118 protein-coding genes, 5 tRNA genes, 1 other RNA gene and 2 pseudogenes (1 of these 126 cut by a window edge) are annotated in these 112,546 nt (G+C 58.6%); 59 read left to right on the forward strand and 67 right to left on the reverse strand.

Annotation, left to right across the window (positions count from 1 at the left end; genetic code table 11):
• Positions 1-53 precede the first annotated feature (53 nt).
• The 3 genes from FZZ92_RS06735 to FZZ92_RS06745 are packed head-to-tail and all read left to right on the forward strand — an operon-like array spanning position 54 to position 3,853.
• Positions 54-1,742: a cbb3-type cytochrome c oxidase subunit I gene (locus FZZ92_RS06735; RefSeq protein WP_226397915.1), complete on the forward strand. Its 1,689-nt coding sequence runs from the start codon at positions 54-56 to the stop codon at positions 1,740-1,742.
• Positions 1,743-1,746: 4 nt separating this feature from the next.
• Entirely contained in the window at positions 1,747-2,343 is a 597-nt protein-coding gene (locus tag FZZ92_RS06740) for a heme-copper oxidase subunit III (RefSeq protein WP_226397780.1), read from the forward strand.
• Positions 2,344-2,347: 4 nt separating this feature from the next.
• Entirely contained in the window at positions 2,348-3,853 is a 1,506-nt protein-coding gene (locus tag FZZ92_RS06745) for a GMC oxidoreductase (RefSeq protein WP_226422879.1), read from the forward strand.
• A gap of 29 nt (positions 3,854-3,882) precedes the next feature.
• On the opposite strand, the gene gorA is transcribed toward FZZ92_RS06745, so the two are convergent.
• The gene (gene gorA, locus FZZ92_RS06750; RefSeq protein WP_226422880.1) at positions 3,883-5,241 is read right to left on the reverse strand and encodes a glutathione-disulfide reductase; all 1,359 of its coding nucleotides are present in this window, start codon (positions 5,239-5,241) and stop codon (positions 3,883-3,885) included.
• A gap of 145 nt (positions 5,242-5,386) precedes the next feature.
• On the opposite strand from gorA, the gene FZZ92_RS06755 reads away from it, so the two are divergent.
• Both FZZ92_RS06755 and FZZ92_RS06760 read left to right on the forward strand, forming a co-directional pair.
• Positions 5,387-5,632: a hypothetical protein gene (locus FZZ92_RS06755; protein WP_226422881.1), complete on the forward strand. Its 246-nt coding sequence runs from the start codon at positions 5,387-5,389 to the stop codon at positions 5,630-5,632.
• Positions 5,607-5,789, forward strand: a pseudogene (locus FZZ92_RS06760) (glutathione S-transferase); the annotation flags it as partial. The gene FZZ92_RS06755 and the pseudogene FZZ92_RS06760, both read left to right, overlap by 26 nt.
• Positions 5,790-5,872: 83 nt before the next feature.
• Here FZZ92_RS06760 and FZZ92_RS06765 read toward each other — a convergent pair.
• Positions 5,873-7,978, reverse strand: a complete 2,106-nt coding sequence (locus tag FZZ92_RS06765) for a hypothetical protein (protein ID WP_226422882.1) — start codon at positions 7,976-7,978, stop codon at positions 5,873-5,875.
• A gap of 168 nt (positions 7,979-8,146) precedes the next feature.
• Here FZZ92_RS06765 and FZZ92_RS06770 point away from each other — a divergent pair, with 168 nt between their 5' ends.
• From FZZ92_RS06770 to FZZ92_RS06780, 3 genes and pseudogenes are all read left to right on the forward strand, one after another.
• On the forward strand, positions 8,147-9,358 hold the full coding sequence (locus FZZ92_RS06770; RefSeq protein ID WP_226422883.1) for a glutathione S-transferase family protein: 1,212 nt from the start codon (positions 8,147-8,149) through the stop codon (positions 9,356-9,358).
• A 182-nt stretch (positions 9,359-9,540) separates the two neighbouring features.
• Positions 9,541-10,602, forward strand: a pseudogene (locus tag FZZ92_RS06775) (glutathione S-transferase family protein); the annotation flags it as partial.
• Positions 10,603-10,625: 23 nt separating this feature from the next.
• On the forward strand, positions 10,626-11,294 hold the full coding sequence (locus FZZ92_RS06780) for a ParB-like protein (RefSeq protein WP_226397785.1): 669 nt from the start codon (positions 10,626-10,628) through the stop codon (positions 11,292-11,294).
• Here FZZ92_RS06780 and dnaA read toward each other — a convergent pair whose 3' ends face one another.
• A complete protein-coding gene (gene dnaA, locus FZZ92_RS06785; protein WP_226397786.1) occupies positions 11,295-12,689 on the reverse strand; it encodes a chromosomal replication initiator protein DnaA in 1,395 nt (464 codons plus the stop codon).
• 87 nt (positions 12,690-12,776) lie between these two features.
• Between dnaA and FZZ92_RS06790 the strand changes: the two genes are divergently transcribed.
• The 3 genes from FZZ92_RS06790 to FZZ92_RS06800 are packed head-to-tail and all read left to right on the forward strand — an operon-like array spanning position 12,777 to position 15,224.
• The gene (locus FZZ92_RS06790) at positions 12,777-13,904 is read left to right on the forward strand and encodes a trypsin-like peptidase domain-containing protein (protein ID WP_226397916.1); all 1,128 of its coding nucleotides are present in this window, start codon (positions 12,777-12,779) and stop codon (positions 13,902-13,904) included.
• A 1-nt stretch (position 13,905) separates the two neighbouring features.
• Complete coding sequence (locus FZZ92_RS06795; RefSeq protein WP_226422884.1) at positions 13,906-14,547, forward strand: TIGR04282 family arsenosugar biosynthesis glycosyltransferase; 642 nt, start codon at positions 13,906-13,908, stop codon at positions 14,545-14,547.
• Positions 14,535-15,224, forward strand: a complete 690-nt coding sequence (locus FZZ92_RS06800; RefSeq protein ID WP_226422885.1) for a TIGR04283 family arsenosugar biosynthesis glycosyltransferase — start codon at positions 14,535-14,537, stop codon at positions 15,222-15,224. The genes FZZ92_RS06795 and FZZ92_RS06800 overlap by 13 nt, the downstream gene beginning before the upstream one ends.
• A 29-nt stretch (positions 15,225-15,253) precedes the next feature.
• Here FZZ92_RS06800 and FZZ92_RS06805 read toward each other — a convergent pair whose 3' ends face one another.
• From FZZ92_RS06805 to hisG, 3 genes are read right to left on the reverse strand one after another with little or no spacing between them, the layout of a single operon-like run.
• Entirely contained in the window at positions 15,254-15,757 is a 504-nt protein-coding gene (locus tag FZZ92_RS06805) for a GNAT family N-acetyltransferase (RefSeq protein ID WP_226397917.1), read from the reverse strand.
• Positions 15,757-17,535: an ABC transporter ATP-binding protein gene (locus tag FZZ92_RS06810; RefSeq protein ID WP_226422886.1), complete on the reverse strand. Its 1,779-nt coding sequence runs from the start codon at positions 17,533-17,535 to the stop codon at positions 15,757-15,759. Before FZZ92_RS06810 ends, FZZ92_RS06805 begins: the two co-directional genes overlap by 1 nt.
• Entirely contained in the window at positions 17,535-18,188 is a 654-nt protein-coding gene (hisG, locus tag FZZ92_RS06815; RefSeq protein WP_226422887.1) for an ATP phosphoribosyltransferase, read from the reverse strand. The genes FZZ92_RS06810 and hisG overlap by 1 nt, the downstream gene beginning before the upstream one ends.
• Before the next feature lie 40 nt (positions 18,189-18,228).
• Here hisG and gloB point away from each other — a divergent pair, with 40 nt between their 5' ends.
• The 6 genes from gloB (at position 18,229) to FZZ92_RS06845 (ending at position 22,951) form a co-directional block, all read left to right on the forward strand.
• On the forward strand, positions 18,229-19,014 hold the full coding sequence (gloB, locus tag FZZ92_RS06820) for a hydroxyacylglutathione hydrolase (protein ID WP_226397791.1): 786 nt from the start codon (positions 18,229-18,231) through the stop codon (positions 19,012-19,014).
• Positions 19,015-19,042: 28 nt separating this feature from the next.
• A complete protein-coding gene (locus tag FZZ92_RS06825) occupies positions 19,043-19,435 on the forward strand; it encodes a RidA family protein (protein WP_226397792.1) in 393 nt (130 codons plus the stop codon).
• A gap of 45 nt (positions 19,436-19,480) precedes the next feature.
• Positions 19,481-19,708 (forward strand): DUF3136 domain-containing protein, encoded by a 228-nt coding sequence (locus tag FZZ92_RS06830; protein WP_115023604.1) that lies wholly within the window; start codon positions 19,481-19,483, stop codon positions 19,706-19,708.
• Between the two features lie 315 nt (positions 19,709-20,023).
• Positions 20,024-20,278, forward strand: a complete 255-nt coding sequence (locus FZZ92_RS06835) for a hypothetical protein (protein WP_226422888.1) — start codon at positions 20,024-20,026, stop codon at positions 20,276-20,278.
• A 374-nt stretch (positions 20,279-20,652) separates the two neighbouring features.
• On the forward strand, positions 20,653-22,041 hold the full coding sequence (locus FZZ92_RS06840) for a PhoH family protein (RefSeq protein ID WP_226422889.1): 1,389 nt from the start codon (positions 20,653-20,655) through the stop codon (positions 22,039-22,041).
• A 31-nt stretch (positions 22,042-22,072) separates the two neighbouring features.
• Positions 22,073-22,951, forward strand: a complete 879-nt coding sequence (locus FZZ92_RS06845; protein WP_226397794.1) for an LOG family protein — start codon at positions 22,073-22,075, stop codon at positions 22,949-22,951.
• A gap of 110 nt (positions 22,952-23,061) precedes the next feature.
• On the opposite strand, the gene FZZ92_RS06850 is transcribed toward FZZ92_RS06845, so the two are convergent.
• The 4 genes from FZZ92_RS06850 to FZZ92_RS06865 all read right to left on the reverse strand — a co-directional run bounded on the left by FZZ92_RS06850 (position 23,062) and on the right by FZZ92_RS06865 (position 26,224).
• On the reverse strand, positions 23,062-24,192 hold the full coding sequence (locus FZZ92_RS06850) for an acyltransferase (protein ID WP_226397795.1): 1,131 nt from the start codon (positions 24,190-24,192) through the stop codon (positions 23,062-23,064).
• Positions 24,193-24,984: 792 nt separating this feature from the next.
• Positions 24,985-25,314 carry a hypothetical protein gene (locus FZZ92_RS06855; protein ID WP_226397797.1) on the reverse strand — a complete coding sequence of 110 codons (330 nt, stop codon included), beginning with the start codon at positions 25,312-25,314 and terminating at the stop codon, positions 24,985-24,987.
• A 278-nt stretch (positions 25,315-25,592) separates the two neighbouring features.
• Positions 25,593-26,000, reverse strand: a complete 408-nt coding sequence (locus tag FZZ92_RS06860) for a hypothetical protein (protein ID WP_226422890.1) — start codon at positions 25,998-26,000, stop codon at positions 25,593-25,595.
• A 47-nt stretch (positions 26,001-26,047) separates the two neighbouring features.
• Entirely contained in the window at positions 26,048-26,224 is a 177-nt protein-coding gene (locus FZZ92_RS06865; protein WP_226397799.1) for a hypothetical protein, read from the reverse strand.
• 420 nt (positions 26,225-26,644) lie between these two features.
• Here FZZ92_RS06865 and FZZ92_RS13120 point away from each other — a divergent pair, with 420 nt between their 5' ends.
• On the forward strand, positions 26,645-26,839 hold the full coding sequence (locus FZZ92_RS13120) for a DUF1622 domain-containing protein (RefSeq protein WP_255614154.1): 195 nt from the start codon (positions 26,645-26,647) through the stop codon (positions 26,837-26,839).
• A gap of 853 nt (positions 26,840-27,692) precedes the next feature.
• Here FZZ92_RS13120 and FZZ92_RS06875 read toward each other — a convergent pair.
• From FZZ92_RS06875 to FZZ92_RS06890, 4 genes are all read right to left on the reverse strand, one after another.
• On the reverse strand, positions 27,693-28,151 hold the full coding sequence (locus tag FZZ92_RS06875) for an aromatic acid exporter family protein (protein WP_226397800.1): 459 nt from the start codon (positions 28,149-28,151) through the stop codon (positions 27,693-27,695).
• 6 nt (positions 28,152-28,157) lie between these two features.
• Entirely contained in the window at positions 28,158-28,367 is a 210-nt protein-coding gene (locus FZZ92_RS06880) for a DUF1651 domain-containing protein (RefSeq protein ID WP_226397801.1), read from the reverse strand.
• 121 nt (positions 28,368-28,488) lie between these two features.
• A complete protein-coding gene (locus FZZ92_RS06885) occupies positions 28,489-28,731 on the reverse strand; it encodes a hypothetical protein (protein ID WP_226406530.1) in 243 nt (80 codons plus the stop codon).
• A gap of 296 nt (positions 28,732-29,027) precedes the next feature.
• A tRNA-Ala gene (locus tag FZZ92_RS06890) sits at positions 29,028-29,125 on the reverse strand.
• A 109-nt stretch (positions 29,126-29,234) separates the two neighbouring features.
• On the opposite strand from FZZ92_RS06890, the gene FZZ92_RS06895 reads away from it, so the two are divergent.
• The gene (locus FZZ92_RS06895; RefSeq protein WP_226422891.1) at positions 29,235-30,440 is read left to right on the forward strand and encodes a hypothetical protein; all 1,206 of its coding nucleotides are present in this window, start codon (positions 29,235-29,237) and stop codon (positions 30,438-30,440) included.
• Between the two features lie 140 nt (positions 30,441-30,580).
• Here the strand turns inward: FZZ92_RS06895 and FZZ92_RS06900 are convergent.
• The 6 genes from FZZ92_RS06900 to ftsH form a co-directional block, all read right to left on the reverse strand.
• Positions 30,581-30,653 (reverse strand) — tRNA-Ala (locus FZZ92_RS06900).
• 59 nt (positions 30,654-30,712) lie between these two features.
• The gene (lexA, locus tag FZZ92_RS06905; RefSeq protein ID WP_226397803.1) at positions 30,713-31,336 is read right to left on the reverse strand and encodes a transcriptional repressor LexA; all 624 of its coding nucleotides are present in this window, start codon (positions 31,334-31,336) and stop codon (positions 30,713-30,715) included.
• 66 nt (positions 31,337-31,402) lie between these two features.
• On the reverse strand, positions 31,403-31,630 hold the full coding sequence (locus tag FZZ92_RS06910; protein ID WP_255614275.1) for a hypothetical protein: 228 nt from the start codon (positions 31,628-31,630) through the stop codon (positions 31,403-31,405).
• Positions 31,631-31,638: 8 nt separating this feature from the next.
• Positions 31,639-31,923, reverse strand: a complete 285-nt coding sequence (locus tag FZZ92_RS06915) for a hypothetical protein (RefSeq protein ID WP_226397805.1) — start codon at positions 31,921-31,923, stop codon at positions 31,639-31,641.
• A gap of 29 nt (positions 31,924-31,952) precedes the next feature.
• Positions 31,953-32,909 carry an ornithine carbamoyltransferase gene (gene argF, locus FZZ92_RS06920; protein ID WP_226397806.1) on the reverse strand — a complete coding sequence of 319 codons (957 nt, stop codon included), beginning with the start codon at positions 32,907-32,909 and terminating at the stop codon, positions 31,953-31,955.
• 45 nt (positions 32,910-32,954) lie between these two features.
• Positions 32,955-34,829 (reverse strand): ATP-dependent zinc metalloprotease FtsH, encoded by a 1,875-nt coding sequence (gene ftsH / locus FZZ92_RS06925; RefSeq protein ID WP_226422892.1) that lies wholly within the window; start codon positions 34,827-34,829, stop codon positions 32,955-32,957.
• An 84-nt stretch (positions 34,830-34,913) separates the two neighbouring features.
• On the opposite strand from ftsH, the gene FZZ92_RS06930 reads away from it, so the two are divergent.
• Both FZZ92_RS06930 and FZZ92_RS06935 read left to right on the forward strand, forming a co-directional pair.
• Positions 34,914-35,570: an SOS response-associated peptidase gene (locus tag FZZ92_RS06930; RefSeq protein ID WP_226422893.1), complete on the forward strand. Its 657-nt coding sequence runs from the start codon at positions 34,914-34,916 to the stop codon at positions 35,568-35,570.
• A gap of 82 nt (positions 35,571-35,652) precedes the next feature.
• On the forward strand, positions 35,653-36,348 hold the full coding sequence (locus FZZ92_RS06935) for a potassium channel family protein (RefSeq protein ID WP_370630786.1): 696 nt from the start codon (positions 35,653-35,655) through the stop codon (positions 36,346-36,348).
• A 153-nt stretch (positions 36,349-36,501) separates the two neighbouring features.
• Here FZZ92_RS06935 and FZZ92_RS06940 read toward each other — a convergent pair whose 3' ends face one another.
• From FZZ92_RS06940 to FZZ92_RS06950, 3 genes are all read right to left on the reverse strand, one after another.
• Complete coding sequence (locus FZZ92_RS06940; protein ID WP_226423009.1) at positions 36,502-37,335, reverse strand: PfkB family carbohydrate kinase; 834 nt, start codon at positions 37,333-37,335, stop codon at positions 36,502-36,504.
• A 2,471-nt stretch (positions 37,336-39,806) separates the two neighbouring features.
• Positions 39,807-40,007 carry a hypothetical protein gene (locus FZZ92_RS06945; protein WP_226422894.1) on the reverse strand — a complete coding sequence of 67 codons (201 nt, stop codon included), beginning with the start codon at positions 40,005-40,007 and terminating at the stop codon, positions 39,807-39,809.
• Between the two features lie 347 nt (positions 40,008-40,354).
• Positions 40,355-40,555, reverse strand: a complete 201-nt coding sequence (locus FZZ92_RS06950; protein WP_115023659.1) for a hypothetical protein — start codon at positions 40,553-40,555, stop codon at positions 40,355-40,357.
• Between the two features lie 228 nt (positions 40,556-40,783).
• Between FZZ92_RS06950 and FZZ92_RS06955 the strand changes: the two genes are divergently transcribed.
• Entirely contained in the window at positions 40,784-41,293 is a 510-nt protein-coding gene (locus FZZ92_RS06955) for a hypothetical protein (protein WP_226422895.1), read from the forward strand.
• Between the two features lie 67 nt (positions 41,294-41,360).
• Here the strand turns inward: FZZ92_RS06955 and FZZ92_RS06960 are convergent, their stop codons facing one another.
• Positions 41,361-41,615: a hypothetical protein gene (locus FZZ92_RS06960; protein ID WP_226406498.1), complete on the reverse strand. Its 255-nt coding sequence runs from the start codon at positions 41,613-41,615 to the stop codon at positions 41,361-41,363.
• Positions 41,616-41,957: 342 nt separating this feature from the next.
• Positions 41,958-42,254: a hypothetical protein gene (locus FZZ92_RS06965; RefSeq protein ID WP_226397820.1), complete on the reverse strand. Its 297-nt coding sequence runs from the start codon at positions 42,252-42,254 to the stop codon at positions 41,958-41,960.
• A 45-nt stretch (positions 42,255-42,299) separates the two neighbouring features.
• Here FZZ92_RS06965 and FZZ92_RS13125 point away from each other — a divergent pair, with 45 nt between their 5' ends.
• The gene (locus FZZ92_RS13125) at positions 42,300-42,431 is read left to right on the forward strand and encodes a hypothetical protein (protein ID WP_255614156.1); all 132 of its coding nucleotides are present in this window, start codon (positions 42,300-42,302) and stop codon (positions 42,429-42,431) included.
• 150 nt (positions 42,432-42,581) lie between these two features.
• Here the strand turns inward: FZZ92_RS13125 and FZZ92_RS06970 are convergent, their stop codons facing one another.
• The 4 genes from FZZ92_RS06970 to FZZ92_RS06985 all read right to left on the reverse strand — a co-directional run bounded on the left by FZZ92_RS06970 (position 42,582) and on the right by FZZ92_RS06985 (position 45,180).
• Complete coding sequence (locus tag FZZ92_RS06970; protein WP_226422896.1) at positions 42,582-43,034, reverse strand: MAPEG family protein; 453 nt, start codon at positions 43,032-43,034, stop codon at positions 42,582-42,584.
• A 50-nt stretch (positions 43,035-43,084) separates the two neighbouring features.
• Positions 43,085-43,516: a hypothetical protein gene (locus tag FZZ92_RS06975; protein ID WP_226422897.1), complete on the reverse strand. Its 432-nt coding sequence runs from the start codon at positions 43,514-43,516 to the stop codon at positions 43,085-43,087.
• Positions 43,517-43,627: 111 nt separating this feature from the next.
• A complete protein-coding gene (gene ribD / locus FZZ92_RS06980) occupies positions 43,628-44,692 on the reverse strand; it encodes a bifunctional diaminohydroxyphosphoribosylaminopyrimidine deaminase/5-amino-6-(5-phosphoribosylamino)uracil reductase RibD (protein WP_226423010.1) in 1,065 nt (354 codons plus the stop codon).
• Entirely contained in the window at positions 44,692-45,180 is a 489-nt protein-coding gene (locus tag FZZ92_RS06985) for a DUF3122 domain-containing protein (protein WP_115092858.1), read from the reverse strand. The genes ribD and FZZ92_RS06985 overlap by 1 nt, the downstream gene beginning before the upstream one ends.
• 71 nt (positions 45,181-45,251) lie before the next feature.
• Between FZZ92_RS06985 and FZZ92_RS06990 the strand changes: the two genes are divergently transcribed.
• Positions 45,252-46,232 (forward strand): helix-turn-helix transcriptional regulator, encoded by a 981-nt coding sequence (locus tag FZZ92_RS06990; protein WP_226422898.1) that lies wholly within the window; start codon positions 45,252-45,254, stop codon positions 46,230-46,232.
• On the opposite strand, the gene FZZ92_RS06995 is transcribed toward FZZ92_RS06990, so the two are convergent.
• Genes FZZ92_RS06995 through FZZ92_RS07005 form a run of 3 tightly spaced genes read right to left on the reverse strand, consistent with a single transcriptional unit; the run spans position 46,151 to position 50,021 of the window.
• On the reverse strand, positions 46,151-48,649 hold the full coding sequence (locus tag FZZ92_RS06995) for a GH116 family glycosyl hydrolase (RefSeq protein ID WP_226422899.1): 2,499 nt from the start codon (positions 48,647-48,649) through the stop codon (positions 46,151-46,153). The two genes, FZZ92_RS06990 and FZZ92_RS06995, sit on opposite strands and share 82 nt — an antisense overlap.
• A 59-nt stretch (positions 48,650-48,708) precedes the next feature.
• The gene (locus tag FZZ92_RS07000; RefSeq protein WP_115092861.1) at positions 48,709-48,951 is read right to left on the reverse strand and encodes a hypothetical protein; all 243 of its coding nucleotides are present in this window, start codon (positions 48,949-48,951) and stop codon (positions 48,709-48,711) included.
• Positions 48,948-50,021 (reverse strand): sulfotransferase, encoded by a 1,074-nt coding sequence (locus FZZ92_RS07005; protein ID WP_226422900.1) that lies wholly within the window; start codon positions 50,019-50,021, stop codon positions 48,948-48,950. The genes FZZ92_RS07000 and FZZ92_RS07005 overlap by 4 nt, the downstream gene beginning before the upstream one ends.
• Positions 50,022-50,053: 32 nt before the next feature.
• On the opposite strand from FZZ92_RS07005, the gene cbiE reads away from it, so the two are divergent.
• The gene (gene cbiE, locus FZZ92_RS07010) at positions 50,054-51,313 is read left to right on the forward strand and encodes a precorrin-6y C5,15-methyltransferase (decarboxylating) subunit CbiE (protein WP_226397827.1); all 1,260 of its coding nucleotides are present in this window, start codon (positions 50,054-50,056) and stop codon (positions 51,311-51,313) included.
• On the opposite strand, the gene FZZ92_RS07015 is transcribed toward cbiE, so the two are convergent.
• From FZZ92_RS07015 to FZZ92_RS07025, 3 genes are read right to left on the reverse strand one after another with little or no spacing between them, the layout of a single operon-like run.
• Positions 51,245-51,763, reverse strand: coding sequence for a DUF192 domain-containing protein (locus FZZ92_RS07015; RefSeq protein ID WP_226397828.1), 519 nt, complete (start codon positions 51,761-51,763; stop codon positions 51,245-51,247). The genes cbiE and FZZ92_RS07015 overlap by 69 nt on opposite strands.
• 6 nt (positions 51,764-51,769) lie before the next feature.
• Positions 51,770-52,447 (reverse strand): winged helix-turn-helix domain-containing protein, encoded by a 678-nt coding sequence (locus FZZ92_RS07020; protein ID WP_226397829.1) that lies wholly within the window; start codon positions 52,445-52,447, stop codon positions 51,770-51,772.
• The gene (locus FZZ92_RS07025; protein ID WP_226397830.1) at positions 52,444-53,352 is read right to left on the reverse strand and encodes an NAD(+) kinase; all 909 of its coding nucleotides are present in this window, start codon (positions 53,350-53,352) and stop codon (positions 52,444-52,446) included. Before FZZ92_RS07025 ends, FZZ92_RS07020 begins: the two co-directional genes overlap by 4 nt.
• Positions 53,353-53,609: 257 nt before the next feature.
• Between FZZ92_RS07025 and FZZ92_RS07030 the strand changes: the two genes are divergently transcribed.
• A complete protein-coding gene (locus FZZ92_RS07030) occupies positions 53,610-55,490 on the forward strand; it encodes a hypothetical protein (protein WP_350223196.1) in 1,881 nt (626 codons plus the stop codon).
• A gap of 47 nt (positions 55,491-55,537) precedes the next feature.
• Positions 55,538-56,458, forward strand: coding sequence for a hypothetical protein (locus FZZ92_RS07035; protein WP_115024291.1), 921 nt, complete (start codon positions 55,538-55,540; stop codon positions 56,456-56,458).
• Positions 56,459-56,484: 26 nt separating this feature from the next.
• Here the strand turns inward: FZZ92_RS07035 and FZZ92_RS07040 are convergent, their stop codons facing one another.
• Complete coding sequence (locus tag FZZ92_RS07040; protein WP_226422901.1) at positions 56,485-57,096, reverse strand: ferric reductase-like transmembrane domain-containing protein; 612 nt, start codon at positions 57,094-57,096, stop codon at positions 56,485-56,487.
• Between the two features lie 149 nt (positions 57,097-57,245).
• On the reverse strand, positions 57,246-58,253 hold the full coding sequence (pheS, locus tag FZZ92_RS07045) for a phenylalanine--tRNA ligase subunit alpha (protein WP_226397832.1): 1,008 nt from the start codon (positions 58,251-58,253) through the stop codon (positions 57,246-57,248).
• 71 nt (positions 58,254-58,324) lie between these two features.
• Here pheS and surE point away from each other — a divergent pair, with 71 nt between their 5' ends.
• On the forward strand, positions 58,325-59,134 hold the full coding sequence (gene surE / locus FZZ92_RS07050; RefSeq protein ID WP_226397833.1) for a 5'/3'-nucleotidase SurE: 810 nt from the start codon (positions 58,325-58,327) through the stop codon (positions 59,132-59,134).
• 322 nt (positions 59,135-59,456) lie between these two features.
• Here the strand turns inward: surE and FZZ92_RS07055 are convergent, their stop codons facing one another.
• Entirely contained in the window at positions 59,457-60,203 is a 747-nt protein-coding gene (locus FZZ92_RS07055) for a phycobilisome rod-core linker polypeptide (protein ID WP_226422902.1), read from the reverse strand.
• 606 nt (positions 60,204-60,809) lie between these two features.
• A complete protein-coding gene (locus FZZ92_RS07060; RefSeq protein WP_115023707.1) occupies positions 60,810-61,370 on the reverse strand; it encodes a DUF3611 family protein in 561 nt (186 codons plus the stop codon).
• 6 nt (positions 61,371-61,376) lie between these two features.
• Between FZZ92_RS07060 and FZZ92_RS07065 the strand changes: the two genes are divergently transcribed.
• The 5 genes from FZZ92_RS07065 to FZZ92_RS07085 all read left to right on the forward strand — a co-directional run bounded on the left by FZZ92_RS07065 (position 61,377) and on the right by FZZ92_RS07085 (position 65,010).
• Positions 61,377-62,366, forward strand: coding sequence for a bifunctional riboflavin kinase/FAD synthetase (locus FZZ92_RS07065; protein WP_226422903.1), 990 nt, complete (start codon positions 61,377-61,379; stop codon positions 62,364-62,366).
• Between the two features lie 134 nt (positions 62,367-62,500).
• The gene (locus FZZ92_RS07070; protein WP_226422904.1) at positions 62,501-63,559 is read left to right on the forward strand and encodes a thiamine phosphate synthase; all 1,059 of its coding nucleotides are present in this window, start codon (positions 62,501-62,503) and stop codon (positions 63,557-63,559) included.
• Positions 63,560-63,562: 3 nt separating this feature from the next.
• Positions 63,563-63,781 (forward strand): sulfur carrier protein ThiS, encoded by a 219-nt coding sequence (thiS, locus tag FZZ92_RS07075; RefSeq protein ID WP_166016773.1) that lies wholly within the window; start codon positions 63,563-63,565, stop codon positions 63,779-63,781.
• Between the two features lie 18 nt (positions 63,782-63,799).
• Entirely contained in the window at positions 63,800-64,747 is a 948-nt protein-coding gene (locus FZZ92_RS07080; RefSeq protein ID WP_226397837.1) for a DUF1517 domain-containing protein, read from the forward strand.
• 98 nt (positions 64,748-64,845) lie between these two features.
• Positions 64,846-65,010 carry a hypothetical protein gene (locus FZZ92_RS07085; protein WP_226423019.1) on the forward strand — a complete coding sequence of 55 codons (165 nt, stop codon included), beginning with the start codon at positions 64,846-64,848 and terminating at the stop codon, positions 65,008-65,010.
• Positions 65,011-65,014: 4 nt separating this feature from the next.
• Here the strand turns inward: FZZ92_RS07085 and larB are convergent, their stop codons facing one another.
• From larB to FZZ92_RS07110, 5 genes are read right to left on the reverse strand one after another with little or no spacing between them, the layout of a single operon-like run.
• On the reverse strand, positions 65,015-65,689 hold the full coding sequence (gene larB / locus FZZ92_RS07090) for a nickel pincer cofactor biosynthesis protein LarB (protein ID WP_226397838.1): 675 nt from the start codon (positions 65,687-65,689) through the stop codon (positions 65,015-65,017).
• Entirely contained in the window at positions 65,686-66,075 is a 390-nt protein-coding gene (locus FZZ92_RS07095) for a TIGR03792 family protein (protein WP_370629803.1), read from the reverse strand. Before FZZ92_RS07095 ends, larB begins: the two co-directional genes overlap by 4 nt.
• Before the next feature lie 54 nt (positions 66,076-66,129).
• On the reverse strand, positions 66,130-67,344 hold the full coding sequence (gene trmD, locus FZZ92_RS07100) for a tRNA (guanosine(37)-N1)-methyltransferase TrmD (RefSeq protein WP_226397840.1): 1,215 nt from the start codon (positions 67,342-67,344) through the stop codon (positions 66,130-66,132).
• A gap of 6 nt (positions 67,345-67,350) precedes the next feature.
• Positions 67,351-67,812 carry a phycobiliprotein lyase gene (locus FZZ92_RS07105; RefSeq protein WP_226422905.1) on the reverse strand — a complete coding sequence of 154 codons (462 nt, stop codon included), beginning with the start codon at positions 67,810-67,812 and terminating at the stop codon, positions 67,351-67,353.
• A 21-nt stretch (positions 67,813-67,833) separates the two neighbouring features.
• Positions 67,834-68,736 (reverse strand): phytanoyl-CoA dioxygenase family protein, encoded by a 903-nt coding sequence (locus FZZ92_RS07110; RefSeq protein WP_226397842.1) that lies wholly within the window; start codon positions 68,734-68,736, stop codon positions 67,834-67,836.
• A 65-nt stretch (positions 68,737-68,801) separates the two neighbouring features.
• On the opposite strand from FZZ92_RS07110, the gene gltS reads away from it, so the two are divergent.
• Positions 68,802-70,031: a sodium/glutamate symporter gene (gene gltS / locus FZZ92_RS07115; RefSeq protein WP_226397843.1), complete on the forward strand. Its 1,230-nt coding sequence runs from the start codon at positions 68,802-68,804 to the stop codon at positions 70,029-70,031.
• An 8-nt stretch (positions 70,032-70,039) separates the two neighbouring features.
• On the opposite strand, the gene era is transcribed toward gltS, so the two are convergent.
• Complete coding sequence (era, locus tag FZZ92_RS07120; RefSeq protein ID WP_226397844.1) at positions 70,040-70,975, reverse strand: GTPase Era; 936 nt, start codon at positions 70,973-70,975, stop codon at positions 70,040-70,042.
• Positions 70,976-71,037: 62 nt separating this feature from the next.
• Here era and FZZ92_RS07125 point away from each other — a divergent pair, with 62 nt between their 5' ends.
• Positions 71,038-71,559: a hypothetical protein gene (locus FZZ92_RS07125; protein WP_226397845.1), complete on the forward strand. Its 522-nt coding sequence runs from the start codon at positions 71,038-71,040 to the stop codon at positions 71,557-71,559.
• 53 nt (positions 71,560-71,612) lie between these two features.
• Here FZZ92_RS07125 and FZZ92_RS07130 read toward each other — a convergent pair whose 3' ends face one another.
• The 5 genes from FZZ92_RS07130 to FZZ92_RS07150 all read right to left on the reverse strand — a co-directional run bounded on the left by FZZ92_RS07130 (position 71,613) and on the right by FZZ92_RS07150 (position 77,402).
• The gene (locus FZZ92_RS07130; RefSeq protein ID WP_115092958.1) at positions 71,613-72,344 is read right to left on the reverse strand and encodes a Bax inhibitor-1 family protein; all 732 of its coding nucleotides are present in this window, start codon (positions 72,342-72,344) and stop codon (positions 71,613-71,615) included.
• Positions 72,345-72,412: 68 nt separating this feature from the next.
• Positions 72,413-73,408 carry a PhoH family protein gene (locus FZZ92_RS07135; RefSeq protein ID WP_226422906.1) on the reverse strand — a complete coding sequence of 332 codons (996 nt, stop codon included), beginning with the start codon at positions 73,406-73,408 and terminating at the stop codon, positions 72,413-72,415.
• A gap of 8 nt (positions 73,409-73,416) precedes the next feature.
• Positions 73,417-73,809, reverse strand: a complete 393-nt coding sequence (gene rpsP / locus FZZ92_RS07140; protein ID WP_115023731.1) for a 30S ribosomal protein S16 — start codon at positions 73,807-73,809, stop codon at positions 73,417-73,419.
• A 79-nt stretch (positions 73,810-73,888) separates the two neighbouring features.
• A complete protein-coding gene (ffh, locus tag FZZ92_RS07145; protein WP_226397848.1) occupies positions 73,889-75,376 on the reverse strand; it encodes a signal recognition particle protein in 1,488 nt (495 codons plus the stop codon).
• Between the two features lie 55 nt (positions 75,377-75,431).
• Positions 75,432-77,402: an ARC6/PARC6 family protein gene (locus tag FZZ92_RS07150; protein ID WP_226422907.1), complete on the reverse strand. Its 1,971-nt coding sequence runs from the start codon at positions 77,400-77,402 to the stop codon at positions 75,432-75,434.
• Between the two features lie 101 nt (positions 77,403-77,503).
• On the opposite strand from FZZ92_RS07150, the gene pdhA reads away from it, so the two are divergent.
• Positions 77,504-78,589 (forward strand): pyruvate dehydrogenase (acetyl-transferring) E1 component subunit alpha, encoded by a 1,086-nt coding sequence (gene pdhA / locus FZZ92_RS07155; protein WP_226422908.1) that lies wholly within the window; start codon positions 77,504-77,506, stop codon positions 78,587-78,589.
• A 45-nt stretch (positions 78,590-78,634) separates the two neighbouring features.
• Here the strand turns inward: pdhA and FZZ92_RS07160 are convergent, their stop codons facing one another.
• Positions 78,635-79,576: an RpoD/SigA family RNA polymerase sigma factor gene (locus FZZ92_RS07160; protein ID WP_166016786.1), complete on the reverse strand. Its 942-nt coding sequence runs from the start codon at positions 79,574-79,576 to the stop codon at positions 78,635-78,637.
• A gap of 174 nt (positions 79,577-79,750) precedes the next feature.
• Positions 79,751-81,274, reverse strand: a complete 1,524-nt coding sequence (locus FZZ92_RS07165) for an NAD(P)H-hydrate dehydratase (protein WP_226422909.1) — start codon at positions 81,272-81,274, stop codon at positions 79,751-79,753.
• 51 nt (positions 81,275-81,325) lie between these two features.
• On the opposite strand from FZZ92_RS07165, the gene mnmA reads away from it, so the two are divergent.
• Complete coding sequence (gene mnmA, locus FZZ92_RS07170) at positions 81,326-82,477, forward strand: tRNA 2-thiouridine(34) synthase MnmA (protein WP_226397852.1); 1,152 nt, start codon at positions 81,326-81,328, stop codon at positions 82,475-82,477.
• On the opposite strand, the gene lnt is transcribed toward mnmA, so the two are convergent.
• The gene (gene lnt, locus FZZ92_RS07175; protein WP_226397853.1) at positions 82,429-83,844 is read right to left on the reverse strand and encodes an apolipoprotein N-acyltransferase; all 1,416 of its coding nucleotides are present in this window, start codon (positions 83,842-83,844) and stop codon (positions 82,429-82,431) included. The two genes, mnmA and lnt, sit on opposite strands and share 49 nt — an antisense overlap.
• A gap of 53 nt (positions 83,845-83,897) precedes the next feature.
• On the opposite strand from lnt, the gene FZZ92_RS07180 reads away from it, so the two are divergent.
• The 4 genes from FZZ92_RS07180 to sodX are packed head-to-tail and all read left to right on the forward strand — an operon-like array spanning position 83,898 to position 85,777.
• Positions 83,898-84,227, forward strand: a complete 330-nt coding sequence (locus tag FZZ92_RS07180; protein ID WP_115023741.1) for a phasin family protein — start codon at positions 83,898-83,900, stop codon at positions 84,225-84,227.
• A 51-nt stretch (positions 84,228-84,278) separates the two neighbouring features.
• Positions 84,279-84,878, forward strand: a complete 600-nt coding sequence (locus tag FZZ92_RS07185; RefSeq protein WP_115023743.1) for an FKBP-type peptidyl-prolyl cis-trans isomerase — start codon at positions 84,279-84,281, stop codon at positions 84,876-84,878.
• 42 nt (positions 84,879-84,920) lie between these two features.
• Positions 84,921-85,394: a superoxide dismutase, Ni gene (gene sodN, locus FZZ92_RS07190; RefSeq protein ID WP_115092894.1), complete on the forward strand. Its 474-nt coding sequence runs from the start codon at positions 84,921-84,923 to the stop codon at positions 85,392-85,394.
• Between the two features lie 50 nt (positions 85,395-85,444).
• Positions 85,445-85,777 carry a nickel-type superoxide dismutase maturation protease gene (gene sodX, locus FZZ92_RS07195; protein WP_226397854.1) on the forward strand — a complete coding sequence of 111 codons (333 nt, stop codon included), beginning with the start codon at positions 85,445-85,447 and terminating at the stop codon, positions 85,775-85,777.
• On the opposite strand, the gene FZZ92_RS07200 is transcribed toward sodX, so the two are convergent.
• From FZZ92_RS07200 to FZZ92_RS07225, 6 genes are all read right to left on the reverse strand, one after another.
• Positions 85,760-86,428, reverse strand: coding sequence for a hydantoin utilization protein A (locus tag FZZ92_RS07200; RefSeq protein WP_115023746.1), 669 nt, complete (start codon positions 86,426-86,428; stop codon positions 85,760-85,762). The two genes, sodX and FZZ92_RS07200, sit on opposite strands and share 18 nt — an antisense overlap.
• Before the next feature lie 56 nt (positions 86,429-86,484).
• Positions 86,485-87,369: an indole-3-glycerol phosphate synthase TrpC gene (trpC, locus tag FZZ92_RS07205; RefSeq protein WP_226397855.1), complete on the reverse strand. Its 885-nt coding sequence runs from the start codon at positions 87,367-87,369 to the stop codon at positions 86,485-86,487.
• 40 nt (positions 87,370-87,409) lie between these two features.
• Positions 87,410-88,852 (reverse strand): dihydrolipoyl dehydrogenase, encoded by a 1,443-nt coding sequence (gene lpdA / locus FZZ92_RS07210; protein WP_226422910.1) that lies wholly within the window; start codon positions 88,850-88,852, stop codon positions 87,410-87,412.
• Positions 88,849-89,637 (reverse strand): RNA methyltransferase, encoded by a 789-nt coding sequence (locus tag FZZ92_RS07215; protein ID WP_226397857.1) that lies wholly within the window; start codon positions 89,635-89,637, stop codon positions 88,849-88,851. The genes lpdA and FZZ92_RS07215 overlap by 4 nt, the downstream gene beginning before the upstream one ends.
• 71 nt (positions 89,638-89,708) lie before the next feature.
• Complete coding sequence (locus tag FZZ92_RS07220; RefSeq protein WP_115024300.1) at positions 89,709-89,957, reverse strand: hypothetical protein; 249 nt, start codon at positions 89,955-89,957, stop codon at positions 89,709-89,711.
• 35 nt (positions 89,958-89,992) lie between these two features.
• Positions 89,993-90,076 (reverse strand) — tRNA-Leu (locus FZZ92_RS07225).
• A gap of 150 nt (positions 90,077-90,226) precedes the next feature.
• Here FZZ92_RS07225 and murA point away from each other — a divergent pair.
• The 5 genes from murA to FZZ92_RS07250 all read left to right on the forward strand — a co-directional run bounded on the left by murA (position 90,227) and on the right by FZZ92_RS07250 (position 94,596).
• Positions 90,227-91,528, forward strand: coding sequence for a UDP-N-acetylglucosamine 1-carboxyvinyltransferase (murA, locus tag FZZ92_RS07230; RefSeq protein WP_226422911.1), 1,302 nt, complete (start codon positions 90,227-90,229; stop codon positions 91,526-91,528).
• A 33-nt stretch (positions 91,529-91,561) separates the two neighbouring features.
• Positions 91,562-91,644, forward strand: a tRNA-Leu gene (locus tag FZZ92_RS07235).
• A 13-nt stretch (positions 91,645-91,657) separates the two neighbouring features.
• Entirely contained in the window at positions 91,658-92,839 is a 1,182-nt protein-coding gene (locus FZZ92_RS07240; RefSeq protein WP_226397859.1) for an aspartate aminotransferase family protein, read from the forward strand.
• Positions 92,840-94,054 carry a dihydrofolate synthase gene (locus tag FZZ92_RS07245; RefSeq protein ID WP_226397860.1) on the forward strand — a complete coding sequence of 405 codons (1,215 nt, stop codon included), beginning with the start codon at positions 92,840-92,842 and terminating at the stop codon, positions 94,052-94,054.
• 53 nt (positions 94,055-94,107) lie between these two features.
• A complete protein-coding gene (locus FZZ92_RS07250; RefSeq protein WP_226397861.1) occupies positions 94,108-94,596 on the forward strand; it encodes a pentapeptide repeat-containing protein in 489 nt (162 codons plus the stop codon).
• 3 nt (positions 94,597-94,599) lie between these two features.
• Here the strand turns inward: FZZ92_RS07250 and FZZ92_RS07255 are convergent, their stop codons facing one another.
• The 3 genes from FZZ92_RS07255 to FZZ92_RS07265 are packed head-to-tail and all read right to left on the reverse strand — an operon-like array spanning position 94,600 to position 97,613.
• Positions 94,600-95,949 (reverse strand): FAD-binding oxidoreductase, encoded by a 1,350-nt coding sequence (locus FZZ92_RS07255; RefSeq protein ID WP_226422912.1) that lies wholly within the window; start codon positions 95,947-95,949, stop codon positions 94,600-94,602.
• 18 nt (positions 95,950-95,967) lie between these two features.
• Positions 95,968-97,248 (reverse strand): amidohydrolase family protein, encoded by a 1,281-nt coding sequence (locus tag FZZ92_RS07260; RefSeq protein WP_226397863.1) that lies wholly within the window; start codon positions 97,246-97,248, stop codon positions 95,968-95,970.
• On the reverse strand, positions 97,245-97,613 hold the full coding sequence (locus FZZ92_RS07265) for a DUF4359 domain-containing protein (protein ID WP_226397922.1): 369 nt from the start codon (positions 97,611-97,613) through the stop codon (positions 97,245-97,247). Before FZZ92_RS07265 ends, FZZ92_RS07260 begins: the two co-directional genes overlap by 4 nt.
• A 105-nt stretch (positions 97,614-97,718) precedes the next feature.
• Here FZZ92_RS07265 and FZZ92_RS07270 point away from each other — a divergent pair.
• A tRNA-His gene (locus tag FZZ92_RS07270) sits at positions 97,719-97,791 on the forward strand.
• A 5-nt stretch (positions 97,792-97,796) separates the two neighbouring features.
• On the opposite strand, the gene FZZ92_RS07275 is transcribed toward FZZ92_RS07270, so the two are convergent.
• Both FZZ92_RS07275 and FZZ92_RS07280 read right to left on the reverse strand, forming a co-directional pair.
• The gene (locus FZZ92_RS07275) at positions 97,797-98,879 is read right to left on the reverse strand and encodes a DUF1611 domain-containing protein (RefSeq protein ID WP_226422913.1); all 1,083 of its coding nucleotides are present in this window, start codon (positions 98,877-98,879) and stop codon (positions 97,797-97,799) included.
• Positions 98,880-98,919: 40 nt separating this feature from the next.
• Positions 98,920-100,005, reverse strand: coding sequence for a dipeptide epimerase (locus FZZ92_RS07280; protein ID WP_226397865.1), 1,086 nt, complete (start codon positions 100,003-100,005; stop codon positions 98,920-98,922).
• A 74-nt stretch (positions 100,006-100,079) separates the two neighbouring features.
• On the opposite strand from FZZ92_RS07280, the gene miaB reads away from it, so the two are divergent.
• The 5 genes from miaB to ftsZ all read left to right on the forward strand — a co-directional run bounded on the left by miaB (position 100,080) and on the right by ftsZ (position 105,072).
• Complete coding sequence (gene miaB, locus FZZ92_RS07285; protein WP_226397866.1) at positions 100,080-101,474, forward strand: tRNA (N6-isopentenyl adenosine(37)-C2)-methylthiotransferase MiaB; 1,395 nt, start codon at positions 100,080-100,082, stop codon at positions 101,472-101,474.
• Positions 101,475-101,525: 51 nt separating this feature from the next.
• Positions 101,526-102,578, forward strand: a complete 1,053-nt coding sequence (locus FZZ92_RS07290) for a D-alanine--D-alanine ligase family protein (RefSeq protein ID WP_226422914.1) — start codon at positions 101,526-101,528, stop codon at positions 102,576-102,578.
• Between the two features lie 23 nt (positions 102,579-102,601).
• Entirely contained in the window at positions 102,602-103,012 is a 411-nt protein-coding gene (locus FZZ92_RS07295) for a hypothetical protein (protein ID WP_226397868.1), read from the forward strand.
• Positions 103,013-103,062: 50 nt separating this feature from the next.
• Positions 103,063-103,845, forward strand: coding sequence for a cell division protein FtsQ/DivIB (locus tag FZZ92_RS07300; RefSeq protein WP_226397869.1), 783 nt, complete (start codon positions 103,063-103,065; stop codon positions 103,843-103,845).
• 117 nt (positions 103,846-103,962) lie between these two features.
• A complete protein-coding gene (ftsZ, locus tag FZZ92_RS07305) occupies positions 103,963-105,072 on the forward strand; it encodes a cell division protein FtsZ (protein ID WP_226397870.1) in 1,110 nt (369 codons plus the stop codon).
• A 42-nt stretch (positions 105,073-105,114) separates the two neighbouring features.
• Here ftsZ and ffs read toward each other — a convergent pair.
• Positions 105,115-105,211, reverse strand: an RNA gene (gene ffs / locus FZZ92_RS07310) — signal recognition particle sRNA small type.
• 43 nt (positions 105,212-105,254) lie between these two features.
• Between ffs and panB the strand changes: the two genes are divergently transcribed.
• Positions 105,255-106,064: a 3-methyl-2-oxobutanoate hydroxymethyltransferase gene (gene panB / locus FZZ92_RS07315; RefSeq protein ID WP_226422915.1), complete on the forward strand. Its 810-nt coding sequence runs from the start codon at positions 105,255-105,257 to the stop codon at positions 106,062-106,064.
• A gap of 453 nt (positions 106,065-106,517) precedes the next feature.
• Here the strand turns inward: panB and FZZ92_RS07320 are convergent, their stop codons facing one another.
• Positions 106,518-106,703: a hypothetical protein gene (locus tag FZZ92_RS07320; RefSeq protein ID WP_136987734.1), complete on the reverse strand. Its 186-nt coding sequence runs from the start codon at positions 106,701-106,703 to the stop codon at positions 106,518-106,520.
• 149 nt (positions 106,704-106,852) lie between these two features.
• On the opposite strand from FZZ92_RS07320, the gene FZZ92_RS07325 reads away from it, so the two are divergent.
• Positions 106,853-107,011, forward strand: coding sequence for a hypothetical protein (locus FZZ92_RS07325; RefSeq protein WP_226397873.1), 159 nt, complete (start codon positions 106,853-106,855; stop codon positions 107,009-107,011).
• 485 nt (positions 107,012-107,496) lie between these two features.
• Here the strand turns inward: FZZ92_RS07325 and hemW are convergent, their stop codons facing one another.
• A complete protein-coding gene (gene hemW, locus FZZ92_RS07330) occupies positions 107,497-108,708 on the reverse strand; it encodes a radical SAM family heme chaperone HemW (RefSeq protein WP_226397874.1) in 1,212 nt (403 codons plus the stop codon).
• Positions 108,709-108,747: 39 nt separating this feature from the next.
• On the opposite strand from hemW, the gene FZZ92_RS07335 reads away from it, so the two are divergent.
• The 5 genes from FZZ92_RS07335 to cbiB all read left to right on the forward strand — a co-directional run.
• Positions 108,748-109,905: a PIN/TRAM domain-containing protein gene (locus tag FZZ92_RS07335; protein ID WP_115023779.1), complete on the forward strand. Its 1,158-nt coding sequence runs from the start codon at positions 108,748-108,750 to the stop codon at positions 109,903-109,905.
• Positions 109,906-109,929: 24 nt separating this feature from the next.
• Entirely contained in the window at positions 109,930-110,598 is a 669-nt protein-coding gene (locus FZZ92_RS07340) for an ATP-dependent Clp protease proteolytic subunit (RefSeq protein ID WP_226397875.1), read from the forward strand.
• A 66-nt stretch (positions 110,599-110,664) separates the two neighbouring features.
• The gene (locus FZZ92_RS07345; RefSeq protein WP_115023781.1) at positions 110,665-111,267 is read left to right on the forward strand and encodes an ATP-dependent Clp protease proteolytic subunit; all 603 of its coding nucleotides are present in this window, start codon (positions 110,665-110,667) and stop codon (positions 111,265-111,267) included.
• Between the two features lie 62 nt (positions 111,268-111,329).
• A complete protein-coding gene (gene ilvC, locus FZZ92_RS07350; RefSeq protein ID WP_226397876.1) occupies positions 111,330-112,325 on the forward strand; it encodes a ketol-acid reductoisomerase in 996 nt (331 codons plus the stop codon).
• 116 nt (positions 112,326-112,441) lie between these two features.
• Positions 112,442-112,546, forward strand: partial view of an adenosylcobinamide-phosphate synthase CbiB gene (gene cbiB, locus FZZ92_RS07355; RefSeq protein WP_226422916.1) — the beginning only. 915 nt of this gene lie beyond the right edge of the window; 105 of the gene's 1,020 nt are visible here — the first part of the coding sequence; it begins with the start codon at positions 112,442-112,444; its stop codon lies beyond the right edge, outside the window.

Genomic DNA, 112,546 nt, shown 5'->3' on the forward strand with positions numbered 1-112,546 from the left:
ATGGTGAACGACCCCGGCGATCCCTCCATCCCCCACGACGCCTGAGACGCGCCATGACATCCACGAACTACGACCCGCGCATCCTCAAGGCTCCCCACCCCGTCCCGGGGGCCCCGGATAACTGGAAGCGCTTCTTCAGCTTCAACACCGATGCCAAGGTGATCGGCATCCAATACATCGCCACGTCGTTGTTCTTCCTCTTGGTGGGAGGACTGCTGGCGATGATCGTGCGAGGTGAACTGATCACACCGCCAGCGGATCTGGTGGATCCGAGCGTTTACAACGGCCTGTACACCATGCACGGAACAGTGATGCTGTTCCTGTTCCTTTTTCCGATCCTCAATGGCTTCAACAACCTGTTGATCCCCACGATGATCGGCGCGCCAGACATGGCGTTCCCGAAGCTCAATGCTGCCGCGTTCTGGTTGGTGCCCGTGTTCGCCGCAGTGTTGATGGGCAGCTTCTTTGCACCCGGTGGACCGGCGTCATCGGGATGGTGGTCGTACCCACCGATGAGTCTGCAGAACCCTCTGGGGCACTTCATCAATGGTGAATTCCTCTGGATCCTTGCTGTGGCCCTATCGGGCATCTCCTCGATCATGGGTGCCGTCAATTTCGTGACGACGATCATCCGGATGCGGGCTCCAGGCATGGGCTTTTTCAAGATGCCGGTGTTTGTTTGGACCGCTTGGGCCGCCCAGACCATCCAACTGGTGGGGCTGCCGGCCCTCACTGGAGGTGCGGTGATGCTGCTGTTCGACCTCAGCTTCGGCACCAGCTTTTTCCGGCCTGAAGGCGGGGGTGATCCGGTGTTGTTTCAACACTTCTTCTGGTTCTATTCCCACCCAGCTGTGTACGTGCTGGTGTTGCCGGTGTTCGGCATCTTCTCCGAACTCTTCCCGGTGTATGCCCGCAAGCCACTGTTCGGCTATCGATTCGTGGCGATCGCCTCCTTCGGCATCACCTTCCTCAGCCTGATCGTGTGGGCTCACCACATGTTCTATACCGGCACGCCGAACTGGATGCGCCATATCTTCATGTTCACCACGATGCTGATCGCCGTTCCCACAGGGGTAAAGGTGTTCGCCTGGCTGGGAACGCTCTGGCAAGGCAATCTGCGCCTGAACACACCGATGCTGTTCTGCCTGGGTGGCTTGTTTAATTTCATCTTCGCCGGGATCACCGGCGTGATGCTGGCCACCGTGCCGATCGACATTCACGTGGGCAACACCTACTTCGTGGTGGCCCACTTCCATTATGTGATCTTCAACACGATCGGCTTCGGTGTGTTCGCCGGGATTTACCACTGGTTCCCCAAATTCACGGGCCGGATGTATTACGAGGGGCTCGGCAAAGTTCACTTCGTACTCACCTTCATCGGTGCCACGCTCAACTGGCTGCCCCTGCACTGGGCTGGGTTGCTGGGGATGCCTCGTCGTGTCGCCTCCTATGACCCTGAATTCGCGATCTGGAATGTGATCGCCAGCATCGGTGCCTTCATGCTCGGCGTCGCCTCGATCCCCTTCATTCTCAACATGGTGAGCTCCTGGGCCCGGGGGCCGCAGGCTCCCCCCAACCCCTGGCGGGCCATCGGCCTGGAATGGCTGCTGCCCTCGCCGCCACCGGCTGAAAACTTCGAAGACGACATCCCCACCGTGATCAGTGAGCCCTATGGCTACGGCCTCGGGCACCCCCTCGTTGAGGACGAGGAGTTCTACGTGCGCCGTTCCCAGGAGGCCTGAACCGATGACCAGCGTCAATCCCGACCTGCAGCTCAATCACACACCGGGGCATGTGAAGCACGACGGCCACAACATGACCGGCTTTGTGATTTTCCTCTGCTCTGAGAGCGTCATCTTCCTCGCCTTCTTCGCCGGCTACGCGGTGCTGAAGCTCACAGCTCCGCAGTGGCTACCGGACGGCGTCGAGGGGCTGGAGGTGCGCATGCCCCTGATCAACAGCGTGGTCTTGGTGAGCTCAAGTTTCGTGGCCTATGCCGCCGAGCGATATCTGCACAAGGGCAACCTCTGGGGCTTCCGCGCGGTCTGGCTGCTCACCATGGCCATGGGCTCCTACTTCGTTTACGGCCAATACCTCGAATGGTCGGAACTCAGCTTCAGCCTCAGCACCGGTGTGTTCGGAGGATTGTTCTATTTGCTGACGGGCTTTCACGGTCTTCACGTGATCACCGGCATCCTGCTGATGGGACTGATGTTGGCGCGTTCTTTCGTCCCAGGGAACTACGACAAAGGCGAGATGGGCGTCGCTGCGGTGAGCCTGTTTTGGCACTTCGTCGACGTGATTTGGATTCTTCTCTTCCTTCTGATCTACGTCTGGCAGTAATTCCATGATCATCGACGACCGCCACTACGACGTCATCGTTATCGGCAGCGGTGCCGGAGGAGGCACCCTGGCCGGAGCCCTGAGCAGACGCGGCAAGAACGTACTCGTGCTGGAGCGCGGCGGGGCGATGGCCCTCGAAGACCAGAACGTCGCCGACGTGGATTTGTTCCGCAAGGATCGATATCACCCCAAGAGTGAGCGCTGGTTCGGACCCGACGGCGATCCCTTTGCACCGCAAACCACCTACGCACGGGGAGGAAACACCAAGATCTGGGGCGCGGTGCTGGAACGCATGCGCGAACAGGATTTCGGCGAGGTGGCGCTCCAGGACGGAGTATCGCCGGCGTGGCCCCTGGATTACTCCGAACTGGAGCCGTACTACGAGCAGGCCGAGACCCTGTACAGGGTTCACGGCAAAGCAGGCATTGACCCCTGCGAGCCCCAGCGAAGCACGGACTATGAACGTGCGCCGAAGCCGGTGGAACCCTTTCTGGAACCCCTTCGTTCCGCTCTCCAACGCCAAGGCTGTCAGCCCTACGACATGCCGATCAGCTGGTCAGACGACCGGGACGATCCCAGCGGCGATTCTCAGTTGTTTGGTCTGCAGGTGGGTGATCCCGAACGGCTCACCGTGCGTGACAACGCCCGGGTACTGCGCCTGCATGTGAATCCAGGTGGCAGAGCCATCCGAGGCGTGGAAGCTGAGGTAAACGGCGATTCATGGCTGTTCAGTGCCGATGTCGTGGTCATTGCCGCCGGTGCCATCAACACGCCGGCCATCCTTATGCGCTCGGACAATGCTCACCATCCCAAGGGCATCAGCAACGGATCGGATCAGGTGGGGCGGAATCTGATGAATCTGCAGCTCACCTCGATCCTGCAGCTGGCCACAGAACGCAACAGCGGCCGCTACGGGCGCTCGCTGGGGATCAACGACTACTACTGGGGAGACAAGAACGTCAGTTTTCCGCTAGGGCACATCCAGGCCGCCGGTGGCGTTCTGCAGGACGCGTTGTTCGCCGAGTCACCACCGGTGCTGTCCCTGGTGACCAAACTGATCCCCGACTTCGGGCTGGAGCGGCTGGCCTCCCGCTCTGTGGCCTGGTGGGCCATGACGGAGGTGCGTCCAGATCCCCACAACAAGGTGTGGCTCAACAACGAACAGATCCGGATCAACTACATCCCCAACAACCGGGAAGCCCATGATCGCCTCGTGTACCGCTGGATCGACACGCTGAAAGCCGTGGAGAACGATCCGGTGACCAAAGTCGTTTTAAAGGCACCCACCCATGCGCGAGGAGAAGCCCCCTTGAGTGTCGTGGGCTACAGCTGCGGCACGTGTCGCATGGGCGAGGACCCATCCAACTCAGTGGTGGATCCCAACGGCAAATGCCATGAACTGGAGAACCTCTACATCGCCGACAGCAGCATTTTTCCTAGTTGCCCAAGCATTGGTCCCGGGCTCACGGTGCTCGCGCTGGCCCTGCGGCTCGCCAATCACCTGGCCTGATTGGGGCACCGTTATTAAGGCACTGTTGCCTACATCGTCACGAACTCCTCTGAGACGGAGGGATGCAACGCCATGGTGCGATCGAAATCAGCTTTGGTGGCGCCCATCCCAACGGCAATGGCGGCCATCTGAATGATCTCCGCCGCATGCTCGCCCACCATGTGGCAGCCAAGCACCCGATCGGTTTGCTTCTCCACCACCAACTTCAGTAGGCAGCGGGGGCCGGAGGCTGGCAGTGCCCGCGCCATCGAACGGAAGCGGGCCCGATGCACGACGACGCCCTCCTCGCCATGGCGTTCAGTCGCCTCCTCTTCCGATAAGCCAACGGTCGCCAGCTCTGGATCACTAAACACGGCACTGGCCACCAGATCGTGGTTCACCTGCCGCTGACGCGAACCGAACACGCTGTCGGCAAAAGCACGACCTTCATCAATGGCGACAGGCGTGAGGTTGACCCGGTCAGTGACATCGCCAACGGCATGAATGTGAGGAACTGAGGTGCAGGAGTTGCCGTCAACCCTGATTCGCCCGTTGTCCACGGCAACACCAGCAGCCTCCAGACCCAGATCTGCAAGCCAGGGGCGACGCCCGGTGGCCATCAGCACACCCCCACAGTCGAGGCACTGACCATCCCCCAGTCGCACAGTCAGCGCACCGGGATCCCCCTCCACAGCCGCGACCGTCTGACCCAAGAGCACGTCAATGCCCTGGTCACGCATCCCGCTGAGGACTGCATCCGCCAACTCCCCATCAAACCCGCGCAGCAGCCGAGGGCCGCGCACCACCTGGGTGACCGCAACACCGAGGCCTCGAAGGATGCAGGCGAACTCACAGGCGATGAATCCTGCGCCGACCACCACCACCGCCGGAGGGACATCTTCAAGCTGGAACATGTCATCACTCACCCAAGTTTTTTCAATCCCTGGGATCTCCGGCCGTGCCGGACGGCCACCCACTGCCACCAGAAAACGGGGTGCTGAAAGCTCCGTCTGAACGGGCCCACCGCGTTGATCGGAGATGCCCATGCGATCCACAGCCGTGAAGCGACCCCAACCGGAGATCAGCTGAACGCCGGCCTTCTCCAGAAATCCAAGGTGGAGCGCATTGAGCCGATCCACCTCGGCGCGCACGCGCCGCAACAGGTCAGGCACATCAGAACGCACGGATTGGATGTGCAGCCCATAGGCCGATGCATCCGCCAGTTGATGCCGGGCCTGGGCGCCGTAGACCAAAAGCTTCTTGGGAACACAGCCGCGGATCACGCAGGTGCCCCCAACGCGATCCCCCTCCACGATGGCCACGCGGGCACCATGGCTAGCAGCACGTTTTGCGGCAGCAAGCCCACCGGAACCCGCCCCAAGAACAATCAGATCCAGATCAGCGCCCATGACAGCCGTTTGCTTCCCTCCATTCTTCTTCCCACGGGGGTGACGGAGACGACGGGCATATTCGTAAAGATGGAGTTATGGTCCGGGGAAGAGGGCCGTAGAAGCCCAAGACGAACCGGTCGTATTTCAACCGCGTCCTTAAACCATGAAAAATCCTTCCAAACGTCGCAGGCATTCGCCTGACCCTGAGCTGCAGCAAAAGCGATTGCAGCGTCGCGAAATCGCGATGATGATCACCAGCGACGACATGAAGCTGCGGCTCAAGCAGCTCGCTGAGCAGGGCCGCCAGCAAGACTGTCTGGCTCTGATGCATGAACTTGGCGACTGGCAGTCCTATGGACGGACCACGCTTTCGCCGATCCTGCATGCCCCCTACATCGGAATCAGCTGAACCACTGAGTTGGTTGGAACTGGCCGGGCTGGCGAAGGCTGAACCGGATCGAATTGAAGGGCCGACCAGTGCCCAGGCCAACTTGCGCTTGTTCGGTCAGCCTGAATCAAGCCTGATGGTCACGCTTTACCGCGACCATCACGCCTGGTGTCCGCACTACCACGGCCCAGCTACATCAAAAACAACACGGATCAGGACCAACGAAACGGAGAACAGGAAAATCCAAACGAGCAACAAAAATTATTCGATCGCATCACGCAAAGCACTTTCGGAGAGATAAGAAAGAAGCATCTCATCAGTTCCATCCCAATCAGAATCAGGAATCTCAATTAGGTCAATCCCTGCATTGATGCAGGCCGTACGCTTCTCTTGATCTCTTCGCTGTATGTTTCGCAGTTCCTCCATGCCGCCCCATGCAGGACGATAGTGCTGATCGCCCTGATACTCGATAGCAACCAAAAACTCCGGAAAGAAAAAATCCAACTGCATTGGCCTGCCAGTACGCGAAAATTGCAACTCGGAATAAAATTCACCCCAAACAATTTTTACATCCGGAAAAAGCCTTGTAAGGGAATCAAATAACCTCACTTCATTTTTACCAGTCTTTGCGAAAAGCTTTGGGTCAAAGTGAAAGCCAGGGAACAAATCCGTAAATACTTTCAGCAATGATCCATCATGATAACTAAGCATAGTGATCAAACCATTTCGCATCAAATCATCATGAGTAACCTTGTGCGCATCCGAAATCGAAATGTTTAAAACATCTTGAACCAACCACTCCAAAGCATTCTTCCTCGACTCCTCGGATGACCAAAAAGAACGATTTACTCGTCCAAAAAGCCAAGGCTTCCAATCTCTCGGGCTTAACTCCTGCAACATAGAAATCATTGAGCCAGAAAAATATTTTAAAAGCCTTGCTCCATCCAGATTCGAACGAACTAAATTCGTGTCTTGTTCATACCAATCCTCCTTGTCGACAATACCAAGCGTTGACTCTAATCTTTTAAATAGATCGCGACGCACTTCAGGTTCTGCCAATAGACCGTTCTGGTTCTGGAATCGCGAGAGATCCCATTCATGATCAGGGTAAGCAATTAGCACCAACTCATAAATGTTTGGATACTTGTCGAAAAGCGCATAAGCATGAGATTTTTTCTCTAGCTCAGCCCTTGAAACCTCATAAAAACAGTCAGGTGAGGAGAAGCCATTTGCCTCCATAAACCAATCTAAGAATTTTCTCTCCACACCCACTTCATCCCAAAATCCCCTGGGCTTATTTACAAAGAGCCAAGGAACAAGAGTATTATCTTGAACAAGATCAATAAGTAAATCAATAGACGAATCGTAGTACTTCAGTAGCCCAGAACCACTATTTGCTTGCAGCATATCTTGGGAGACCTCATACCAGTCCTCCATCAGCTCGATTGACAGGGACGAACGAAGAGTTTTATTAACAAACTCCAAGCGATTTTCTTGCAACAGCCAAAAGCCATTTGGACGTTCAAGCTTTGTTTTCAGATTCTCTGAAAAACCCGAAGGTTGCTCAATAAAATCAATTGAACTCCAATCATAATCGGGGTAAAATTCCTCACAAATAGCCTGAATAGAATAAGCATGAAACCGCATATACCCATCAGCCATCTCGTCTTTCAAAATTCGACGCAGCTTCCTAAAAGGCAAAAGATGGCCCTTAGCACTTCTAGGAAAATAATCATCAACATACCTGACCAGATCGTCGCCACAATTCAATGCTAATCGGCTTTTAATATCGTCAATCAAGACCCTCCTATTCTGAGGATTATCCCAAAATTCATATGGACAATTTCCGAACTTCCATCTGCGAAGATTTAATTCAGGCAGAGCATCAATCAAACAGTCGGCTATCGAGTTGTTAAATTGACGCCAAAAGCCACCATAGAGAGACTTTTCCATCAACTCGTCCTGCCTGACTGCATACCAATCGCTAGGCAAACATATATTTAGTTGCTCTGGCTGAGCCAACCACCGAACATATTTACTTCTAACCTCAGGATCATTCCACGTGTTCCTTTGATGTCCAAACATCCAAGGAAGAAAATCACAATCTGGATACAACTCTTCAACAGCTTTTCGGAAATATTTATAGTGATTAACCAATAGACCAGAACCATAGTTATCATCAAAGTCTTTTCTTGTTACCGCATACCAATCCGAAGGCTTCTTATAGCCAAGTCTTAATTCAAGCCACCTTAAATAAGCCAGACGATTTTCCTTTCTCTTCAAAAAACCATACTCGAATTTATTTGAGGCCTGATTGAAACCTGGTGGATACTGTTGAGGTTGGCCAGCCTGCCGTTCAACGGTCATCTGAACTCAAGGGCCAAATAGAATTATGTTCTTTATAGTCCAAAGACTTGAAAATGAAAAGAGTCGAACAAATTTCAACATCTGAGACAAAAGCAATTACTCTCCAGCAGATAAATCCACAAAATCGCCTACAGTCACTTAAGATTGGTTTTGAAGGAATTAGAAGTGATGATTGAAGCTTGGAGCTGGAAGCAGTTAGCCGAATATGCTCTCGATGAACCAGACAAAATCAATGGGCCTACAAGTGCACAAGCAAATCTTAGGCTTTTTGGAAAGCATGAGTCCGAAGTGATAGTCACGCTTTACAGAGACGTACATGCATGGTGCCCTTATTGTTCAAAGATTTGGCTATGGCTTGAAATCAAAAAAATCCCATACAGGATCAAAAAGGTCACGATGAGATGCTATGGACAAAAAGAGGAATGGTACTTAAGAAAAGTACCCTCAGGAATGCTCCCTGCTCTTGAATTAAATGGTCGCCTCATAACAGAAAGTGATGAGATACTTTTTGCTCTAGAAAAGCACTTTGGACCCCTTGGAAACCCAATAAATACAGAACAGGTCTCACAACTTCGGCAACTTGAGAGACTGCTATTTAGAGCTTGGTGCATCTGGCTCTGCAGTCCTGGGCTTAATAATCGACAGCAGCAGCAAGCCAAAGAGCAATTTCGAAAAATAGCTGAACGTTTTGAATCAGCACTTCAAGAAAGAGAAGGGCCATTTTTATTTGGATATGAACCAGAAACAGCCGATCTTATTTATATCCCATATTTAGAACGCATGAATGCTTCACTTGCCTACTACAAAGGGTATTTGCTTCGACAAGAACATCCAGTAATTGACCTTTGGTTTAATGCACTTGAAAAGCTAGAGGTTTATCGAGGAATACAAGGCGACTTCCACACTCATGCACATGATCTCCCCCCGCAGATGGGTGGGTGCTGGTCTGATAACGAGCCAGGAATTTCAGATATTGCATCAAAAATAGACTCAGGTGAGGGCTTGGGTATTTACGAGGCAAATTGGCCTCTGGAAAATCAAGACGATGAACTAATGAGGAAAGTTGCATTGAGCAGAGTCCTTAAACACAAAGACAAAATCCTCAATGCGAACCCCTCTGGGAAGGAATCATTTGACTACCCATTGAGAGCAGCACTCACATCATTAATTACAAAATCATCCTGTAATCCAGGCATTACTAGTGATTCAAGCCTGCGATATCTTCGCGACAGAATTTCGGTGCCAAGAGATATGCCATTACCTGCCGCAAGGCTACTAAGAAAAACGTTGGAAAACACAGCAACTTTGGCAGGGAATAAGCAGGGAAGTCCAATCCCAATTTCAAACCGACTTGATCAAAATCCTATCCACTTCAGATAATGAAATTTTTGAGTTTCTATTGCACAAAAACTTGATTCGATTCACTAAAGGAGAGCTTTCGTAGGTACGTCGCACGGCCCCCTATTGACCCCGATGCCTGGGAAGGCGATGTTGAGCCTTCATGGCCGTGGTGGTGACGGCGCAGTCAGGGCAACCGTTCTCACGATGTACTTGGCTCACGACAGTGTCCCTACTGCCAAAAAATTTGGCTGTGGTTGGAGTTCAAGCGCATCCCCTACCGGATCCGCAAAGTCACCATGCGTTGCTATGGCCCAAAAGAGCCATGGTTCCTCGAAAAAGTGCCCTCAGGAATGTTGCCCGCCCTCGAGCTGAACGGGCAGCTGATCACGGAAAGTGATGAGATTCTGCTGGCACTCGAACAGCAGTTCGGCCCCCTCGGCATGGCAATGACGTCGTCGGAAGCCCTCGAGCTGCGCCGTCTCGAACGGCTGCTATTTCAGGCCTGGTGCATCTGGCTGTGTTCGCCACGATTGAGCCCCAAGCAACAGATCCTGGCCCGGGACCAGTTTCAGGGGATCGCCCGACGCTTCGAAAGTGAGCTGAATCAGGTTGAAGGTCCATTTCTGCGGGGGCAGGAGCCACAAACCGTTGATCTGATCTTTGTTCCCTACGTGGAACGCATGAATGCATCTCTGGCTTACTACAAGGGATATCGCCTGAGGTTTGAGCATCCCGCGATTGACCGCTGGTTCCGCGCCTTGGAGCAACTGGACACCTACCGCGGCACCCAAAGCGACTTTCACACCCATGCCCATGACCTTCCTCCCCAAATGGGCGGCTGCTGGTCGGACGACGCAACGGAAGCGCAACGCCTGGCCGAACGGATCGACCGAGGCGATGGCCTTGGCGAAGACGAAGCCTGCTGGGTTGGGGTCAATCAAGCCGATCAGGCCAGCATCGCTCTCGGCAGGGTCCTCCGACACCAGCAGCGGCTACGGGAGGTCAATCCAATGGGTGCTAATGCCTTTGACCGGCCCCTGCGCTGTGCACTGACCCAGTTGATCCACAACACTCCATGCCCTCCTCCATCTGGAAGTGCGGCGGGGCTCCGCTACCTGCGCGATCGAATTTCAGTTCCGAGAGATATGCCCTTACCGGCAGCTCGTTTGCTGCGTCGGGCGCTCGAATCCACCGCGCAACTGGACGGGCCTAAGCAAGCCAAGCCTCTCCCGGTGCGGGATCGCTTTGATCAGGATCCCCGTCCCTTCTTAATTGGGTCATAGTGCGGAGGCGTCAAAACTGAGTCGTGCCCCTGCGGCTGCCTGCCTACCAACCGATTCCGGCCCCCGAGCAGGAAAACGAACTGATCGAGGTGTCAGCGGCACAGTTGCAGCCGACCCAATGGTGTGTGGGGCTGGCTGAGATCTGGTCACGCGAGAGTGATTTCGCCCAAGACACACGCCAGCAGCGTCTTGCCTACCTGCGCGGCAAACCCGTCCCCCTGATCCGCTCTGCCGATGGCGCCATGTGGATGCTGGATCGTCACCACCGGCTGCGGGGCTTGATCGGCATTGACCCAGGCGCCACCACCTGGGCTTATGTGGTGCAGGAGCTAGCGACAACTGATAAAAGTGCCGTGCTGTCGTTTCTGCAAAGCCAAGGGTGGCTTTATCTCTACGACGGTCGGGGCATCGGTCCCCGCCCAACCGAGCAGTTGCCCACCAGCCTGATGGGGCTCGAAGACGATCCCTACCGAAGCCTGGTCTGGAAGCTCAAGCAGGAAGGCTGGATTAAACCCCAACCGCTGATCCCATATCACGAATTTCGTTGGGCAGCCTGGCTGCGCACCCGTCCCCTGCCACCCTTCAGCTCCAAGCGACTGGATCCGGCACTCGCGGCAGCACGCCAGCTGGTCTGCTCTGCGGCAGCTCAAGACATGCCGGGCTGGAAAGGCGACAAGAAAGCCTGCCGCTGATCAGCGCTTCTTTCGGGAATCGATCTGCAGCAGATCCTTCACTTTCTGCACCTGACCCGCGAGCTGGGGATCGGACGCCAGTTTTTTCTCGACTTGCTCAATCGCGTACATCACCGTGGTGTGGTCCTTTCCGCCGAAGTTGTCGCCGATTCTCGGCAGGCTGAGGTCGGTACCCTGGCGCATGAGGTACATCCCCACCTGACGGGCCTGGCTGACGGCACGGCGACGGGTGCTGCTGCACATTTCCTCGGCCGTGACATCAAACACTTCAGACACCTTGTCGATCACCTGTTGCGGCGTGACCTCCACCCCCTGACCGGTGGGGTCCAGCATTGGCGCCACCGATTCCACGGTCATCGGCAACCCCGTGATTGAGGCGAAGGCGACAGCCCGGGTCAGTGCCCCTTCCAACTCGCGGATGTTCGAGGTGAAGCGCCCAGCGATGTACTGGATCAGATCCCGGGGCAGCGACATGCGCTCCTGCTCCGCTTTCTTCTGGAGGATCGCCATACGTGTTTCCAGATCAGGTGACTGAATGTCAGCGATCAGCCCCATCTGGAAACGGGAGATCAGGCGCTGCTGCAGGCGTGGAATCTGACTGGGGGGACGATCACTGGCGATCACCACCTGACGCCCAGCCTCGTGCAGGGCATTAAAGGTATGGAAGAACTCTTCTTGGGTGTACTCCTTGCCTTCGATGAATTGAATGTCATCCACCAGGATCAGATCGGCGGCGCGATAGCGATCGCGAAAGGCCTGCATGCCGTCCTTGCGGATGGCCTGGATCAGGTCATTGGTGAAGGTTTCGGTGGAGACGTAGGCCACGCGAGCCCCGGGATCGATCTCAAGCCGGTAATGGCCAATGGCTTGCATTAAGTGGGTTTTCCCCAGGCCCACACCGCCGCAGATGAACAGGGGATTGAACTCCCTGCCTGGCGCTTCGGCCACGGCAAGAGCCGCCGCATGAGCCATTCGGCTGTTGGGGCCGACCACGAAACGGCCGAACACATATCTGGGGTTGAGCCCGGGCAGGTAGCGCCGCGGTGAGCCGCTCCGGGCCGGAGCCGACGCTGATTCCTGGGCGGCCGCAGGCGGGGCTGCATCACTCGCAGATGCAGAGTCATCACTGGTTTCCTGCAGCGGCAGGGCGGTTTCCGCCAGGACGGTCACCTGAACGGGCTGACCGCTGATGCTGCTAGCCAGCTCCGCGATCGTGGGCAGGAGCTGCTCCCGCAATCGGACGCTGGCGAACGGATTGGGGGCCAGAAGCTTCAGCTCTCCATTGGCAAAGCCACTGCAACCCGTCGGGCGAATGAAGGTCTCGAAGGTGGGCTTGCTCAGCTTTGCCTGCAACCCATCTCGCACCTTGATCCAGAGCTCTTCGCCCGTCTGCACCTAAAACCGCCATGCACCCGAGCGCTGAATCTACGCATGCCGATCCGCTCAGGCCGTCTTAAATGCATCAGCACACATCTCGTCGTGATGCCCAACGCCCAGCATTGGTTCGCCATCGTCCTGGCCGGGAGCGCTCTCTCCGGTTGCAGCCTGGTGAGGGACCAGCTGGGCCTGACCCCCAAAGCACCGGTAGCACTACCTCCGGTGGTGCACGATCAGCCCCGCAGCGCTCCACTCCAGCCGGGAGACAACGTGATCGTGAAGGCTGTGGACCGCGTCGGTCCTGCCGTGGTGCGGATCGATGTAGTCAAAGAGGTGAACAACCCCTTCGGGGGGATCTTTGGCATGGGACCGTCCAGCCAGCGTCAGCAAGGCCAGGGATCCGGATTCATCACCAGGGCCAGCGGCCTGATCTTCACCAACGAACACGTCGTGCGCGGAGCGGATCAGGTGGCGGTGACCCTTCCAGACGGACGCAACTTCAAGGGTAAGGTGCTCGGCACAGACCCACTCACCGACGTTGCGGTGGTCAAGGTGGTGGCTGACAACCTTCCGGTGGCGGCCCTGGGCAACTCCGACCAGCTCAGGCCGGGGGAATGGGCGATTGCCATCGGCAACCCATTTGGTCTCAACAACACCGTGACCGCCGGCATCATCAGCGCGGTAGGCCGACTGAATGCGATCAGTGAAGGCCAGCGGATTCCTTACATCCAGACCGATGCAGCCGTGAATCCCGGCAACAGCGGAGGCCCCCTGATCAATGCCGCCGGTCAGGTGATTGGCATCAACACAGCGATTCGGACCGCGCCTGGAGGCGGTTTGAGTTTTGCCGTTCCAATCAACCTGGCGAAGCGCATCGCGCAGCAGATTGTGAGCACCGGCCAGGCCTCCCATCCCTTCATCGGGGTGCAGCTCATGAACCTCACTCCGCAGCTGGCACGGGAGATCAATGCCACCAACAGCGCCTGTACGGTTCCTGAAGTGAATGGCGTCCTGATCAAGGATGTGGTCAGCGGCACTCCGGCTGCTGCCGCTGGCATCCGGCAGTGTGATCTGATTCTCAAGGTGGAGAACAAAGCTGTTCAGACCCCCACCGAAGTGCAACTCGCCGTGGATCGCGGCCAGGTGGGAGAACCGATGGAGCTCACCCTCCAACGCAATGGAGAGGAGCTGATGGTGCAGGTGCGCCCGCGGGAACTGCCTCGGAACAACTGAGATGCTGCAGATCATCGTGATGGCCCGATGGCCATCACCGGGCCGATGCAAACGCCGCCTGTCCCGTGATCTCTACAACAGGCTGGGCTTGTCCAACAGCAGCGAGCGCGCTGCCCGGATCCAGACGCGTCTTACCGAGCACACCACCGCTGTGGTGCGCGGGCTCGCCGACGCGATGGTGATTGAGCCGGTGCTGGCGGTGAGCGGGCTTGGGCCCAACGCCGCCGGACGCTGGGGACAACAGCTGGGGTTGCCGCTGGTGCGCCTGCAGGGGCAGGGGCAACTCGGCACCCGATTGCGACGGCAGTTGATGCAAGGCCATCACCGCGGCATGCCATCCCTCGTGATCGGCACGGATCTGCCCGAACTCAATCCCGATGACTTGAAGCGGGCCATCGAACAACTGCAAACCCACGATTTGGTGCTGGGTCCAGCCTCGGATGGTGGCTACTGGCTGCTGGGGATCGGAGCGAACCTGATCCATACCCCCAAGCACTGGCCGCTGATCGGCATTCCCTGGGGCGGTCCGACAGTGCTGGAATCAACCCTGAAGGCTGCGAGGGCGCATGCAATCTCCACCGCACTGTTGCCCAGGAGGAATGATCTGGATCACTGGAGTGATCTGAAGCCATGGCAGGGCTGAGCGTCGTGATTCCGACCCTGGAGGAAGCCAACAGGCTTCCGCTGCTGCTGGCGGATCTGCAGCGTTGGCAAGGGGAGTTGGAGATTGTTATCTGTGACGGTGGAAGCAGGGATCAGACCCGACAAGTGGCTCACCTCGGCGGCGCCACCGTGCTCGACAGCCCGACTGCAGGACGAGGTCCGCAGCTGCGCTGGGGCGTCGATCACAGCTGTCATTCCTGGGTGCTGGTGCTGCATGCCGATAGCCGACTGCCTGGCTACTGGCACCACAGGGTGAAGCAGATTCTGAACACACCGCAAGCGCGCTTCAGCGCCTGGAGCTTCGAGTTCAAAGTGGATACAGAGGCGCGGCCCATGCTGTGGCTTCTGGAGCGAATGGTGAACTTGCGCAGCCGTTGGCTGCAGCGTCCCTACGGCGATCAGGGACTGCTCATTCATCGCCAGCTGTATCAGCGCATCGGTGGCTACCGCCCGCTGGCACTGATGGAAGACCTGGACCTGGTGGAACGCCTCAGCAAGATCGCGACCCTCCGCTCGTTGAACTGTGCCCTGCTGACCAGCGCTCAGCGCTGGCAGGAGCGAAGCGTGCTGATGCAGGCCTGGCGCAACGCCCGTCTGCGATGGCTATGGCGTCAGGGACGATCAGCAGATCAACTGTTGCGGATGTACCAGCGCTGAACGATCCGATCAGTTCAGTTCAGTTCAGTTCAGTTGGCGTACCAGAAGGCACAGCGATGGCCCTGGGGCTCCAGATCCCAACCTTGGCCTTGATAAAAGCTCACGACGCCGGGGTCCGCGAACAGGCTGACGCGCTCTGTTCCCATCTGAGCCAAGGCGTTGAGGATGTACGCCATCATCTGCTTGCCAAGTCCATTGCCCTGATACAGGGGGTGCACCGCGACGTCCCAGACGGTGGCTTCGAAAACACCATCCCCGGTGCAGCGCGCAAAACCAATCAAACGAGGAACCCGAGCGTCGTGACGCCACAGCCCGACCTTGAGCAGGCTGTGAGTCAGTGCTTTGCGGACCCGTCGAATCGGACGGCGGCTCCAGCCCACAGCTTCCAGAAGTTGCTCAAGCTCCACCAAATCAAAGGGGTACTCCTGGCTAAAGACCAACGTGAGCTGGTCGTTGGCACAGGGGCAGAGACGGGACCCCTGGCCGTACTGCTGCAGCAGAGGCTCAGCAGGTATAGGCAGGGAGGAACCGATCACAAACGCGCCAACCCCCGCTCCTGCAGCTCTGCGAGCTGGGCATAGAGGCCACCTCGGGCCCTGAGCTCGTGATGGGTGCCCTGTTCGATCAGTTCACCTCGGCGCAACACAAGGATGCGATCGGAGGCTTCCACCGTGGCGAGACGGTGGGCAATGACGATGGCGGTCCGTTTTTGCAGAAGACGGTCCAGATCGGCCTGAAGCGTCGCCTCCGTTGAAGGATCCATGAAGGCAGTGGCTTCATCCATCACCAACACCGTTGGATTGCGGATTGCCACCCGGGCCACCGCCAGCAATTGACGCTCTCCTGAGGAAAGATTGCCACCACGCTCGCGCAGTTGCGTCTCCAATCCGTTGGGGAGTCGAGACAACAGGTCGTTGAGACCGAGCTCAGCACAGACCTGATCAAGCTCCTGATCACTGACGGGAGCATTCAACCGAAGATTGTCGGCCACATTGCCGCTGAACAGGAATGTGTCTTGCAGCACGACCCCCAGCTCACGCCGTAGATCTGCCATCGGGATGCTGCGGATGTCACGTCCATCCAGAAGGATGCGCCCCTGCTGGGGGTCATAGAGGCGGCAGAGCAGACGAATGATGGTGCTCTTGCCGGAACCCGTGGGGCCCACCAGCGCCACATGCTCGCCAGGAGCGATGCGGAAGGAAAGATTGCGAAGGATGGGCTCATCCGGCCGGTAAGAGAAGCTCACGTTGTCGAAGATCACTTCGCCGCCACCGCCAGCAACGTGAGGATCAACCCCCGTGGCCTCGGCGATTTCGAGGGGTTGCTCCATCAACTCACCGATTCGTTCCACGGCAGTCAGTCCGCCCTGAATCTGCGTGAAGCGCTCGGCCAGCTGACGCAAAGGGTCAAACAGACGCTGTGAATAAAGGATGAAGGTGGTGAGGGTGCCCAACCCCATCACGCCACTGGTCACCATCCAGCCCCCCAGAGCCAAAACCAACGCAATGGCTCCAAGCGCAACCCATTCAAGAAAAGCGGAAATGCTGCTGTCGTAAAAAATGGTGCCGTTGACTGCGTTGCGGTACGCCGTGCCCGTGCGCAGGAAGCGGGCACTGTTGACCGCTTCGCGGCGATACATCTGAACCACCTCAAGGCCCTGGAGGTTCTCTTGAAAGTCGGCGTTGAGCTGGGAGAGCTCTTCTCGAACGCGGTAGTTGGCCTTGCGGTAGCGACGCTGCAGCCAGAGCACAGCAAGCGTCACGGGCACCTGCGTGCACAGCAAAAGCAGCCCGAGCCTCCACTCGATGAAGAGCATCGTCGAAGCAATGACCAGAAGGCTCACCAGATCACCAAGCACCCCCACAGCACCACTGCCGAACACCTCGGCAAGAGCATCCACGTCACTGGTGAGCCGCGTGAGCAACTTGCCGACCGGCATGCCGTCGTGAAAGCGCAAAGACAGCGACAGCGAGTGCTCAAAGAGGTCGTCGCGGATGCGAGCGGTAAGGCGTTGACCGACGGCCTGAATGTTGAAGCTCTGCACCCCCTGCAAGCAGAGCCTCAGCAGCACCGAGATGAAATAGAGCCCGATGATGACGCGGATCGATCCGGATAGACTCAGCCCCGAAAGCCACGGAAGACTGGGTTCTCCGCGCAAGACACTGACAGCCTGGCCGACGAGAAGTGGCTGAACTGCACCTGCAAAGGCCACGGGTACCAGCAGCACCAGGGTGACCAGAAGACGCCGACGATCCCGCACGAGATAACGGCCCAGACGACGAACCCGTCGCCAATCTGCAACAGCTCCCATCAGTTGGAGCTCCCGACGGTGGTTCCTGCGGCGCGGATTGCCTCCACGATGGAGGCAAGGGGACCATGGTCCAGGCGAATGGACAGCGGATGCCCCACCAGCCGAGCCGTCGACTGGAACAAGTCCTCGATGGCAATCAAGCCGTTGTCCCGCAGGGTCCGACCCGTAGCAACAAGATCAACAATCGCTTCCGACATCCCTGTGATCGGCCCCAGCTCCACCGAACCATTGAGATGCACCAACTCGACAGGAAGATCGAGTGCATCGAAATATTCCCGGGCACAGTGCGTAAATTTGCTGGCTACCCGACAATGGGGAGGGAGATCCGCGGCACGGGTGTAACCACTGCTCTCCTGTACCGCCACGGCCATTCGGCAACCGCCAAAGCCAAGATCCACCAGTTGGGCTACAGGAAGCTGATGTTCCTTGAGCACGTCGTATCCCACCACGCCCAGTTGGGCCTGGCCATAGGCCACGTAAGTGGGCACATCACCGTTACGAACAAGCAGGGCCCTGGCACGTCCGCAGGGGGTGGGCACCATCAACTGGCGATTGTTCTTGTCGAGAACAGCTGAGAAATCAAGACCTGCCGCCGCAAATCGGGCGACCGAATCTTTAAGTAGCGCTCCTTTGGCCAACGCGACGGTGATCATGGGTCCAGCGCTGACCGGTTAACCAGGCAGGACTTTAACGATGCATTCCTCACTTCATGCCCTGCCGGTGCTGCAAGACAACGTGATCTGGGTCTGGGTGAAGGGAGCGGAGGCCGTTGTGATCGACCCCGCCATCGCCTCTCCGGTGCGTGACTGGCTGGAGCAACGACAGTTGACACTGGCCGCTGTGCTGCAGACCCATCACCATTCCGACCACATCGGAGGAACACCGGATCTGCTGAAGCATTGGCCCAAAGCCGAGGTCATTGCATCCAGAGCTGACCGGGAGCGGATTCCTTTCCAAACCATGCCGGTGGGGGATGGTGACCAGCTCACCGTGCTGGGAGAGCAGGTGGACGTCATGGATGTCGCCGCCCACACCAGGGCCCACATCGCTTTTTTCATCCCGAACCTGCAAGACGAGGCCATGGGCCCCGTCTTGTTCTGCGGTGACACCTTGTTCGGAGCAGGCTGCGGCCGCCTGTTCGAAGGCACCGCTGAACAGATGCATGAAGCCCTGCAAAAGCTGGCCAGCCTCCCTGACGAGACCAAGGTTTGTTGCGCCCATGAATACACAGAGGCCAACCTGCAATGGGCCGTTGAGCAACGCCCTGAGGAAACGGTTCTGGCTGACCGCTTGCAGGAGGTGCGAACCCTTCGTTCAAAAGGCGCCCTCAGTCTTCCGAGCAGCATCGGTGTAGAACGTCGCACCAACCTGTTCCTGCAAGCCAAAACAGCCACCGAGTTGGGGGTGCTGCGCACACGGAAGGATCAGTGGAGACCGGGGACGCCCCAACGCGAACAACGGGATCACCAACGGCGATGATCATGGTGATCGCGTGAAGAAACACCCCATGAGCGCCAAGGCCATCACCACTCAAGACGCGCCTGCACCGGTTGGGCCCTACAACCAAGCCGTCCTTGCCGGCGAGTGGCTCTACTGCTCTGGGCAGATTCCGCTTGATCCAACCACTGGGGAGATGGTGGGAAACGGTGATGTCGCCGCGGAAACGCATCAGGTGCTGAAGAACCTAGTCGCTGTCTTAAAAGAGGCCGGAGCCACGCCGAAACAAGTGGTGCGCACAACGGTTTTCCTGGCAGACCTCAGCGACTTTCAGACCGTCAACGGCATCTATGCCGAAGTGTTTGGGAGCGGAGTCAGCCCAGCACGGGCCTGCGTTCAAGTGGCAGCACTACCCAAGGGAGCAAGGGTGGAAATCGACTGTGTCGCATGGCTTGGAAGCTGACCCTGACCCACGGGGGCATAGGTTGGAACTGGCTTCAGTGGTCCTATGCCTCAGGCGAAACTCACCATCGGTGAATTAGAGGCGGGCTATCCGATGTATTGCAAGGCGCTGAGGCGCCTCCTCCAGCAAGGGAAAACAGCTCAAGACATTGAACGCACCGTCTGCTGGGGACATCTTGAAACCCTGAACCGCTGCCTTCCAACCCGTTACAAATCACCCTCCTACCTGCTGGCCCTGATCCGCCGCGATCTGGAAAAGCCTCAGGAAACCTGAAACTGATCAACTCAGGGGTTTCCCATACATCACTAGGCGAACACTTCATTTACAAGCGAAAAACACAGTTAAACCAGGGTGAGAAGCAAGGTCCTGGGAATGACCCGCTGTATTTTTCGCAAACCAAAACGGCAGTTCAGGTTCAGTCAGTGGCTTGCCGTGACAATGGTGATGCTGGGGGCTGCCTTGTGCCTGGAACTGCAGGCAGGGCTGAGCACCGACCAGGAAACAGGTGAGACGTCACCCTTAGTGGGCCAGCTTCACCATCCTTGATCGAAAACTGCTCTCAGCAGAGGAGAGCATGACAATGCAGGGATGACCATTGAAAAGCTCGAGCAGCTTGCCGCGGTGATCGTGACGGCTGGCCTGGTGGCCGGCAATTTCCTGTTGTTCACCCCTTGGCGAGATGGCCGAGATCCGAGACAGCAACATCCTGAAAGCTCGATGCCTCAGAACTCGACATCGCTTCGATTCATCGGCATGAATACAGATTTCAATGCAACAGATCATCGATATGCAAGCGCTCAAAGATCAGACAACCAAAAGCAGAACAAAAAGGCCAACACCTAAACCATCCGTAGCACCAGAAAGAATCAAAAAGAAGCCAGGCGAATAATTGGCCGAAACGGAAGACAGCTTGCGTTTGTAACGGCAAAGGTAAAGTACCTATTGCATTCAAACGCGAAAGGAGTAGAGAAGATACAGCCGAGGACAAGGAAGATGAGGAAAACTACAATCACTTTTCAAGAGGCTTATACGTCACGAACCAATCCAAAAGCAGACGGAGTCAATCTTTCTCTAAGGGCCAGAAAAGAGAAGCTCAAGACCCATCACGCAAAGCAAGGCATTGCCTAGAACTGGCAGAAATACGGAAAATAAATCAGAAATACCAAGCCTGCCAATACTTGATCTAATACCAAATAAACGCTCCGTGGTGAAAATCAATGAAAGGAAAAGTTGTTGTTCTCGACACCAATGTGCTTCTCCATGACCCCGAGGCTCCACACCGCTTTGGAAACTTGAGAGTCGTTATTCCAATGCAGGTGGTCGAAGAAATTGATCGATTCAAGAAAGATCACTCGGAAAAAGGAAGGAATGCCCGCAGGATTTCAAGACTCTTGGATTCCTATCGACAGCGCGGAAGCCTTGCCGATGGCGTGCTGATTGAAGGCACTAACAAGGGAATGCTGCAAGTGATTTTCTGTCAAACTAATGCCCTCAAAGAATTACCTCCAGAGCTGGGGGGTGGCGGCGGCGACAACAACATCCTCGCGGTGGCCTTGGAGCAGATGCGATGCAGTGGTCTGAAAGAGGCGCCTGAGGTTGTGCTGATCAGCAAAGACATCAATCTGAGGATCAAGGCTGATGCGGTGGGGCTACAAGCCGAGGACTACATCAACGACAACGTCTCCATCGACAATTTATACACGGGATTCCGTGAGCTCAGCACAGATGCTCAAACGATGAAGACACTGCATGACGAAGATCAACTCTCTCTCGCAGCAGTAACAGATAGCGAAGAACAACATCTCCAAGCCAATGAAGGCGTAGTGATGGTGGATCAGCAGAACGACAGCCACACCCTGCTTGCCCGTCATCAAGGCAACAGCAACACCCTCAAGCCTCTGCACTGGCTGAATCGTGCCCATTTGGGGCGGATCAAGGCGCGAAACCGCGAGCAAAGCTTCGCGCTGGATTTGCTGCTCGATCCATCCATCGCACTGGTGACCTTGGTGGGCAAGGCAGGAACAGGCAAAACATTGTTGGCCCTGGCAGCTGGTTTACACCAGGTCGCTGATACCCATCAATACGCACGATTATTGGTGACGCGCCCGCCGATCTCACTCGGGAAAGACATTGGCTACCTGCCGGGAACACTTGAAGAAAAACTTGGTCCATGGATGAAGCCGATCATCGACAACATTGACTTCATCACCGGCACTTCACCTGGCGATGACGCTGAACAGACGAAAAGACAAAAGCAGCGAGAGCCACGTAACGCCTGGGCAGACCTCCAAGGCATGGGCTTACTGGAGGTTGAAGCCATCAACACCATTCGAGGGCGATCGATTCCCAATCAGTTCCTGGTGGTGGATGAGGCGCAAAACCTAACTCCCCTGGAAGTGAAGACCATCGTCACGAGGGTGGGCGAGGGCACAAAGGTTGTCTTCACCGGTGATCCCTATCAAATCGACAACCCCTATGTCGATGCGGAAAGCAACGGGCTCACATGGCTGGTCGAAAAGCTCAAAGGTCAGCCCCTCGTGGGACACATGACCCTCACGAAGGGAGAGCGCAGTGAACTTGCTGAGCTGGCCGCAAACATCCTCTGATTCATAACGACATAACCAAGAACTCATCACCATGACTCAATTTGCTAATTACTCAAAACCCGAGCAAACAAATCTGGATGCCATTCTGAAATCAACAACCTACAAAATCGCCCATGAAGATCCAGAATTACTGAACAGCAGCGCCATGCGAGGTGTGAGAATGCTGCTTGAGATCACCAAACCAGATCTTCATCTGCAAACAGCCGGCATTGAATCAACCATCATTGTTTTTGGTGGAGCCAGAATTATCGATAGAGAAACTGCAACACAGCGACTCAAGGAAGCAGAACAACACCTGAGTAAGAATCCAGGATCTTCAAGCTTAAAAAGACAGGTGATTCATCATCAACAGTTAGTGGAGCTATCTCGTTTTTATGATTCAGCCCGTGAATTCGCCCGCTTAGCATCTCAGCATGGCCAAGGCAACAAAGAAAACGACCATGGATGCTCATCACACGTGATCGTGACCGGCGGTGGGCCAGGCATTATGGAAGCAGCAAACCGTGGTGCCTTTGAAGCCGGATGCCGATCGATCGGACTCAACATCTCCCTACCATTTGAACAACACCCAAACCCATACATCACTCCAGACCTTTGCTTTAATTTCAATTATTTCTCTCTTCGAAAATTCCATTTTGTGATGCGCTCTATTGGAGCCATTCTCTTTCCAGGTGGATTTGGCACGCTGGATGAACTGTTTGAGCTACTCACCTTAAGACAAGTTGGTACAAAAGGAAGCATGCCAATTGTCCTCTTTGGCAAAGACTTCTGGAAGCGGCTTGTTGATTTTGAATACCTTGCTGAGACAGGCTTGATTTCAGGTGATGACTTGAAATTAATTCATTTTTCTGACACTCCAGAAGAGGCCTGGGACTACATACGAAGCCACACGGCATCAGCCAGACAATAAAAGCCCCGCCATTGCAGACGGGGTGAAGCGGGTGAGGCTTTATCGGGAGATGGATAGAGACAAACAGTGCCTTGCTCTTATCAATTCAAGCCAAGGCCTAACTTTGGTCTTCAAAGCACTCTCGCCACAGCTGGAATACGTCTGAGCTGTCCAGCAAGGCCGAACGAAACAATAGTCGTCACAACGGTTGCAGATATTGCAATAAGCCAAGGGTTGATTCCGATAAAACCAATTGCCATCAAAACCCCCACAAGAATCAATGAATGAATAACATAAGCTCCATAGCTATTAACCCCAGCGGTTGCCAACCATTGGCCAAAGCGATTTTCATTGCGCTGGAACCACAAGATTAGATAGGAGAGAATTCCCCATGCGATGAAGGGATGGAAGAATTTACGAAGAAAGACTAATCTTGCCGGCTTATCCACCAGGCCAGGATTGAATGACAGAGTGAGAGTAAGGCCAAGGAAACATAGGATTAAAAACATGGAAAAGCGGAACCACTTCACAACAAGATGAGTGTCGAGCCTCTCAAACCAGCGATGGAACGACGCCTTACATCCCGCAAAAAACAAGAATGCATATGTAAAAATGTGCATTCCTTGTGCACCCAGACCATTCAAAGGTGACTTCACTAAAGCAGACCAGAGTTCGGTTTGCGTTGTCATCACCACTTCAAGAGACCCTAGAACCACGGCGCTGATCAACCATGAACGCATCCTTGGCGTGGAAACAGATGTATCGACTGCATATTGATCTCCTCTCAGCGCCACCCAGGCACAATAGAGCAAATCAAAAGCAAACAGAACGACTAAAAACCACAACACAATTACGGTATTAAAAGGAAGATCACTCAATGGCAATTTCGCAAAAGGGCTGGCCGGCGAGAGCCTGCTGAGCAGAAGTAAGCTGTTGTTAATCAACAGCATGCCAACCAAGAAGGGAACACCAAGTCGAACGAGGCGATCTTTCAAATAGTGCACCACTCCCTTCTTATGCACTGAGCGAGGAACGAAATATCCAGAGATCAAAAACATCATCGGCATGATGAAAGAATTTATCGCATACATGTACCAGGTGAAAAATCCTTTGAAGAATAGACCAACAGATTCCTCAACCGGAATGCGAACTCCAAGCCAGCCAATACCCCCTCCAAAAGCTATTGGGACATGGAGTGCAATGACGAGAGCAACCACCACTGCCTTGATTTGATCCAGATAAAGCGAACGCTTCACAGTCATTGATTGGGGAACGGTTATAGATCTAGTTTCAGCAGGAATACCAGGTTATTGCTCCCCCATATGGGTGATACCTACCTGAGAAGTGAGTGAGTAATGAAGCCAATATGTGTCATTGAACGCTTTTGCATGGCAGTGCAACGCCCCTCGAATCCTCCGTCGCAGCTATGGCCTGCGAACAACAGCCAAATCCGGGGGTGTTTTTTTACCCAATTTCAGCAGTCCCATCCACCAGTTGAGGGATGCGGGCCTGCGGGGGCCCGGGTCAAACTTTCCGCATCAACAAACCATCAATGAAATATCTGCCACACCTCATGGCCATCCATCTGGTCGGGAGTACTGCTGCTCACGCACGCGTAAAGGATCACTTCGAGCAAGCTGTTATGAAGTGCATATCAAATCCAAGTGAGATGAATTGCAAAATGGCGGCAGAGTCAGCCGATCAATATGCCTAAAGGTTGAGAAATAGCGATAAGAAGTGTCTTACCGTCATCGCTGTTGTTGGTGCTACAGCAGTAACAGCACCATTTATGGGCAAACCCGAGCTGCTGATCGATGAATGGAACCGTTACCAAGAAGGATGCGGTTGAGGAATGTTGAAAGCAACCAGATCTCCATACCGGTTAAAAACTCATTCCCAGGTGCCAACCCAGCAACCTGGCTGCTCTTCGTGCGTCAGGAACGGGTAAAGCCAGACCAGCAACAGCTTCTCCACCACTGGCTCCCCAAGGTCTTTGCGCGCCCCCAGAAAAGATCATTCTCATGGACCAGCCTTCGAGGGATTGGGGCTTGGATCTAAACACCACCGGCGCAACCGTTCCATTTGTTGCAGGGACGTTCCCAGAACACACGCAGTTGCCCCCTGGGTGACTTGAAGATCAGTCCACCTTCCTCGGCGATGCGTTCGTAGCTCTTGCCCTGCTGGTCAGCAGCGAAGAAGTAAGCGACATTGTCGCGATAGACCCTGACGTTGCCTTGTCGTTGGCTGAAGCCGCATTCCTTCAGTTCAGTCGGTGAGAAACCTGTCTCCTGGGTAAAACACCAGACATCAGCAGTGTCGGCACGGGCTGGTGCAACCAGGGCGGTGATGGCGATGGCTGCAGCGGCCAGTGTTGTGCGAATCATCGTGTCCAAGCGCATGGGTGGGTGTACTTCCAATCAATCGCAGCATGGACACTGGCGACCAGGTCGCCCAGCAGCGAAAGGGCAATGGGGGTGTCTTTAGACATGGAACAAACGTGACTGCCTTGAGGGTTCCCCTAGGTGGGTAAGCAATAAAAAAACCCAGGAGGGAAGAGAGGTCTCCTGGGTTGGGGTTTTCGTCCACTGCCAGTTAAAGAGGATTGTTCAGATTTGTTCTGAGGCTCCGCTGAGAGTTTTGTTGGCTTCAGGCGCTTGCAGGCTCAGACCTTGTTTCCTTCGTCGTCCCAATACTCGATCCTGTTCACGTCCAGGTCTTCTTGCTTCAGCTTGGCGACGATCTCCTTTGCTCTTGCTCTTAGGTACAACTCGTCGGTCACCAAACTTTGATAAACGATCTCCTCCAGCGTCTCTTCAGGAGCTTCTGAGACGATCTGCTTCACATCGTCCTTGCTCAGCTTCACGTCAGTTCGGATGCTGACGGTCTGGTCGAAGTCGAACTCGATTTCGTTGATTACCGATTCCATTTGCTGGCTCTGTGTTGTGGTGAGAATCGCTGCTTGTCGTAGAAGGTAGCCCGCACCGGTTGATTGTTCTGCCTGACGGCAGTGAACCCAAAGCAGGGGGGATGATGTCTTTGGAAGTTCCCGCCGCAGGAAACCGCCACCCAATGGAGCGGAGTCAATTCAGCGTTATCAGGATGGATTGCCCAGGCGCGTCACTCCCCTGCTGGATTAGCGCGTTGGTAGTAGCCCTGTCCTGCGGGATTGCGCTGCTGAGCCTCAACAGTCGAAGGCATCAGCCCATTCACCGCCAGAAAAGTGGTCGCGCCCATAAGGGCACCTGCCAGACCACCGACAAAACCAGCAGCAACAGTGCGATGTAGACCTTTCATCAATTCAATTCATCTGACGACAAGGTCGCCGAAATGGCATGGCAGCACCTACCCATTCGAGCCATTGTTTTGCCTGATGTCAGGAGCACCACCCACCACCCACCACCCACCAGTTGAGGGAGATGTAGACCAAGTGTCGCGCCCAGTCTTCTTAAGCCGTACTACAACTACAGGATTAGCTATTGAAATTTCATAGTCAATTACTACCATTGAATTGAAAATCCTACACACAAAAAGTTTCAGCAAATGGAATGGTTTGAACATCTGCTGACACATACAGCTGACGTATTACGCTTAATCCTTGAGTACCTCTCCGTTCTCTGTGTTGGCGTTGGCCTGATTGCAGTATTCAGTTCACGTGGACCACTTCGGAGCATCCTTCGGCGGCACCTCCCTCCTCATCTTTTACAGCGTGGACCATTGACAGCAGCCCGCTTGACGTTTGGTGGATGGCTTGCTTTGGCACTTGAGTTTCAACTTGGAGCTGATGTGGTGCAAACCACAATCAGCCGGGAAGCATCCGACTTGATTGCACTGGGTGCTGTGGCAGTAGTGCGAACATTTTTGAATTATTTTCTTAGCCTTGAACTCCAAGAGAAAAAGCAAACCACATAAATGGAATAAATATCATCCAACTAAGGGGTAATTTAGACAGCCATATCCCTCAAATGGATAACCCAAAAACCCCACTATTGCTGAATGGCTGAAGTGTGAGAGGTTTTGTCGGGAGATGGATAGCGACAATCACAACTCCTCCTACTTTTCTATGGCGGGTTTTCTATAGCCTTAAGCCTGCTTCATAGACGCCCTCAGCAGGCTTAAGGCTTCCCAACAAAGCTGAATAGACATCAGCAATACATTTGCAAGTAAGAGCTATGACCTTGGTCCAGATGGCAGTGGTCCAGATGGCAGTGGTCCAGATGGCACCCGCAATGACGATGTCAATCATGATCATTGGTCTTGTTCTCTCTGAACCAACCCTCACAGATCCAGCTGGCATCCATCTCCCCCATTCGGGCAGTTGTTCTAACTGGTTTCAGGGCTTCTCCTCCCCAAATTGGTGAGGGGGCTTTTTAGTGCCCAAAGCACTGGTCAGTTGACCAGTACCTGATTCGAACAGCGCTGGTTCTTGGTCGAAGTCATCCTGTATTTGGAAGTTCCCAAAAGCTCGATCCAATGGTTATCAACAACCATAAGGCGCTATTGCGAGAACTGGTTCCTCTTCTCATCCAGAACAGCAAGCACAGCATTACTCGACTAGTGCTGCGCATTGTCACCAGCCTATTTTCAACATCAGGTGAGTTTGTTTCCTCCGAGCACCCAAAGCAGAAACAGGAGAGCAATCCAAGGGGTCATGATCGAACAATAAGTCTGGGCTAATACCAAGCCCAAAACTGCTCCAATTGCTGTTCTTAGTGGGTACTTGATCATCTAGACATGATGTTTGCGACAACACGCTTGTTGTTCATTAATCTTGCTTGCTACTTTTGGGCCAGGCTTTAACCACCAAAAGAGCAACCGCTATCCCAAGCGCAACATCGACAAATCTTGCAGCAGCTGTAAACCACACCACAGATTTGTCTGGATCGCTGACGACCACCGTTAAGGCTATGGCGCCAAATCGTAGTGAGCTTGGGTGCAGCCCTGCAGCACGACATAGCAAACCAAGCAAAGCGATAGCCAGACCGTAATTGATAAGGTTGTATGCCGTAAAACTAACTTGCAGCGCCGCCAGAAAAACGCCAATGAGAGTGCCTACAAGACGACGACGAGCTGTAGCAGCAGCGCCTTCAAAAGCATCTAAAGAACAAACGATTGCGGAGATCGGCGCCCAATAAGGGTCTGGCAAATGAAGAGCTTGAGCTAAGCCCATTGAGACGACTGCAGCGACCGCCGTTTGAATTGGGCTGCTGATAAAAGATTGCATGGATACCTAGCGCATTGATGGTGTGCACCATGGCAAGCCTGTTTTGAGCATCTTGTCCCACGCCTCGATGGCGTTGTGCCTGAGCATTCGCCTGCGGGTTTGCGGCACTGGTGGGCGTGGTGGACCCCAGCGATCGTGGCGCACCGCAAGCCACTGCGCATGCACCGTTGCTGAGTCGGCCTTGAACTGACAAAGCAGCTGTTGCTCAGGACTCACCAGCCAACCCTTACCGCCGGAAAAACCGGGCGGTGATGGTTGGTGGCGCGGTCCTTACTGGGCATCCGCTGAAGTCTGGCCAGCAGTGAACACTCATGTGAGAAGCAAGTTGGCTGGGCGATCAAAAACCGCGCCCGTCACGTTCCCTCATTTCCAGGCGGAGTTGCTGGTAGCGAAGCAAGGCCCGCTCCTCATCCAACTGAGGGAACAACAAACGAGCCTCTTCCAGGCTCGCGGGCTCCAATAGCCAGTCATCAGAGCGATCCGGGGCCACCTGCTCAGGATTGCGATCCCATAGCTGACTTCCTGGCATAACCCAGCCAAACCAGCGACGAAAGCGATCGAACAGTTCGAGTGGATGCATCTGTGGTGCGGTCCTTGTTCGGCATGGGGTGGAGTCTGTCTAAGACCCTCGGCACAATGATCTGGTGCGATGAAACCATTGATGTGGGCAGAGCACCTGACGATCGCGAGATGCTGCACCTGCCTGGCTGAGCACGATCTGAGCGCTGCCATCTCAACGATGGGCATGGGGCTCCACTGACTCCAGAGGGATCTAATCCTGGAGTCCGTACGGGTGGAGGTAGAGCAATTAGACGCTGGAGCTGATTTGCTCTAGCTTTTGCTCTATTTGGGTTGATCCACTCAGTGAAAACCTAGTGGAGCCAAGGAGATTCGAACTCCTGACCCCCTGCATGCCATGCAGGTGACAGCCCTTTCATACCAGGGGATCTCAAAATGCTCTACCAGTTTTCTACCAGTAAACCCAAGGCCTAGCAACGCTCCTTGCAGCCAGAGCAAGCGGACATGTTGTGACCTGGGATTAAAACTGCTAAAAAATGAGAAGAGGAAAAGAGGTGTCTACAAATGCCGCAAGAGATAATCCAAGCCACAGCCACAACAAGAGAAGCATTAAATATATTCAACGAGCTGCCGCCGATACTGCAATCAGACCTTATGTCGCGTGGCGCCAACCATGGAATCAATCCCGAAGAGCTATTGCAGAAAGTACCAAGGGAGCTCCTAGATAACCCTATCGAGATCTTCAAATTTATTGACAGCAAGCATATATCGCACAGAGTTGCAACTTCCAAAGGAGGCTCGTGCTCAGACTTCAATAACTGGATATTTGAAGATGGCACACTCAACATGAGTAGAGGGAACAATGAAATGTCAACATCCGAATTTTTAAGAGCACAATTAGACAACAATATTGACGCAGATTCTATCGAATTTGGTACTCCAGACCCTGGGACACCTGGATACAAACAGGCTTTCGAACATGCTTTCGGAGAAAACCAGCCATTTGGAGTTGACCTTGATGCACTAGGGCTTCAGGAGACCCTAAAGACTGCAACAACTGCCAACTTTGACAAAACGGTCGGAACTTTTACCAACTCAAACATGAGCGAAGCTCTGCAAGAATCCTTGCAAAGCTCTTTTATTGCAGAGACAGGTATTCCAGTTGCATATGTAGTAACAAAAGGAATGGGAGGAGTCCTTCCATTCCTTAGAGATATCAACTGGAAAAGATTCAAGGGTGAATCACAATACCGAAATCGAACAGTAGCTCATGCGCTTAGAACTTTTCGAAAACAAGGCTGGAAAGACTTGGCAAAAGCGGCAGTAATCGGATTTCTTATTTCCGCTTTTCCACCATTAGCTTACTTTATGGCCGCACTGGGAATCACTGGAATCGCAGCAATAGGAACTAGATGGTTATCTGCAAAAATCAGACATTTACCAGGCGAATTAGGTCAAACACTTGGGAAAATTCTAGAAACTATTTCTGCCGCACTAAGCACAATTGCTTTATGGCTAAAGAAAGTTCTCGACAGACTCGAAAACATAGTTGAAGTAGTTATCGAAACAGCATCCAAAGTCACAAAGAGAGTAATTAAAGCAGGTGCAAACTTTGTCAAATCTGTAGCTAATACCGCAAAGTCAATCGTTAATTCAGCCAGCAAAGCAGTTCACACAACAGCTAAAGCCGCCAAAAAAGCTTTTACACATGCAACCCAGTCAGTCATGAATTGGGTCTTCGGCTGGTTTAGCAAGCCAGCATTTGCCTGAAAAAATACAATCAAGACATATTTAAAATCCTGTCTTTATTGCCAAATCAATTGATTCGGGTGTTCTTTTTTCTACCAGCCTGAAATCTAGCGATGATATAGACATTAAAAAAACCCCTTTCATAGACAGGGATTTGAGAATGGAGCCAAGGAGATTCGAACTCCTGACCCCCTGCATGCCATGCAGGTGCTCTACCAGCTGAGCTATGGCCCCATTGCGACGTGGAAGCTTCGTGCGACCGGCGTCGTGTGAGAGCTTACACCGCGAAGGCCTCAGACCTGACGCCAAACAGCAACCAGGCGACCTTGCACCTCAACCTGCTCGGCAGGGAGCTCAATCGGTTGATAGGCAGGATTAGCTGCTTCGAGAACCACCGTCGCGCCCTGACGATAGAAGTGCTTCAGCGTGGTGCCGCTGCCGGCCACCAGAGCGCTAACAACCGTGCCGTTGCGCAGCCGCTGGGGATCCTGAACAGGCTCCATCAGCACCACATCACCATCAGCGATGTGGGAGTCGACCATCGAATCTCCATTCACCGTCAGTGCGAACAGACCACGGGTCTCCAGCACAGGCGCCAAGTCCAGGTGCTCTTGAACATCATCAAAGGCGGTGACCAGACCACCTGCAGCGACGGCCCCAAGAACCGGGATACCCGCTGCCCCCACCATGTCACCCAATAGCTGCAAGGTGCGTGCCTGGCCCTCCTGCCAGGTGATCCATCCTTTCTGCTGGAGATGACGCAACCGGCTTTGGATTGGAGCGGGCGAACGAAGCCCCATCGCCTGCATCATCTGGCGAATCGATGGACTATGGCGATGCGTGCCGATGTAGTCAGCCAGCCAGTCGTAAAGCTCTTGCTGAGCAGAGGTGAGAGGCTCCTGAAGGGCACGAGTCACCGCAGAAAAGGTTCGGGCAATACATTTGTACCGCTCCTCGCCCGGCTCCGCAACCGCTGACTCAGGTCAGACGAGCTTCCACACCGCAGGCTCTGGGATGCTCGGCGCCACGTTGAGATCTTGGGGTTCCTTGAAGACCACGCGCCATTCAGGAACACGGCAGGTGACGTAACCGGGATGTTCAATCACCAAACCCGGTTCATCGGTTTGGGTCGCCACCCAGCCCGACATCCAGTGCCCCTCCTCAGACAGGCCACCTTTGAACCAGACCCAACAACGTTCCTTGCGAATCACGAGGCTCTTCAGCGGTTCTTGTAGTTCTCAAGCTGTTGCGGGCACGCAGCCATCAGATAACCCATTAATTGCCCCGTGATCCGGGCCCGCTCCTGATCATTCGGTGCGGTAGGGATGTCCTCGTAGCGCATCGACGTGTCTCGCTCAAACAACGCTTTGAGCTCAGGGTCCGGCAACGCATAGAACGCATCCACGCCCATGGCGCAGATCTGCTCTCCTGTCCATCGGGCAATGGTGCTCTGCTGTTTTTTGCTGGTGGCTAGTACCGCTGAACCCGTACTGGCCGTAACCATCAACAGCAGCAAAAAACACCAGACCACCTTCACAGACCTCCCATCAACACCGCCAACAGAGCCTGTTGTGCATGCAGGCGGTTTTCCGCTTGATCGAAGATGCGGCTTGCCGTTCCCTCCATCACTTCGGCACTGATCTCCTCGCCGCGGTGGGCTGGCAAGCAGTGCAGAACGATCGCTTCTGAGGACGCCAGATCCATCAGGGATTGATCCACGCAGAAACCGGCAAAGGCCTGCTCACGCTGCATCTGCTCAGCTTCCTGGCCCATCGAGGCCCAGACGTCGGTGTAAACGGCTTGAGCACCGGCCACAGCCTCCCGGGGATCGGTCACCACATCAATCGATGCCCCATGCTGCGCCAGGGATCGTGCCTGCTCGAGAACGCCCGGCAGAGGTTCGAAGCCCTCTGGACAGCCAATCCGCACATTCACCCCCAGCAAGGCACCGCACAGCATCAGGGAATGGGCGACATTGTTGCCATCTCCTACATAAGCCAGGGTCTGCCCCGCAAGATCGCCATGGGCTTCCTGCATGGTGAGGAAGTCAGCCAAGGCTTGGCAGGGATGTTCCAGATCGGTCAAGGCATTGATCACCGGAACAGACGCCCAATGGGCGTAATCCACCAGCTCCTGCTGCGCGAAGGTTCGAATCGCCAGAACGTCGCAATACCTGCTGAGAACACGGGCCGTGTCCTCGAGGGGCTCCCCGCGGCCGAGCTGCGTCACAGAAGGATTGAGGTCAACCGTTTGACCACCGAGGCGGGCCATGGCCACCTGAAAACTGACGCGGGTTCGGGTGGACGCCTTGCTGAAGATCAGCCCCAGCACACGGTTGCCGAGATCGATCCGACGATCACCGCTCTTCAGTTGTGCAGCCAAATCCAGCAACGCCGCTGTTTCATTGGCGGAGAAGTCCGCCGATGACAGGAAATCACGGCCGCAAAGCGGAGAGAGGACAGCAGCAACACCCGCAGGAGCGGTAGCCATCGCAACGGTTCAAAGGACAGTTATCGGGGATGAGGCCCGCTGCCGTCAAGCGGTCACGCCTGAAGGCAGCACACTCGCCTCGAGCATGTGCTTGAGATCATCACCCTCGATGACCTCTTTTTCAAGGATCTTCTGGGCGATCGTCTCGAGCAGCGCCATGTTCTCCCGAAGGATCGCCAGGGCATCGTCATGGGCCTGGTCCACGAGCCCGCGAACCTCCTTATCGATGGCCTGAGCAGTGGCGTCGCTCACGGAACGCCTCGGGTTGTTGCCACCCCCCAGGAAACGACCACCACCCTGCTTGTCGTAGGCAAGCGGCCCAAGGGTGTCGCTCATGCCGTAGGTGCCCACCATCTGCTCCGCCAGATCGGTGGCCCGCTGCAGGTCATTCGCAGCCCCTGTGGTGATCTTGCCGAACACAATCTCCTCCGCGGAGCGACCGCCCAGCAGCGTTGCAATCTGACCCTGCAGTTCCTCCTTGGAATTGAGGAAACGCTCCTCTGTGGGCAGCTGCAACGTGTAACCGAGGGCACTCATGCCGCGCGGAACGATCGAGATCTTGGCAACTTTGCTGCCGCCTGGCATGAGGTGACCCACGATCGCGTGGCCCACTTCGTGATACGCGACCACCTTCTTCTCGTCGTCCTGCAACACCCGGCTCTTTTTCTCCAATCCAGCCACCACCCGTTCGATCGCCTCTCCCAGGTCTTGCTGCTCGACGCTGGTGCGCATCGCGCGAGCCGCCAGCAAGGCAGCTTCGTTCACCAGGTTGGCGAGATCAGCTCCAGCAAAACCACTAGTGGCCTGGGCAACGCTGTCGAGGTCAACCCCCGGTGCCAACTTCACCTTCTTGGCATAGATCTCGAGGATGGTTTTCCGGCCCGAGAGATCCGGACGGTCGACCAACACCTGACGGTCGAAACGACCGGGGCGCAGCAGCGCAGCATCCAGCACCTCAGGTTGGTTGGTGGCCGCGAGAACAATCACTGGCTTGTCCTGAGCGGTGAAACCATCCATCTCGGTGAGCAGCTGGTTGAGGGTCTGCTCCCGTTCGTCATTGCCTCCGACGACACCCATCGAGCCCGATCGGCTCTTGCCGATGGCATCGAGTTCGTCGATAAAGATGATGCAAGGTGCCTTCTTCTTCGCTTCTTCAAACAGGTCGCGAACGCGGGCGGCACCGGCACCAACGAAGAGCTCCACGAACTCCGAACCGGAGATGATGAAGAACGGCACCTCCGCTTCGCCAGCGACGGCCTTGGACAGGAGGGTCTTGCCAGTGCCAGGGGGGCCGACGAGCAACACGCCTTTTGGAATACGTGCCCCGATCTCGGCATAGCGCTCGGGCCGCTTAAGGAAATCGACAATCTCCGTGAGTTCCTGCTTGGCCTCATCAACACCCGCCACATCAGCGAAGGTGATCCGCGACTCCTCATCGGGCACGTACACCTTGGCTTTGCTCTTGGTGAAGCTCAAAGCTCCCTGCGCTCCACCACCCATCGAACGGCGGGCGAAGAACTGAAGCACCAGGATGAAGATCAAGGGGGGCACCACCCAGCTCAGAATGGTGGTGAAGATGTTGGGCTTCTTCGGGGGTGCTGCAGCGAATTCAACGCCCTTGGTCTCCAGGCGCTGGGGCAGATCCATGTCGAAGATCGGCGTGGTGGCCAGCACCGGAGGCGTGCCCTCTTCGGGATCACTCAGCTCGTAACGGATCTGGTCCTGAGTGATGAACGCCCGCTTCACCGCACCGTCATTGACCTGGTCAATAAACAGCGAGTAAGGCACTCGAGGCACCTGCTGCATGCCATTGCTGGGAATGAAGCTGCTGACCAACAGCAGCACCCCGAAGCCAATCAGCACCAGATTGATGATCCCGAAGCGACGGTTCGGCTGGTTGTCGTCCTGGCGGATCGGCATGGATGGCCTGAAGTTCCCGCCACGCTACGAGGGATCTCTTGCAAACAATGGGTGTGAGAACCGAACGGCACCTAGGTTCTGGCCATGTGCGGCCGCTATTGCCTCGAAACGCCTCGCGCTGAACTGCAGCGGGTGCTGAACAGCTGGCTTCGGCCGGACGACAGCGCATGGCTGGCCCACTACGCCCCCCGCGACTTGATCCGACCCCAGGAGCCGGTGCTTGCCGTGCGGCGTGAGCATGGCGAAGACCACCTCTCCCACATGCTTTGGGGTCTGCTGCCGGGCTGGGTCAAGGACCCGCTTCAGGCTCCACGACCGATTAATGCCCGCGCGGAAACCATTACGGAAAAAGCCTCATTCCGCGGTCCATGGCGTCATCACCGCTGCCTTCTTCCCAGCACGGGTTTTTTTGAGAAGGGACATCTGATCCGTCGCAAAGACCGGCAGCTGTTCTGGCTAGCCGGCATCTGGGATAGATGGATTGGGCCCGATGGCAGTGAAGTGGAGACCTGCTGCGTGATCACGACACGACCGAACAGCATGGTGAAGCCGTTGCACGATCGAATGCCGGTGATCATTCCCGACGGGTTGGAAAGCATCTGGCTCGAACCTGGAGATGGGGCCCACCGTCGCGCCCTCGAGCCGATGCTCACGCCATCGCCACCCGACCCATGGGAATGCCGAACGCTGAAGCCAGCATCCAGTAAGAACAACCACCAGCAACTGTCCCTTCTGGAGTGAACAGCGCTTGACAGCCGTCGCTTGTTGCCGACCCTGGGGGGCAGCCGCAGTTGCCAACGTGCTGGTGGGACTGGTTCAGCGAATCCTGCTGCGCGATGGCACACAGCTGAAACTGCTGCTGCTCTGCACCCTGATCGCCACCGTTGGCTTCGCCTTTCCTCGCTTGGACTGGGCGACTTATATCGGCTACACCCTGATTGCCTTATTGCTTACGCAGGTCATGGTGGGGAGCAGCAACGCTCCGGATTGGAGTGATGCTCTGTATCGCGGTCTGGGACTGTTCGCAGTTGCCACGATGTGGCTCTGGCTCCTCACACCCCTGGAGCTGATCTACAGCGGCATGCCGCTGGCCCTGAGCTGGAGCGTGCTGGTGGGCTGGAGCGTGATCCGCCTGGTGACACGCCTCGCCAGCACAAAACGCGTTACCGAAGCGCTGCTGATGGGGGCCACCGCGGGGTATCTGCACATCGGCCTCACCGCAGGGCTTGTGATGAGTGCCCTGGAGACCATCCAACCCGGCAGCTTCGAACCCCTGGACCTGACCAATTTCAGCGATACCAGCGTTCTGGCCAGCGCCCGCATCTTTTCAGCGATCAACTACTTCGCCTTCGTCTGCCTCACCACCGTCGGTTTCGGAGACATCAGTCCGGTGCTGCCCCTCGCTCGAATGGTGAGTGTGGCCACGAGCGTCGCCGGACCGCTCTACCTCGCTGCCGTGATGGGCGTGCTGATCGGCCGCTATGCCAGCAGCCTCGACCGGCAATCCAGAGACCAGTAAGCACCAGTTAAAATTAGAGATGAATGGGGGTGAGCCAGGCACCAGCCGAGCGAGACGGTCAAGGTCTGGTGACTACCACGGCCCGTCGGCAGAAGAAACCGGCCCGAACCGATGTGGAGGGGATCCTCGGTCAGGGCGAACCGTCCAAGTTGACTAGCCGTAGGGTCCAAAGCGCGTCGCACAGGCGGCACCACACTGCGCACCCAAAGCGATGGCCTTCGCCAAGGACCATCGCGCGGCAAGGCCGGTGACCACCCCCGCCGCAAAGCTGTCTCCGCAGCCATAGCTCTCCACCACTGGCCCTGGGAGTGGCGCTGGGTTATAGCGCCCGCCAGGACGACTGAGGCCCCCTGCGGCACCCTCCGTGCGAATCAACGTGTGGGGAGCTGGGTTCAACTGCTCCGGCTCCACCCGCTCACCCGGATCAAGCCCACTGCCAATCAGGGCGTCGAGGGACACCTTGGCCTGTTGAAGCACAGGCAAACGAACCCGCGGAGTCGCGGCAAGGACTGCAGCAGAGCGGCAGGCTTTCAACAGAGGGGCGTCAGCTGCCGTGACGAAGAGGCCGTCGCACTCGCCCAGGGTCTCCCAGGGCAGGTCATCGTCGAGTGATGGGGTCAGCCGCTCGCCGATCACGGTGATCGCCCGGTCCCCCTCACCATCGACCAAGCTCAGGCCCCGCCGGGTTGGTGCCTCCCTCCAGGCGACATGCACCTCAAGGCCCAAATGTTCGAGCCGCTTAACGCAGGCTTCGCCGACCGAATCACGGCCTAGGGCCGTAAAGAACTGGACGGGCTGCTGCTGCAACCGTGCCATCTGCACAGCAACGACAGCACCACCGCCGGCGGGTTCCTGCAGGGTCCGCAGGGCGTGACCAATGGCCCCGGGTCGGGGCAATTGATCCACCGCCAGAAATTCCACCCACTCGACATGGCCGACGACGGCCAAGCGCAAGGGCGGCAGGGCTGAGGCGGAAGACAACGGCAGTCCCAGACGGCTGGACCCCCATCCTCTCTGGTGATGCAGCCCGAATCACCAGAGAGGATGGGGTGAGGGATGGGTCGTGCTGCCCTCTTGCGCGTCAGATATCAGCCAATAGGCAGGTTGATCTGCACATGGACCGGGTGTGATGAACCGGCTTTTATGTGCCTATCGAACTTTCTCTTACTGGTGCTTGGATGCTCCGATGGGGCAATGTGACACAGCCATTTGCCGCATGATTGCTGCTATTGCGGTCTGATTGTTGAATGCGCGATAGACAGAGAGCTGTTTGCTCAATTCGTGGCATGTCTTCTGTTGGGAGTCCATGAGTAAATCCTTGGCACAGAAATCATGGCCTCAGTAAGCATGGGGTAAATGTGCCAAATGCCACAAAATGAAATTGACGTGCGTCGAAGGCTTCAATGACCAGACTAAGCATTAATGCTCCTAAAAGTTTTGTGTGATCAATGATGCAGAACCACCGCAATCAGCCTATTAAGGTTTAGTTGGCAAGCGAGATGGCTATGGGATTTACTATTCCAACGTTCTCAATCGGAGTCGTTTTATATATCTTCTTTCACTTTTTACTGGGTGGTGTATTCAGCTAGTTCACGCAGCCTGGCTTGATTAATCAGACCTTGTGCGCTGCCACGAGGTCTGCCGTCGCGTTGGCTTTGGCAACCGATTGGCGCAAAGAAGAGCGACCGCCCAATCAACCCCAGGAGATTGGGCGGTTCACCCCCTCTCGTCGGGCGTGGAACAAGCCGGCTTTCAGGATTTCGCTTCCTGACGATTCAATGCTGGTCAAAAAAGAACGCACCTGTGCTCTATGTGCGGCATCCGCATGGCATCATCAGCCTTGGTTCTGAGGGGTGTTCCCGTAGAAGATTCCAGCGACAACCAATATCAAGCCAGCGAGGGGCAAAACGAACGGAACCATTCCCTAGGGATTCAAGAGGATTCAAGAGGAACACGCTGTGAGCGGATCGCCCTGGCAAATATCACTTTTAAAAGTGCATGGCCCGGAGTCTGGCTGAATCAGTCAGTCGCTTACTGCAACAGGACGAAACCACATCACTGAGCGATAAGTAATGCGGTTCCGCCACCGGTAGCCCTGCATTCATAACCACCGGCTCTTCATTCTTATCCCTGGCAATTGCCGGAATTACGCGTCACTTACTACAGAACGCAACCTTTTAAATAGACCTTCTCCAAGCCCTAACCAAAAGCAGGGGCATAGAGGTATGGGGTGGAGGATTGACGACCCTGCTAAGAAGGGTCGTCAACGCTGAGTTTCCCCACTCAGGCTCCACCGAGTCAAAGATGGCTCAAAAGACCTGATAAGTCAGTGCTGTGGCTGAAATCTGAGGAGATATGGCTATCGGCGGGACAGATTGTGTTTTTGGGGGTGATTGTTCCTAGACAATCGTCATCAGGGTCGAATTCGACAGAAGTTGGGCCGCAGAGATGCAAGCCATGGCCGAGCAAAGCCGTTTGCATGCGGACTGCAGCGGCTTTGTACCCACGGGAACGGATCAGCGTCTAGGGCCTTAGGCCGTTGCTTTGACGACGAAAGCCATAACAAGCACTGCAATCGCAACGGTTCCACTGAAGTAAGCAACGTTCGTGTGGAGTCCTTTCATGCAGCCTCTGGGGTTTGCATGAGTCTGCTGTTTTTTTCTCTCGCCGGTGGCTAAGGCTTAATGCCTAAATCCTCCTCAACGAGGAAGGCCGCCCTTCCCGATGGAAAGACGGCCTAGCTCGCTCGTTTGTGCATGTTGAACCCGTGAGTTGTTCAGGGGTTGAGAGGCCAGCCCACCTACGACAGGAATGGGGTGACCTCTCCTATTGCTCGCTTCCGACACCCCCGCTTTCCCAAGACAGGGGCCATGCCGCATGCCATTGCTGGCGAGAGGCGAAGTGTCGGGCTCTTCAAGCGTCTGGGGCCAAGGTTCCAGGTGGTGGACTCTCTGACTCTGGTGAGTGCCCCCCGACGAGACGGTGCCGGGATTTAGGGCAAGCCCATGGATGGTGAGAAAACCTGTGGAGCAGTGGCTTGAAAAGTCAGGCGACTTCTGCGTTTTGCTGCGGTGGAGTGTCGGCCGTCATGGGCTCCTCCGATCTCAATGAACACACTCTCGTCAGCGGTGCAGGGTCTGGCAATCAGCTGTCGTGCTTATTGCCTTCTGAGGCTGATCGAACGATTGTGGGGATGGCGTGCCAAGCCCAGTTTCCGGTCAACACTGACGAGGCAGAGACGTCGTCAGCCTGCAGGCCATGCCACGCATGGACGACGCCACATGTAGAAACACCCCGACATAGAAGCCGGTCGGCTAGGGATGCCTGGTGAGCCCTGTAGCCATCGTGCTTGCCCAGAAAACCCCTTGGACAAAGACGGGATTTATGACCCCAAACCCTGTGCTGATGATGGTCATGCCGGGAATAACAAATCTTGCTCTAGCTATGGCTATAGCCACTTATTCGCAGCAGCCACCTTGTTGCAAGGGGATCACTGTTACGTCGTTGACGACATTTGAATCAATTAGTACCCATACTTGAACGCCACCATTGGACTCTTGGCCTAATTCCACAGCAAGCCCAACGAGTTCTTCACCGTCAGGTCGCGTGTAACTCAACAGCTCAACCCGAGCAGGTTCTTTGGCAATGGACATCAGCATCTCTAAAAGCAGTTCAACGCTGATCTGAATCCCTGCATCGTCAGAAGGGAGTCAGTGGTGTTACCAGCGCCCAATGGCTGTGGATCCATTGGATGGAGGTCTTGGGGACTCCAAATTCACCTTGACGGCGACCATAGGGACAGCACCGTTCAAATGAGTCACTGACAGCGACCAAATGAGCTGCAGGAGAGTTGTGGCGCTCTTCACCACCAATCCAGTGACCATTAAAAAACCCCATCTTTCGACGGGGTGAAGAGTGAATGCAAAGCGTGAACGCAAAACGTGCATTCAACCCATTTCTCTTCCCCACAGGAATCAATGGAGCCCAGCCAACTTGCTTACACCAGTCATACTTTCACCTCACGGAAGTTGGTGGAGTAAGGGAAGCGGTAGCCAAGCTCCATCTCCTCCAGCTGTTCTTCAGCCAGATAAAGGCTGCGGGTGAAGAAGCACAAATTCTCGCTATTACATACCAAAAATTTACCGTCGTCGATTCTTTGAATGGACGAACCTCGTGGGGTCTGAGCAATCAGATCTTCTGAAGCCATTGAACTTGCCAAGAAAGCCCCTTTGTCATGGCTTTAATCATCAAAGCCATGGCGTTACAACGCTCACAGTTCGCCAATTTTCCAGCCTATGGAGACCAGCCCCATAGGTGCGACAAAGAGAATTCAGCGAACTATTGGTAGCAATAGATACTCAAGTTAAGCATTGAGAAGAATTTCTTAGCATCACCAGCAAATAAGCTAAAAAAAGTCTCACCGAAAATAGGCAGCATGAAGTGGCTTCTCTCAAAACTAGGGCTGTTAAGACAAGAAAAAAACACCCAAACCTTGAAGAGAGACGTCTCCTTCCTCAAAGCCTCGGCCAAGTCCAATACAATTAGTTGCGAATGGGGCTTGAGAAAGCAGACGCAGCAATTAATAAGTCAGAACCAAGGCACGACGTTAATGATAAGAATCAGAGATGCATCAGGCGATGGAACTATTGCTAACAAATCCATTGAAATTGGACTTCATGCCACGCAAGCCCAGATCGACACCCCTTTTCCAAATGGCCTAATCCTTCTCGAGCTTGGCTACAAAACACCGGAAGGCGACTTCATTACCCTTGAATATAGATTTATAGACCTTGGACCTAAAAAATGCACGACGCCGGAATTAACGAATTGGTTTACGAATGAATCAAAGAATATTCACCAAGAAATGTACGACTTAGCGACCCGAGGAGTGACACTTGGAGGATCCGAGCGAATAAGAGTCGATCAGCAAACCATCAGCCAATAGCCATAACTATGCGAAACCTCGCCATGACAACCGCCCCATAACAACCGCGTGCACGAGGCTTTGGGAGTCAGTCAGATCCAAACCCTTTCTTGGGGGCTTTGCTGATCTGAGGCCTAGGCTTATTACTTTTTGACATCACAACTGCATCATCCTTGAATATCTTACCTTCAATCCAAACCGTCAACGCATAAACAAGTATAAGCGCTGGAACAAGAATTAGCCATTCGTTCTGAAATTCGTAAGGAATTTGTCTAACACCAAATACAGTTAGATACCCTGTAGCCAGCGTGAGAATGAGGCGTCGAATGGTGCCAGAGTTCAACTGTTTCAAGCCAGATCCTTAATGCTACCAACTAGATCCAACCTCAGCATCTATCTATCTCTGATCTCATATTAATTTCATTTTCCGTGAATCAACTCGCCTAAACCCTGCACATTCCTGGAATGTCATCACTGAAATCAGCTCTGCCCACTTTTAATTGCTTAATCTGCTCCAAAGCAGGCATTACTGCTGCATTCATATGGCTTCAACTTGAAGTCACATTTTGAGCCTTCACTCTTTTCACTTACTGACTTAGAAGCAAATCTTCCCCAAACAAGTTAATCATTAGGGATTTCCCACTCCATTACTGGGTTGTGCTCAGTAAGCCGCGTCAAAAACTTCTCATTTCTCTTCACGAGATTTTTTCACGGCTAAGCCGGCTTCAACCGCTGTTCCAGCCGCCAGAGCGATTAACCCAACCAGGCCAACCAATTGGTTTTGAATGTCCTGGGCACCCTCTGCTCCTTGCCCAAGCACTGCCCCAAGCACGAACCAGGTCGTGGCCAGAGCAGATGTAATCCAGTAGGCCCTCCAGCGGCGCTGGTACAGGTACCCGGCGCCTAAACCCGGCACCACGTTCAAGGTGACGGCCACCCAGCCTGCTGATGCGGCGAGGATCTCTCTCTTGGTGGGTGCCATATCGACAAATGTTTCTAAACATCATTGCGGACTTCTACACCTGCCGTGCGTCGTGGCGCCCTTAACCGGGAACGCGACCTGCTGCTGGAGATCTGGCGTGTGCGCACGGAAGAGCAACCGATGCATCAGCTATGCGCACAGATCTGCGCACAGACTCCGACAGATCAGCTGCAATAACTAGAGAACAAAGCCGCTACGCCAAAAGCCTTGAACGCTGGCAAACAAAACAAAAACGAATCAACTTGAAACTCAGACAGTGGACTCACAGACAAGACCCAGTCAAAAGACATCCACCTCAATCACCTCAAGAGCTATCAACATCGATCGCTATACAAGGGCTGCCAATCCCACGCCATAAAGAATTCCACTGCACAGCAGACCCAGGAGCCAAGCCACGGATCGAGCGATGGGAACATTGAAGAGATAGGCACTGATGTAAGCAACACGTAGCGCTGGATGCGCCAAAGCCACCGCAACGGTGATGGACGGAAGGGTTTGTCCGTTCAAAACAGCAACAACAGCAAGCAGTGCCGCAGGTGCATGGATCGTGAAGGCTTCAAAACTGTTTTGCTGTGCCCAACTAGCACGCTTTCCCCACGCCGGAAAACGATCAAACATGGAACGAAGAGCCGCCAGATCCTTGATTTCAAGCCTTGCGCTGAATCGAGCGAGGTAGAGGAGGAGGATGCTGATCAGCAGCGTGGCTAACGACAGCACCAACGACCACAGATAAGGCGCGGCACTCGCAACAGTCGATTGCGACAAATCTGAAATCAACATTCACAAATCAAGCCTTCTTCAATGCTAAAGACTTTAGGCACAAAAGCAACTTAATTTGATGTCTCACGAAGGCTTGCGATGAACGCCGCCACGCAAATACCCCATATCACTCCTTTAACAATAATCCCATTAATATCTTCAATGGGATGATCTGGCCGAAAAGTCGCCCCACGAAGATATGCTTCTAGGTGCGCAAAGAAGGGCACGAACATTCCTCCTGCCGAATATCCCCAAGCACCAGCCAAATAAATCGTGGACTGTGCAAGCTTGGCAGTGCATGCAGCAGCAGCAAGGATCAGCAAAACTCCCGACCCATAATCCTCAAGCATCGTTGTTGCATTGATCGCAAAATAATCAAGGCCTCGACGTGCTGTTTCTCCAAGAATAAATATTGTTCCCATGGCGTAGGCCATGGCCTGAGTGCCCTTCATACATTCATTTGATTCAAATTTCATTTTGAGGGCTGATGCCGAATTGTGCATGCAGCTCACGTTGTACAGCTGCATTGTTCGAGAACAATCCGATCGTTCCCTGAACTAGAGACCCAAAGTTGTTCATCACCTGAGAGGAAGACTCACTGAAGAGGAATGGATTCAGGAGCTGCTGCGCCAACGCAGCAACCAGTCCTGCCCCAGCGGCTCGCACTGGTGCCATCCCCCCTGAAGCACCTCATCCATGGCGCTGAAGTCCAGCTCCCCCAGAGGAGTGCGGGCTGCTGTGCCCCCCATCAGCTTCGGTGCCACCACCGCCGCAATCTCCTGCACACAGCCCTGTCGGATCGCCGCGGCCGCCAACTCGGGGCCGCATTCCCACAGCACTTGGTTGCAACCGCGCTGCGCCAGCACCTCCATCAGCTGCAACGGATCACAGACCGAAAGCCCAAGCCCCTCTGGGCCGCATGGCAGACGATTGGGATCAGCATCGGGCCCATGGGCCACCAGGGTCGAAGCCACCGCGGTGTTCCAGAGCTGCGCCTGATCCGGTAAGTCCAAACTGCGGCTCAGGACCACCCGCAGCGGTTCCGGTGAACGCCTGCCCCGGCTGGTGAGTAACGGATCATCGACGCGAACCGTGCCGCCCCCCACGATCACAGCATCCATGCCACTGCGCAGCAGATGCACCCAATCACGCGCCGGTGGGCCGCTGATCCATTGGCTAGCGCCATTGGGCAAGGCGGTGCGACCATCCAGGCTCATGGCCCACTTCAGAATCCCGAAAGGCCTGCCGGTGCGCACGCGATGCAGGAAAGCCCTGTTCTGCTGCAGGGCCTCGTCGCGCAGCACTCCGCTGATCACCTCCAGGCCAGCCTCACGCAGTTGGCGAATCCCCCCCCCATCCACACGAGGGTCTGGATCCTCAAGAGCAACCACAACACGACGGATACCGGCTTGCACCACCGCCTCACTGCAGGGGGGAGTGCGGCCGTGATGGCAGCAAGGTTCCAAGGTCACCACAAGGGTCCCTCCACGTGCCGCAGCGCCGGCTTGCAGCAGGGCACCCACCTCGGCATGGGCTTCACCGGCCCGCGCATGAAACCCCTCGCCGACCAGACGCCCATCCCGATCCAGAACCAAAGCCCCCACCAGGGGATTGGGGCTGGTGTGACCTTGGGCAAGGGCAGCCAGGGCCAGCGCCCGCCGCATCCAGATCTCCCACATCAGCTGAGGGGAAGTTCCTGCAGCGAGCGCCATTCACCAACGACGTAGGGAGGTACGGGCAACTCGGTGAAGACTCCCGGCAACGCCAAGCGAAGCGGCCGGTTGTTGCTGAGATCGTTCAGCAAGGGATCGAGGGCAAATTCAGCCGCCGCCTCACGACCATCCGTGGCCAGCACCGGATTGGCCATGGTGATGTCATCCAGCAGCCATTCGCGTCGACCCGCCAGCACCTGAAGACCCACCGGGTGATCCAGACGCAATCTTCCGGGATAGCCCACAACGCGCAAGACAACTGGCTGACCAGGAGGCCCCTCGCGATAGGCCACCGCCTGCCAGCTGTCGTAATCGAGATCCCGCAGGCTCTCCAGAGAGCGCACCATGGCGACGCCGGTCTCACTCTCGTGTTGGTGAACCTGGGCCCAGGCCATCCCTGGCGTGAGCAACAACAGCCCAAGAGCGGCCATCAGACAACACAGGAGACGGCGCATACCGGAAAAATCAGTCAGAGAATTCTCACAACAAATCATCCCAACAGGTGAGTTTGACCAACAATTGACCAATGAAGCTCGACTTCAACTCAGCTCGGGGCCTCGGCGCGACCCTCCGAACACTCGGCTTTGAGATGGATGTGGCTCAATTGAGCCAGGGCGCTCTCGATGGAGTCTTCCACCTGGGTGGTTCGCGGCAGCTGCCGGTCTTGTCGATCCAGACCAATCAAGACCTAGTGCTTCACGGCAACAGGCGCCCGGGGATGTTGCCCATCAGCTTGAACACCACCGATCAGCAGCCGGTGGTTCGTGGCGAGGAAACTCATCCGGGCTCCCTTCATGGTTTTCATGCAGGCCTGACAGACACTTTTTTTCTGCTTCCGTCAGGGGCTCACATCCAGGTGGCGCTCGTCTCGCAGACAAGGCTTGAACAGCTCGCCACCACCACCGGCGACCACCAAGTGATTGAGGTCATCCATGGTTCCAATTCCGCCAACCTCCACCCCCAACGGTTTCAAGAAATCAGCGCGTTAATCCAGGACCAACTGATGGGAGTGGCCCAGGAGGATCTGGTCGAGGTCGCGATGCTTGAAGCCTTGACACCGCATGAGCTGAAGGGAACAGCGAGTGGTGAACTCGGCGTGGGGACCGCCCTAATGAAGGATCTGGTCAGATGGGGGTTCGAGAACAGCCGCCAGGCCATCACGCTTGACGATCTAAGCGCAACGATCTTTGCCTCACGTTCCTCCATCGTTCAGCACTGTCGTCAGACCTTCGGCACCGGTCCCATGGCGCTGCTCAAACAGATCCGGCTCGCTCAGGTGCAACACGCCCTGGGAGAGCCGGACGTGCAACACGCCATCCGCTGTCGAACCGTGCAAGAGGTTGCCTCCCATTACGGCTTTCAAAGTCGCAATCACTTCGCTCGGGATTACCGCAACCAATTCGGAGAATCCCCAAGAGCGACACTTCAACGGGCATCCGATCCGGGGATTGGACTCCAGTCGGTCTCGGTCGCCCAGAGCCCCCAGATGGCCATGGCCCGGAGGTAATGACAGGCCCGGTAGGTGTTCACAGCAGTGATGGCTTCAGGGGTGCGGAACTGCAAGCCGCCGGAATACACCTGCTCGACCACCGCGGAGCAGATGGCTTCCGCCGTCTGCTTCTCGCCCATCAATCGGTAGTAGCTGGCAATCCCGAAGTTGATCCCCGTCCACACCTCCAGGGGGTGGGTGCCATTGGGATCCAACGGAGTGCCATCCCGGCGTAAGCCGTTGGCTACACCAAGGGATCCGCCATCAAAGGCCTCGAAACAAGCCTCTTTGACAGCCTTCAACGTGCTGAGACTGTTGCTGTCACTCACCACCGGCGGAAGACCTAACAAGCGTGCGTAGAAATCTCCGCAAAGCTGATCGGCCATGACCACCGGCGTGCCGCTCTCGGCATCGATGTCGTAGTACTCGCCGTTCCAGAGCAACTTGTCGAAGTTGCCACGGGATTGCTCCAACCAACCGCTGAATTGCTTCTGCTCGGCTGAGGTATCAAGACCTGTCTTGAGCTGCAGAGTCTGGGCAATGGCAAGAGCAGCCTCGAGAGCCGCGATCCAGAGGGCACCGCAATAGGCACTCACCCCCTTCAGAGGCCAGTCATCGAAGGTCTGATCTGGAGCACCGCCGTTGTCGGGCAATCCATCATCGTTGACGTCGAAGGTCTTGAGGTAGCGGAGAGCCTCGACAGCCGCCGGCCAGCAGTCGGCCAAGAAACGAATGTCTTCACCGCTGGGCGCCAGCTTGAACGTGCGCCAAACCTGCAGAACAAAATCACTGCCGAGATCTTTCCAGAGGTTGCAGTCCTGATAAGCGGTGTAGTTGGTTGCATCCCAGGGAATCTCGTTGGGAGCCCCCAGATCATGGGGCGTGGCTCCCTTCACCTTGCGGTCTGCCTCCACCCGGCCTTTGCCCTGGGTGAAATACCAACCGATCGGCCGCTGCGTGGCATCCGCCGCCGGAATCGCCCGGGCAAAACTGCGCAACACGGCCTTGTCGAGCTCGGGCCAGAGCTGCAGCAACGCAAAGGATCCATAGAGACGAACATCAAGACTCTCGTACCAGGCGTAGTCGAGGCACTCCAAAACGCCGAAGCGGCCGTGGGGATCATCGGGTGAGGCCGCGCTCCAGAGACTGCCGCCACTGCAGAGGTCGTAGAGCTCATTGAACAGAGCCATCCGCAGCGGTTCCGGCAAGTTCTGGCGTTGCAGCACCGGCTGCTGCCAGGCCTCGATCTGCTGGCGCCACGTCTGCCAGTCGCGCAGCGCTTCAGCCGCAATGGCAACCGCCTGGTTGCCATCAGCACCGAAGAAGTCGGTATAGCGGCGCAGAGCTTGGCTGCCGGTTGCAAAAGCCGTCACGGGAAGATCCCAGCTAATCACCACCGGGATCTCGATGCTCTGCCCGGGAGCCAGCTGACACTGCACCGCCAGAGCCGCGCTGAGGGGATCATCGGATCCACTGCGTCGATCGTTGTTGCTCTCGGGGATGGAGCCATCGGCACTGAAGCTGTCCCACAACTCACGGCCATCGCCGCTGGGATTCCATCGGCTACAGCGCTGGACGGTCACACCCGGCTGCTCGGCCGTGGCGATGCACCACTGCCCCTCGCCTTCGGCGACGGGTTTGGAGACGTTGCCCTCCAGCACCACCCCCTTGAGGGAGCCATCCTCAACGCAACGATTGCGCTGACCGTTGGTCATGCCGATGGCCGGGGCGTAATTGTGCTCGGGGCTTCCGTCATCGCGGAAGTGAACCTCGGCCGAGGCATCGGTGTTGGTGAACCAGCCCGTGGTGTTGCGCCAACTCAACAACAACGACAAATCCAGAGGCTGGTCGGTGGGATTGCGCAGCGTCCAGACGAACACCGCGACCGGATAACTGGTGCGCTGATAGTCCCCAGGCAGGATCGGACTGAAGGCCTCACATCGCACCTCGGCGTCATAAACCCCCTCGTAGCTGGTCCAACTCAGCGGGTAACGGGCGGCGTAGGTGCCGGTGCTGCGTTCCGGCGTGCTGGCCGGATACCACTCCCAGGCCTTTAGGGGCTGGCCAGCCTCCGGACGCGACGCATCCTGATGGGGCTGAACCGCCAGGGCATGAGCCCGCTTGCCCCGACCATTCCCCTCAAACAGAGCGAACTGGCAGTCGGGTAATACACCGAACCAGTGCTCACCACCATCGAGGTGCCAGAGGTTGATGTTGCCGTCGGGGGCACGACCGAAGCAGCCCGCCCCGAAGCCCCCAAGCGGCATGCCGTGGTTGGGCCCGTCATCGAGGTTGCTGGCGTAGCGAACTGTGTAGGGCTTATCCCAGCCCAGGCCGAAGGGATGGCTCCAGCAGGCCTCCGGTGGTTGCCAATTGGAGGTTTTGGCGCCGCGGCCCAGCAGGGAGTTCAGAGCGGACCAACCGAACGAAGCCATGCAGGGGCCGAGAGTCGCCCCAGATTGCCAGGTTTACCGCGATCAGCCAGCGGTTCAGATCAGCCCGTGGACAAGGGTGATGGATTGTCCTCGGCGTCGAGCAGGGCATCCAGCGTGACCGCCGTGCGAACCAAGGATTGGTAACGCTGGAGGCTGCGCCGGTTCTGATCCAGCCAACGACCGGGGGCCGCCCCCTCAAGGTCGGGCTGATCAGGATCGAGCAAGGGGAGATCGTCCTCCCGCGCAATCAGGGCGATCACAAGTTCATGCAAACGCTGACGGCGATCGTGGGATGGGGTCATGCCACCTCCATCAAGTCGTGCAGGCGCTGTTGCGCTTCAACGGGCAGGGGCACAGGATCGGCGATGTAGCTCCGAGCTTGGGCAATCCGAGCCTGAATCGGTGCCTCCGCCACGAACCAACTGCTGAGCCCAAGTTCGTCATAAATCCGCTTCACCGCCGCAAGGGGTTGGCTGACCAGCGTGTCGTAGGGCAGCTCAATCAACTGACCCTGAGGGATCCGATGCCGAGACGCCTCAAAGGCCTGGAGCAGCTGGCGATGGGCCGCCACCGTTTCCTCCACCTGGGTCACGGCATCGGGCACGGGCTGGAGCCCCACCAAGCCACCCAATCGCTGCTTCACCTGAACCAGCGAACGGATCGAAGCCTGCGGATCACGAGACAGCACCACGAACCGCGCCTTGGGGAAATGCCGCAGCACCAGCTCCACCCGGGCGGAATGAGCACTGTTCTTGATCAGCAGACCAGTCTTGCCCGGGCCGTCGTGGAGCCAGGTGAGCTTGGTGAAGAGCAGCCACTCTCGCTCAAACGCACGGGACAACCCCAGAACGTTGCGACGGAAAAACCATGTGTAGGCCTGTGGGAAAGCCATCCCCGCCATGTTGGTGTCCATGGTGAGTCGTGCCAGACCAACCTCATCTTCCTGGGGATCGTCCGGTCCCCAGGGCACCGCATCGATCGGCCGCTGCCGCGTCATGAACGCTTTGAGTACCGAACGAATCCAGGGTTTGAGCAGCAACGCCACCTGCGGCGCCATGGTCAGCGAATTGCGTGCCGTCGCCAGCGTGGGATCAGAGGCCAGCAACTGATGCAGATACGTCGTGCCACTGCGCCAGTGACCAATCACCACAATCGGATCATCCGGGAGCTCAGCCTTGTGCAAACGATGTGCAAAAAGCCATGACTGCACCCAAGCCAGGGGCTCAACCATCAGCCCACTGATCCCCATCACCAAGCTCACCCTCCAGCAGGAGAGTGCCGGGCGACGAAGCTGCAAGCCTCGAAGCAGCACCGCAGGGCGGACGAAGCCTCCAGCAACCAAGCGATCCCACAGCAAGTCTCCCCGTGCCATAGCCCCACAAACCCTGACACCAGAATGACGGGATGATCGATGTGATCGGTACCGACGCGGGGGCTCCAGCCTCGCTGCCCGCTCCACAGCAGAAGCTGCTGCGGACTGCCGCGCTGATTGCTGCGCCACAACGGTTGCAAGCCGCTGTAAGGGAGTGGCTGGGGGACGACCTGCAGGAACTGATCAGCAGCGACGACCCGCGGGCTCTCGTGGGCAGCCTGCAATCAAGACCGGCGGCACAATCTGTGGTGGTGCTCGCCAGCGGTGATCCGCTCTGGTTCGGCCTAGGGCGCATCCTTTGCGACCGCATCGGTGCGGAGCGGCTTCGGTTTCATCCCGCCCCCACATCGCTGCAACTGGCCTTCGCCCGCATCGGTCGCCCCTGGCAGGACGCCGACTGGGTCAGCCTGCATGGACGGGACCCCGAGATCCTGGCCAGCGCCTTGCAAAAACGACCGGCGGCCGTGGCGGTATTGACGGACCCCAACCAGGGTGGCGCTAGCACCGTGCAGCGGATGTTGCGCAGCAGCGGCCTTGAAGCCAGCACAGACCTGTGGCTCTGCGAAAACCTCGGGCACGCCGATGAGCGGGTGCAGCAGATCGCCCCAGGCACGGCCCTGCCGGAGGATCTGCATCCGCTGCTGATTGCACTGCTAATCGCACGGGAACCCGCCGTGCCGGATCTGCATGAGCTGCCGTTGTTCGGGCTCGATGACGGGCTCTACCTGCAGCACAGCGATCACCCCGGACTGATGACCAAGCGGGAGGTGCGCGTCCAACTGCTGGCCGAACTCGCCTTGCCTGAGCACGGCGTGCTCTGGGATCTGGGGGCGGGCACCGGCAGCGTCGGATTGGAAGCTCTGCGTCTGCGTCCACAGCTGCAACTGCTGGCAGTGGAACGGCGCGCCGGTGGCGCTCAACTGATCCAGCGCAATGCGCAACGGCTCGGCGTCAGCCCCGCAGTAGTGCTGGAAGCAGACGCCATCCAGGTCATGAATGGCGCCCTTCCCAAGGAGCTCAGCCATCCAGATCGTGTTCTGCTCGGAGGCGGAGGGGCGCAACGGGAGCGCTTGCTGCAGCTGGTTGTGGAGCGTCTGCGGTCTGGAGGCGTTGTCGTGATTCCCCTGGCCAGCCTGGAGGGGTTAGCCAGCGTTCGGCCCCTGCTCGAGAACGCCGGGTTAGCGGTGCGCGTGCAACAGCTGCAGGCCTGGCGAGGACAACCACTAGGGGACGGCACACGCCTGGCTCCGATGAACCCAACCTTGATCGTGACTGGAACGAAGCGGAGCTGAAACAGCCTCAGTCCGAAGACATAACGGCTCAATCTGAACCGGATCTCCGATGTCAATCCCAAGGCGTTGAGCCTCCCCCGCACCGATTTCGATCACCGCATCGACAAAATCGGCTCGTCCGTTGCCATCCGCATCAGCGGCGTAGGAGCGACAAGGCAACGCAGCACAGGTTGGAACAGCCCGGACCAGATCGAGCACGCGTCCATCTCGCACAAAGATCATGTCCAGAGGAGCGAGGGTGTTGAACATCCAGAACCGCTGCGGTTGAGGCGTGGAGAAGGGGAACCACATGCCCCGCAAAGGCGGCAGGGCCGGCCGTTGCACCAACCCCAGCCGCTGCTGCTCCGAACTGCGGGCCACCTCGAGATCGATGCAGCGCTGGTTCTCCACACACCAGCGGGCGGCAATCGGCAGCCACTGTGGGGGCGGCTCAGAGGGCAGAGCATCCATGACCGCTCAAGCCTCCGGCAACACCTGGCCAAGGCAGTAGCCCCGGCCGCGCACGGTGTGCAGCAGACGGCGCTCACCGCCGGCCTCCAGCTTCTGGCGCAGATAACGCACGTACACCTCAACGACATTGCTACTGGACCGCTCCCCTTGCCAGACCTCCCGGAGCAACGCGTCGCGACTCAACACCTGGCCCCGCCGCCGCAACAGCACCTGCAGAAGCATGAATTCACGGGCCGTCAACGCCACCACACGCCCTCCCCGGCGCACCGTTCGGCTGGTGGGATCAACGCTGAGATCATCGAGCTGAAGCAGCGCCGGGCGCTGACCCGACCGCTGCTGAATCGTGCGGTGCAAGCGCAGACGCAACAACAGATCGCTGGGCCCGATCTCCGACAGCCAGAAATCGTCGGCGCCGGTTCCAAGGCAGGCGGCGCGTGCTTCAACGCTGTCGCGTTCCAGGTCCAGCAGGATCGGCATGGCCCCGAAACGGTTGCGCAGATCCTGAATCAAAGCGGCCTGATCGGCCGCCAGCACGGCAGCCACAGGGGATTCACCCGGTTCAGGGGCATGGGCCGAAGGCCCGGCACTGAGCCAGTCGAGGGTGGCGTAGCCGGATGCAGCCAGACGGGGCGCCAGGGATATCGCCGACGGGCCTGCCAACAGCAACAGGGGATCAGCGTTCATTCCCGCTCAGGTTTAGCGATGTGGGGCAGACCCCAACCCAGTTTGTTGCGCAGCACCTGGAAGAACTCATGGTCGGCGAGGCGCACAAAGCGCACGGGATTGTCGCTACGACGAATTAACACCCGATCTTCGGGCCAGACATAGCAACCAGCACTGCCGTCCACCACCATCATCAGGCGCTCCGGCGTGGCCGGAAACACCGTGACAGGTTCGCGGTCACTGAAGACCAGAGCGCGGGACGCCAGGGAATGGGGCGCGATCGGGGTGAGTTGCAGCACCGGACAATCGGGCGTGATCACCGGCCCACCGGAGCTGAGGGCATAGGCCGTGGATCCCGTCGGCGTGGAGAGGATCACACCATCGGCAGCAATGTCCACCGGGGCATGACGACCAATGGCGATCTCGAAATGACACATGCTTGTAAGCGGCTCACGATGCAGCGCCATTTCGTTGAGGGACAGCGCCTCCCAGCGGCGCTGATCACCCCGCATCACACTCACCACGAGGTTGCTGCGTTCTTCAATCGTCCATTGCTGGGTGAGCACCACTTCGAGGGCCCGGTCGAGATCGTCGAGATAGGCCTCCGCCAGAAATCCCAGATGACCTGTATTGATCGTGAGAATCGGGATCCCGACAGGGGCGGTCTGACGCGCTGCGGAGAGAACCGTGCCGTCACCACCGAGCACGATGGCCAACACCATCGATTGGTCGAAACCCTGAGGCACGCAGGCGCCGTAGCCCCTCAGACGTAGATGCTGATCGGGATTGGCAAAGCCAACCATGCCCCCAGAGCTGCTGGCGCGCTCCACGGCATGGCCGGCTGCCTCCAGGCGCTGCTGAATGGTGTCCGCCGTCTGCACCGCCAGCGGCTTGCCGTCATTGACGATCAGTCCGATCCGGGGCACTGATCGCAGCCTGTAAAGAACAGGTTCAGCTTATGGGACTTGGCATGCGCCCATCCGTCCGTGATCTGGATCGAAACGCTGCGCAAATTTCTTTTTCTCCCTAGACCAAAAAAAACGTATTGACGTCCATGAAAGCCTTCAAAACGCTTGGACAGGTCCTCGCCCTGAGTGCACTGGCTCTTGGGACCGCAACTGGATCTGTCGAAGCCCGAGGGCATTCAACCTTGAAAGGGCAGATCTCTTTGAAGGGTCAGCCCGTGAGCGACTCATCCATCACCCTCTGGCAAACCCAAGCCGGGCAATCCCCCAAACAACTGAGCACCCATCGCTCGAACAAAAGCGGTGCGTTCAGTGTCAACGTTCGAGCAACGCAAGGGGTCGTCCACTATCTCGTGGCCCAGGGGGGCGACATCGGCGGATCCAGCGCCGACCAACTCACCATGCTCACGGTGCTCGGCGGAGATGAGCATCAGCAGGTGGCCATCAACGAGCTCACTACCGTTGGTTCGGTTTGGCCCAATGCTCAGCTGCTTGAAGGCACAGCTTTGGAAGGGAGCCAAAGCGCCTTAGCGATCGGATCGAGCCAAGTGGAAAACCTGGTGGACCAGAGCACAGGACGCTTTGGCGCGACGTTGCTGAAGAGCACCAACCTGCTGAATTCTGAGACTGCAGCTCGGATGAATGTGCTCTCAGATCTGATTGCTCTGTGCGGGCAACCGACGCAATCTCGAGCATGCGATCAGCTGCTAACACTGACAAATTCAGAGAACACATTATCGGCGATGACATCCATCGCCCAACAACCCTGGAAGAACGCCGGAGCGCTCTATCAGCTGTTCCAAAGCTCTTACCCGGTCAACAAAGCGACACAGCTGCGCACAACTGCAACCGCTCCCTATTTGCTGTTTCAACCCAAAAGCTTTTCCCTCTCCCTGGTTTTTAACGGTGGCGGTGCTTTAGGGCTCGGGAAGTTGATGTTTGATGGCAAAGGAAGCATGTGGAGTGGAACCAACTGGATGCCGGGATCTCAATCCGGCGTGGTGAACAACATCGGCGGAGGTGTGACCCACTTCGGCCCCGGTGGCACACCCCTCTCGCCAGCGATTAGCGGTTACAACGGCCAAGGCATCAACGGTGTGGGCTGGGGGACTGGCGTCTCAGAAAAATATGCCTGGGTTGGTGCGTTCAACAACATGGTTGGGGTGTTCGACCTCAAAGACGGCAAAGCCCTCGGGCCAGCCACCATTGATGGGGAAGTGGGTCAACTTCAGGGCGTCGCCACAGCCGCCAACGGAGATGTATGGATTGCCGACAACACCGCAAACCACATGATTCATTTCCCAGGTGGCGATTACACCCAAGGGGAACGAATCACAATTGATGGCCTCCAAGCACCCTTCGGTGTTGCCGTTGACGCGCAAAACAGAGTGTGGGTGAGCAGCAGTTACAACAACAAACTCACCGTGTTTCCAGGGGACACTCCTGATCAGGCCAAAACGATCGAAGTGAACCTTGGGGCACGTGGTGTTGCCGTTGACTCAACAGGGCACGTGTGGATTGCCCAGCAATCCAATTCTCCTCAAGGAGCACTACCTCCAGGCGCGAAAATGCCGCCCAACATCCCGGCCAATGCACCACAACCCAAGACCATCATGGAGGAATTTGAGGCCGGTGCTGAATACCTTTTGACCAACCCCAACATCACGCAAACTGGCATGGTTGGGTTGATTTCACCCGACATGAAAGTTCTCAAGCAGGACATCGCCAAAGGCACCGCTTATATCCCATGGGGTGTGACAATCGACGGCAATGACAATGTCTGGGTCGGCAATTTATATGGTCAAAGCTTGACTCACATCTGCGGCGTCAATCCCGCCACATGCCCCGCAGGAAAAACCACCGGGGATGTGATTCACAACTACCAAAGCGGCGTTATTCAAATGACCACCGATGTGATCGTTGATGACGCTGGAAATCTCTGGAGCGCCAACAACTGGTTCGATGGTGAAGTCGTGATCAACCCCACCTACAGGGGTCGCACCTCCACATTTGGAGGGGGGCAGGGATTCGTTGTGACCTATGGCGTTGCCGGACCGGTTCAGAACCCCCTCATGGGTCCTGTGCGCAAGCCACGCTGATGGCTTCGTTGGCCTCAATCGTCAGATTTCTTCCGTTCCAAACCCCGATGCGTCTCAACCGCCTGCTTGGCCTCGCCACTGCCTGTTTACTTGCTCCGCTTGCACTGCCATCTACCGCAGAAGAAGCCGCAGACAAGGACAACGACACCCGCGTGTATGTGGAGGCCTACGGGTTCTTCCCCCTGGAAACCCACTCCAAAACCACACTGGACAACAACAGCACCAAAGAAACGCTGGATCTCAGCGATGTGTTGGACATGCTCACCGGTGTGTTCAGCGGCAAGGTGGCTGTTGAGAAAGGGCGGTTTGGCCTGCAAGCAGGACTGGACCATCTCAGCTTCAGCACATCCGAGACGGTCTCGTCCTGGAACAGCTCGAACCCCATTCAGAACGAACGCCACCCGCTCCTGCCGGAGCGGAGGGTCAACTCCAAGGGAACGATTAAGTCGGTCACCGACACCGAGCAAACCATTTTTGATCTAGCCCTGCGCTACCGCGCCGGTGAGATTCAAAAGCCAAAGATGACGCCAGGTTCGGTCAGCTTCATTGGCTTTGCAGGGATGCGATTGATCGACGCCTCATTGGACATGGACGTGTCGTTCAAAGACGACGTCACCGTCGAGGGAATCCTTCCCTCAAGGCAGCTTCAACGCGACATTGCCGATGCAGCCAGTGAGACGTGGCACAACACCTGGGTGCAGCCCCTCGTTGGCATGAACACCACCCTTGCTCTGGGTGAAGACTGGCAAGCCTTCCTGGCCATGGATGCCGGTGGTTTTGGGCTCAACGGAAAACAGGATCTGTCAGGAACCATCGAGGCGGGTGTGGCCTACGCCCTGGGCAATTCCGCCCAGATTTCCCTGGCCTATCGCTACTTCGGGATCGACTACTCAGCCCACAACGGACGCGACGCCTACTCCTCCACACAAAACGGGGTTTCAATGGGATTCCGCTGGTTGTTTGACTGAGCTTTTATCCAGGGAGACCTGAGTGTTTATCCACTCACGGGGCTTAATGGGCTTTTGGGTTTGATGTGGCCAACCCAGCGGATCACCAAAAGAACCAGGGTGAACACAAGAAAAGGTGCATAGAAATCAGCTGGCCCTTTCTTCACATGGCTCACATACGTGAGGGCGAATTCAGCCCAAATCCAATAGGAGCCAATCACGTGCAATCGCTTCCAGTGCTTCATGCCCATCCATCGCTGGGCCGCATTCGTCGACGTCAGGGCCATCAAGGCAATCAACAGATACGCCACACCCCCAACCAGCCACTTCCCTGCGGGCTGCTCACTCAGGAATGGATCCGGAAAATCCAGAGACATCGCAAGGATCAAGGCCAGATGAATCGCGTGGGACGACGCGAAACTCAACCCGATCCAGCGCCTGTTTTGAAGCATCCACTGACTCAGGGATGACGGCCAGAGGCGTTGCACACTCGAAGCCACAAAGGCCATCGAAAAGAGAACCAGGGAGCTACGTCCCGTTGCATCGATGCCTGCCGCGACTGACGTTGACGTCCAACGAGAGACGCCGAAATGCAGCGCCAGACCCGCCACAATCGCGAGCGTCGCCAAGGCGGTCAGTCGCCAGCCAAGACGTGCCATCGACTCTCCCCTAAATCTCTTTTTTAAACACGCTGTTCAGCGTTGCCAACGGCAAGTCGAAGACAGCACCGAGGAGAGCAGGGAGCGGAGAAAAGCTTGGCTCTGTTCGAGCTTCAGAGTCAGCGCCTCTGAAAAACAGTATTTACCCCTCAGAACTGCTCGAGGAAACGCAGATCGCTGGTGTAAAGCCGGCGGATGTCATCGATGCCGTGACGCACCATGCAGAACCGCTCCACCCCCAGACCTGCAGCAAAACCGCTGTAACGCTCAGGATCCAGCCCAAGGCCTTCCAGCACAGCGGGATCGACCATGCCGCAGCCCATCACCTCAAGCCAGCGGCCTCTCCACTGCACATCCACCTCAGCTGAGGGCTCAGTGAAGGGGAAGTAGCTGGCCCGGAAGCGCACCGGCAGGTCTCCAAAAAAGGCCTTGAGGAAGGCCATCACCGTGCCGCGCAGATGGCTGAAATCCAGCCCTTCATCAATGGCCAGTACCTCCACCTGGTGGAAGACAGGCGAGTGGGTGGCATCGACGGCGTCCCGGCGATACACGCGCCCGGGAGCCACGATGCGCACCGGCGGCGGATTCTGTTCGAGATGGCGGATCTGCACCGGTGAGGTGTGGGTCCGCATCAGCAGGTCAGCCCCGAGATAGAAGGTGTCCTGCATGTCCCGGGCTGGATGATCCTCGGGGATGTTCAACGCGGTGAAGTTGTAGTGGTCCTGCTCCACCTCAGGCCCCTCAGCCACGCTGTAGCCGAGGCCCAGGAACAGATCGACGATCTCTTCTGTCGTGGTGATTAGGGGATGGCGATGCCCCATCGGCACCCCTGAAGCCGGAGCGGTGACATCCAGAATTTCCTTGGCAATCCGCTCCGCCATGGCCACCTGCGTCACGGCTTCAAGCCGCTCGCCCAACAGTGTCTGCACCTGCGTTTTCAGCACATTGGCGCGCTGACCCACCAGGGGGCGCTCCTGACCCGGCAACTTGCCCATGGCACCCAGCACACCGGAAATGCGACCTTTCTTGCCCAGCAGCCCGACCCGCAGCTGCTCAAGCGCAGCGGCATCGGCCGCCTCGGCGATCTCGGCCGCAGCCTGCTGCTCGAGGGCATCGAGTTGATCGGTGAGCTGCTGCAGGGTGACCGGTGCGCTCACAGGGACGTGTCTGACAGCTGCCGACTGTAAGCAGCCAAGCCGCTTAGGTTCACCGCAGTGCAAATACGGCCATGGCCCCGCTGCGGATCCTGATCAGCAACGACGATGGGGTCTTCGCCGACGGCATCCGAACCCTGGCCGCTACTGCGGCAGCCCGTGGCCATCAGGTGACGGTGGTCTGCCCGGATCAGGAACGGTCCGCCACCGGCCATGGCCTCACCCTGCAGACGCCCATCCGTGCCGAGCGAGCCGACGAACTGTTTGCTCCAGGAGTCACCGCCTGGGCCTGTAGCGGCACCCCTGCCGACTGCATGAAGCTTGCCCTGTTCGAATTGGTGAAGGAGAAGCCGGACCTGGTGCTCTCCGGCATCAATCACGGCCCCAACCTTGGAACAGACGTGTTCTGTTCCGGCACCGTTGCAGCAGCCATGGAGGGCACCCTGGAAGGCATTCGTTCGCTTGCGGTCAGCAGCGCCTGCTTCCAATGGCGTCAATTCCAAGCCGCCGCCGACCTGGCCATGGAAGTGAGTGAACAGGCCATCGAAGACCAGTGGCCCGAAAACCTTCTGCTCAACCTCAACATCCCCCCCTGCTCCAGGGAGGAGATGAATGCACTGCGCTGGACCCGTCTCTCAATCCGGCGTTACGACGAGCAATTCAGCCGCCGGGAAGACCCCCGTGGCCGCGCCTACTACTGGCTGGCCGGGGAAGCGGTGCAGGATTTGGAATCGGCCGGTGAAGGCCCCCGGGATTGGCCCAGCGATGTGGCCCAGATCCATACCAATTCCCCTTCCCTCACGCCGATCCAACCCGACCTGTTCTGGCGGGGGCCACTCAACGGCCTCCCAAATCTCAAGCTCAACGATCAGCTGGTGCGCTAGATCGACTTTCCAACAGTTGCTGACAGGGAGTCAGAAACTGTTTAGCGCCTGGAGGACAACAGAAAACGTCCCAAAGAATCAAGCCAGACAGACGATTACAACCAACAGCGTTCTGCACAAACGAAAGGGGATCGATGAGAGGCATCGACGCACAACACAACTGAACTGGGAAAGAGTTGACTGAGCAGACAAGCCGCAGTGCGTGCAGAACTCAAAGGCCTTTCACAAGGACTTAAGCCAGATGTTTTGCCATGACTTTTGACTTCTCATGGGTGCAAACCGATCAAGTGGCTTGCACCCAGGATTGGCTGAAAAGGTCAGGTCAAAGACCAAGGAACATTGCAGGGATTCGGTCGAGTGCGTGAATGCCAAGCATTTGTGACACTACATTCACGAGCATTCCAGCGAGGTGAGCACCACCCACGAGAGCCAAACCACGCCACAGCTTTTCATAATTTGCGGGTGGCTTGCCTCCCAGCCACGCAGCAGACATTTGTACATATTCTGGCGCCGGCGGCACATGAATAGCAATGGATACTCCGCCAGCAAGATTGCTACGGAGCAAGCTATCGCTCCCTTTCGATCGATCACTGCTTGCAAAACCTTGCTCAAGAGCCGCAATTCGAACAAAGTTTTGCATCGACATTCCACTTGCAGAAGTGAACGATCGAACATAAGGAATCACATGATCCCCAAAGACTTCTGTGTATTCAGCAGAATCAATAATGGAGTCAATCAGCCCATCGAACCCATGCTCAGCTTGGATTGCAGCTGAACTAATAATTTCTTGCTGATTAAGAGGTGGTCGGCCAAGCAAATGCTTGAAATTCAACTCAATCCCTCTGTACGCAGAAACCTTTAAGAAATAACGGGATTTATACAACTCACTCTTGGCGAGATGACGAACAAACTCTCGAGCACAAAGACGTCCGTCGGCGAATTCTGCTTCAAGCGAATCACAACGCTCATAGGCCATGACATGTGCATTACCCAGAACCTGCCGGTATGCGGCATCAATACACTCGCGCAGAGCCTCTCCATCTGACGGAGAAAAACGATCAAACGTCACCCGATGCGGACACTCAACATGGTCCCTTGGGCCGATACCAATACGCATCTGTGCACACGATTGCCTCAGATATTCGGCATTCGTCAGAGCGGCTGGGCTCATCCCCCTGCGGGCCTGAGACGACGCAAAACCAACGTCCATTGACTTGGACTCAGCGCCGAACCTGTACTTGGGTGAGAGGGAAGCGTTCATTTAAAGCAGAATTACTGAAAGCCTTTGCCAAGCAATTGCGAGCACGAAAGACCGTTGACGGCGCAACTCCAACGGGAGCGCATTGAGAACTTAGTTGTGAAACAACAATTTCCTCTGAACGCGAAAAAAAATTAAATTAAAGAATAATTAGTTATCTTTAGTTTCCTAAAGCCTTGCAGCATCACTGAGAAGCGACTGCTTTGAAGATCCAAACAGTCCTGGACGCAGGCCAATTCAGCCTTCAACAGTTCAGCGAGATTTGCGCATCAAGACGTCAAGCGAAGAGCTTTGGCTTGCAACCAAACCCAATCATCGAGGCTCGACCTGATGCCTCTCTCCCCAGATCAGAACCACGAAAAAGCCTTAAGGCATTCATTCACTGATGGAGAGGCAACCGGAGCCAAAGGGATCCATTCATTGCGTGCGATAAACCCGTTGCAGCAGCCACAGGGAGAACAACACACCGATCAGATGGGCGAACAGCACCTGGGTGTTGCTGAGCACGGACAGCATTTCCAATGACGTAATCGCCAGGTTGTCGGCCATGCCGCGGCCGCCGATGGCAATACCGGGGGTCTGCATCGAAGCCTGCACGAACAGACTGCCGGCGAGGGCCTGATAGCCGATCGTGGCGAAGGTGAGGCCCAGCAGATCCGCCAGCAACCCCCGCTTGATCAGCCGTGCCACCTCCCCCCGACTGGGTCGGGCAGCACTGTCGATGGCCCGACCGGCACGAACGATCAGCCAGCCCTGCCAGAGGCTGAACAGCAGCACGAGGAAGGCCAGGGAGGTGAGCGACAGGCCAGGCCCTAGCCCGACAGCACGTTCGGAATTGCGGGCCAGGCTGCCGCCAATGTTGTTGAACAGGAGAACACCCACCACAACGATGCCGAGAACCACCTGAATCCAGAAACGGATCCATCCCATCCGACGCACGCCGAAGGACAACTTCTGGAAATCGAGGCGGTCGGCCATGCCCTGATGCTCGGTCGTTCAAACTTGCCACCAAAGCACACCTTCTGCACCTCCTTGATTCCGCTCTGCTCTCCAGAGGAGGCCCGTCGGCCAACAGCCCTCGCCCTGGGGAGTTTTGATGGCCTGCACGCGGGCCATCGTCGTGTGATCGATGAGGCCATCCAGGGCATCCCAGAGGAGACCGTTCCCTCGGTGGTGAGCTTCTGGCCCCATCCCCGTGAGGTGCTGTTCGGCGAAGCACGCCTGAGGCTGGATCTACCGAGCGAAAAACTCGCCCTGCTTGAACCCCTTGGCATCCAGCAGCTCGTGCTGGTGCCCTTCACCCGGGAGCTCGCTCAGCTGAGTGCGGAAGAGTTCGTCAAAACCGTTCTATTGAGCACCCTTCAGGCCAGGCGCATTGCGGTGGGCACCAACTTCCGCTTCGGCCATCAGCGGCGGGGTGACGCCGAGATGCTGGAACGGCTCGCCGCTCGCGGGGGCGTTGAGGTGAAGGTCGTGCCCATCGTTGAAGACCGTGAGGGCCGGATGAGCAGCAGCAGAATCCGCGCAGCCCTCGAGCAGGGAGATCTAGATGCAGCCAAAGGCTTGCTTGGCAGGGCCTACCGCTTTCAGGGCCGGGTGGTGCGGGGCCGAGGCCTGGGGCGAGAACTGGGCTGGCCCACCGCCAATCTCCAGGTGGATGGCCGCAAAGCACTTCCAGGGCTCGGTGTCTACGCCGCCTGGGCCCAACTGGATGGGGCAGGCGATCGCCTGCCAGCCGTGATGAACCTCGGCCCCCAACCCACGATCGATCCCACATCTCCCTCTGCCGTGGAGGTGCACCTGCTGGATCAGAGCCTGGAGCTGGAGGGGCGGCACCTGGGCGTCGAGCCGGTGCAGCGCCTACGCGGCCAGAGAAAGTTCAATGGACTCGAGGAGCTCAGCAGCCAGATCGGCCGCGACGCAGCCCAAGCCCGCGAGATCCTTCAGACAGGCTCTCAGGCCACGGTCGGATAGGCATTCACCAGACCCCAGACGATGAACACGCCGATGCCACCGAGAAGAACGATTCCCCAGACCAGAACGTGCATGGTGCTTTCAGAACCACCGTTCTCCATGACCGACGCAGAAACCGTTGCCCACAGGGTGCCATGAATCCGACCCCTAGCGAGACATCCCTGGATACACGAGTGGCACGCCTGATCGATGCCAACCTCGACCGTGCCCGGGAAGGCTTAAGGGTTGTCGAGGACTGGTGCCGCTTCGGCCTGGAGCAGCAGGATCTGGTGGTGCGCCTCAAGGACTGGCGACAACGGCTGGGACGGCTCCATCACGACAGCTACAAGCAAGCCCGCTCCACCAGCACCGACACCGGTGCTGGTCTGGAGCATCCAGCCCAACTCGACCGCCACAGCCCCGATCACGTGGTGGCGGCCAACTGCGCCCGGGTGCAGGAAGCGCTGCGTGTACTGGAGGAGTACGGACGCAACATCGACCCTGCCCTGGCCGCTGAAGCCGCTGTGATCCGCTACGGCCTTTACGACCTGGAGGTGGTCTGCCTCAACGCCACCCTGCGGGCCAGGCGACGCACCAAGCTTCAGGAATGTCGCCTCTGCCTGATCACAACCCCCTGCGATGACCTGAGCGATCGGGTGCAGGCCGCCCTGCAGAACGGGGTGAGCATGGTGCAGTACCGCTGCAAAGCGGGGAACGATCGCGAACGTCTGCAAGAGGCCCAGCAGCTCCGGCAGCTCTGCACCCGATTCGGGGCGCTGCTGATCATCAATGACCGTGTTGATCTGGCCCTGGCGGTCGATGCAGATGGGGTGCACCTGGGCCAGGAGGACATGCCCAGCGAGGTGGCACGCGCTCTGCTGGGTTCCGCGCGTCTTCTGGGCCGCAGCACCCACAGCATCGATCAGGTTCATCAAGCTCAGCAGGAGCCGATCGACTACCTCGGCTTCGGCCCCATCCACTCCACGGCCGTCAAACCCGAGCGATCTCCTGTTGGCCTGGAGTCGGTGCGTGATGCCACGGCGACCAGCCAACGCCCCGTCTTCGCCATTGGTGGGATCACCCCTACCAACCTTCCGGCTTTGATTGCGGCTGGAGGCCAGCGCGTGGCGGTGATCGGCGCAATCATGCATGCAGATGACACCGGGCAGGCCTGTCGGCAACTGCTCCAGCACCTGGACCATGCCAAGTACTGAGCTATGTCTCTCACCCTGAAAGTCAACGGCGAAACCCGCGTTCTGGATCCAGCGCCGGCACCCGCAACCCTGGCAGCCGTTGTTGCACAGCTCGCCAACAACCCCCAGCTGGTGGTCGCCGAGCACAACGGCGTCATCGCTTCCCGCAGCCGTTGGGACAGCATCCTGGTGAAGGATGACGACACCCTTGAGATCGTCACCATCGTGGGTGGTGGTTCCTAGAGTCGCCTCACTGATGCTGTGGGCGCTGCTGTGGCCACCCCCCGACTGTTGACACGACCCCGACGACTGCTCGCATCACTGCTGCTGCCTGTTGTGCTTGTGGGGCTCTGTCTGTTCCAGGCACAACCAGCTGATGCTGCCCGCGGTGGACGCATGGGAGGGGGTAGTTTCCGCGCTCCTTCGATGCCCCGATCCAGCGGCGGTAGTTACGGCGGTGGATACCGCGGAGGTGGTTACCGCGGCGGGGGGATGGGCTTCCCCTTCATCATTCCGATCTTTGGCTTCGGTGGGGGTGGTCTATTTGGGCTGCTGATCCTGATGGCCATCGCGGGTGTGCTGGTGAACGCCGTCCGGGGCGGCGGCGGTGCTCCCGCCATCGGTGGTGCGGCAGCAGCTCCAGCCATGCCGCGCAACGTGAACATGATTCAGGTGCAAGTGGGGCTGCTGGCCAGTGCCAAATCCCTTCAGGACGATCTGCGCTCTTTGGCTGCCTCCTCCGACACCAGCAGTTCAGCCGGCCTCCAAAGGCTGCTTCAGGAAACAACCCTGGCCCTGCTACGCCAACCGGACCTCTGGGTCTACGCCAATGCAGAGAGTGGAAGTGTTCCGTTCAGCTCCGCTGAATCGACCTTCAATCGCCTCTCCATGAACGAGCGCAGCAAACTGGACGCTGAGCTCACCAGCAATGTCGGTGGTCAGCGGATGAGCGACACCAGCAGCAGCGCTGGCGAGGCAGATGCCACCAACGAATTCATCGTCGTGACGCTTCTCGTCGCGTCAACGGCAACGGCCAAGCTCGGTGGAGCTGACACCGGTGAAGATCTGCGCCAGACCCTGCGCATCCTCGGTTCCACGGCTTCTACTGAACTCATGGCCCTCGAAGTGATCTGGCAACCGGAGGGGCGCGGTGATGTGCTCAGCGCCAACGACCTCGTCACCGCCTACCCCAACCTGCAGCACCTCTGAAGAACTAAAGATTTTCTTCGCCGATTTTCTGGGTTTCTGGGTATTCCTTCTCAGGAATCAGTCTTAATTTGCTGATAACCAAATTTGGACTTCCGGCGTTGGCCCCCGACCCCCGCTCCATGGAATGGCAACAAGATGGCGAGCTGGCTCGGGCTGATCTGGATGCTCTTGTAAATGCACTGCTGCGCGTGGAGTGCGACCGCAACTCTGCCGAGCTCCAGCGACTGGGCCAGATTGATCCACCTGTTGCTGCTGCCGCCTAAATAATTAGCCCAATTCAGCGGGCTCGAATCCTCTGAGGATCCGCAATGCAGCCATCGCGGCACCGTAGCCATTGTCGATATTCACCACCGTCAACCCGGGGGCACAGCTGGCGAGCATCCCTTCCAAAGCGGTCCTCCCCCCTGAGCTGATCCCATAACCAACCGAGACCGGGACGCCAATCACCGGTTGGGAGACAAGACCGGCCAGTACCGTCGGGAGAGCACCCTCCATTCCCGCGCAGGCGATCAGGATCCGAGCCGTTGCCAAACGGGGAAGTTGATCGAGAAGGCGATGCAATCCGGCAACGCCAACATCCATCACAGGGTCAACGCCAATGCCATGGCAACGCAGGGCAAGAGCGGCTTCAGCCACCACAGTGCGATCACTGCTGCCTCCACTCAGCACCACCACCTCAGCAGGAGGCGGTGGTGCAGGAGGCAAAGCGCCCAAGGTCAGGCAGCGGGCATCAGGGTGCAGCTCAACCTCCGGCAACATCTCGAACACCCGTGCCGCCTTCTTGGCATCCACCCGGGTCACGAGCCCCAACTCTCCTGCTGTGGCGAAGGTCTCGAGGATGGCGATGATCTGATCGGCCGTTTTGTGTTCCCCCCAGATGGCCTCAACCATGCCCAACCGCTGGCGGCGCCGCAGATCAAGACGAGCATCAGGGGTGTTCACTGCGGCAACAGTTCTCCCTCAAACACAAGGGGAAAGGGATTGCCCTGGTTCTGTCCCGTTTGCTCACAGGCCAGCATCTCGAAGCGCGCCTGAACCCTCTCCACCTCCGCAGGAGGAATGGATTTCCAAGCCTCACGACTGCTCCAACGAATCAGCAGCGTCCCCTCCTCAGTTGCCGGATCCCAGAAGAGATCACGACCCAAAAATCCCGACTGGTGCTTCAGCCAAGGCTCCCAGCTGCCGCGTTCCGCAACCATCCAATCCTCTCGACTCTCCTGGGGCACCTTCAGCCGCAGGTGCTCAATCACGGCCACCTTGTCACCAACTTGAAGGTCGGCCCATGCCTGATCCCGTGCCTCCGAAATCCCTCCCAACAACAGAACCAGTGCCAAACAAGGTCCGATGACCCTAAGCAAAACAAGCCTGAGTCGATGCACGATTCAGCTCCTCTGCAGGAGTGCCACAGCCTGGCAACTGATGCCCTCTTCCCGTCCCTCTGGACCCAAGCCTTCGTTCGTGGTGGCCTTCACACCCACAGCGTCAGCGGCAATTCCGATGGTTGATGCCATCGTGCTGCTCATCGCCGCGATATGCGGTTTGAGCTTCGGACGCTCGGCAATCACCACTGCATCGATGTTCACCACCGACCAGCCGCGCTCCTTCACCAGCTTCACCACTTGATCCAGCAGCTTCAAGCTGTCGGCTCCTTTCCATTGGGGATCGGTCGGTGGGAAGTACTTGCCGATATCGCCAAGGGCTAGGGCCCCGAGCAACGCATCCATCACGGCATGCACCAGCACATCGGCATCACTGTGACCATCAAGACCAAGACCGTCGGGATGCTCCAGGCTCACGCCGCCGAGGATGAGGGCCCGTCCGGGCACCAGCCGATGGATGTCGTATCCGTTGCCGATGCGCAGCTCCATGCCGGGGTCTAGGGGGTCGAAAGGAATATCCATTGTTGCGGCCTGCCAGCGGGCGAACAGATCGGGCCGCCGTTCGCGAGTCCGCTGCTCCCGCTGCTCCTGACGCCATCGGGCGATGGCACCGTGGTCGCCACTGCGCAGCACGTCGGGAACCGTCATGCCGCGAAAGTCAGCGGGGCGGGTGTAATGCGGGTGTTCCAGTAGGAGTGCACTGTGGCTTTCCTCCACCAGCGAATCAGCCGTCCCCACCGTGCCGGGAAGTAGGCGAACAACACCGTTGATCACCGTCATCGCCGGCAGCTCACCGCCGGTGAGGACGAAGTCACCCATCGACACCTCCTCATCCGCCAAACCGCGAATCCGCTCGTCGAACCCCTCGTAGTGTCCGCAGAGGAAGACCAATTGATCGTGGTCGGTAGACCAACGCTGCAAATCCTGCTGCTGCAGGGGACGCCCCTGTGGTGACATCAATAGCACCCGACTGCGGGAGCTACGGGGGATTTCCTCCATCGCGGCGAACACCGGTTCCGGCTTGAGCACCATGCCGGCACCACCGCCATAGGGCTCGTCATCCACCTTGCGATGGCGATCCGTGGCGAAGTCCCGGGGATTATGCAGGTGCAACTCGGCAATTCCTGCCTTGAAGGCACGCCCGATCACCCCCAGCTCCAGCAGAGGGGCAAACGCCTGCGGCGCCAGACTCACCACATCCAGGCGATAGGGCGCCATGCCGCCTCAGGCCGCGGGTTTGGACACCCTTCGGATGTCCGTGCAGAAACTGCCCTGAACCGGTGTTCCTTGCGCATCAACAGCTGTGGTGCTGCGCAGGCGCAGGTTGACCCGCGTGAACCAGATCCTCTCCTGCACACACACCCCGTCGGCCCGGCTGAGGTTCAACTCCATGCTGCCGTCGGGCCAGAAACTCCAGCTACCAGGGGCATCACCATCCAGGATCAGCTTTCCATCAGCGGCGAAGGTAAGGGTGCTGCAGGTCCCTCCAGGGGCCTGCACCTGCAGTTGACCGAGAGCCCCCTGCTCTGCCACGCAGCGGACAGTGAGTTCACCCCGCTCGCTGCTGTGCCAGTCGTCATCACCTCCGGCAGCCAGCTCAAAACAGCTGCGAAGGCTCATCCACTCACCGTCGCAGAGATTCAGAAAGGAGGCAGGGTCTTCCGGGGGAAAGGCTTGTTCGCTCATCAGACCATCTTCTCAGCCGGGTCACCAGCTGATGGGGAGAAAGGGATAAGGGCGGTTCCAGCCATAAAGCGCAAGCCGCTGCTGTCCCTGGGCGGCAGCACCACGACGGTGAAAGCCGAAGACATCCGCAAGCACGAGGGTGTTCGCTGGGCAGGTCAAGGCAACGGGCTTGGGCAGACCCAGCTCTGCCAGGGATTCTTCACGAATGCGGAACGATCCAGAGACATCCGGCTGCCGCCGTTGTTCAGCGGCAGCGGTGGCCGTGGCCTGCTCCCAACGCAGGCGAGGCGCATCGAGGCGATGGCTGCCCGGCACGTATTCGAAGGGTCCGTCCTGGCGTTGAACCGGCCGCAGAAAAAACCAGAACTTGAGAGCACGAAAGAACGTGTCGCGATGCAGATCCTTCTGCAAATCATGCGTCCGGGTCTCCTCGCCATGCACCGTCAGGTAGATGTCCAGCTTGTGCGGATTCATGGGCAGCCCAATGATCTGGCGCGATCCCTCATGGAGCCGCTGATCGCGGGAAAAGGCAGCGGCCCGAGGCATCTGCTCGGGATCGATGTGGAGAAAACGGTTGAGGGTTCCACCATCGAAACGGTCAAAACCTCCAGGAAAGGGTTGTTTCGGGCGAAAGCCAGGCCGGGTGTTGTCTGGTGCTGGATGGGAGCGTGACGCGCAACTGACCACAGCCTCCACCTCGTCACGCAAGGCATCAAAGTCGTGTTGCGGCAGAAAGTTCTCCAGCACAACAAAGCCATCCCGCTCCAGGCTGGCCAGCTGAACTGGGCGAAGCAGGCGTCTCCAGAGGCAAAGCGTCTCCGCCAGCTGGACGCGGTGTCGATGCAGCTGCCAACGCCGGTTCAGGCCAGGGTGACCCACCCACGGATCTCGAAAGGTCTTGGTGCGGGTCAGCAACGAAAGCATGAGCGCGACATTACGCGCTCAAGGAATCGTTCATACCTTGAAGTTGAAAGGTCGATTCCTTTGCTGTGATTGAACTCTCGCCGCTGGTTTCAACCACCACCGGCTTTCTCGTGTTGTTCGTGGGGAAACGCCTGAACCGCGAATTCAAGGCGTTACGGAACTATTCGATTCCAGAGCCCGTATCGGGGGGCCTACTTGTGGCCATCCTCCTGACCCTGCTGCATGTGATGGGTGGGCCCGAACTCAGTTTCAACCTTGATTCGCGGGACTTTCTTCTGGTTTATTTCTTCACCACGGTGGGGATGAATGCCCGGTTCAGCGACCTTCTCCGAGGCGGACCGGCACTGTTCATTCTTCTGGGCATAACGATCGGCTACATGACGCTGCAGAACGTCATCGGAGTCACGATGGCGGGTTTGATGGGGCTGCATCCGGCCACGGGACTGCTCGTGGGAACGGTGTCACTAATTGGTGGACACGGCACAACAATTGCCTGGGCTCCGAGCTTTGTGGACACGTTCCAGATTGAAAGTGCCATGGAAATCGGCATTGCAGCGGCCACCTTTGGGTTGGTGCTGGCCAGTGCCAGCGGCGGACCCATCGCCCAATTCCTGATTCGTCGTTTCCAGATTCCCTGTCCGAGCTCAACGGCTGAAGATCAGAGCCAAAGAGGCCAAGCCAACGACGAACAAGATCCGTTGCCTGGAAGAAGGCAGATCGACATGACCTCCTTCCTGGCGGCCCTGTTGGCCATCAACATCTGCATCATCACCGGCACGGTGCTGAACGGTGGCATTGCCGCCCTCGGCGTGAAACTGCCGCTGTTCGTGCCCTGTTTGCTCGTGGGCATCCTGTATTCGAATCTGCTCCCAGCAGAGCGATCTGAGCGCGCTGTTTTCCATTGGCCCCGTCAATCGCCATCGCTCGATCTGATCGGTGAACTGTCCCTGGGAATCTTCCTGGCCATGTCCCTGATGAGCTTGCAGCTATGGACCTTGGTCGGTCTTGCCCTGCCCTTGCTGATGATCCTGCTGACCCAGTTCATCGTCGCTCTGGCCGTGAACCTGCTGCTCGTGTTCCGGCTCATGGGACGGACCTATGACGCAGCTGTGATCTGCGCGGGCTTTGGCGGGATCGCCCTCGGTTCCACACCAACGGCCATGGCCAACATGACGGCTGTGACGCAGCAATACGGAGCCTCGACGCGGGCCTTTCTGATCGTTCCGCTGGTGTCTGCCTTTTTTCTGGATCTGGTCAATGCATTCCTGATCCCCGGATTCATCGGCCAGCTCTAAGGAAGCGTTCAGTGGTTCCCTGTGTACCCAAGTTCAGCCAAGCGGGCAGGTTTGCTTCGCCAATCCGGCACCACCTTGACGAACAGCTCCAGATACACCGGGCCATCGATGAGCACCTGCATCTGCAGACGCGCCCCCTGACCGATCGTTTTAAGCATCGCCCCGCCTTTGCCGATCAGGATTCCCTTCTGACTCTTGCGCTCCACCAGAACCGTGGCCAGTACTGCGGTCCGCCCCGTTCCTTTGCCCTTGGCCGGCATTTCCTCAATTCGATCAATCGTGACGGCGACGCTGTGGGGCACCTCTTCTCGCGTGTGGAGAAGCACCTGCTCACGAATGAGTTCCCCCAGCAGCACCCGCTCCGGTTGATCGCAAACCATCTCAGGCGGATAGAGCTGTGGCCCCAAGGGCAACTGAGCTGCCATCGCTGCTGTGAGCTCGGCGCAACCATCTCCTGACAGGGCGCTGCAGCGATGCACCGGCCAGTTGGTCTCCTGCAGAAGGGCGTTGTAAGCCTCCTCCGCCGCGGACTGATGCCCCTCCGCCACCTTGTCCCACTTGTTGAGGGCCACCAACACCGGCAAGGACTGCTGCTGCAGCAGATTCACGATGAAGGCATCGCCCCGCCCTGGGCGCTCGCACCCCTCCAGAAGCAGCACCACCAGGTCCACCTCACCGATGGCACTGCGTGCACTCTTCACCAGTCGTTCCCCAAGCAGATGGTGGGGTTTGTGGATGCCAGGGGTGTCCACCAGAACCATCTGAGCCATCTCAGTGGTGAGGATCGCCCTCAGGCGGTTTCGCGTGGTCTGAGCCACAGGGGAGGTGATAGCCACTTTTTCCCCCACCAGCTGATTCAACAGAGTGGATTTGCCCACGTTCGGGCGACCAATCAGTGCGATAAAGCCAGAGCGATAATCCTCTGGTAGCGAAGTTGGGTGCATACCCCAAGTCTGCGCCGCCGTTGAATCGTTCAATAGCCTGAGGTGAGGATTTCGAGAGGGCCATGGCGGACCAGCAGCCCACCTTCCAGCAGGCCATGGAGATCACTGCGGCTTGGCTGCAGCAATGGGACAACGAGGAGATCAGTGATGAAGTGCTGGCCGACCGCATCGGTGAAATGGTGGCCAGCCGCGATGGCGCCCGGGGATTTTTTGTGGTGAGCCTTGCGGGAGACAGTGTTCTCATGGATCGGTTGCCCGACGCCGTTGTCGGACAACTGCGCAGCGCTGGTGATGGAGTGGTTGATCTGAGCGTCCGCAATCTGGCCATGAGCACCGCCATGGCGGTTCAGCACCGACGCTCGGGGGATACAGCTCAGCAGGCCGGTTCTGAGCGGGTCACCAGCCGCTGCATCGAACTGCTCAGGCTGCTGGAACCGGCAGACGTGAAAGAGCGCCTGGAGCAACTGCTGGCCGCAGCCCTCGACAACCGCGGCGAGGATGTCCCCTTCCTGAAGAAGTGGGGATATGACGCTGAGCAGAAGCAAGCCATCGGAGACAGCGTTTATGCCGTGGCAGAGGGCTGAGCCACAAAAAAGCCCCGGACAAGCCGGGGCGAAGAAGACATTCGGTCAAAACCTCAGTCGCGACGACCACCGCCGTTGAGCACGATGATCAGGCGCAAGATGAAGATGAACAGGTTGATGTAGGTGAGGTACATGCTCAGGGCACCTGCCAGGTATTGGTCATCCCGGTAGGAGCGGGGCATCGTGTAGAAGTCGACGAAAGCAGCGCCAACGAACAGCACGGTGCCAAAGCCTGCGATCATCAACTCAAAGCTGGTGCCATGGAAGATGGTGGGGGCAAAGATCCCGCCAATGAACTGGACGACCATCGCCAGAATCAGGCCGATCAAGCCGAGGCCAACCACGCCGGAGAGGGCCTGACCAACGGAATCGCTCATGCGACGGCCAACGATCGACGCAATCACAAAGGTGATGCCGGTGGCCAGGGCAGCGGTGCCAACCGCACCGATACCGGCGACGGCTCCAGCGAAGGCCACGAGACCGCTCAGGGTGAATCCGGTGATCAGGCTGTAGATCGACAACAGCGGCAAGGCTGTCGCGTTGTTCCCCTTCATCGCGACGTTCTGCGCGACGAAGAACAGAACCAGGTTGCCGATCACTGCCACCCAGAACAGGGGCATGAACAGCGGGGTGGCCATCATCGAAAGACCACCGATCACCCCGATAGAGGTGAGCACCATGCCGCCACCGACGTAGGGCAGCGCTTTATTGACAACGTTGGGCCCGACAAGGGCGCTGGATTGCGCCTGGCGGATCGCCTCCTGGAAATTGCTGCTTGCTGGCATGTCGACCAGGTCACCAAAGACTCCACACATCCTGCCAGCGATGACAAGGGATTGGAGTGTGGATGTCCCTATCGACGCTGAGGCTTGGCTGTTTTGCGTTCGTCCCGTCGGGCATAGGCCTCGACCACCCGCTGGACAAGGGGGTGACGCACCACATCGGCCGAGGTGAGACGACAGACAGACACGCCTTCCACACCATCCAAAACGTCGGAGGCCTCCACCAAACCGCTCTGCACGGTGGCTGGAAGATCCACTTGTGTGATGTCGCCCGTCACCACCATCCGAGAACGCTCTCCGAGACGGGTGAGCACCATGCGCATCTGGGCAGGCGTTGTGTTCTGAGCTTCATCAAGGATCACAAAGGCATCGCTGAGGGTGCGGCCCCGCATGTAGGCCAGCGGAGCGACCTCAATCACCCCCTTCTCCAACAGCACGCTTGTTTTCTCCGCTCCAAGAAGGGAATGCAAGGCGTCATAGAGCGGGCGCAGATAGGGATCCACCTTCTGCTGAAGGTCGCCCGGCAGGAACCCCAGGCGCTCCCCAGCCTCGACAGCCGGCCTGGTGAGAATCAAACGCTCCACCTTGCGTTCGGTGAGCATCCGAACAGCAAGAACTGTGGCCAAGAAGGTTTTTCCTGTGCCCGCAGGCCCGAGCGCAAAGGTGAGGTCGTGGCGCTCCATGGCATCCACATATTTCTTCTGTCGCAGGGTGCGCGGTCGCAGCAGATTGCCCTTTTGGCTCTTTGCCAACACCTGCTCCCCCATGGCGGCATGGTCATCGCCGCGGCCGGTGTTGAGCGCTCCAAGAGCCGATTGAAGATCCACCGAAGAGACCGACTGACCCTCCTGCCAGATCGGGCGCACCAGTTCCACAACCGCAGCAGCCCGTTCAATCTGCGTCGGACGCCCGGTGATCACCAACTGAAGACCCCGCAACACCATGGAGGCTCCTGTCAGAGCTTCGAGGCGATGCAGGGTTGTTTCTGCTTCACCGGCCAAAGCCAATGCAGCATCGGTATCAGGCAGGTCGAGAACGAAACGGCCGCGTTCGCCGTCGTCAGACACCGGAATGATCAGCCCTCGGTGGATTCGGCTTCAGCGGAATCGGAAGCAGCCGCTTCAGCTTCAGCAGCCTTGGCATCAGCAGCATCCTTAGCGGCCTGCTTGGCATCAGCCTCACGCTTGGCCGCTTGCTTGGCCTTACCGACAGTTTCTGCAGAACGCACGGTCTTTTCAAGAAGACCGCCACGCTCGAGCAGCGTACGCACGACATCGGTGGGCTGGGCACCCTGCCCCAAACGCTCACGGATGGCCTCGGTATCGAGACGTGTTTCCTTCGTCCGCGGGTTGTAGAAGCCCAGCTCCTGGAGGGGACGACCGTCCCGACGAGAGGTGCTGTTACAGGCCACGAGGCGGAAGCTCGCTTCCCGCTTCTTGCCAAACCGCTTCAGGCGGAGCTTGATCATCGTGGCCCTGGAATGAAGGAAAAGAGGTGGTCCGGCGGCGCCTAAACGCCCGCCAAACAACCACCATACCGTTCCGCCTTCACAGATCCCCGAAGCCCTTCTTCTTCTTGGCCGGTCGCTGCCGCTTGGGCGGTCCGCCGCGACCGGGGCGGCCACCGCCAGCAGGCATGCCACTCATTCCTGGCATTCCACCCATCCCCGGCATCCCACCCATCCCTGGCATTCCAGGCATACCGCCCATCCCGGGCATGCCACCCATTCCTGGCATACCGCCCTGACTCATCTGCTGCATGAAGCCACGCATTTTCTGGAAGTCGGCCAGCACCTTGTCCACATCAGCGGGCTGATGACCGCTGCCGCTGGCAATCCGCCGTCGTCTTGAGGGTTGACTCGCCAGCAAGTCGGGGTTTTCCCGCTCCTGCTGTGTCATCGAGCCGATCATGGCCTCGATGCGCTTCAACTGCTGCTCTCCCTGCTTAAGCATGCCGTCATCGATTTTGTTCATGCCCGGGATCATTTTCATCAGGCCACCGAGCGAACCCATGCGCTTGATCAAGCGCATCTGCTTCACGAAGTCAGAAAAGTCAAACGTCGCCTCCTGAAGCTTCTTCTGCATCTTCTCGACGTCGGCAAGTTCGACCTCCTTCTGGGCCTTCTCCACCAGCGTCAGCACATCACCCATGCCGAGGATGCGACTGGCCATCCGTTCGGGATGGAACGGCTGCAGCGCCTCCACCTTCTCGCCAGTACCGATGAACTTGATCGGCTGACCGCTCACCTTGCGGATCGAGAGGGCCGCACCGCCGCGGGAATCACCGTCGAGTTTGGTGAGAACTGCTCCAGTAATGCCCACCTGATCGTGGAAGGCACGGGTGAGCTCGGCCGCCTCCTGGCCAATCATCGAATCCACCACCAGCAGCACCTCATCGGGCTGCACGGCGGAACGGATCCGCACCATCTCCTCCATCATCTCGGTGTCGATCTGGAGACGGCCGGCGGTGTCCACCAGGAGGGTGTCGAACCCCTCCTGCTTCGCTTTGGCCAAGCCAGCCGCGGCGATGTCCTCTGGCTTGGCTTGAGCTCCGAGGCTGAACACCTCCACATCGATCTGGGCACCCAACGTCTTGAGCTGCTCGATAGCCGCTGGTCGATAGACGTCGGCACCCACCATCAGGGCTCGACGTCCCTGGTCCTTGAGGTGCAGACCAAGCTTGGCCGTGGCGGTGGTCTTACCCGCACCTTGGAGGCCAGCCATCAGCACGACGGTGGGAGCCTCGGCCGCCTTGGCCAGAGGAGCGTTATCCCCCCCCATGACCTCCACCAGCTGCTCATGGACCACCTGGATGAACTTTTGATCCGGGTTGACCCCTCGCACCACTTCAGCGCCGACGGCTTTATCGCGGACCTCGGCGACGAAGTCCTTCACCACCGGCAGGCTCACATCCGCTTCAAGCAACGCCCGACGGACGTCCTTCAGCGCCCCATCGACGTTGCTCTCGCTGATCGTGTCCTGTCCCCGCAGCCCCTTGACCGCATCCTCAAAACGGGCTGAAAGCTCGTCGAACATCGGCGTAAAGCCCCTGGATCAATGAAGTGATCGTAAAAAGCGACGGTCCTGCTCCTCAGGATCCCGGCATGTAGTCATGCAAACGCCATTGGGTTCCGTCCCTGCCGAGCACATAGGTCACGCTGAAATCACTCGGCGCTGTCTCTTCGATGACAGCACCATCAGCACCCTGGAGACGATCGCTGTAGGCCACCTGGGCCCGCAGCTCAATTCTCAGAGGTTTTCTGTCCAACACCTCGATGCTGGTAATTGAGGCATCAATCGACTTAGACCGGCCTGCGGCCGCGTCAACGGCCCGTTCACGCTCCACGCGCTTCAACAGGGGGTCCCTCGCCACGACGGAGAGGTCCGCCGGCTGACCGGACAAAGCCAAAGCCTTGGCATCGAGCCATCCCTGCACCAAAGCCTGCAGCTCCGCTTCCGTCGGCGCATCGCTAACGAGCGGTTTGGAGGGAGCGGAGGGCCGAAGAGCCGGCTTCAGGCTCGCGACGGGCTCATCGGCCGTCTGCGCGGGAGAAGCGTCGATCCTTAGTTGCTCTTCAACCTCGTTCTCTTCAACCTCCGTGGTTTCCGAAACCGTTTCCGGTACCAGTGGCGCGTAATCCAAATTGCGTCTGACGAGGGCGAGGCCTCCAACGGCGATCCCGAGCAGCGCCAGAGCCGCAGCAGCAGGACGAACCCAGCGTTGCTGCAAGAACGGCAGCGGCACGGCCACGTCTTCGGACTCAGCATCCGGATCCGGTTCACCCAGGTCGAACGAGGAATCGAGTGATGCCGTCCCTGCTGTTGACCAGTCCAGGGGCATCTCTTCGGTAAGGGGCTGGCGCGAGGCCTTGCGATCGAGACGATCGACGTAACCCTGAACATCACGATCGGCAAACCAGGCATCTAGGTCAGCTACCGATGCGTCGACATCGCGATAACCGGGCAAGACATCGCGCTCAAGCCAGGCTCGGCAGTACTCACATTGGGCAGCGAGCCGGTCACCGGGATGATTCAGGAACCAGGCCTGCAGGTCTGCATCACGCAGAACAGCGAAGTGCCGCTCGGCATCCTTGACGTTGCCCAACAGCAGATCAAGACAGCCCATCAGCGGCATGGGGTCGAGGTCGGCATTGGCAAGCGTTTGTATCCGCTCGCGCGCCTGCTCGAGGAACTCGGGCTTACGCCGCGAGAAACCAGCGGCGGTCAGCGCCAGAACCGTGAGGAAACCAGCATCAGCAGCGCCTCCCTCAAACCAGCGACTGAACAGATCGATCTGCTCCTGAACCGTCAAAAAGCGGCGGATCTGGTGAAAAAACGATTCAAAATCGGCCTGAGTCAGGCTTCCTTGGTGATCGCCATCTACCTCGGCAGCCTCCAGACCACCACGGGCCACGACCAACTCATCCAGCAGGGTCAAGCCCCGTTGGTGTGAGTCCTGATCACCAAGATCACGGCTGAGCAGATCCAGAATCCGGAAGGGTGTGAGCGCCTGCAACTCGTCTTCCAGCAGGCGCTGCTGATCGGGCAGCTTGCCCATCCGCTGTTGCAGCTGGATGCCGTCGATCAGCAGTTGAGCAGCCGACTCATAGCGACGTTGGCCCTGCTCCTCCAGCGCAGCATCGCGACAGGCCAGGGCAGCCAGGAGAGTCAGATCCGCTTCACGGCCGCTGCCAAGGGCTGGTGCCTGAGGAGGCTGGAGCCCCTGCCGTGCCAGTTGAAAAGCCTCAACAGCTCCGTGGGCCTCCCAGAGCAGAATCAGACCGGCCACCTCGCTGCTGGTCGGGAGATCCAACCCCACCGTTCCGTTCGGATGGGATTCACTGAGGCGTAGCAAGGCAGCTTCGTAGTCAGCCCTGTCGGAGGGGTCGGTCAGCAGGTCGGCGGATCGACGCAGGAGGTCGGCCCGCTGGAGCAGCGCTTCGTGGGTGAATCCCTGGTCCGGCGGACTGTCGCAACGGGTTTGCAACCGGCGCAGAATCGCTTCTGGCTCTGCCGATGGACTGACGCCCAGGAGTCGGAAATGATCAATGGGCAGATCCAACAGCAACGCTGCGAGGAGACGCGGATCTTAGTCAGTGTCTGGGGTTTTGCCCATCGCTCATCGGCTGGCCCTTAAAGTTGACTTCAAATCATTAGGTGGACATGGGTCAGGACCTCGCTGTCGATTCCGCTCCGATTGGCACTGCGACTGCTGGTCCCCACGCCGAACGGCTCTCAAAACTGGTCACAGCACAACGGGCCAGCGTGGACCGGGACACGGGCCTTGACCTCTACAGGGACATGACCCTGGGCAGGCGCTTCGAGGACAAATGCGCCGAGATGTACTACCGCGGCAAGATGTTCGGCTTTGTTCATCTGTACAACGGTCAGGAAGCTGTCAGCACCGGTGTGATCGGTGCCATGAAGCGTCAGCACGACTGGTTCTGCAGCACATACCGCGATCACGTCCATGCCTTGAGCGCCGGCGTACCCGCCCGCGAGGTCATGAGTGAACTCTTCGGCAAAGAGACCGGTTGCAGCAAAGGTCGCGGCGGTTCGATGCACCTTTTTTCCAAGGAGCATCACCTGCTTGGTGGTTTTGCCTTCATCGCTGAAGGGATCCCCGTGGCGCTCGGGTCGGCCTTCACCAGCCGGTACAAACGCGATGCCCTCGGCGATGCCTCCAGCAATGCAGTGACTGCTGCGTTCTTCGGTGATGGAACCTGCAACAACGGTCAGTTTTTCGAGTGCATGAACATGGCGCAGCTGTGGAAGCTGCCGATCATTTTCGTGGTCGAAAACAACAAGTGGGCCATCGGGATGTCCCACGACCGGGCCACCAGTGATCCAGAGATCTGGCGCAAGGCCAGCTCCTTCGGGATGGCCGGTGAGGAAGTGGATGGAATGGACGTTCTGGCGGTGCGGGCAGCAGCCCTACGGGCCGTAGAACGGGCCAGGGCCGGCGAAGGTCCGACCCTGTTGGAATGCCTGACCTATCGCTTCCGTGGGCACTCCCTCGCTGATCCTGACGAACTGCGCGCGGAGGAGGAAAAGCAGTTCTGGGCCAAGCGTGATCCCCTCAAAGCTCTGGAACGGGATCTGACAGACGCAGGCCTGGTGAATAGCGATGAACTACGCGCGATCGAGAAGGAAATCGACGGAATCGTTCAGGACTGTGTTGACTTCGCCCTCTCAGCACCAGAGCCCGACCCATCGGAACTCACGCGCTACATCTGGGCTGAAGACTGATTCAGCTGAACTGGTTCAGTTTTAAGAAGCCGGCTCCGAGCCGGCTCAGATTCCGCTCGGAAGTCGACGGGTGAGATTGCGCAGCTTCCGCAAGGCCTTGAGTTCAACTTGGCGGACACGCTCCCTGGACACTTCCATGAGACGTCCGATTTCAGCGAGGGTGTGACGTTCGTTGCCCTCAAGCCCGAAGCGCATGCGCAGAACATGCTGCTCCTGCTCACTCAAGTGACTCAGCCAGCGGCCCAGTTGTTCGTGGTGAATACGTTGCTCAACGATGTCGAGCGGCTCATCGAGGGATGAATCAGCAATCAGATCACCGAGGAAGCTGCGGCCCTCCTCGCCGTTGACTGGAGCATCCAGGCTGCTGGTGGTGAGGGCCTGGCGGAGCAGCGAATCGAGCTCATCCAAGGGAATATCCATGGCTTCAGCGATCTCCACGCGGCTGGGCATGGCGCCGAGCTTGTGGGCGAGATCAAGGCTGACCTTACGGATCGTGGTGAGCCGCTCACTCAGGTGAACCGGCAGTCGAATCGTGCGCGACTGACAAGCAATGGCTCGGGTCATGCTCTGGCGGATCCACCAGAAGGCATAAGTGGAAAATTTGTAACCCCGGGTTGGATCGAATTTTTCAACAGCACGCTCCAGCCCGAGGGAGCCCTCCTGAATCAGATCGAGCAATTCAAGACCCTTGCCCTGATATTTCTTGGCAACACTGACAACCAAACGAAGGTTGGCCTTCATCATCCGCTCTTTGGCGCGCCGACCGATCCTCAGGAGACGACGCTGCGGCGTCGTGAGTTCTCCATCCGCAAACTCGCGGGAGCCGTCTTCGGTGAGGGCCATCATGGCTTGCACCTGATTGCCCAGCTCGATTTCCTCAGCTGGTGTGAGAAGAGGGATTCTGCCAATGGTGGCGAGGTACCAACTGACAGGGTCGCTGCTGCGCCGACGTTGAGTCTCCAGCGGCTTGGATGCGGTGGACACCATGGGTGCTGCGGAAGTGTGATGACTTTCCTACGAACAGAAAGAATGTCGATGTGTTTTCAGCAACCCTTCAGATTCAGAACAGCAAATCGAAACATTTCAGATTTGCGAAAGATTTAAAACCAGCAAAAGCTCTGTGGACACAAGCAAGCCGAATGAACAAAAAGAGTCATTTGTTCAGACTTTGTTGAACATCGTTGTTTGCTTTTTCTGACACCGCGCTGCAAGGATTTTCAAACAATCCGCAATCGCCGAAGCATCACTTGATTGAGCACGACGTGCCGCCAAACCATGCAAAGCCGTGCTGGCAACAAAGCTTTCAAGCCCTGGCTGCTGCTGTGCCGCGACGACCTGAGCACCCCAACCAGTCACAAAACCGGCCAGCAGGTCGCCGAGTCCAGTGCGAGCAACCCGAGGAGACGTGCCTGTCAGCACCACCGCCGCACCCGATGAATCCGCCAGTACCGAATGCGCACCCTTCAGCAAAATGCAACAACGGCTGCAGCGTGCTGCTGCGATCACCCTCTCCAGCGCGTCACCCTCGCCACAATCAGGAAACAAACGCGCGAACTCAGCAGCGTGGGGGGTCAGCCAGGTTGGACCCTGACGCTGTAACAGCCAGCGCCACCCCTCCGGACTGGACGCCAGGGCATTGATCCCATCTGCATCGAGCACCAGCAAACCAGCGACGGTGCGCAGTTGCTCCGACCACTGGTTCCACCACCGAGACGGGTTGCCAAGCCCGGGACCGACCAACACCGCATCCAGCCGGTCTGGAATCACCCCCTCCTCCAGTTGCATCACCTCCGGCAACACCTGCCACAAATTCGATTGAAGACAGGGCGGCACAACGGCCTGAATGCAGCCGCAGCCACTGGCCATGGCCCCCCGCAGCGCGAGATGTGCTGCGCCGGGGTAGCGATCACTGCCCGCCACCACCAGACAGCGCCCCCGTTCGTACTTCATCGCTGTGGGCGGAAGCGCTGGTAACGGGGCCCGACAGGCCTCTCCAACCGGCAGACGGCGCGGCAAGACCGCAGCGGCGTTGCCCATCACCGCAGGTGGCAACCCCAGATCAATCCGCACCAACGCCCCAACCCAAGGACGGGCTGGGTCCAGACACAACCCGCGCTTCAACCAGCCAACGCTGAGGGTGACCGAAGCACAGACCGCCTGCTCCCCAAACACAGTTCCGTGGTCCGAACAAACACCTGACGGCACATCCAGGCTGATCAGCGCACCAGGCTGCAACTGCTGTCGGCACCGAAACAGATCTGCCAAGCAGTCCGGCAGCGCCCTGCTCTGACCAAGCCCGAAGATCGCGTCCAGCCACAGCGCTGCGTCGGCTGGATCCGGGTCTTGACGCAGGCGCCGAAGACCGAGCCACTCCCCATGGCGCAGATGATCTGCGGTGAGTTGCTTGCGAATGGCAAGGGGACACCACAGCGAAACCTCAATACCAGCCAGATGCAACTCCCTCGCCACCACCAGGCCATCGCCACCGTTGTGGCCCGGCCCGACCAAAACCAACACGCCATTCCGCAGCAGATCCCGGCGCTTCAGCAGCCAAGAAGCCATCGCAAGCCCCACCTTCTCCATCAATGCGGCGACGGGCATTCCGCTGTCGAACAGGCTCTGTTCCAGACCCCGCATGGACGAGGCATCCACGAGCAGATGATCGGAATCAGCGGGAGGCCACACCACTCGCAGGTTGCCGGGACCTCACTATGGAGAGAACTCCCTGCGCCGCCCATGGCCATCGGATCCACCACAACCCGCGCTGGTGAGGCCGCTCTTGAGCGTCTTAGGCAATGGCCTGGAGAGCATCGCGTGGCCGTTGGTCTCTCCGGCGGTGTCGACAGTTCCCTTACAGCGGCGCTGCTGGTGGAAGCGGGTTGGCAGGTGGAAGGCCTGACCCTTTGGCTGATGAGCGGGAAAGGAGCCTGTTGCGCTGAAGGACTGGTGGATGCGGCCGGCATCTGTGAACAGCTGGGCATTCCCCACCACGTGGTGGACACGCGGGAGACGTTCCAACAGGAGATCGTCCAACGGCTGGTGGACGGCTACCGCGATGGGATCACGCCACTGCCCTGCTCCCAATGCAATCGGTCGGTGAAATTTGGACCGATGCTCAATTGGGCCCTCCAAGAGCGGAACCTGCCCCGCATCGCCACCGGCCACTACGCCCGGATCCGTCATGGGGGCGATCAACAGCGTCATCAGTTGCTGCGGGGCCTCGACGGTCGCAAGGACCAGAGCTATTTCCTCTACGACCTTCCCCAGGAGGTCTTGGGACGCATCGTTTTTCCCTTGGGAGAACTAACGAAGCCCGACACGCGGCTCGAAGCTGCCCGACACGGTCTGCGTACTGCAGAGAAACCAGAAAGCCAGGATCTCTGCCTGGCGGACCACCACGGATCCATGCGGGCGTTCCTGGATGCCTATCTGCCACCCCGCCAAGGGGAGATCGTGCTGGGCGATGGAACCGTTGTGGGCGAGCACGACGGCATCGAACACTTCACCATTGGTCAGCGCAAGGGGCTGGGTGTGGCCTGGCGAGAGCCGCTTCACGTCATCCGCCTTGACGCTGCGATGAATCGGGTGGTCGTCGCTCCTCGCGCCGAAGCGGGCCGAGACAGCTGCGTGGTGGGCGCGGTGAACTGGGTCTCAATCGACCCCATCCAGGCCCCACAAAACATTGAGGTTCAGGTGCGTTATCGCAGTGCACCGGTGCGTGCAGAGCTGGTCCCCCTGGAGGCCACCGAGGCAGATCAGCAACGGGAGAGGCCTCACCGCTGCCGTTTGACCTTTGAAGAGGAGCAGTTCTCCATCACCCCAGGACAAGCTGCGGTCTTCTACGACGGTGAAGTCGTGCTCGGTGGAGGGCTGATCCAACGGGAGTAAGCCGTGGCGCGCTTACGAACCTGAATGACGGTCTGCGCCACGCCAGGGGCCTCAGGTGGAAGCAACCATTCCACCCTTCCATCAGCCGAAATCAGCGCACTCGGACCAGTGTTGCCAACGCTGAGCAAATCGCGTCCGCTCTCGATCGCCCTTAACTGAGCCAGAGCCAGGAACTGCTTCTGCAACTGACGGGGATAAGGGTCGAGGTTGGCAATCGCGAGGAGCCAGGTAGCGCCATTTGCAGCGGCGCGTGCCAGTGCCAGGCCATCAGCAATCTCATAACAAATGGCCACAGCAGCCGGGGGCTCAACCACGGCCATCGTGCGGGGAGCCGGGCCAGGGGCCAAACCACCCACCGCAGACAATCCCGCCGTCAGGCCGGCAGGCAGCGGGGGCATCCATTCCCCGATCGGCACCAAACGATGCTTATCAGCCAGGGGAACGGGAAACCGGTCCGGCGGCTCGTACAGCAACAGAGAACTGCGTTGCTGACCTCGCACCCAACGAAATCCACCACTGATCAGGGGAATGTCTGGAGCCTCCGGCGGCACCAGAAAATTCGCAGGCAGAGCCCCTTCCGGAGCCACTACAGCGACAACGTCGTTCTTCTCCAGCTGACGCATCGCATCCACCAGCCGCGTGGGCAACGCCTGTTGACGCTCCAGATTGAATTTTTCTCGTGTCGGAACAGCGGGCTGCCAGACCCCCATTGCGACGGACCCGACCGACGGCGGCGTCGCCCACAACAGCAGGCTCCCCAACCCATGGGCCAGCAGCACGCTGGCCAATCCGATCAGACCCCAGCGTCGCCAAGCCGCGGGCTGCTCGAACAGCGCCAGCAGGCAACAGCCCCACCACAACTGCAGCAACGTCAACCCTCCGGAGCCGAACCAGCGGGCCACCCCCGCCAAGGGGCGGTCCCAGGGCAGGGTGGTGCCGCCGACGCCGATCCAGAACAGCGGTGACCCCGACAGCACCAGCTCAGCCAGGGCCCAGAACCCAGCCAGCAGCAGCATCCGCACAGGACGCGGCCAGCGGCGAGGCAGCCGCCGCGCCAGAACAGACCACCCGGCGACGAGCAGAGCGGCAAGGATGCCGCAGGCCAGCCAGAGGGACAGCGCCACAGGCAGGCTGAGCGCGGTGGGGACTCCCATCCAGGTGAGCGGATGCAGGGCCAGCAACCAGCCGTGGCTGATCAAAACGGCAAGCAGAGCCCAAAAAGCCGACCAACGGGGGCGCTCAACCACGGACCAGAGCAGCGCCAGAGCAGGAACCATCAGCAGTGGCCCGCCCAGGGATGGAGCCACTCCAGCCAGAACGCCCCCGAGCAGAGCGCGCCATCCGGGATGCAGTTGGTGATTGCCCATGGTCAGCAGTCCCAGCCGGGGGCATCCTGGATCGGACCCGCCCGCCTGTCGCTATGGATCCCGCGAATCCTCTTCAGCAGTTGCTGCTGCGCGGCCTGGGGACGACCACCCTCGTCGCTGAACGTCTACGAGGCGTCACCCAGAACTGGGTCAGCAGTGGCCGGCTTGATCCGAATGAAGCCTCCGCCCTGGTGGATGACGTGCTCAAGGCACTCCGCGGTGAAACGCCCGAACTGGAGCAGCAGATGGGGCGCAACCTGGAAAGAAATCGCGACAACCTGCTCCAAGATTTTGGCGTTCCCAGTCAGAAGGAAGTGGATGAACTGCGAGGACGCATTGATCGGCTTGAGCAGCAGCTGCGGCAGATGAACCGGCCTGAGTGAACACCGGCGATGCGGACCAGAGGCCAGAATTGGAGCAACAGAAGCCTTTCCGTGCGCGACATCATCATCAGCACAACGGTCTGCGTGGCCTGCCTTCTCCTGGCCTTGGTCAGCCAGATCGTGGCCCCCTCCACTGTGGACGCCGCCCCCGTACAGCCAGCTGCCGTGCGGTCCGAGGCTTCGAAACCACAACGGGCCTTGAGCTTCGAACTCGACCCCGACGACCCCAATCCGACCCTGTTTGCCATGGCCAACGATTCCGCTCGCGCCGATGCTTCGGCCCTCGGCGGCCCGCTCGATGCCCCTGACACCACCATCACAGCCAGTGGTCTGAAAATCACTGAGCTGGAGGTGGGCACAGGTGAGGAGGCAAGTGCAGGCCAGACGGTGGTGGTGCACTACCGCGGCACCCTGGAGGACGGACAGCAGTTCGATGCCAGCTACGACCGGGGCACCCCCTTCAGCTTCCCCCTTGGTGCTGGCCGGGTGATCAAAGGATGGGATGAAGGTGTCGCCGGAATGAAAGTGGGCGGCAAACGCAAGCTGGTGATCCCCTCCGACCTGGCCTATGGCACCCGGGGCGCCGGTGGGGTGATTCCTCCCAATGCAACCTTGATTTTCGAGGTGGAACTGCTCGACGTGAAGAAGTGAGCGGAAGCTAGGCTCAACCCAAGCCAATTCCGCTCTGAACCGATGCTGCGCACGGCCCTTTCCGCCATTGCATATGCCCTTCCTGCCCCCGTGGCAGAAGCCCATTGCGACGGTCCTTGTGGTGTTTACGACCCGGCTTCCGCTCGTGTGGCAGCCGAAGCAGTGCTGTCCATGACCAAGAAGCTGAAGGGCCTTGAGGCCCCCGCCGCGGGTGACGCGGCTGCTTTGGCCGCCTACAACAACACCTTCGGTCGCTACGTCGCCATTAAGGAAGAGGAAGCACAGAAGACCAAGAAAGAGTTGTTGATCCTCTGGACCGACTACTTCAAGCCCGACCACCTGGCCACCTTCCCTGATCTGCACGACACCTTCTGGAAAGCAGCCAAGCTCTGCAGCGCCTGCAAGGTGAACATCGATCAGGCCAAGGCAGAGGAGCTGATGGCCGCCGTTGAAAAAATCCACGGCATGTTCTGGCAGTCCAAGGGTCGTTCCGACGCCTGGGTCACCGCATCCTGAGTTCGAACAGGTCCAATGCCCCTATCGCAGCAGCAGGCCTTCGGGATCTGTTGCTGCTTTTTTGTGGCCGTCGGCTGCTGCTACGCATCGAAGGGCGATCGATGCAGCCCACACTTGAACCGGGAGACCGTGTTCTGGTTAGGCGTCTGAACTCGAGCTCGACCCTGCGTTTGGGATCCGTGCTCGTGACATGGCATCCACAGCGATCGGACATTCGTCTGATCAAACGCCTCAACAGAATTGAACCCAACGGGTTGTGGTTGCTGGGAGATCACCAAGCCGAAAGCACCGATAGCCGCCAACTCGGGACGGTGGCGACAAGCTTGCTGATCGGGGAGGTGGTGGCTCGTCTCACCACCAGAGGGTCAGAACAAGACCGGTGAGGTCTTCTGAAGCCAGATCGCCCCAGTGATGATCGAAAGAGCTCCGGTGCCACCAACAAGGAAAGGCATCAGCCGGGCACCACTGCGCAGGGTGAGGAAGGACACCACCGAAACCACGGCCACCATGGCGCCGATGGATCCAAGCAGATAAGCCACCAAATAGCCCACAGCAGCGTGAGGCGGCAGAGCCAGGGCAGGAATCACCGCCAGCAGGTGACTGGCACCCGCCAATCCATGCAGCAAGCCCAGCCCTGAGGATGCATGGACGTGACGGCGGTGGTTGCTGGCACCGCGCACATGCAGGTGGAGATGACGATGCTCATGGGAACCGTCATGAAGATGATCATGGGTGTGCAGTTCAAGACCGAACGCGGTGCGGACCGCCAGAGCACCCACCACCAGCAGGGCCACACCCACAAGGAATTCCGCCCAAGACGACATGGCCTCCACATGGGCCAGGTCTTTGAGGCCAATGGCGATCAGGGCCAGAACCACGACTCCGGCGGAGTGACCGGCCCCCCAGGCCATGGCATGCCGAAAGGCCGACAGAGGCTTGTTCAGGGAGAAGGGCGCCATCGCCACCAGGTGATCTGCACCACCCACAACGTGCACGGCCCCGGCGGCAATGCCGGTCAAAAGGCTAATCAGCACAAAGAACCGCCTGAATGTCTCAATTCTGCATCAGCAGGAAGAAGCCATCGGCGTTATCAAGCCTGGATCAGTTGCACCAGACCCGCCTCAATATCCGGCTGCCGCATGAGAGCTTCCCCCACAAGCACCGCACCTGCACCGGCGGACTGAACCCGATCGAGATCAGAACGGCTGAACAGACCCGACTCACTCACAAGCAGCGCCTCCTCTTGCTTCAACCGGTCATCGAATTCGTTGAGCAGCCGCTCAGTCGTACCGAGATCCGTCTCAAAGCTGGTGAGATCGCGATTGTTGATTCCGATCAAGGGGAACCCACCAATGTTGAGCACCCGGTCCAGTTCAGTGGCGTCGTGGACTTCCACCAGCACCGTGAGGTCCAGAGCCGCTGCGGCCTTGTTCAGATAGCGAAGATCCTGGTCCGACAGGATGGCAGCGATCAGCAGCACCGCATCAGCCCCCGCGGCCCTGGCCTGAAACAGCTGATACGGACTGAGCACAAACTCCTTGCAGAGCAGAGGAAGGTCGACGGCCCGGCGAACCTCCACCAAAACATCGAAGCCCCCCTGAAAAAAGGTCTTGTCGGTGAGCACCGAGAGACAACTCGCGCCGCCGGCGGCATAGGCCTTGGCAATCGCGACCGGATCAAAATCCTCGCGAATCACTCCTTTGCTGGGACTCGCTTTTTTGACCTCAGCAATCACCGCCGGTTTCTTGGCGGCAGCCTGAAGAGCTCCAAGAAAATCCTTCGTAGGAGGCAGCTTGGCAATCTGCTGCTTCAGCTTGTCCAGGGGGACCTTGTCGCGGGCCGCATCAATCTCACGGTCTTTTTCCCAGACAATTTTCTCGAGGATGTGACGCGGCTCCTCTTCATCGTGAGGCACCGCATATTCGAGATGAGCAACCCTCACCTTGGGATTGGGGGGACGACGGCGGAACTCCATAGATCAGGGCAAAGCTTGAACGAGAAACGGGTGCGTGGGATCAGGCGGCCAACTGGGCGGCAGCCTGTTTGTAAGCAACTTCCACCACCTCACTAAGGGTGGGGTGTGTGTGCACTTCAGTGGCGAGCTGACGAACGCTCTGACGCCGGGCGACAGCATTGGCAACCTCCTGGATCAGATCAGCGGCATGAAGCCCATAGATGTGGGCCCCCAGCACTTCACCGCTGGTCTTGTTGAACAGCAGCTTCATCAGGCCGTCACTATCCAGTTCAGCCAGAGCTTTGGAATTGGCTTTGAAATAGCTGCGAACGGACCCGAGCTGGAACCCATCCTTCTCGGCCAGGGCTTTGGCATCCGCTTCGGTCAGACCCACAGAGCTGATCTCAGGATGAGTGAAGGTGGCTGCCGGAATGCTGCGGTAGTCGATCTCGCGCGCGTGGCCAAGGATGTTGTCCACCGCCACGGTGCCTTGTGCAGCAGCGGTATGCGCCAGCATCAGCTTGCCGGTCACATCACCCACGGCCCAGAGATGGGACAGCGGCTCACCGTTGACCAGCACCCGCATGGCGTCGTCAATCGGAACAAAGCCCCGGTTCGTCTCCACATTGAGAGACTCCAAGTTGAGGCCCTTGCTGCTGGGAACGCGCCCCGTGGCCACCAGTACGGCATCCACCTCAAGGGTCTCCACCAGTTCACGGCTGTTGAAATCAGCCAGTTCGATCTTCACGGGGCAACCCGGGGTGACCTTGCGGGCCAGGACTCCGGAGCGGGCATCGATATCGCGTCCGTCGATCAGATGACGGCCTGCGATCTTGGCGATGTCTGGATCAAAGGTGGGCATCACCTTGTCCATCGCCTCAATCATCGACACTTCACAACCGAGTGCGGTGTACACATCAGCGAATTCAAGGCCGATGTAACCGCTGCCGATGATGGCAATCCAACGGGGTAACCACTCCAGATTGATGGCCTCGTCACTGGTAAAGACCGTGCGCCCATCGGTTTCGATTCCAGGCGGCACAAAGGGGTCCGATCCTGTGGCGATGATGACGTCCTTAGCGGTCAGAACCCTGTCGACGCCGCTGGGTTCCCGCAGCCCGACTCTCTGGCTGCCCTCGAGACGGCCATGGCCCCTGAGGATTGTCACCCCAGCCCGTTCCAGGGTCTTGGTGAGATTGGTCCGGATGGTTTGAACGAGCTGATTGGCGTGGTCAGCGATCTTTTGCCGCTCGAAACGCACAGGAGCGGCATGAATTCCAAAGCTCGACAAGTGCTTGTCGTCTGCCAGCTCCCGCACCTTTCCGCTGGCGGCAAGCAACGCCTTGGAGGGAACGCAGCCCCTGTTCACACAGGTGCCTCCCATGTCGCGGGATTCAACAATCGCCGTCTTCAGGCCATGGTCGGCGGCATGTTTGGCGGCATCGAAGCCGCCATAGCCGGCACCGATAACAATGACGTCGAAGTCGAAGCTGGCGTCGCTCACCCGAACTGCTGCGATGTGGCGGTCATTGTCGCTCTTCGCCGCTCCAGGAGGAGAGGAACCGCGGCAGACGCCACATTCAAGGATTCAACGCGTGAGCTGTGGGGAAGCGTGACGGCATGGGTACAGCAGGCCTGCAGATCCGGATGCAGGCCTGCACCCTCGGTTCCCAGCACCAGCGCCGTCGGCCGTCTCCAGTCGAGATCCCAGTAGGGAGATGGGGGGTCACCTTTCGTCGGATCCGGTACCAGGGTGGCTACCACCTGCAATCCCGACGCCACCAGCTGCTGGAGTTGCTGCTGAAGCAGCTGGATCGCCATCTCTTCGCTGGGGCCAAAGCGTTGATGCGGCAGTTGAAGCAGAGCACCAGCAGACGCCCGCAGAACTTTCGTCCCCAGGGGGTCAACACCACCGCCCATCCAGACCGCGTTCACATCAGCGGCAAGCGCCGTCCTCAACAACGTGCCCAAGTTGCCCGGATCCTGAATGCGATCCAGAACCAGGACGAAGTCCAACACCGACGGAACGGTGGGCAAAGCCTTCAGTGGGCTCAGACAGGCGACGCCATCGGGTGTGACCGTTGTTAGCGCTGCCCGCAACACCTCATCGGTGACAATCCGCCATCGCGCCTGGGAACAACGTTCGGCGAGTTCCGGATGACGCTCCAGCCAGACCTCCGTTGCGATGATTTCCTCCGGCGCCTTCCCTCGCGCCAGAAGCTCTTGCAAGAGATGGGTGCCCTCCAGGAGCAACAGTCCTTCGGCCTCACGCCCAACACGGGTAGCCAAGCTTCTAAGACGCTTGACCAAGGGATTGCGTCGGCTGCTGATCAGGGGGGAGGAGGATTCCAGAGAACGAATCAGAACTCTGCGTGTTTACGCACGTTCAAGCCTTTGTGAACGCTGAGATTTTCGCCTTCGAGCTCAAGCCCATTAATGGCTGCGATTTCGCCCTTAATCCCTTCCGCCGCAAGATTTTCAATCAGCTTTTTAATGACCTGATCTTCCACAGTCGTGTGGTCGATGGAGTCGGGGGTTAGAAGCTCAATGAACTTTCCAACCTTGGAAGCAACCACCTCCGAGGCGTTGGAGATCTTGAGAACGATCATTGTTGCCGGGAGAAGCTTGACTTCCGACAAACTAGTGCGGATGGGGAGACTTGAACTCCCACGATGTTGCCACCACTAGTACCTGAAACTAGCGCGTCTACCAATTCCGCCACATCCGCTGGCGTGTCGAGATTCGACCGGATGAACATAGGGCATCACCGATCCCTAGATCCAACACCCTGGAAGCAAACTGTCCAGTTTGAACGCCGGCCGTCTAGACGGTCTCAGAGAGTATTGGCAAAATCCTCTCATCGGGGATCAGGCAATTGATGATGGCTGTTGCAGAAGCGTCTCAGGAGAGTCTCAAGCAACGCCTGAACGTCAGTGGCGGCCACGACCTGAACGGCACGCTTCGCGTCAGCGGGGCGAAGAACTCCGCGCTGGTGCTGATGACGGCCAGCCTCCTGAGTCAAGAGACCATTGAACTCACCAATATTCCTGCCCTGACAGACATCGATGGCATGAGTGCCATCCTTGAATCGCTGGGAGTGCAGGTTGATCGAGCCTCTGACCGCATTCGCCTTACCGCCTCCGAACTGAGTGGTTCAGCTCCGCCCTACGAACTGGTCAACAGCCTGCGCGCCAGTTTCTTCAGCATCGGACCTCTGCTGGGACGGCTGGGACATGCGCGGGTTCCCCTTCCAGGGGGATGCCGCATCGGAGCACGTCCTGTCGTCGAACACATCCGCGGCCTGAAAGCCCTCGGCGCCATCGTCAATGTGGAGCATGGGATCGTCACGGCGTCCGTTCCGGGCAGTAAAAAACGCCTGTCAGGGGCTCAGATCGTTCTCGACTGTCCCAGCGTCGGAGCCACGGAAACCATCTTGATGGCCGCCGTTTTGGCGGAAGGGGTCTCAAAAATTGAAAACGCCGCCCAGGAGCCTGAAGTGCAGGACCTGGCCAACCTGCTCAACACAATGGGAGCTCGCGTCACCGGAGCTGGTGGCCCGGTGATCACCATTGAAGGGGTGGAACAGCTCCGAGGGTGCAGCAACTATCCGGTCATACCCGACAGGATCGAAGCTGGAACTTTCCTGATGGCTGCAGCGATCACTCGCTCACAACTGGTGGTAGAGCCCGTTGTTCCGGAGCATCTCAGCGCTGTGATCCAGAAGCTCCGGGACTGCGGCTGCTCCATCGATATCACCGGGAGGTCCGTCACGATCACACCAGGTGAGATCACCGCTGTGGACATCACCACCCAACCTTTCCCAGGGTTCCCAACCGATCTTCAGGCACCGTTCATGGCCCTGATGTGCACGGCCAAAGGAACAAGTGTGATCAGCGAAAAGATCTACGAAAACCGTCTGCAGCATGTGGCCGAACTTCAGCGCATGGGAGCGTCCATACGTCTCAAGGGCAGCACTGCCATCGTTGAGGGGGTGGCCCAGCTCAGCGGGGCCCCCGTCACCGGCACAGACCTTCGTGCAGCCGCTGCCATGGTGCTGGCAGGCCTTTCAGCCAAAGGCATCACCGAGGTGTCTGGCCTGAAACACCTCGACCGGGGTTACGACGACCTCGAAAGCAAGCTCAGCGCTGTGGGTGCTGAGGTGAAGCGCAACATCCCCTGAAGCGGGGCCCTTCAATCAATACAATCCCTGTGCGGGAGCCTGGCGGAATTGGTAGACGCAGCTGACTCAAAATCAGCCGGCCACTGGTCTTGGGGGTTCAAGTCCCCCGGCTCCCATCCATCCGCTGTGATGAACACCTACGGCCGTTTTCCTCTGGCTTTGGCCAAAGGGAAGGGTTGTTGGGTCAAAGACACGCAAGGTCGGAGATACCTCGATGCGGTCGCTGGCATCGCGACCTGCACGCTGGGCCACAGCGACAGGGCAATGCATCGCGCTCTGCGCAGACAGCTGGGACGACTCCAGCACGTATCAAATCTCTATCAGATTCCTGAACAGGAGCAGCTGGCGAGGTGGCTGGTGAACCACAGCTGCGCCGACAGCGTGTTCTTCTGCAATTCCGGCGCCGAAGCCAATGAAGCCGCCATCAAGCTGGCTCGTAAACATGGCCATCAACGTCGAGGCATTGAACAGCCCGTGATCCTCACGGCGGCAGCCAGCTTCCATGGCCGCACCCTCGCTGCTGTTACAGCCACTGGTCAACCCAAATACCACAAGGGTTTTGAACCCATGGTGACCGGGTTTGATTACTTCCCCTACAACGATCTCTCGGCCCTAGAAGCCCTGATCAACCGCTATGAACAAGCCGGCCCCTCCATCGCGGCTGTGCTGGTGGAACCCCTCCAAGGGGAAGGTGGCGTCAATCCCGGAGACCGCGCGTTCTTCTCACGCTTGCGCGAGATCTGCACACAACGGAACATCCTGCTGATTCTCGACGAGGTGCAGGTGGGCATGGGACGAAGCGGCCGCTTGTGGGGCTACGAACAACTGGGCATTACCCCTGACGCCTTCACCCTGGCCAAGGGGCTGGGGGGTGGCCATGCCATCGGCGCCCTGCTGGTGAACGCATCAGCTGACGTGTTCGAACCCGGAGACCACGCCAGCACTTTTGGCGGCAATCCCTTCGCGTGCCGGGCCGGGTTGACGGTGGCGACCGAGATCGAACGGCGGGGGCTACTCAACAACGTCACAGCCCGCGGTGAACAGCTGCGCGACGGACTCCAAGAACTGGTGAAATGTTTCCCAGAGCACCTGGAAACAGTGCGGGGTTGGGGCCTACTGCAAGGCATCGTGATCCGTGAAAGCAGCAGCTGGAAGGCGCCTCAGCTGGCTCAAGCCGCCATTGATCAAGGCCTTCTGCTGGTAGCGGCCGGGCCCTCCGTGCTGCGCATGGTTCCCCCCCTGACCATCAACCAGCGCGAGATCCGCGAACTGCTGCGCCGTCTGGCGGCGACCCTCTCCAGCCTCAGCTGAGTGGATGAGCTCTCTGATCTGATCCCACGCTTCGACCTGCGTGGCATGGATCTGCAGTTGGATCGCATGCATGCGGCCCTCCACGACCTTGACCATCCATGTCAGGCGGTTCCCGCGATTCAGGTGCTTGGCACCAACGGGAAGGGGTCCATCGTCAGCTTTCTGGAATCAGCCCTCTGTGCCGCAGGACTCCGCTGCGGGGTCACCACCTCCCCGCACCTGGTGAGCTGGTGCGAACGGATTCGGATCCAGGGAGAGCCGATTGCCGTTGAAACGCTGCGATCCCAGTTGCAGGCTCTCCAACCCCTCAACGAACGGCATCGGCTGACCCCCTTTGAACTGCTCGTGACCGCAGCATTTTTGGAATTTCAACGGCACGCCTGTGAACTCCTGGTGCTGGAAGTAGGCCTGGGGGGACGGCTTGACGCCACAACAGCGCATCCCCACCGGCCCGTGATTGCCGTCGCCAGCATTGGACTGGATCACTGCGAACACCTGGGCAACAACCTCACCGCCATCGCGATGGAGAAGGCGGCGGCGATCCCCCCGTACGCCACCGTGATCAGCGGGGCACAAGATCCCGCCGTGCAGACCGTCCTGGACGAAACGTGCCGAAAGCAGCAGGCCAACCTGACGTGGGTGCAGCCCCTGGAATCATCCTGGGAGCTGGGCCTGGCAGGAGAAATCCAGAGAAGCAACGCCGCTGTAGCCCTTGGAGCTTTAAAGGCCTTGTCGAGCTTGGGCTGGACCCTGCCTGAGGCAGTGATCCGTGAGGGGTTCGCGACAGCCCGCTGGCCCGGTCGTCTGGAGACCGTGCGTTGGAGGGAACACCGGCTTCGCCTTGACGGAGCTCACAATCCACCCGCCGCGGTGCAGCTGGCCGAGGAACGCGTTCATTGGACCAGCGCATCCATAGGTGTGGTCTGGATCCTGGCCATTCAGGCCCACAAGGATGCTGCCGCCATGCTCCAGGCCTTGCTACAGCCCCAGGACCAAGCCTGGATCATTCCAGTACCGGGCCACAAAAGCTGGTGCCGAGCGGCCCTCCTCAAGGAACTCCCAGACCGCGGCAACCAGTTGCAAGAGGCCGACAGCCTTGAAACTGTGCTGAACCAACTCAACAGCGATGGATGGCCAACGCCGATGCCAATTGTTGCCGGATCGCTGTATCTGATCGGGGACCTGTTCGCTCGCGGCGTTGTAACGGCAGAGTGAACGCAGCTTGCGCGTGGACTGTGCTGCGAATTTCCTGGCTGCTGAGCCTTCTCATGCCCCTCCTGTTGATGGGAACTCCGGCCCAAGCCCTGGACACCTCCGCCGGGGTGGGGTTGCAGGACAGGGCCTTGTTCCAGGAAAAGGTGGATTACACGCTCACCAACCAAAGCAACGGAGATTTCCAGGGACAGAACCTGGCCAACACATCCTTTGCAGGAGCCGTTGGCCGCGGCGCGAATTTCCAAGGCGCCAACCTCCATGGGGCGATCCTCACCCAGGGGGCCTTTGCCGAAGCTGATTTCCGCGATGCTGATCTCTCCGATGCATTGATGGATCGCGCCGACTTCGTGGACACCGATCTACGCAACGCCGTGCTCACGGGGATCATCGCGTCAGGCAGCAGCTTCAGTAATGCCCAGATCGAGGGGGCTGATTTCACCGACGCCCTGCTCGATCGTGATGATCAACGCCGGCTTTGTCGGGAGGCGGAGGGCATCAACCCCAGCACCGGAGTCGCCACCTTCGACAGCCTCGGATGCTGATCGTCAGAGGCGCTCCTCCCAGCCCCGCAGCTTGCCTGGATTGAGCAGACCAGCGGGATCAAAGCGGTGCTTGGCCGCCACCTGATCAGCGTCGATGACGCCAAGGCCGCCATCCTCCACCGTGATCACATGGGGGTTGAACAGCACGGCACCCACTGCCCTGCAGTCGTCCATCAATCGGTCCAGCTGCTCAGCCCCCCGCCACCGCACCAGCGGCAGGGCGGCCAAGCGTGGACAGCCCTGCTGGCGCACAAGCTCGAGATGCCAGATCAGGTCGTCTCCCCACCGCTGCCTCAACGCTGCAATTGCTTGAGCCTCCGGCTGCGGCAACAGCATCTGCAGGTAGGTCCATCCCGGCTCTGAGGCCCGCACATGCAGGGTGGTGTGATTCCAGCTCAGCTCACGCAATCCATTGCCCCCTGAGAGATCTTCAGGCCCGAGATCCCGCAGGGTGGCCCCGGCTGACTGCACCATTCGTTGCAGGCTGGTGAGCCCATCCGGCGCGACGAGCAACAGCAACCTGTGGGCAGATACGGCAGGACCTCCCCAACTGGGCATCCGCGACAGCAGCGGCTGTTCAAGCAGGGTTCCTAGATGAAGATCCAAGGCGGATGCCGCGACCCTGTGCATCAACTCAATCGCCTGCTCCCAACGCTCGCAGTCCACACTCACCTGTTGCCAGTTGACCACTGGAGCGGTGGCCAATCTGAGGGCCGTAATGATGCCGTTCGTGCCGTAGGCATGGTTCAACGCTTCGGCATCCAGCTCGCCGATCTGATGGCGTTGGGCATCGGGACGGAGCGGTACGACCTCCATCCCGAGCAAATGGCCTGGATCGCGCAAAAAGCCCCAGCGCAACGAACCGATGCCACCGGAGCCCCCAGCAACGAAGCCACCGATGGTGGCGCTGCGCCAGGTGCTCGGCATCAAGCGCAGCTGGCGCCCATACCTGCGCAGCTCCTGATCCAGATCGCGCATCACACACCCCGGTTCCACGGTGACCACCCCCGTCGCCGCATCAATTGATCGGATCTGACGCAGGGATGTGGTGAGCATCACCACGCCTCCTTGCAGGGGCACACATTGGCCGTAATTCCCCGTACCGGACCCGCGCAGGGTCAGGGGAACCTGATGCTCGGCGCAGGCTGAGGCAAGCCGTTCAACGGCCTCCACAGTGCGAGGCCGGGCCACCAAGTCAGCACGACATGGTTCCAGTCGTGGTGTCAAAACCGGGGAGTACTCGAAGGCATCCCGTGAAAAACGCTGAAGGTCTGCTGGTTCAGCCAACAGCTCAAGATCAGGAACAGCGCTCAGGGCTTGCCGCAGGGCGATTAAGGCTTCGGCGCGACCCATGACGGTGCTGAACTCTGGTCAGGGTCTAGCGCCCGGAGACGACACCCAGTGGCCGTTTACGAGAACCTGGCGCTGCGGGGGACATCGCATCAGATCCGACCATCCCTGGCCCTCCATGCAGATCAGATCCGCAGGAGCACCAGCCCGCAGCACCCCATCCCATTCCAGTTGAAGAATGGCCGGCGGTGCCGTCGTGAAGGGGGCCAGGCCCAGGCGCTGCCACGGCAACAACTGGGTCAACGGCATCGACGCGGCCAGCAGGGCCAATGGATCGAAATCGCCTCCGGGGAACCAGGGGTCGGCCACGTTGTCACCCGCTACCGCCACCGTGACGCCACAGCGTTGCAACTGACGGATCGGGGCTTGCGGACGCTGAAGCGGGGTGGCGTCGTCCGATCGCGCTAGCAACCAGGCATTGGTGAGGGGTAGTGCGATCACGCGGAGCTGTGCTGCCGCCATGCGCTCTCCCAACCTTGCCAAGCGTGGAGGCGGCAGCAGAGAAAGACTGCTGGCATGGCTGCAGGTGACAGGAACCTGGACGGGCACGCGCCGCAGAGCCTTCAGCAGCTGAACCATGCCCTCGGCCGGGCCATGGTCGGCCTCATCAATGTGCAAATCAACGCCGCAGCTGTGGCGATCGGCAAGGCGCAACAACTCCTCCAGCTGATGGGTCACCGCAGCCGATCCACAGGGAGGGGTGAGAACACCACCGAGGCAGCCACCACTGGCGGCGACGCGACGTGCCAAATCCTCCGCTTCAGCTGAACACCAGAACTCCAGGGGAACAAGTGCCACCAGCTGAAGATCGATGCGGCTGCGCCAGCGCTGCTGAAGGGTGAGCAGTGCCTCCCAGCTGGGCTCGGCACCGGGACCACCACTGTCGACATGACTACGCATGGCACGCAGCCCATGGCCGAATGCCCTCTCCAACGCACGCTCCCCGCGCTGGAGAACGGATGCCACGGTTCGGGTGTTGTGCTCCTGCAGGTTGGCGTCCAGGGCACCTCCATAGCTGCCGCTGAGGTTGGGGTGCTCCTGCCAGGTGTAGGCCTTGTCCAGATGAACGTGGCAGTCCACCAATCGCGGCAGCACCATCCGCGATGGTGGCGACTGATCAGCCGTCAGGGGCCTGGGCTCAAGCAGACGTCCCTGATGCCAGGCGAGCCGCACAGGCGTCAGCCCCTGTTTCTGGATTGCTGGCAGGGGTGTCGCAGGGTCGAAATCAACCAGCCCCAGGGGAACCCAAGCCTCAAGGACACCACTCTCAGACTGTGACTGGAGCGACTGGGCATCCGTCACTCCTCTGCACCGTTGATGGCGTCGGTTCTGAGGATCACAAAACGACCTGCCACACCAAGGCTCAGCACATCGAAGCCGGGCAGACGCAGCCCCGGCAACAACTCCTTCCCTTCCATGCGGGTGGAATACAAGCTGGCCACCCCTAGGTTGCGACGGGTGGTGAACTGACCGGCCAGCACCGCCAGAGCATCCCGCTGAGAGGCAATCAACTCAGGGCAATTGCGAATCCAAAGACGCAGCACCATGGGCAGGGTCGGTGCCTCGCACAGTTCCTGGGTGCCCAACTTGACCAACTGGGCCCCGGCATGGGCCTCGTAATCGTCGATGGACGGATTGGAGAACACCAGCGACAGCACACCAGCCATGGCGACACCCCCCGTCAACAGCGCCAGTGCAGGCACACGTTGCGGACGCGATGAAGGGGACACCAGGCAGGCTGCGGCTCGTGTTGGTAGATTCTCACGGACGCGGCGGGCGTCGCCAAGTGGTTAAGGCAGCGGCTTGTGGCGCCGCTATTCGGGGGTTCGAATCCCCTCGCTCGCCCTTTTTCAAGTATCAACCAAGGCTCTCAGCAGAGGTTCAGCACTCCAGCGAATTGGGTCGGTGCAGGGCAAACCCAGAACTTGACTCACCCGATCAATCTCGGCCGTTGCCTGACGCTCATCAAGGCGTGCCGTGTTGAGGGCAACGGCAGCCACCTTGGCTGAAGCGCCTGCGCCATCAGGCCGTGCCCAACTGGCTAAGGCTTCCGTGGTGGCCACCAACGATGCAAGGTCGGGGAGAGGGATCTGAGGCAACCGATCGATGCTCTGCTGGCCGGCCCGATGCACCAGCAAGAGGGCGGTCGGCTGGGTTCCGCGCAACAGGGGCAAGGTGGCTGTTGAAGCGGGGTGACACAGCGAGCCCTGCCCCTCCACAAGCACGAGACCCTGCTCGGGCAGAGCATCCGCCGCCCGAAGCACCGCCGCCTCCACGGCACCCGCTGCGTAATCCACCCGAACAGCATCAAGGGCAACCCCTTCGCCACTGATCAGAATTCCCGCCTGCCCCGTCCCAACAAATCGCGCGGGAATCCCTGATCGCTGGGCCGCTTCCAGCAGAGCCAGGCATGCGCTCATCTTGCCCACCGCCATGTCGGTTCCAACCGCCAAAAGGCGTCGACAGGGAAGCGCTGCAGCCCGTGCTTGGCCGATGCCGAGAGCCTCCGGCTCCCGTCGGAGATCCCAGATCCAGCGGTTGGTCCAGCAGGCTTCTGCCAATGCCGGATCATCGGCCAGATAGGTATGGAGTCCACTGGCGAGGTGGAGTCCTGCGCGCAACGCCGACAGGGCATCGTGGCGAACAGAATCCGGCAGCCGCCCACCAGAGGGAGCCAAACCAACCACAGCTGCCTCCGGGTGATACGGAAGCGCCGCGGCCAAATCCGCCACCACCGGCACGTCTCGCTCGATGCCGGTGACCTGCTGTAGGGGCTCGCCGGCATGGTCTGGATCAATCACCGCGACGATCGGGCCGGCACGGTGGCGCAGCATGGCTAGACCGGTCTTGCCAGTGAGACTGGCCAAACCGCCGTGCTGGAGCAGCACCAAGCGCATCTTTCGAAATCCTGGCGGCGCCTGAATCCCGCTCATAAAGCTGCTGTGCTTTCACGCACACCGATAGCAGTGCAGCTCAAGGCCTGACTGCCGCGGGGCGAATCCCCAATCCAGACGTCGATGAAGGGTGCAAGCGATCGTCCTGCAGATCCAGACCAGCGAATGGATCGTCAACCAAGTTGAGATGGCTGTCGAGATCGGGCCAACGAATCAGGGGCAGCAACTGGGCCGCAGCACCGTTCAGCAGTGAGCTGTCGGAATAACAGCCCACCATCAGGTCCAAACCCTTCCGCTGCGCCACCTGGGCCATCAGCAGGGCCTGACTAAGCCCCCCGGTCTTCAGAAGCTTGAGATTCACACCGTCCACCACCGGTGCCAGGCGCAGCAGATCCTCCAGATCCCAGCAGCTTTCATCCGCCACAAGAGGCATCGGGCAGTGCGGATGCAGTGCCGCGAAGCCCGCCGTATCGCACGCCTGATCCAGATCGGGAGCCAGGGGTTGCTCCAGCAGGACCACCTGGTGTGTTGTCAGGGGCTCCAGCATCCGCTTGGCCTGATCCACGGTCCAGCCGCCGTTGGCATCCACCTGCAGTTCCATCGCCAGCCCCTGCCGCTGGGACCGCTCCGTGATGGCCTGGGCCACCGCCTCGAGCAGGCTCCGGTCGTGGTCCAACCCATCGGGACTGCCCAACTTGAGCTTCACCCGCGTCGCCGGCAGCTGGGTCCACCAGCGGTCCAGACGATTCAGCACTGAAGCAACAGAAGCCAGTCCGAGGGTGACGCTGGTGGCGACCCCGGTCGCTCCATCGAGACCCCAGAGGCGCCACAACGGGTGGCCAAGCCGTTGCCCATGCCAGTCCCACAGGGCCAGGTCTATGGCACAACGGGCCGGCGGACTCAAGGGCGTCAACAGAGGCTCAAACCGTTGCGGACGGTCGGGATCCAAAGCATCCAATTGCGGCAGCAACGCAAGCAGCTCCTCTTCCACTGCCTCGAGCGCAAAGGCACGATGACCGGTCTCGAATCCACCCGTCTCGCCGCGACCGATCAGACCATCCCGGTCAAGCTTGAGCTCCAAGCGCACCACAGATGCTGTGGTACCCCGGCTGATCGTGAGGGGCACAGCCTTGGTGAGCGAAAACCGCCTGAGGGCCCAGCCCATCAACACCCGAGCACCAATCCCCAAACTGACACAACACCGCTGTGGCTCACACTGAGAAGGCTTGAGCCAGAGTCTTGGTCGCCTCCGCCCCCCTCACCACTGACGCCACCGCCCATTCTCAGCGGGGCAGCTACTGGATCACCACCTTCGGCTGCCAGATGAACAAGGCGGATTCCGAACGGATGGCCGGAATTCTGGAATCGATGGGCTATCGGGAGGCACCGGCCGAACTCGATGCCGATCTGGTGCTCTACAACACCTGCACGATCCGCGATAACGCCGAGCAGAAGGTTTACAGCTACCTCGGAAGACAAGCCCAGAGGAAGCGCAGCAATCCCAATCTCACCCTGGTGGTGGCGGGCTGTGTCGCCCAGCAAGAGGGCGAATCACTGCTCAGGCGGGTACCGGAGCTGGATCTGGTGATGGGTCCGCAGCACGCGAATCGACTCGAGACCCTGCTGCTTCAGGTGGACAGCGGCCAGCAGGTGGTCGCCACCGAGGACCATCACATCCTTGAAGACATCACCACCGCACGACGGGACAGCACCATCTGCGGCTGGGTGAACGTGATCTACGGCTGCAACGAACGCTGCACCTACTGCGTGGTGCCTTCGGTACGAGGCAAAGAACAATCGCGACTGCCCCAGGCGATCAAGCTGGAGATGGAGGGGCTCGCTGCCCAGGGCTACAAGGAGATCACCCTGCTGGGGCAAAACATCGATGCCTACGGCCGGGATCTGCCGGGCATCACCCCGGAAGGTCGCCGCCAGCACACCCTCACCGATCTGCTCCACCACGTCCACGACGTGGTGGGCCTTGAACGGATCCGTTTTGCCACCAGCCATCCGCGCTACTTCACCGAGCGACTGATCGATGCCTGTGCCGACCTGCCCAAGCTCTGCGAACACTTCCACATTCCCTTCCAGAGCGGCGACAACGACGTTCTGCAGGCCATGGCCAGGGGTTACACCGTGGAGCGCTACCGGCGCATCATTGACCGCATCCGTGAGCGCATGCCCGATGCCTCCCTCAGCGCTGATGTGATCGTCGCCTTCCCCGGCGAAACCGATGCTCAGTTCCGCCGCACCATGGATCTCATCAAGGAGATCGGGTTCGACCAGGTGAACACTGCGGCCTATTCCCCACGGCCCAACACCCCTGCCGCCGACTGGGACAACCAGCTCCCGGAAGAGGTGAAGGTGGAACGCCTGCGCGAAATCAATGCCTTGGTGGAAAACTGTGCCCGCGAACGCAATGCGCGCTACGCCGGACGCACCGAGGAGGTGCTTGCGGAAGGCATCAACCCCAAGGACCCGTCGCAACTCATGGGGCGAACCCGGACCAATCGCCTGACCTTCTTCAGTGCCACCGGACCGGATGGTCACGTCTATGGAGCCGGCGATCTCGTGCAAGTACGCATTGATGCCGTTCGCTCCTTTTCACTCAGCGGTAGCCCCCTGCCCCGCTGAGCTCAACGCTGATACCTTTGGCGCTCCCACTGCTCAGGGGTCGCAGCAGCCATGCCGTCCAGTCCCATCACGGTCGGGCTCGTCTTTGGAGGCCGCTCTGGAGAACACGACGTGTCAATCCGATCTGCGGCGACCGTCGTTCGCGGCCTGCGCAGCGAACGCAACACAGATCGCTACGTCGTCCAGGCGATTTATATCGACCGTGATGGGCGCTGGTGGGGAACGGATCTCGCCGAGACGACCCTGGCCTCCGAAATCGCTCCGGAGCTCACACCGCCGCTGCCTCCCTCAGGATTCCAAGGATTCCCGGAGGGTTGCGATGCGGTCGACATCTGGTATCCGGTCCTGCATGGTCCCAATGGAGAGGACGGCACCATTCAGGGGTTGTTCCAGCTGACCGGCAAACCCTTCGTGGGTGCCGGAGTTCTTGGCTCAGCAGTGAGCATGGACAAACAAGCGATGAAGTCTGCTTTCGCCAGCGCCGGGCTGTCTCAAGTGCCCTACGTGTCGCTGCTGGCTTCCGAACTCGAGGAGCCCAACAGCCGATCCGCTCTCCTGGATCGGATTGAAACAGAACTGAATTACCCCTGCTTCGTGAAGCCCGCCAATCTTGGTTCCTCTGTGGGCATCAGCAAGGTCCGTTCGCGCCAGGAGCTAGAGGCTGGCCTCAACCAGGCAGCAGCGCTCGACCCAAGGCTGGTGGTGGAGCAGGGCGTCAACGCCAGGGAAGTGGAATGCGCCGTGCTGGGGGGGCGCACGCTCGAGGCGTCGGTGGTCGGCGAGGTTCGTTTTGATGCGGACTGGTACGACTACGAAACGAAATACACCGCTGGGCGCAGCACCACGTTGATCCCAGCTCCCCTGCCCGATCAAGTGAGTGACCGCATCCGTGCTCAGTCCTTGCAGGCTTGCGCTGCCGTTGGCGTCAACGGGATGGGTCGGGTGGATTTCTTCTACGACGACAGCACCGATCAGCTCTGGATCAACGAAATCAACACCCTGCCCGGCTTCACGGCACAAAGCATGTTCCCCATGCTCTGGGCGGCCAGTGGCGTAACACTCGACCAGTTGGTTCACCAACTGATCCAAACAACAGGAGAATGAACGCAGCGTCCTTCTCCTGACCCATGAGCCACGGACTGCTCTGGTTTCCTCTACTGCTGGCCTTTGTGCTGCTGGCCTCGCTTGGATGGCTGGAACGGCGGCGCCAAAACCTGTTTCGTGCCTGGGCCGAAGGCTCGGAACTGGCCAAGCTCGACGGATGCGGTGGTGCCCGACTGAAAGACGGGGAACTGCACTGGAGCAGCTTTGAGGCTGGCAAGTTTCAGGATCAGGGCTCGTTTGATGTCTGCAGGCTCGAGCTTGTGGAACTGATGTCACTTGCCTCCGGTGATGCCCCCCTGACGGATGAATCCCAGGGGCGCTGTCGGCTGCGGCTCATCGGGAAGGACCTGCAGATGGATGTTCCCTTCTCCGACGCCGACCGCGCTCGCAGCTGGGGTGAGCAATTAATGGCCCGGGCCCGGTGCGACCTTTGAGCCGGGTCATCAGCAAACACAAAGCATCTGAACGGCCCATCTCAGCCCAGATGGCCCGTCGCAGGGAATTGCGCCGGCAACGTCGCCAGACTCTGTTGGTCCAGCTTTGGCGCCTCCTAGCCATGCTTTTTCTGAGTGGCGGGTTCACGTGGGTCCTGCTGCGCCATGGCTGGACCCTGTCTGGCCCTGAGGCGGTGATCCTGAAGGGTGGCGCTGCCCTTGAGACGGACCAAGTCGTCGAGGCGGCCAATCTGCGCTTTCCCCAACCCCTACTGGAGGTCAGTCCCAGGACGCTTGAACAAGAGCTGATTCGTTCCCTGCCGGTGCGCAGCGCTCAGGTGGAGCGAAAGATGCTTCCCGCTCGCCTCATCGTCAACCTGAAGCCACAGATCCCAGTCGCCCAGGCTGTGCGTCAGGGTCCCGCTGGGCGGGAACGAGGCTTGTTAGATGTCAAAGGGCAGTGGATGAGCCTGACTGACGCATCACCGCAGCCGCTCACAAAAATCTTGGTGCGCGGTTGGAACGAACAGCAACGCGGCTATGTCGCTGAGCTGCTGCAACAACGGGATCGCTTCGAAGGGACGCTGAAAACCATCGTGGTGCACCCCGACGGAGACATCAGCCTTGTCACAACGAGCCTGGGCAGGATTGATCTCGGAGGCGAACCAGCTCTGCTCAACACCCAGATCGAGACGATCATCCACCTCAACAACACGTTGCCTGAGCATCTACGCCAAGCCCGGAAAAGCAGTCTTGATCTCAGCGATCCCGACCGTCCGGAACTGCAGCTAGCGAATCCACCCGTCCCCCAGAACGCCAAGTCGCAACCCTGAGACCAGAGCTTTGAAAATCTGGAGACCACAACCTCAGCGCCTGGTTTGTGATTTGTTGAAGCCAGGACAGGGCTTCAGGGACATAATGCAACGCAAGCAACTGGTTCAGCCTCGACGATGGAGATGGTGAGCGGCTCAGGGTCCTACACGGCAGCTGGAATCCAGCCCAGCCAATCCGCCCGCATCGAGGTCATCGGCGTTGGTGGGGGCGGCAGCAATGCTGTCAACCGCATGATCCTTAGCGATCTTGAGGGTGTTGGCTATCGCGTTCTGAACACGGATGCCCAGGCTCTGATCCAATCCCAGGCCCAGCAACGCCTACAGCTCGGGCAAACTCTGACTCGAGGACTCGGCGCCGGGGGCAACCCCACCATCGGTCAGAAGGCAGCCGAAGAATCCCGCACTGATCTGCACGACGCACTGCAGGGAGCAGATCTGGTGTTCATCGCCGCAGGCATGGGCGGTGGGACCGGCACTGGAGCCGCACCTGTGGTGGCTGAGGTGGCCCGGGAAGTCGGGGCTCTCACCGTGGGCATCGTGACCAAGCCTTTCAGTTTCGAGGGCCGCCGTCGCATGCGACAGGCCGACGAAGGCATCACTCGATTGGCAGAGCACGTAGACACCCTGATCGTGATCCCCAATGACCGCCTGCGGGATGCCATTGGCGGAGCCCCCCTTCAAGAAGCATTCCGCAGTGCAGATGATGTCCTGCGCATGGGCGTCAAAGGCATCAGTGACATCATCACGTGTCCGGGCCTGGTGAACGTTGACTTCGCGGACGTTCGTTCGGTGATGACCGAAGCGGGTACAGCACTGCTGGGCATCGGTATCGGTTCTGGCCGGTCCAGAGCCGTGGAGGCAGCCCAAGCCGCGATCGCAAGTCCATTACTGGAAACGGAACGCATCGATGGGGCCAAAGGCTGTGTGATCAACATCAGCGGCGGCAAGGACATGACCCTGGAGGACATGACCACCGCTTCAGAGGTCATCTACGACGTCGTTGATCCGGAGGCGAACATCATCGTGGGCGCCGTGGTGGATGAAGCGCTCGAAGGAGAGATTCACGTCACGGTGATTGCCACAGGCTTCGAGAACAAGCAGCCCTACCGCAGCGAGCGCAGCCGCTCCATGCCTGGCATTGCGACCCGAGCTGAACCCGAAGAGAACGGCGCCAGAATCCCTGAATTCCTGCGTCGCCGTCAGCAGCAGAACAACAACTCCGATTGAAAGTCCTGAGGAATCTGACTCTCAATCAAGCTGTCTGAAAGTGGTGACCCGGAATCCACGCCTGCCCTGAGCATCCCGTGTGGCTGCTCCCTTCCGGTTCTGACCAGATTTGGGCGTCGGAGCCGCATGGGTCCGAGTCGGCAGAATGCTAGCAATGAGCCCCCAAGGGGTTCTTAAGCTGCATGCGTCCTTCTGATCTGAACCGCTTCAAGCAGAAGGGCCACCCCATCGCCGTGCTCACTGCATGGGACAGCCTCTCTGCGTCTCTCGCAGAAGCAGCCGGTGCCGATGTGGTGCTGATTGGCGATTCACTGGCCATGGTGGCGCTAGGCCATGCCACAACACTCCCTGTGAGCCTGGATCAGATGCTCCATCACACGCAGGCGGTGGCGCGGGGATTGACAGCCATGCCGGCCGATCAACCCCTGCTGGTCTGCGACCTCCCCTTTCTCAGCTACCAGTGCGGCGAAGACCGTGCCGTGGCGGCTGCAGGCCGACTCCTGAAGGAGTCCAGTGCTGCCGCAGTGAAGCTGGAGGGGGCGGAGCCTGAGGTCGTGACCGTGATCGACCGACTGGTGCGGATGGGCATTCCCGTGATGGGGCACCTTGGCCTCACCCCACAGGCCGTGCATCGTCTGGGCTATCGCCGTCAGGCCACGGATGCCATCAGCCAAGAGCGCCTGCTGGATCAGGCGCGAACTCTGGAACAGAAGGGCTGCTTCTCTCTGGTGCTGGAACATGTCCCGTCGGAGCTGGCGAGCAAGGTGCAACAAGCCCTGAGCATTCCCGTGATCGGCATCGGAGCCGGTGAGAGCTGCGATGGCCAGGTGCGCGTCACGGCAGACCTGCTGGGCCTAACAACAAAACAACCTCCGTTCAGTCCGGCCCTTGTGGATGGGCGCCAACTGTTCATTGAGGCGTTGAAGGGGTGGGTCAACCAGACCCGGAACCAAACTCCACCCATCACAGGAAACACCCATGACAATCAATAATTCCAATCAGAGCCTAAAAGCACTGCGCCACAACGGCTTCGACTCAACGGCTTCGACTGATGCGAAGCCTGGAGATGAGTGGCTAAGTGATTAAAAGAATCGATCCGGTTGCAAGTGAGCTACAAACGAGACATTCGTTCAGCTTCAGTACCTCTAGCCGGCTGTGGTGGTGCCGCACCGATGGTGAAATACAGGGCTGACGCCGTTGTGGACTAATTGATGCCAGCAAGAACGTCAGGGGTTTTCAGCCCAGGAAGGATCAGTCTGTGGGCTGATACTTCAGATGATCTCTTTACGGCCAGCCTTGATTTTCTGCCTGGCTGTAAGCAGGCCATAGACGAGCAACCCGAGAAGAGCGATGTTCATGCCAATGAAAAACATCATGTCCATGATCTTGTGGCAACTTGTTCCTTGATAGGCAGGACATGCAAGCCGGCCTATCCGTCAGAAGACTCATTTCAACCCCTGGATCGCCATTGACGGTTGAGGCATCCACCAGTCCCCCTGCTCAACATGAGCGCCGCCAACGATCAAGAAGTGCCGGCGACGGACGCGGAAGAAGAGGGCTGCAAGCTTGACGACGAGGTTGCTGGGATCCACGAACACCGAACCCCTTGGTACGCCCATACAAACAGCCACGACTCATGGGGCCGGCGGCAACGGTCATCCGTACCTCCGTTGCCTGCTCTCGATTTTTAAGATCCAAGGGTCTGACAGCTGAGCTGCAACCAGACAGTTGAACTATCTCTGGTTCTGAGGGGTTCCGGAGATTTTTTATTTGCTTCCCCATGGATCAAGCTGAAATCAACAATTGGATCTCCATCGCTGAGAGCATGGAAGCCAAGGGCGATACGGAGAGCTGGTTTTACCTTCGCGCTCGCGCAATTGCTGACGGGAAGGCGGATCCCATGCCCAATATTTCAGAGTTGATGGGTGATCCTTCTTGATCTGCCTGACCAGATGATGCACTGCAACGCCAGGCAAAAGATGTGCACTCGTCGAAATTTTTCTTTAGTGGAACCAACTCTCGTTGATCTCTACCTGATTACCTATCAGTGATAGGAGACTTTTATCGAGACCTGATTCGGCTGATTTAAGCGTTTGGGGAGACGCGGGCGAGGGAACCCGCGAACATTCAGCCTCCCAAGCGCTTGCAGTGGTGCTGGCGCCCAGCTCATCTTCACAGTCAACTTGAGGAGATTTGGCTAGTAATTAATGCCTAATTTGGTGCATTTGATACCCAGCGAAGGGTCGCCTGTCAGCGAAGATTGGTTCGAAGGCAGTGGTGCCTTCAATACGTCGTTTGGGGGTGGGCTGAGGGGCCTACCTCTTTTTTTATGAGCATGCTGCGTGAAGCAGCCATACAGACGTGTCTCGCCCAAGTCGCTGACACGAGTCGCTGACACGAGTCGCAACAGCAGCCGCTTGTTGATCAGATCAATGGATATGACTGACTTGTGGCCTTAGCAGTCCTCTCCGAAACCTCTTCCCACCACAGAATCACCTCAATCAGCACCTGATTGCTGACAGCCATTCCTTCGGGGTCGGTGAGGCACCAACGCCCTGCCCGCTGCTGCAGCCACCCACGCTCAACGAACGGCTGCCAGCGACGGACCAGTGCATCTGCATCAAAGCCATGCAGCGTCACCCCTTCCCGGCGCCGCAGTCCCACCAACAATTGGTCATCCAGTGGAAGACCAACCTCGGCGACGGTTTCCTCAGGACGGCTGTCGAGCCATGCCGCGTAGGCAGCCCGTGTGCGTGGTCGCGCCAAGCGCTCCCCCCAGGGCGCTGATGTCGCTCCCATTCCAAATCCCCACCAACCGGCACCGCTCCAATACACCCGGTTGTGACGTGAGGCATGGCCAGGCCGGGCATGGTTGGAAATCTCGTAACGGCTGAGGCCTGCAGCAGCCAGCCGATGCGTGGTTAGGTCCATTAGCGCAACGGCGAGGTCGTCATCCGGAAGTTTCAGCGCACCAAGCGTGCGTTGGCGATCAAACACGGTGCCCGGTTCCACCGAAAGGTCGTAGATCGAGAGATGGGGGGCCTGACTGGCAATGGCCTGATCCAACTGCTCCTCCCACGCGGCCATGGTCTGACCCGGCAGGTTCTGAATGAGGTCGAGACTCCAGGACTGGAGGACTCCGTCGCGCCGGGCCTGCACCAGCCAGTCGATCGACGCCTGAAGGTCGTGCTGCCGATGCCGCCGCCCCAGCTGTTCGAGCACCGAGTCGTCAAAGCTCTGCCCTCCCAAGCTGATGCGATTCACCCCAAGGGAGAGAACCGCAGACAGCTGCGCGCAGTTAAAGGTGGCCGGATCCATTTCCAGGGTGATTTCCGCACCGGGCTGAAGCCCGAACTTTTCCGCCAAGGCGTCGAGCAGTGCAGCGATCTGATCCGGACACAAGAGCGATGGCGTCCCGCCACCGATGTAGACCGTGGACAGGGGCGGACCGACTGGTGCAGCAGCGATTTCGCGATGCAGAAGGCTTAGGTACTCGCGGATGGAGCGACTGCCAGGCCCCTGGTCGGCACGGGCTTGATCCCCCAAGGGAACAACCGCGAAATCGCAGTAGTAACAGCGCCGGTGGCAGAAGGGAATGTGGAGATAAGCGCTGCGGGGAGGGATGGGATAGGGCATGCTTCTGGCATCCGGATTGAGCTGCCACGACCTGAACCCATGGTGGATCCGCTCATCCTTCTTCTGTTTGTGGTCTCCGGTGCAGCCGCCGGATGGATGGGAGTTCATCTGCTTCCAGACGGACTGGTCACCGAAACCACTGATGCCGAACGGCTCCGGCTGATTCTCAGCGGGTCGGGAGGCGGCATCGGAGTCATTGCCGGCTTGGTGTTTCAAAGGCTCCGAGTGCGCTTGATGCAGCAAGTGCGCACCATGCCCACCGATCTTTTGGTGAGCCGGGCTGTCGGCCTGATCCTCGGGCTGCTGGTCGCCAATCTGCTGCTGTTGCCCGTTCTACTGCTTCCGTTCTCCGGGGGAATTGCCCTGCTCAAACCGCTGCTGGCAGTGGTGAGCAATGTCTTTTTCGGGATTCTGGGAAGCAACCTGGCTGAGGTGCATGGCCGCACGCTGCTGCGCCTGTTCAATCCCGCCAGCACGGAAGCCCTGCTGGTGGCCGATGGGGTGCTCACCCCAGCCACGGCCAAGATCCTCGATACCAGCGTGATCATCGATGGTCGGATCCGCGGAATGCTTGCGTGCGGCTTGCTGGAAGGACAGGTGATCGTCGCTGAATCAGTCATCGATGAAATGCAGCAACTGTCGGATTCCACCAATGTTGAGAAGCGGGCCAAAGGCCGGCGTGGATTGAAGTTGCTGAAAGATCTACGGGAGACCTACGGGCGACGGCTTGTGATCAACAGCACCCGTTACGACGGGAAGGGAACGGACGACCGTCTGCTGCAGCTGGCCTCTGACACGGGCGGAACCCTGGTAACCGCGGACTTCAACCTGGCGCAGGTCGCCCAGGTGAAAGAACTGAAGGTGATGAATCTGAGTGAGCTGGTGATCGCGTTGCGGCCTGAGGTGCAACCCGGCGATGAACTCAAACTCAAGATCGTGCGTGAGGGCAAGGAGGAGAGCCAGGGCGTCGGCTATCTCGACGACGGAACGATGGTGGTGGTCAACGATGCAAAATCGCTGATCGGCCAACGCAAGCCTGTGGTGGTGACCGGTGCCCTGCAAACGCCAACGGGTCGGATGGTGTTCGCCCGTCTGGACTCCAAAGATGCAACAACCGACACCAAGACTTCAACCAAATCGAAAAGTCAGGGAAAACCGGCCAAAACCAGCCACCGCAAGCCCGCTGACCCCGGCTAGGCTCGCCTCACCGCGATGGTGGAGATGACAACTTCGGCCCCGTACTACGGCGACAGCGCCGTGATGCGCACACCACCTCCCGACCTTCCGTCCCTCCTACTCAAGGAGCGGATCGTGTACTTGGGCTTGCCCTTGTTCTCTGACGACGATGCCAAGCGTCAGATGGGAATCGATGTCACTGAGCTGATCATTGCTCAGCTGCTCTTTCTGGAATTCGACAACCCAGATAAGCCGATTTATTTCTACATCAACTCCACGGGAACCAGCTGGTACTCAGGAGAAGCGATTGGCTTTGAGACCGAAGCCTTCGCCATCTGCGACACCCTCCGCTACGTCAAACCCCCGGTGCACACCATCTGCATCGGTCAAGCCATGGGTACGGCAGCGGTGATCCTTTCAGCAGGAACAAAAGGCCAACGGGCTGCTCTGCCCCACTCCTCCATCGTTCTGCACCAGCCTCGCAGCGGTGCCCGCGGCCAAGCCACGGACATCCAGATCCGGGCCAAGGAAGTGCTGCACAACAAGCAGGCCATGCTTGAAATCCTTTCCACCAACACCGGAAGATCCGTGGAGGAGCTGAGTAAGGACTCCGACCGGATGAGCTACCTGACACCCCAACAAGCCGTCGAGTACGGACTCATCGACCGCGTGCTCAGCAGCCGCAAAGAACTGCCCGGCAATACCTCCGTCTGACCAGCTTCCTCTGACCAGCTGCGTCTGATCCGCCCCACTTGCTCTCACTTTTCAACGTCCTGAACCATGCCGATCGGTACTCCCAGCGTTCCTTACCGCCTCCCAGGCAGCCAGATGGAGCGCTGGGTCGACATCTACACCCGTCTTGGGGTGGAGCGGATCCTCTTCCTTGGCTCTGAAGTCAATGACGGCATCGCCAACAGCCTGGTGGCCCAGATGCTTTACCTCGACTCAGAAGACAGCAGCAAGCCGATTTACCTGTACATCAACTCCCCCGGTGGCTCTGTCACGGCTGGTCTGGCGATCTACGACACCATCCAGTACGTCAAAAGCGAGGTGGTCACCATCTGCGTGGGCCTCGCCGCATCCATGGGTGCCTTCCTCCTAGCAGCCGGAACGAAAGGCAAACGTGTTGCCTTGCCCCACAGCAGGATCATGATTCACCAGCCCCTCGGCGGCACCAGCCGGCGCCAGGCCAGTGACATCGAAATCGAGGCACGAGAGATCCTGCGCATGAAGGAGATGCTCAACCAATCCTTGGCCGACATGAGTGGGCAGAGTTTCGAAAAAATCGAAAAAGATACCGACAGGGACTACTTCCTCAGTGCAGAGGAGGCCAAGGAGTACGGGCTTATCGACCGGGTGATTTCACATCCCAACGAAGCCTGAACGGAACGGGGCAGGCCGCTGCGTAAGCTCGTCCACTGCACTGTTGCGCAAGCCCGCCCCGGATGGCCCAGCTTTTCTACGACTCCGACGCCGATCTCGGTCTGCTGAATGGCAAGACCGTGGCCATCATTGGTTATGGCTCCCAGGGTCATGCCCACGCCCTGAACTTGAAGGATTCAGGGGTCGATGTGGTTGTGGGCCTGTATGACGGCAGCCGATCAGCAGAGAAAGCCAAGGCCGATGGGCTTGAGGTTTTGAGCGTGGCCGATGCCTCTGCCAAGGCCGACTGGATCATGGTCTTGCTGCCTGACGAGTTCCAGAAGGACGTCTACGAGAAGGAAATCGCACCCCACCTCACTTCAGGCAAGGTGCTCAGCTTCGCTCACGGCTTCAACATCCGCTTCGAGCTGATCAAACCCCCTGCCGATGTGGACGTGGTGATGATCGCCCCGAAGGGCCCTGGCCACACCGTGCGCTGGGAATATCAGAACGGTCAGGGCGTTCCTGCCCTGTTCGCGATCGAACAAGACGCATCCGGTAACGCACGGGGCCTGGCCATGGCCTACGCCAAAGGCATCGGCGGCACCCGTGCCGGCATCCTGGAAACCAACTTCAAGGAAGAGACCGAAACAGATTTGTTCGGTGAGCAGGCTGTGCTCTGCGGCGGTCTGTCCGAACTGGTCAAGGCAGGCTTCGAAACCCTTGTGGAAGCTGGATACCAGCCCGAACTGGCTTACTTCGAGTGCATGCACGAGGTGAAGCTGATCGTGGATCTGATGGTGAAGGGAGGACTGACCTCCATGCGCGATTCGATCTCCAACACCGCGGAATACGGCGACTACGTCAGCGGCCCCCGGCTGATCACCGCCGACACCAAAGCCGAGATGAAGCGCGTTCTGGCTGACATCCAGGACGGCACCTTCGCGAAGAACTTCGTTGCCGAGTGCGAAGCAGGCAAGCCGGAAATGAAGAAAGTTCGCGACCGCGACTCTCAACATCCGATCGAGAAGGTGGGCAAGGGACTGCGCTCGATGTTCAGCTGGTTGAAGGACGCCTGATTCAGCGCGAAACCTAAACGCCCGGTGGAATCCTCCATCACTCACCAGACACCCCGCTCTGCTGCCCTTGGGGCGCTGAGCGGGGCTTTTTGTTGGATCCTGGGACCTCACCGCCAATGACTTCAGGAGAGATGGGAAGCCTGCTGATCATTGGAGCAGCACTGCTCGATCAGCTGATCGGTGACCCGATCCGAATCCTCCATCCCGTAGTGGTGATGGGG

Source organism: Synechococcus sp. MU1611, from assembly GCF_020514255.1.
Taxonomy (GTDB): domain Bacteria; phylum Cyanobacteriota; class Cyanobacteriia; order PCC-6307; family Cyanobiaceae; genus Parasynechococcus.

Bases quoted from the DNA above. Each gene is read 5' to 3' on its own strand.
- FZZ92_RS06735 (WP_226397915.1), top strand. From the start codon at position 54: ATGACATCCACGAACTACGACCCGCGCATCCTCAAGGCTCCCCACCCC.
- FZZ92_RS06740 (WP_226397780.1), top strand. From the start codon at position 1,747: ATGACCAGCGTCAATCCCGACCTGCAGCTCAATCACACACCGGGGCAT.
- FZZ92_RS06745 (WP_226422879.1), top strand. From the start codon at position 2,348: ATGATCATCGACGACCGCCACTACGACGTCATCGTTATCGGCAGCGGT.
- gorA (WP_226422880.1), bottom strand. From the start codon at position 5,241: ATGGGCGCTGATCTGGATCTGATTGTTCTTGGGGCGGGTTCCGGTGGG.
- FZZ92_RS06755 (WP_226422881.1), top strand. From the start codon at position 5,387: ATGAAAAATCCTTCCAAACGTCGCAGGCATTCGCCTGACCCTGAGCTG.
- FZZ92_RS06765 (WP_226422882.1), bottom strand. From the start codon at position 7,978: ATGACCGTTGAACGGCAGGCTGGCCAACCTCAACAGTATCCACCAGGT.
- FZZ92_RS06770 (WP_226422883.1), top strand. From the start codon at position 8,147: ATGATTGAAGCTTGGAGCTGGAAGCAGTTAGCCGAATATGCTCTCGAT.
- FZZ92_RS06790 (WP_226397916.1), top strand. From the start codon at position 12,777: ATGCCCAACGCCCAGCATTGGTTCGCCATCGTCCTGGCCGGGAGCGCT.
- FZZ92_RS06795 (WP_226422884.1), top strand. From the start codon at position 13,906: ATGCTGCAGATCATCGTGATGGCCCGATGGCCATCACCGGGCCGATGC.
- FZZ92_RS06800 (WP_226422885.1), top strand. From the start codon at position 14,535: ATGGCAGGGCTGAGCGTCGTGATTCCGACCCTGGAGGAAGCCAACAGG.
- FZZ92_RS06810 (WP_226422886.1), bottom strand. From the start codon at position 17,535: ATGGGAGCTGTTGCAGATTGGCGACGGGTTCGTCGTCTGGGCCGTTAT.
- hisG (WP_226422887.1), bottom strand. From the start codon at position 18,188: ATGATCACCGTCGCGTTGGCCAAAGGAGCGCTACTTAAAGATTCGGTC.
- gloB (WP_226397791.1), top strand. From the start codon at position 18,229: ATGCATTCCTCACTTCATGCCCTGCCGGTGCTGCAAGACAACGTGATC.
- FZZ92_RS06825 (WP_226397792.1), top strand. From the start codon at position 19,043: ATGAGCGCCAAGGCCATCACCACTCAAGACGCGCCTGCACCGGTTGGG.
- FZZ92_RS06830 (WP_115023604.1), top strand. From the start codon at position 19,481: ATGCCTCAGGCGAAACTCACCATCGGTGAATTAGAGGCGGGCTATCCG.
- FZZ92_RS06835 (WP_226422888.1), top strand. From the start codon at position 20,024: ATGACCATTGAAAAGCTCGAGCAGCTTGCCGCGGTGATCGTGACGGCT.
- FZZ92_RS06840 (WP_226422889.1), top strand. From the start codon at position 20,653: ATGAAAGGAAAAGTTGTTGTTCTCGACACCAATGTGCTTCTCCATGAC.
- FZZ92_RS06845 (WP_226397794.1), top strand. From the start codon at position 22,073: ATGACTCAATTTGCTAATTACTCAAAACCCGAGCAAACAAATCTGGAT.
- FZZ92_RS06850 (WP_226397795.1), bottom strand. From the start codon at position 24,192: ATGACTGTGAAGCGTTCGCTTTATCTGGATCAAATCAAGGCAGTGGTG.
- FZZ92_RS06855 (WP_226397797.1), bottom strand. From the start codon at position 25,314: ATGATTCGCACAACACTGGCCGCTGCAGCCATCGCCATCACCGCCCTG.
- FZZ92_RS06865 (WP_226397799.1), bottom strand. From the start codon at position 26,224: ATGAAAGGTCTACATCGCACTGTTGCTGCTGGTTTTGTCGGTGGTCTG.
- FZZ92_RS06875 (WP_226397800.1), bottom strand. From the start codon at position 28,151: ATGCAATCTTTTATCAGCAGCCCAATTCAAACGGCGGTCGCTGCAGTC.
- FZZ92_RS06885 (WP_226406530.1), bottom strand. From the start codon at position 28,731: ATGCATCCACTCGAACTGTTCGATCGCTTTCGTCGCTGGTTTGGCTGG.
- FZZ92_RS06895 (WP_226422891.1), top strand. From the start codon at position 29,235: ATGCCGCAAGAGATAATCCAAGCCACAGCCACAACAAGAGAAGCATTA.
- FZZ92_RS06915 (WP_226397805.1), bottom strand. From the start codon at position 31,923: ATGGTTACGGCCAGTACGGGTTCAGCGGTACTAGCCACCAGCAAAAAA.
- argF (WP_226397806.1), bottom strand. From the start codon at position 32,909: ATGGCTACCGCTCCTGCGGGTGTTGCTGCTGTCCTCTCTCCGCTTTGC.
- ftsH (WP_226422892.1), bottom strand. From the start codon at position 34,829: ATGCCGATCCGCCAGGACGACAACCAGCCGAACCGTCGCTTCGGGATC.
- FZZ92_RS06930 (WP_226422893.1), top strand. From the start codon at position 34,914: ATGTGCGGCCGCTATTGCCTCGAAACGCCTCGCGCTGAACTGCAGCGG.
- FZZ92_RS06945 (WP_226422894.1), bottom strand. From the start codon at position 40,007: ATGCTGATGTCCATTGCCAAAGAACCTGCTCGGGTTGAGCTGTTGAGT.
- FZZ92_RS06950 (WP_115023659.1), bottom strand. From the start codon at position 40,555: ATGGCTTCAGAAGATCTGATTGCTCAGACCCCACGAGGTTCGTCCATT.
- FZZ92_RS06955 (WP_226422895.1), top strand. From the start codon at position 40,784: ATGAAGTGGCTTCTCTCAAAACTAGGGCTGTTAAGACAAGAAAAAAAC.
- FZZ92_RS06965 (WP_226397820.1), bottom strand. From the start codon at position 42,254: ATGGCACCCACCAAGAGAGAGATCCTCGCCGCATCAGCAGGCTGGGTG.
- FZZ92_RS06970 (WP_226422896.1), bottom strand. From the start codon at position 43,034: ATGTTGATTTCAGATTTGTCGCAATCGACTGTTGCGAGTGCCGCGCCT.
- FZZ92_RS06975 (WP_226422897.1), bottom strand. From the start codon at position 43,516: ATGCACAATTCGGCATCAGCCCTCAAAATGAAATTTGAATCAAATGAA.
- ribD (WP_226423010.1), bottom strand. From the start codon at position 44,692: ATGTGGGAGATCTGGATGCGGCGGGCGCTGGCCCTGGCTGCCCTTGCC.
- FZZ92_RS06985 (WP_115092858.1), bottom strand. From the start codon at position 45,180: ATGCGCCGTCTCCTGTGTTGTCTGATGGCCGCTCTTGGGCTGTTGTTG.
- FZZ92_RS06990 (WP_226422898.1), top strand. From the start codon at position 45,252: ATGAAGCTCGACTTCAACTCAGCTCGGGGCCTCGGCGCGACCCTCCGA.
- FZZ92_RS06995 (WP_226422899.1), bottom strand. From the start codon at position 48,649: ATGGCTTCGTTCGGTTGGTCCGCTCTGAACTCCCTGCTGGGCCGCGGC.
- FZZ92_RS07000 (WP_115092861.1), bottom strand. From the start codon at position 48,951: ATGACCCCATCCCACGATCGCCGTCAGCGTTTGCATGAACTTGTGATC.
- FZZ92_RS07005 (WP_226422900.1), bottom strand. From the start codon at position 50,021: ATGGCACGGGGAGACTTGCTGTGGGATCGCTTGGTTGCTGGAGGCTTC.
- cbiE (WP_226397827.1), top strand. From the start codon at position 50,054: ATGATCGATGTGATCGGTACCGACGCGGGGGCTCCAGCCTCGCTGCCC.
- FZZ92_RS07015 (WP_226397828.1), bottom strand. From the start codon at position 51,763: ATGGATGCTCTGCCCTCTGAGCCGCCCCCACAGTGGCTGCCGATTGCC.
- FZZ92_RS07020 (WP_226397829.1), bottom strand. From the start codon at position 52,447: ATGAACGCTGATCCCCTGTTGCTGTTGGCAGGCCCGTCGGCGATATCC.
- FZZ92_RS07035 (WP_115024291.1), top strand. From the start codon at position 55,538: ATGCGTCTCAACCGCCTGCTTGGCCTCGCCACTGCCTGTTTACTTGCT.
- FZZ92_RS07040 (WP_226422901.1), bottom strand. From the start codon at position 57,096: ATGGCACGTCTTGGCTGGCGACTGACCGCCTTGGCGACGCTCGCGATT.
- surE (WP_226397833.1), top strand. From the start codon at position 58,325: ATGGCCCCGCTGCGGATCCTGATCAGCAACGACGATGGGGTCTTCGCC.
- FZZ92_RS07060 (WP_115023707.1), bottom strand. From the start codon at position 61,370: ATGGCCGACCGCCTCGATTTCCAGAAGTTGTCCTTCGGCGTGCGTCGG.
- FZZ92_RS07065 (WP_226422903.1), top strand. From the start codon at position 61,377: ATGCTCGGTCGTTCAAACTTGCCACCAAAGCACACCTTCTGCACCTCC.
- FZZ92_RS07070 (WP_226422904.1), top strand. From the start codon at position 62,501: ATGAATCCGACCCCTAGCGAGACATCCCTGGATACACGAGTGGCACGC.
- thiS (WP_166016773.1), top strand. From the start codon at position 63,563: ATGTCTCTCACCCTGAAAGTCAACGGCGAAACCCGCGTTCTGGATCCA.
- trmD (WP_226397840.1), bottom strand. From the start codon at position 67,344: ATGGCGCCCTATCGCCTGGATGTGGTGAGTCTGGCGCCGCAGGCGTTT.
- FZZ92_RS07105 (WP_226422905.1), bottom strand. From the start codon at position 67,812: ATGAGCGAACAAGCCTTTCCCCCGGAAGACCCTGCCTCCTTTCTGAAT.
- FZZ92_RS07110 (WP_226397842.1), bottom strand. From the start codon at position 68,736: ATGCTTTCGTTGCTGACCCGCACCAAGACCTTTCGAGATCCGTGGGTG.
- era (WP_226397844.1), bottom strand. From the start codon at position 70,975: ATGCACCCAACTTCGCTACCAGAGGATTATCGCTCTGGCTTTATCGCA.
- FZZ92_RS07125 (WP_226397845.1), top strand. From the start codon at position 71,038: ATGGCGGACCAGCAGCCCACCTTCCAGCAGGCCATGGAGATCACTGCG.
- FZZ92_RS07130 (WP_115092958.1), bottom strand. From the start codon at position 72,344: ATGCCAGCAAGCAGCAATTTCCAGGAGGCGATCCGCCAGGCGCAATCC.
- rpsP (WP_115023731.1), bottom strand. From the start codon at position 73,809: ATGATCAAGCTCCGCCTGAAGCGGTTTGGCAAGAAGCGGGAAGCGAGC.
- ffh (WP_226397848.1), bottom strand. From the start codon at position 75,376: ATGTTCGACGAGCTTTCAGCCCGTTTTGAGGATGCGGTCAAGGGGCTG.
- pdhA (WP_226422908.1), top strand. From the start codon at position 77,504: ATGGGTCAGGACCTCGCTGTCGATTCCGCTCCGATTGGCACTGCGACT.
- FZZ92_RS07160 (WP_166016786.1), bottom strand. From the start codon at position 79,576: ATGGTGTCCACCGCATCCAAGCCGCTGGAGACTCAACGTCGGCGCAGC.
- mnmA (WP_226397852.1), top strand. From the start codon at position 81,326: ATGGCCATCGGATCCACCACAACCCGCGCTGGTGAGGCCGCTCTTGAG.
- lnt (WP_226397853.1), bottom strand. From the start codon at position 83,844: ATGGGCAATCACCAACTGCATCCCGGATGGCGCGCTCTGCTCGGGGGC.
- FZZ92_RS07180 (WP_115023741.1), top strand. From the start codon at position 83,898: ATGGATCCCGCGAATCCTCTTCAGCAGTTGCTGCTGCGCGGCCTGGGG.
- sodN (WP_115092894.1), top strand. From the start codon at position 84,921: ATGCTGCGCACGGCCCTTTCCGCCATTGCATATGCCCTTCCTGCCCCC.
- trpC (WP_226397855.1), bottom strand. From the start codon at position 87,369: ATGGAGTTCCGCCGTCGTCCCCCCAATCCCAAGGTGAGGGTTGCTCAT.
- FZZ92_RS07220 (WP_115024300.1), bottom strand. From the start codon at position 89,957: ATGATCGTTCTCAAGATCTCCAACGCCTCGGAGGTGGTTGCTTCCAAG.
- murA (WP_226422911.1), top strand. From the start codon at position 90,227: ATGATGGCTGTTGCAGAAGCGTCTCAGGAGAGTCTCAAGCAACGCCTG.
- FZZ92_RS07240 (WP_226397859.1), top strand. From the start codon at position 91,658: ATGAACACCTACGGCCGTTTTCCTCTGGCTTTGGCCAAAGGGAAGGGT.
- FZZ92_RS07250 (WP_226397861.1), top strand. From the start codon at position 94,108: ATGCCCCTCCTGTTGATGGGAACTCCGGCCCAAGCCCTGGACACCTCC.
- FZZ92_RS07255 (WP_226422912.1), bottom strand. From the start codon at position 95,949: ATGGGTCGCGCCGAAGCCTTAATCGCCCTGCGGCAAGCCCTGAGCGCT.
- FZZ92_RS07265 (WP_226397922.1), bottom strand. From the start codon at position 97,613: ATGGCTGGTGTGCTGTCGCTGGTGTTCTCCAATCCGTCCATCGACGAT.
- FZZ92_RS07275 (WP_226422913.1), bottom strand. From the start codon at position 98,879: ATGAGCGGGATTCAGGCGCCGCCAGGATTTCGAAAGATGCGCTTGGTG.
- FZZ92_RS07280 (WP_226397865.1), bottom strand. From the start codon at position 100,005: ATGGGCTGGGCCCTCAGGCGGTTTTCGCTCACCAAGGCTGTGCCCCTC.
- FZZ92_RS07290 (WP_226422914.1), top strand. From the start codon at position 101,526: ATGCCGTCCAGTCCCATCACGGTCGGGCTCGTCTTTGGAGGCCGCTCT.
- FZZ92_RS07295 (WP_226397868.1), top strand. From the start codon at position 102,602: ATGAGCCACGGACTGCTCTGGTTTCCTCTACTGCTGGCCTTTGTGCTG.
- FZZ92_RS07300 (WP_226397869.1), top strand. From the start codon at position 103,063: ATGGCCCGTCGCAGGGAATTGCGCCGGCAACGTCGCCAGACTCTGTTG.
- ftsZ (WP_226397870.1), top strand. From the start codon at position 103,963: ATGGAGATGGTGAGCGGCTCAGGGTCCTACACGGCAGCTGGAATCCAG.
- panB (WP_226422915.1), top strand. From the start codon at position 105,255: ATGCGTCCTTCTGATCTGAACCGCTTCAAGCAGAAGGGCCACCCCATC.
- FZZ92_RS07325 (WP_226397873.1), top strand. From the start codon at position 106,853: ATGGATCAAGCTGAAATCAACAATTGGATCTCCATCGCTGAGAGCATG.
- hemW (WP_226397874.1), bottom strand. From the start codon at position 108,708: ATGCCCTATCCCATCCCTCCCCGCAGCGCTTATCTCCACATTCCCTTC.
- FZZ92_RS07335 (WP_115023779.1), top strand. From the start codon at position 108,748: ATGGTGGATCCGCTCATCCTTCTTCTGTTTGTGGTCTCCGGTGCAGCC.
- FZZ92_RS07340 (WP_226397875.1), top strand. From the start codon at position 109,930: ATGACAACTTCGGCCCCGTACTACGGCGACAGCGCCGTGATGCGCACA.
- FZZ92_RS07345 (WP_115023781.1), top strand. From the start codon at position 110,665: ATGCCGATCGGTACTCCCAGCGTTCCTTACCGCCTCCCAGGCAGCCAG.
- ilvC (WP_226397876.1), top strand. From the start codon at position 111,330: ATGGCCCAGCTTTTCTACGACTCCGACGCCGATCTCGGTCTGCTGAAT.